The organism is Micromonospora sp. NPDC048986 (genome assembly GCF_040649335.1).
Lineage (GTDB): Bacteria > Actinomycetota > Actinomycetes > Mycobacteriales > Micromonosporaceae > Micromonospora > Micromonospora alfalfae.
On sequence record NZ_JBEZFJ010000006.1, the window covers coordinates 72405 to 187426 of the forward strand.

Consider the following 115022-nt stretch of genomic DNA (forward strand, 5'->3'; position numbering starts at 1 on the left):
CAAGCGTTCAGGCTCCTGCATCGTGACTTCCTGACCGGGCGGGAGCCGGACCGCACGCGGGAGCGAGCGGTACAGGTGATCAGTGACATCAACGAGGCTTGCGCCGAGGGTGTCGGGTCCTCGGGGGCTGTTGTCGTCTCGCAACTGCGGGTTGTCGTCAGTCAACTGCTCCAGATCTCCGGGCTTTCCCAGACGGAGGCGAATCAGCAGGCCGGTTTGAACGCCGACGTCTGAGCGTTCAGGGCAGCGGGCCGTCGGTCTCCGCCGCCAGGTTGAGACGATCCCGGATCAGGGCGAGCACGGTGTCGGTGGTCCGGTCGAGGTGGCTGCGCCCATCGGGCAGGCGGGCCTCCGGGGCGATGTAGCTGCGCGGACCGATGTGCGTGGCGGGGTCGAGCCGATGCACGGTGATCTTGCCTTCGCGCTCGGCCCGGTTCCATCCGCTCCGACGGAACAGCCGCCACCGCTGCGGAAAGATCCAGGTGCCGACCCGCTCGATCCAGTCGCCGGCACTGGTCAGCTGGTCGAGGTGCTGGGCGTGGGTGATGTCATTGGCGCCGTTGTGGAAGCCGCCGAGAGTGATCAGCCAGAGCGGGGTGCGCAGTTGGGACCACAGTTCACTCACCGCACCGCTGGCGACCTGGGCGCCACCGCTGTAGCTGAGCAACACCACGGGTATGCCGCTGTTCGGTCGGTAACCGGCGACCTGGAGTTCGGTGGCGATCTGCGCACCGACGGCACGGTTGTACAGGGGACGGTAGCGGCGGTCGGCGGCGACGAAGATCTGCATCACGTTGTGCAGGAAGAGCAGCAGCCCGATCCGGCGGCGCACCCAGGTCCAGACCGGCCGGTCAGCGAGCGGCACGGCGAGCGGGGAGTAGGGCTGCACCTGGCCGAGCACCCGGAGCTCCGGCGCTCGGTTGATCAGGGCCTTGACCAGTCGGCCACCATCGCGGGTGTCGTGAAAACGGCGCTTCCCGATGCCGTCCAGATAGACCAGGTAGGCGTCCGGAGGGCGGTCCGGATCCGCCCCGCGGGCGTAGGACATGCCCTCCGGGCGGGAGATGGTGGGTGTGCGCCATCCGGCGGCGTAGACCAGCACCTCGTAGCGAGCAAGCAGGGCCTCGGCGATCAGCACCAGTCCGAGCCCGCCGAGCAGCAGCAGGAGCGCCAGTCCGATCACGCGACTGGCTCCGGTGCTCGTCTGCTGTTGAGCCTCACGACAAGGCGACGGACGGCCTCGACGGAGACGCCGAGCCCGACGCCCGCGACCGCTACGCAACCGGCGGCCTCCCACCAGCCAACTCCGGCCACCGTGGCGAGTGCACCGGTGAGGCCGGCCCCCACTCCCACCATGAGCAACAGGTGCAGCAGCGGCCCGAGCAGCGGGAACGCGAGGACCCCGGCTAGCACCAGCGGAGCGGCCAGGCCTGGTGTCCAGACCAGGGCGTCGGACGGTGCGGTGGGCAACACCAGATCGGCAATGGCCCACGCCGACAGCGGCCAGAGCGCGAACACCGCGCCGTCGACGATCGCGCCCGCCAGCAACAAGCTGACCACCCGAACGTGCGACACGCCGGACAGCCGTGCCACCACCGGCAGGAGACGCCCAGCGGCCTCGGACAGCCCGGCGACCAGCAGCAGGATGACGACGACGGGAGACATCGGTCAGGCCTGTGGTGGCAGATCGGCGTAGCCCCGCTGAGTGACCGAGCCGGTCTGCTGCATGAAGTGCTCAAGCACGTCCGCGGCACGGGCGTAACCGCCCGCCTGACGCTGGGCGGCCTGCAGGGTGCTCGCGGCGGCCCGGAATCGGGGCTCGTCGAGCAGACGCTGGGCGAGGGCTCGCACCACCTCCACCGTGACGTCCTCGGTGCTGATCGACAGGCCAGCATCGAGCTCGACGATGCGGGAAGCCACCAACAGTTGGTCGGCACCCTGCGGGACCACCAGCGTCGGGGTGCCGGCGTACAGGGCTTCGTTGACGCTGTTCACCCCGCCGTGGGTGATGAACAGCGCAGCGCGGGCCAGCACCTCCAACTGCGGTACGGAACGCTGGGCGAGCACGTTGTCCGGTAGCGGGCCGAGCGCGGCGGGATCGGTGTGCCCGGTGGAGATGACCACGGTGCCACCCAGCGGGGCCAGCGCGTCGGCGAAGGTCCGCAGCAGCCGCGGGGCGTCGAACACCGTGCCCATCGAGGCGTACGTCACCGGGTCCCGCAATCGGTCGACCGGGAACGACGAGTCCGTTCGACGGGCACCGATGCTCGGTCCGACGAACTGGTAGGACTGGTCGAAACTGTCCGCTTCGGGGTGGAACGCCCGCGAGGTGTAGACCAGGTTGAGCGGCTGACGGATGTTGGCCAGGTCGATCAGGGGCAGCCTGCCTGTGTCGTACCGGCGGCGCAGCTCCCAACGCGACCTCAGGTACCTCATCGTGGGACGGGGAAGGACCGCCGCCGCGCGGAGCAGCTCCCAGGAGCCGCGGGTCGGGCTGGGCACGTGCCGGTTGAAGGCGAACGTAGTGAACGACGATGCTGGCGGCACGCCGAGCTCCCGAGCGGCCACCGGCCCCCACGGGCAGAGGGAGTCGTGCACGATCAGATCGGGTCGGGCACCCCGCAGGTCGGCGAGGACGGCGGGCAGCACGCGTACGGCGGTATGGGCGAGCTGCTCCATCACCGTGACGGGCGTCGGTGGGCCGGAGAGCGGTAGGTCGTCCCCGGGGTAGAGGAACATCCGCGCCCCGGTGGCCGCGATCTGCTCGGCGTAGGCGGGCGTCGTGTGATAGGTGACGGAGTGACCACGACGAACGAGCTCACCCACAACGGGCAACGTCGGGTTGATGTGCCCGTTCATGGCGATGTTCAAGAATGCTATTGCGCTCATCGGCCGACCCCGGGTGGGGAAGGAGCCAGAGCCCGGCACATTGCAGCGTCCATGATCCACCCCTCTCGGTCAGAGCCTAGATGTTGCCTGCTGGCAGCGCGCCGCGGACCAGGTACTCGACTCGCAAGCGGCCGGCTCAGGTCGCCCGGCGACTGATCAGCCTCGACATCCCGTTGGCGCCGGTTGTTCGGTTCCGGTGGCGGGCCCGACACCGCAGGGCATGATCCACTCGCGTTTCCTGAAATCGGGGCATCGCCGGCACTCGGACACCGCGACTTTCAGGAACCCGAGTCGATCACGTGGTTGTGGGCGTCGTGTCGGGTTCGCCAGGTCGACGGGCTGGGTGGGTTGTCGGGTTTGGCCTGGGGTGTCGGGTGGTCGGGGCCACCCCGGTGGCGGAATCGGCGGCCGGGCGGGGTCGTTATACCTGGCAGACCACCGCGACCGTCGAGTCGCAGGGCGCGGGCAGCGGCCCCCGGGGAACACCCGCTAGGCCGCCTCGGTTTCATCCCCGCAGGCCGGAGCATCCCAACGGCCGGGCCGCCGCCGGGAACACCCGGGCAGCCCACTGCGGTTGCATCCCCCGCACGGCCGAGCACCCCAACGGCCAACCCCCGCGGGGAGGTGGAATGACCCGCCGCCGCGAACGGTTACACCCTGTCCCGACGCCGACCCCCTCGTTGCGGGTCGCCGGGCAAGGACTTCCCCCGCACCACCACCCACCCCCCAGGTGGTGCGGGCACACCCCCGATGCAGAGGAGCACGCCATCATGCGTACCGATCTGATCCGCAAGACCGCCCTGACCGCCGCCGGCCTCGCCTTCACCGGCGGCGCCATCGCCGGCCCCGTCACCACCGCCTTCGCCGCCCCCACCACCAAGCCGGCCACCCAGACCCAGACCGACCGCAAGGGCCACGGTGAGCGGGAACTCGGCGTGCGCTACGAAGCCCAGCCGAACTTCTACTACTGCGGCCCCGCCGCCACCCGAAACGCCCTGTCCGTGCAGGGCAAGAACATCAACGTCGACGACATGGCCAAGGAAATGGGCACCACCGAGGCCGGCACCAACTCCATCAACGACATCACCCCCGTGCTGAACAAGGAAACCGGCAAGACCAACGCCTACCGGTCGGTGGAGATCAGCACCCCCGACGCCAACACCACGCAGACCGACACCCTGCGCGCCGACATCGTCCGCACCGTCGACGACGGTCGGGCCGTGGTCGCCAACATCGCCGGCACCAGCACCGACACCGACGGTGTGAGCCACTCCTACGAGGGCGGGCACTACATCAGCGTCGTCGGGTACCGCGACAACGGCAACACCGTCACCATCGCCGACTCCGCCGACCCCAACCAGGCCGCCTACCAGATCAGCGTCGAGCACCTCGCCGACTGGATCGCCACCCGCGGCTACGCCACCAGCTGACACCCACACACACGCACACATGCCGAAGGGCCGGACCCCGTGGGGTCCGGCCCTTTCGGCATGTCCAGGTCAGTGCTCGCCAGCGCGGATCGGCCCAACGCCGGGGGTCACCGCAGCGGACTGACCGTCCGGGGCCACGTCGGTCGACTGCTCGCTCGAAGCCACCGCACCAGACTGACCGCCGGAGGCCACCGCGGCAGACTGACCGCCGGACGCCACCACGGCAGACGGGGAAGCCACCTCGGCCGCGGCCGCGCTGGAGGCACCGTCGGCCGACTCGTTGCGGTGGGCGCGTCGGCGCAGCCACCAGGTGCTGCCGAGCCCGGCGAGGACCGCGAGGACCAGGCCCACCCAGGAGATGTCCTTCAGCCAGTGTTCGGCCGCCCGGCCAACGGAGTAGAGCAGGTACGTCGTGCCGAAGGCCCAGACCAAACCGCCGGCCGCGTTCGCCACCAGGAAGCGGCGGTACGGCACGTGCAGCGCCCCGGCGAGCGGCCCGGCCAGGATCCGCAGCAGTGCCACGAACCGGCCGAAGAAGACCGCCCAGACGCCGTGCCGCGCGAAGCTCTGTTCGGCGCGGGCAAGCTGCGCCGGGCCCAGGTGCTTGGGGAACCGCCTGCCCAGCCGGGCGAGCAGTGGACGGCCGCCGCGTCGGCCGACGGCGTACCCGACGGAGTCGCCGACGATGGCGCCGAACGCCGCGGCGCTGGCCACCCACTCCGGTTCCACCACTCCGGTGGCGGCGAGCAGGGCGGAGCTGACCAGGACGATCTCGCCGGGCAGCGGGACGCCCATGCTCTCCACGCCGATCACGCCGGCGACGATCAGGTAGATCACGCCCGGAGGCAGCGCCGAGAGCCAGTGCTGAACGTCGATCACTCGGCACCCCTTCCGAATCGGCCCCGACCCTACCCCGCCGACCGCGACGACGCGGCGCGGTCGTTGGCCCCCAACCCGTGACGCCAGGTTGCGCAGATAGCAAGACGGACGTACGGTTTTGTTGGAAGCGGAATCGGCGGTAAGTGTCACCTAACCTCGGCGGCACCCCGACCGGTGCGACAGACTGCTCAGGACTACTCACGGTCGCTGGTGTGAAGGAGTACGACGTGGCGAGCCTCGACACCTTCGGTGCGAAGACCCAGCTACGCGTCGGAGACGCGAGCTACGAGATTTTCAAGATCGACAAGGTGGACGGCCACGCCCGGTTGCCGTACAGCCTGAAGATCCTGCTGGAGAACCTGCTGCGGACCGAGGACGGCGCGAACATCACCGCCGACCACATCCGCCAGCTCGGCGGGTGGGACTCCACCGCCGCCCCGAGCGTGGAGATCCAGTTCACCCCGGCACGGGTCCTGATGCAGGACTTCACCGGCGTGCCCTGCGTGGTCGACCTGGCCACGATGCGCGAGGCAGTACGTGACCTGGGCGGCGACGCCAGCAAGGTCAACCCCCTCGCCCCGGCCGAGCTGGTCATCGATCACTCCGTCATCGCCGACCTGTTCGGGCGCGAGGACGCGTTCGCCCGCAACGTCGAGCTGGAGTACGAGCGCAACAAGGAGCGCTACCAGTTCCTGCGCTGGGGTCAGACCGCGTTCAACGAGTTCAAGGTCGTCCCGCCGGGCACCGGCATCGTGCACCAGGTCAACATCGAGTACCTGGCCCGCACCATCATGGAGCGGGGTGGCCAGGCGTACCCGGACACGGTGGTCGGCACCGACTCGCACACCACAATGGTCAACGGCCTGGGCGTGCTGGGCTGGGGCGTCGGCGGCATCGAGGCCGAGGCCGCGATGCTCGGCCAGCCGGTCAGCATGCTGATCCCCCGGGTGGTGGGCTTCAAGCTCTCCGGTGAGATGCCGGCCGGCACCACCGCCACCGACCTGGTGCTGACCATCACCGAGATGCTGCGCAAGCACGGTGTGGTCGGCAAGTTCGTCGAGTTCTACGGCCCCGGCGTGAGCGCCGTGCCGCTGGCCAACCGGGCCACCATCGGCAACATGTCACCGGAGTACGGCTCCACCGTGGCGATCTTCCCGATCGACGCGGAGACGATTCGCTACCTGGAGCTGACCGGCCGTGACGCCGCGCAGGTCGCGCTCGTCGAGGCGTACGCCAAGGAGCAGGGCCTCTGGCACGACCCGGATGCCGAGCCGGACTACTCCGAGCGCCTGGAGCTGGACCTCGGCTCCATCGAGCCGTCGCTCGCCGGCCCGAAGCGCCCGCAGGACCGGGTGCCGCTGGGTGCTGCGAAGACGCTGTTCCGCTCCGCGTTGACCGACTACGTGGCCGACGACTCCGTCGGCGAGCGCGACCTCAAGCCGGGTGTTCCTCGCGAGGAGCTGCCGCGTGGCGCGAACGGCCCGGCCGACGAGGCCAGCGCCGAGTCGTTCCCGGCCAGCGACCCGCCGGCCAACGAGTTCAGCGACCCGGCCGACGAGCCGCGTGACCTGGAGACCGCTGCTGTCGGCGCGGGTGGCCGGGCCAGCAACCCGGTCCGGGTCACCGGCGCGGACGGCGTCGAGTACGAGCTGGACCACGGTGCCGTGGTGATCGCCGCGATCACCTCCTGCACCAACACGTCCAACCCGCAGGTGATGATCGGTGCCGCGCTGCTGGCCCGCAACGCTGTGGAGAAGGGCCTGACCCGCAAGCCGTGGGTGAAGACCACACTGGCGCCCGGGTCGAAGGTCGTCATGGACTACTACGAGCGGGCCGGCCTCACGCCGTACCTGGACAAGCTCGGCTTCAACCTGGTCGGCTACGGCTGCACCACCTGCATCGGCAACTCGGGCCCGCTGCCCGAGGAGGTGTCCGCCGCGGTCAACGAGCACGACCTGTCGGTGGTTTCGGTGCTCTCCGGCAACCGGAACTTCGAGGGCCGGATCAACCCGGACGTCAAGATGAACTACCTGGCGTCGCCGCCGCTGGTGGTCGCCTACGCCCTGGCCGGCACCATGGACATCGACCTGGCCAACGAGCCGATCGGTGAGGACTCCGAGGGCAACCCGGTCTACCTGCGCGAGATCTGGCCGAACAGCGCCGAGATCCAGGACGTCATCGCCCAGGCGATCGGCGCCACCGGGTTCAGCGCCGCGTACGCCGATGTCTTCGCCGGCGACGAGCGGTGGCAGTCGCTGCCGACCCCGACCGGCGACACCTTCGCCTGGGAGAACGACTCCACCTACGTGCGTAAGCCCCCGTACTTCGAGGGCATGCAGCAGGAGCCGAGCCCGGTCGTCGACATCTCCGCTGCCCGGGTGCTGGCCAAGCTGGGTGACTCGGTGACCACCGACCACATCTCGCCGGCCGGCGCGATCAAGGCGGATTCCCCGGCCGGCACGTACCTGGCCGAGCATGGCGTGCCGCGCCACGAGTTCAACTCGTACGGTTCCCGCCGGGGTAACCACGAGGTGATGATCCGGGGCACCTTCGCCAACATCCGGCTGCGCAACCAGTTGGTCCCGGGGGTGGAGGGCGGCTTCACCGTCAACCACCTCACCGGCGAGCAGACCACGATCTTCGACGCCTCCGCCGCCTACCAGGAGGCCGGCATCCCGCTGGTCGTGCTGGCCGGCAAGGAGTACGGCTCGGGCTCGTCGCGGGACTGGGCGGCCAAGGGCACCATGCTGCTGGGCGTCCGGGCGGTCATCGCCGAGTCGTACGAGCGGATCCACCGTTCCAACCTGATCGGGATGGGCGTGCTGCCGCTTCAGTTCCCGGTCGACGTCACCGCCGAGTCGCTCGGCCTGACCGGCACGGAGACGTTCACCATCACCGGGGTGACCGCCCTGAACGACGGTGAGGTCCCCCGCACTGTGCAGGTCAGCACCGACACCGGCGTGGAGTTCGACGCCGTGGTGCGGATCGACACCCCCGGTGAGGCGGACTACTACCGGCACGGCGGCATCCTGCAGTACGTGCTGCGCCGCATGATCGCCAACTGACGTACCGAACGCCTGAGGAGGGCCGCTTCCCGCGCTTGCGGGGAGCGGCCCTTCCACGTCTCTGCCGGCGGACGCTCGCTCTCAAGCCAACAGACCGAGCGGGTGGAGCGCAGATCGTTCCCGTGCCCCGACTTGCTGTTTCGGGCCCGTCGCTCTGCTTCACTCGGCGCAACACCGACAGTCCTCTGCCGTTGCTTCCGTGGAAGCAGAGCAACGGGCAAACAAGTGGTACGGCCAGCTCAGGAACCCCGCGGGGCTCTCGCTCAGCGCAGCCGCAGCGCGACAGCGCGGGCCTCCTCGTCGGTGAGCGGCAGGAACCACAGGAAACGGCGGACGATGGCGACCGGATCGGGACCGCCCGGCTGACCACGCAGGTCGCGGATCGCCCGGCGGGTGATCCGGGAGAACTCGGGGATCAGGGTCGCGCGGCGGGCGGCGTCCGTCGGGGTTGCTCGCAGCGTCGGGCAGGGCCAGTCCCGACCGCAGGCGTCGCACGTCCAGAGCGGGCCGTCGGCGGTGTGCGCGGCCGGCGGGCCGCACCGGGACCGCCAGCGTGATTCGGGTACGACGTCCGGTGCGCGACCGGGGCCACGGTACGGAGGGTGTGGTGGCCCGGTCGGGCCGGTGTTGACCAGCCGGGGTGAGGCGGGCCGAGCCGGTCGATTGCCCGGCCGATGTGGGCGGTTGCAGGACCTGTCCTCGGGCATCCGGTGCTCCCTCTTCGACGCTGTCTACACAGCACCCTGCCGAGGGTTGCCAAGCGATCACACCGCGTAGAAGTATCTCCTTCTGACGTCTGGAACGTTCTGGAGGGGCCTGAGATGAATCGAGCCGTGCAGGCGGCCATGGTCGAGAAGGGCCACACGGCGGACAGTCTCGCTGCTCAGATCGGTGTCGATCCGAAGACGGCAGCCAAGTGGGCGAGCACGGGACGAATTCCGCAGACGCGTCATCGCGCTCGGGTCGCCGAGCTGCTCGGACGAAACGTCGACGAGCTGTGGCCGGAGGCGTTGAAGCGCCGGACGCCGGCCTGGTTCCGCCCCTGGGCCGAGATCGAGCGTGAGGCGCTGTCGCTGCGATCGTTCCAGCTCGCGTGGATACCGGGGCTTCTCCAGACCAAGGCATACGCGCTGGCGACGCTGGGCGGCGAGGCGCTGACACCGGCCGAGGCCGACGATCTCGCCGAGGCGCGGCTGAGCCGGCAGGCCGTCCTGCGGCGGGAACGCCCGCCGCTGCTCGTCGCGGTCCTCGACGAGGCAATCCTCCGGCGGACCATCGACAGTGACCGGGCCATGATGCGGGAGCAGTGCGAACGGCTTGCCGAGCAGGCCGCGCTGCCGAACGTGTCGCTCTTCGTCGTGCCCGCCGACGTCGGCATGTACCCGGGCCTGGGTGGGCCGTTCACAGTGGCCGAGATGCCGGACGGGGCGCGGGTCGCGCACGTCGACAGCCAGGCGCAGGCGCAGCTCATCGACAAGGCAGCCGACGTTGCTACCCTCGATCGACGGTGGGAACGCATTCGCGACGGAGCCCTGTCCCGGGCGCAGTCCCTCAACCTCATCAGAGAAGCGGCAGCATCATGGATCTGACCGGCGCTCGGTGGCGCAAGAGCAGCAGGAGTGGCAACAACGGCGGCGACTGCGTCGAGGTGGCCGACAACCTCGTGGGCGTCATCGGCGTACGCGACTCCAAGGACCCGGCCGGTCCGGCGCTCGCCTTCGACCCGGCGGCCTGGGCCCGGTTCCTGGTGTTGGCCAAGCGCGGCTGACCCCACTTCCTACCGGGCGAGTTCGTCGGCCCGGTCGAGCAGCGCCCGGCGCTCGGCGGTTGAGCCCATCGCTGCCGCTGCCTCCCGGAACAGTCCTGCCGCGCGCAGCCGGTCGCCCTGCCGGGCCACCAGATCGGCCTGCACCGCCACGGCCAGCGGATGGCCGTCCAGCCCGCCGTCGGCGCGCGCCGCGTCGAGCACCACCAACCCGGCGGCCGGCCCGTACGCGTAGCCGTGCGCGACAGCACGGTTGAGCGCGATCACCGGCGAGGGGCGGAGGTCGGCGAGCGCGTCGTAGGCCCGCGCGATCGTCGGCCAGTCGGTCTCGTCGGCCGAGGCGACGGTGGCGTGGCAGGCGGCGATCCGGGCCTGCCACGCGTACGGCCCGTCGTGGCGTACCCGGTCGAGGGCGACCAGGGCCTCGGCGATGGCGGCACGGTCCCACCTGTCGCGGTCCTGCCGCTCCAGGATGAGCAGGTTGCCGGCAGTGTCGCGGCGGGCGTCCCGCCGGGAGTGTTGGAACAGCACCAGTGCGAGCAACGCGGCGACTTCGGTCTGGTCGGGCATCAGCCGGTCGAGCAGCCGGACCAGCCGGACCGCCTCGTCGGCGAAGGCCGGCTCGCCGTCGGCGACGTAACCCCGGGTGAACAGCAGGTACAGCACGGCGAGGACGCCGGGCAGCCGCTCGGTCAGCGCCGGCCCGCTCGGCACCCGGTACGGGATGCCGGCCTGGGCGATGCGGGTGCGCGCCCTGGTCAACCGGCGGGTCATCGTCGACTCGCTGACCAGCAGCAGGCGCGCGATGTCGGCGGTCGGCACGCCGCAGACCGTTCGCAGCGTCAACGCCACCCGGGCTTCGATCGCGAGCGCCGGGTGGCAGCAGGTGAAGACGAGACGCAGCCGGTCGTCCACCACGTCCTGCCCCACCTCGGGCTCGGGATGCGCCTCGTCCGGCGTGAGCAACGCCAGGTCGTGCAGCTTTCGCCGCTCCACAGTGGCCCGGCGCAGCACGTCGATCGCCCGGTTGCGCGCCACCGTCATGAGCCAGCCGCCCGGGTTGGCCGGCACACCGTCGGTGGGCCAACGCTCCAACGCGACGGTCAACGACTCCTGCGCGCAGTCCTCGGCCAACGCCCAGTCCCCGGTCACCCGGATCAGTGTCGCGACGATCCGGGGGTACGCCTCGACGCTGGCGACCGCGACGGCCTCCGCCGCCACCGCGCCGGCCGGTGCCGGAGTGCGCACCGGCCGGCGCTGCGACGTCGACAACTCGGTCAGTTGGACACTGCCGCGAACGGACGCAGTTCCAGCCGCCCTTGGCGGGCCATCGGGTGAGTGCGGGCCACCTCGATCGCCTCGTCCAGGTCGGCGCAGTCGAGCAGGTCGAAGCCCACGATCACCTCGGCGGTCTCCGCGAACGGACCCTCGGAGACGAGCAGTTCACCGTCGCGAACACGAACGGTGGTCGCCGCGCTGGTCGGCGCCAGCACGTCGCCGGTCAGGCGGCGGCCACGCGAGTCGTTCTCCGCCACCCACTTCTCGATGTCCGGAAGCTCCGTGGGGTCGGTGTCCGGCTTGGCGTCGCTGCACACGAACATCATGTACTTCATCTGGTCGCTCCCTTGGTTTCGCGGGGTGTCGCCAGCATGACGATCGGCCGGCAGCGTTCCGGACACCCTCCCCCGAAAAACTTCGGTCAGTCTCCGCTGGCGGCGCGGCGGCGGGCCTCGCGGGTCTTCATGGCGTGCTCCATCAGCGTGACGAGCACCTCCTTGCTGGACTCACGCTGCCGGGCGTCGCAGAGCAGCACCGGCACCCCCGGGTCCAGGTTCAGCGCGGCCTGCACCTCGTCCAGCCGGTACGTCCGAGCGCCCTGGAAGCAGTTGACCGCCACCACGAAGGGCGTGCCCCGACCCTCGAAGTAGTCGATCGAGGGGAAGCAGTCCGCGAGACGACGGGTGTCGGCCAGCACCACAGCGCCGATCGCGCCCAACGCCAACTCGTCCCAGACGAACCAGAACCGGTCCTGCCCCGGCGTACCGAACAGGTACAGCACCAGGTCGTCGCTGATGGTGATCCGGCCGAAGTCCATGGCCACCGTGGTGGTGGTCTTGCCCTCCACCCCGGAGAGGTCGTCGATGCCGACGCCCGACTCCGTCAGCACCTCTTCGGTGCGCAACGGCCGGGTTTCGCTGACCGCGCCAACCATCGTCGTCTTGCCCACGCCGAAGCCGCCCGCGACGAGGATCTTGATCGCGGTGGGCAGTGGCGTCGCTCCCGCCGGCCGGTCAGAGTGCCCGTAGTCCATTGATTACCGCCTCGAAGATGCTGTTGTCGGGAAGACCGGCCGTGGTCTGCGGCTCGCGGACCTGCACCAGGCTGCGGGCCGCCAGATCACCGAGGAGCACCCGGATGGTGCCCACCGGCAGGTCGAGATGGGCGGCGATCTCGGCGACGGACTGTATGCGTTGGCACAGCCCGACGATCGCCAAATGCTCGGGACCGAGACCGACCTCGGGCGTGACCTCGGCTCGGGTGGCCGTGACCAGGGAGATCAGGTCGAATGTGCCGGTGACCGGGCGGGCCCGACCACGCGTCACCGCATACGGACGCACCACCGGACCCGCGTGGTCATCCACCCACTGATGGTCTGCGGACTCCCCCTGGACCGTCATCGCCGTTACCTCTCGCCGACCTGCTGATCAGTGCCGCGTGAGGGCGATGCGACGTACTTGCCGACACGGGTGACCAGCATCGCCATCTCGTAGGCGATCAGGCCGACGTCGGCGTCCTCGCTGGCCAGTACCGCCAGGCAGGCGTTGCGGCCGGCCGCCGTGACGAACAGGAACGACGACTGCATCTCGATGATGGTCTGCTGCACCTGCCCACCACCGAAACGCTTACCGGCGCCTCGGGCGAGGCTCTGGATGCCGGCCGCCATCGCCGCGAGGTGCTCGCCGTCGTCCCGGCTCAACCCCTGGGAGGAGGCCATCAAGAGGCCGTCGGTGGAGAGCGCGACCGCGTGCTCGGCCTGCTTCACCCGGCCCACCAGGTCATCCAGCAACCACGTCAGGTCGGCGCTCGAAGCCGTCTTCTGGGTCACTTCGTCGTCCTCTTCTCGCCCGGCTGTGCGCCGTTGTTCGTCTGGGGCTCGACCGTCACACCGCGCGGAAACCCGCGTCGTCGGTGCTCGGTCAGGTCGCTTGTGAATCCTCGTCGGTCGGCTCGGACGGCGTCGCCGCCGGGGCGCCGGAGGCGCCGCCGAGCAGCCGAGCCGCGTCGGTCCGCCCCCGCCGGGTGCCGGTCTGGTAGGAACTCATCATCCGGCGAACCTGCTCCGGTGGGCGCACCACATCCTCGTCGTCGGTCTCGGATACCGCCGGGTCGTCTCGCAACTCGGGAACGATGTTCGCCTGTCGGACCCGAACGGGCAGACCGGAGTCGGTCCGCTCCGCCTCGGCCCGTGCGGGCATCGGACCACCGTCGCCGGCCGGGGCCGGCTCTCCGCCGGGCGTCTCCGTGCGGCTGCGGTCGACGGCGGGCAGGCCGGTGGGCACGGTCGGGGCTTCCAGGGCTGGCTGCGCCGGCCCGCGCCGGGCGCGGGTGGGCAGGTCGGGGGTGCCGGTTGCCGGGGTGGTCCGCTGTCGGGTGGGGAGAACGGTGTCCGCCTCGGCCTCCTCGTCCGTCGTCGGCGCGGTGGTGTCGGCCGGCATCGGCGCCGCCGAGGTCACCGAGGCCTCCAACGCGGTGGCCGTCGGCGCGGCGAGCGCGACCGGTGCGAGGGACGCCGGACGGCCGCTGTCAGTGGCGGGCGCCGACGGCATCGGGATGGCCGAGCCGGTCCGGAACGATCCGGAGTCCTCCGGGGAGGTGTCGACCTCGGTGACCAGCTCCAACGGGATCAGCACGACAGCTGTGGTGCCGCCGTACGCGGACTCCTTGAGCCGAACCCGCACGCCGTGCCGTTCGGTCAGCCGGCTCACCACGTAGAGCCCGAGTCGGGCGGCGTTGGCGAGGTTCAGCTCGGACTGGTCGACGATGCGGTGGTTCGCCGCGGCCAGGTCCTCCTCGCTCATGCCGAGGCCCCGGTCCTCGATCTCGATGGCGAACCCGTTGGAGACCAGTTGGCCGCGGACCTCGACGGTCGTGTGTGGCGGGGAGAACGACAGGCCGTTCTCGATCAGCTCGGCGAGCAGGTGGATGACGTCGCCGACCGCGCGGCCGGCGAGCGAGACCGGCCCGAGCGGCAGCACGTTGACCCGGGTGTAGTCCTCCACCTCGGCCACGGCGCCGCGCACCACGTCAACCATCGGGACGTTGCGCCGCCAGGCCCGACCGGGCGTGGAGCCGGAGAGCACGATCAGGTTTTCCGCGTTGCGCCGCATCCGGGTGGCCAGGTGGTCGACCCGGAACAGATCCTCCAGCTCCTCGGCGTCGTGTTCGCGGCGCTCCATCGCGTCGAGCAGGGTGAGCTGGCGGTGGACGAGCGCCTGCGTGCGTCGGGCCAGGCTCAGGAAGACCTCGCGGACGTTGCGCCGCAGGTCGGCCTGCTCGACGGCGGTGCGCAGGGCGGTCTCCTGGACCGCGTTGAACGCCTTGCCGACCTGGCCGATCTCGTCGGTGCCGAACTCCAGCGGGGGCGCTTCGGTGGCCACGTCGACCTCCTCGCCTCGGCCGAGCCGCTCGACCACGCGGGGCAGCCGCTCGTCGGCGAGCTGCCAGGCAGCCTGCCGCAGCCGCTCAAGCTGACGCAGGAGGGTCCGGGCCGTGGTGATGGAGACGACGACCGAGGCGATGACGGCGAGCAGGCCGAGGCCGGTGGCGAGAACCAGCCGGACGACGACCATCACGGCGACACCGGTGGCCCGGTCCACGATGCCCTCACCGCCGGTGGTCACTGTGTTGTTCACCTCGGCCAACGCCGGCTCGACAGTGCCCCGCCACTGCTCCGCGCCGATCGGCAGCTGGGTCGACGGCCGGCCCTCGCGGATGATGCTGTCCTGCACGGCGCGCAGCCGGGTGAACGCCTCACCCTCGACGAGCTGCTGGTAACGGCGCTGGTCGACGTCTGCGAGCCGGACCCGGACCTCCTCGCCGAGGAACCGCTCCGCGCCGACCAGGCTGACGTAGCGGGCATACTCCGGCCCACTCATCCGGCCGTTGCCGAACAGGCCGCTGAGCAGCGCGTCCTCCTGGGAGATCAGCTCCTTCATCCGGTTGAGCTGGATCAGGGCCGCAGCCTCGCCGGCGATCTGCTTGTCGTCCAGGCTGCCCGTCACGTCGTAGATCTGGAAGATCGACGCGATCGTCTCGGTGTACGCCTCGCCGGCGGCGATCCGGTCGATCTTGCGGTCCAGCACCTCGGCGCGGGTCTGCTCCAACGTGTTGACCTGCGCGATCGTCATACGGAGCTGATTGTCCAGTGCGGAGTTACCGGCGACGTCGACCTGCCAGTTGCGCACCGAGTCGGCGAACTCGGCGGCCAACTGTGCGGTCTTGCGCTGTTCGGCCTCCAGCGCCGTGCGCTGCGCGGCCTCGGGGTTGCTCAGGTACGCCTGGGTCAACCGCCGCTCCACCTGAAGCTCCTGCAACAGCGGCTCGCTCGGCGTGTAGACCTTGCTGTTGATCAGCTGGACACCGAGCAGGTTGAAGCCGTCGCGCAGGGTCACCCACGCCGCGAACATCCAGAGCGCGACCAGGGAGAGCAGCAGGGCGACAACCTTGGTGCGGATACTCGTACCGCGAGAACGCATTGAACCGTCCCAGGCCGGGCGTTGACTCAGCTCATCAACGAATGATCAGAGGGGGCGACGTCCCACCACAGCGGGGCGTGCGGGGCTGAGGCTCTGCGTACGCTAGCAGTGTCCACACAACCCCTCAAGTTGCTGTTTTTGTTGACTGGTAACCGCAATCCACCACCGATCGGTCCACGGCGGAGGCACGGTCGCGGGCCAGTCGGCAGGCGGCGAGCACGGCGGCGCGAACGATGACTGTCGGACAGTACAGCTCCTTGCCGTACCACAGTGGAGGGTGCTCCCGGGCTGCGGAATCGTGCAGGTAGGCGTGTCCGCGCGCCACGGCGTCGTCGACCCGTGGCACAGTCGTCGGCACCGCCAGCAGCACCTGCAGGGCGTACGCGGTCTCCTCGGCGGTGCCGTCCCACCGCCCCCACGAACCGTCAGCGCGCTGGCTGTTCAACACCCAGCCGGCCGCCCGATCCACCGCCTCGGCGGCGGCCGCCCCCCGTCCGAACTCGGCAAGTGCCAGCACGCAGCCGGCAATGGCGTAGTACGGCGAGGCGTGCCACCGGTCCTGCCAGGTGCCGTCCGCGCGCTGGTGCCCGGTCAGCACCGCGCTCAGCCGCTCGACCGTCCGGTGGTACCGGGCGTCCGCGCCGGGGTGTGCGGCCACGTGCTGGCCGAACGCGTCCAGCACGTGCGCGTTGGTGGTGACCGAGAAGCCGTCCTCGCTCCCCGGCCAGGTGCAGAAGCCGTCCGCCGTCTCGTACGCCCACAGGCCGGCCGGATCCGCTGGACGGCCGAGCCGGGCCAGCGCGTCCAGCGTGACCGATGTGGTGTCGGCATCGGTCGGCAGTCCCTCGCCGGTGGCGACGCCCCCGGCGCCGGTGGCGGCAGCCAGGGTGCGCAGCACGGTCTCCGGCGGATTGACCAGGACACCGGCGCGGCGCAGCCCGCTGAGCACCCAGGCACGCTCGAACACGGTGATCGGGGTCGGGCAGGGCACCGGCCCGTCAGCCTCGCGGATCAACTCCCGCAGGAAGGCGTGCGCGGTCGGGCTGGCGTCCGGACCGGCGGCGGTCAGCCAGGCCGCAGTCGCTGCGGGCGACGCGCCGACGGCGGTCACTGTCGGTCCGGCGGCGACCGGTATCGCGTCCAGCACCTCGTAGAAGTGGGCAAGCTTCGTCGGCAGCGCCGCACCGGCGGCCGCCGCGGCGCGTACCGCGCGCAGCCGGTTGGACCCGAGCCCCGCGGGCAGCACCAGCGGCGGGCGAGGCAACCGCTCGGCGGTCGCCCGGTCCAACCCCGCCAACCGGCCGTTGATCGACTCGACCAGCGCGGGGACGATGAGATCCAGCGCCGGGGTGTCCGGCAACGACCGCGCGTGCGTGGCGAGCAACCGACCGGTGAGCGCGTCCAGTGCGCGTGCCATCGGAGCGAGCAGGTCCACGCCGGCCCACCCGTCGGCCAGCGCCGCGAGCAGAGCGTCGGTGGCGCTGAGCGTGGGCACCAGGGCGTACCCCTCGGGTGGCCCCCACGCGCCGTCCGGGCGCTGCTCGCGCAGCAGGAACCGGATCCGCTGGTGGTGTCCCGGCAGCCAGGTCGCACCGGCGACGAGCCGGCCGCTCTCGTACACCGAGGGGGCGACCTGCCCCCACGGCCGCAGCGCCAGGCCGGCGATCAACCCGCGCGCGGCATCGGTCACCGGGTCGGCGGTGGTCGCCGGGTCGGCGAACACCCGGGTGGCGCCGTCACTCATCGCGCTCGCCCCAGAAGTCGGACAGTTGGTAGAAGCCCCCGGTGAAGGAGATCTGCCGATTGAGGTAGTCCGCCTGGCGGGGGCACCGCTCGGCGAGGGCGGCCAGGTCCCCCCGGGACCGGGCGGTCAGCTCGGCCAGCCGGTCGTGCACCTGCGCCGGGTCGGCGACCAGCGAGAGGGCGTTCAGGTCACCCCACTCGGCGTCGCGCTTCTGCGTGGCGAGATCGTTGACCAGGCGCAGCACCCGCTGCACGCCGCGTCCGGCGTCGAGCAGGTCGGTCAACTGGACGAGGGTCTTCTCGTCGCCGGTGGCTATCCAGTGGGTGACGTTGACGAAGGAGCTGCCAGAGTTGTCAGCGTTCTCCAGGTAGCGGTCCAGGTCCGGCAGGCGTCGCCCGGTGGTCGGGTCGGTCGGCAGGTTCTTCCAGTCCCACTCCCGAGCCGCGGCGGCGAGCATCCGGGCCAGCTCGTCGCGCCAGATCGGGCGCAGCCGGGCGAACGCCGGCACCGTGGCCAGTTCGTCGCGCAGGTCGGCCAGCAGCCGGGCCAGGTGTCGCCCCGGTGGGGGCACCGCGCCGTCGGCCACCGCCAGGCAGTCGTTCACCACCTGCCGCACGTCGTCCACGGACCGGGCGAGGTAGTCGACCTGCCAGTCGGCCGCGAAGACCCAGAGCACGGTACGAGTGGTGATCCGCAGTTCGGCGGCGGTGTGCCAGGGTGCGATGAATGCGACCACCGTGGCCACCGAGCTGAGCAGCGCCGGATCGAACGGCGCGGCGTCGAACAGCTCCGGGTGAGCGGCGGTGACGTCCTGAAGGTCGCGTACGCCGCGCACGGCGAGCGCGCACACCCGGCCCTGCTCGGCGACCGCGTCCTGACCGGCCCGCGCCGGTCGCGGGGTCTCCGTCACGACGCGACCGGACGCTCGACCGGGGTGAGGATGACCTCGGCGCGCTGCTTGGGTTGCAGCGAGGCACCCATCCGAGGCGTGAGGTCGGCCGGTTCGCGCAGCCGGAAGCGGTAGCGGCTCAGCACGGTGCTGACGATGAGCTGCGCCTCCAGCAGGAACAGGTACTGCCCGAGGCACTGGTGCGGGCCCCCGCCGAACGGGAAGTAGGAGTAGCGGTAGCGCCGTCGGGGCAGCTCCGGCGCGAACCGCTCCGGGTCGAAGAGCGCCGGGTCGGTCCAGAACGTCGACATCCGCTGGGTGACGTACGGGCTGACCAGCACGGTGCCACCGGCCTTGATCCGCACTCCGCCCAGCACGTCGTCGCCGACCGCGGTACGCGGAATCATCCAGCCGGCCGGGTAGAGCCGCAGCATCTCGTCGAGCACCATCCGGCCGTAACGCAGCTGGGGCAGGTGCTCGCGGCCGACCCGTTCGGCGCCGACCACCCGCTCGATCTCGTCGGTCATCCGCTCGGCCACGTCGGGCCGGGACGCCAGGACCGGCCAGAGCCAGGAGAGCAGGGCGATGGTGGTCTCGGTGGCGGTGGAGAACATCGCGACCACGTCGCCGCGGATCGCGTACTCGTCGGGTTCGCTGCCGTCGGCGCGCGGCCGACAGAGCGTGGAGATGATGTCGTCGCCGTCGGTGGGATGGGCCCTTGCCTCGCGGATGATCGGCAGCACCACCTCGTCGATGGCGCGCACCGCGTCGCGGAAGCGCCGGTCGCCGGGCATCGGCACCGCGTACGGCACGGCCGGCATCACCAGCCGGGGGAGCATCGCGGTGGTGAGAGTGTTCAGCGCGGCGCTGATCCGCAGGGCGTCGGGGACCGAGATCCGGTCGGCGAAGAGCACCCGCATGGTGGTGCGCAGGACGATCTGGGTCAGCTCGGCGCCGCCGTCGATCGGGCGACCGGCGAGGGCCGGTTCGAGCCACTCGTCGACCGCCTCGTTGATCGCCTCGGACATCTTGTCGACGAGCGTCTCGGCCCGCTTGGCGGTGAACAACGGTTGCAGCGCGCCCCGGCTGGATTCCCAGATCTCACCCTCGGCGACCAGGATGGCGTCACCAACGATTCGACGCACGGGTCGCCAGAGCAACCCGTCGCCGTCCCGGGTGTAGTTGGCAACGTTGTCCCGCAGGACGCGTTGCAGGTGCTCCGGATGGCTGACCAGATAGGGGCGGAACGAGCCGAGGTTGAGCCGGACGACGTCGCCGTCCGCGTCCTGCGCGAAGTCGACGAGCGCGCCCAGCGGATCGCGGACCAGCGCCGGCAGCGCGCGTCGTAACGGAATCGTCCGGGGCTCGGTGCTGACGGTGGCGGGGCGTGCCTCGGACACCTGCGACATCGAACCACGTCTCCTCGTCGTCCCGACGACCGAAACGATCCACTTCGGTCGGGCAGGTTGATGAAACTTTCACCTTCTGGGCCGACGGAAGCATCTCACCAATCGAGGAGCACCTCCAGACTTGCGGACGGCGCGATTTCCATCTAAGCGAACGCACACTCATCGATGTTCTCGTCCTGCCGCGTCCTGAGTGGATGTTAAGGCGCAGCCCTACGCCGGGGTGGGCCGACCAACCAGCGCGACGGCCGGATCGGCCGCACGCCGTCGACCCGGTTGCGGCATCGGCATCCGACGGGCGGCATCGGGCCGACCGGTGCGGGTCGGTGACCCGGGACGCACCGGTACCCCCGAATCCGGGCGATGCCCGGCACCCTGTGCCAGGCTCTGTGGCATGGACGACAAGACCATCCTGAACCGGATCTCCGAGCTGGTCGACGAGGAACACAAGCTGCGTGCCGACGCCCAGGCCCACGAGTCGGGCACCGAGGGCGAGGCCAGCGAGCGACTGCGCGCCCTGGAGGAGTCCCTCGACCAGTGCTGGGATCTGCTGCGCCGCCGACGGGCCGCCCGGGAGACCCACGGCGACCCGGACGCCCAGGGCGAACGCCCCAAGCCCGAGGTGGAGCGCTACCTGCAATAGCCGACGTCGCGGGTCGGGCGGTGTGGCCGCCCGACCCGCTCCGATCAGCGCAGGCCCGCCTCGTGCAGCAGCTCTCCGGTCAACATGCCGGGGTCCACCTGTTCGGCGGGGAGACCCCGGGCCGCGAACCAGGTGCCGACCACCCGCACGTCGCGGGCCAGGAACTCCGGCCCCTGCGGGTTCGCCACCACGTCGACCACCTGCGGCAGGTCGATCACGACCAGCCGACCCTGGTGCACGAGCAGGTTGTACGGCGACAGGTCTCCGTGCGCGTAGCCGGCCCGCGCCAGCACCCGTAGCGCCTCCACCAGTTGGGACCACAGGTCACGCAGCTCGGCCGGGCCGGGCCGCAACTGGGCCAGCCGGGGTGCCGCCTCGCCCGACTCGGCGTCACCGACGAACTCCAGCATCAGCTCGGTGCCCCGGACCTGCACCGGGTACGGCACGGCGATCCGGTCGTGCCCGGCACCGATCTCCCAGAGCCGGCTCAGCGCGGCGAACTCGGCCGCCGCCCACTGCCCGGCGATCATCTGCCGGCCGAACGCCGTCCGGCCGGCCATCGCCCGGTTCTCCCGGGACCGGCGCACCCGACGGCCCTCCAGGTAGCCGGCATCCCGATGGAACAACCGGTGCTCGGGATCGCGGTAGCGTTTCACGGCGAGCAGGCAGGACCGGTCGGTGTCCGGCACGGCCCGACGGACCAGGTGGACGTCCGCCTCCTTACCGGTCTTCAGCACACCCAGCTCGGTGTCCTTAGCGGCCAACTCGGTGACCAGCCAGGCGGGGTGCGGCTGTGGCCCGTGCACAGCGTCGTCCCAGGACGACCAGCGCTCGCCGGTGTCCGGGTCGGGCTCGCTGTCCGGGTCTGCGAGCGGCTCGGTGGGCCGCCCGCGCTTCAGAAACTGCGGTTCGTCGTCGTCGAAGCGGCTCTTGCCGCGGCTTCGGCGCTCAAGCGCCGGAAGGTCATGATCGCGCACTGTGGTGAAGTTCCCTTGGTCGAGACTGAGATCGGCAGCTGAAAGCGACCTGCAAAGACGGCCATGACCGACCCCCTCTTCTCGACCGGGCACACGCCCGGGATGCACCATGCGCGGACAATGCTCGTACCACCACGTCCACCGGTCAACCGAATTACCGAGCGCCACCCGAACGGCCGCTCGGACGCACGATCGCCGGCGCGGAAACCCCTCAGCGGGCCAGGACTGTGGCGACCGCGGCGATCAACCCGTCCACGGTGCGGCTCGGCGCGAACCTGACGTCCGACCAGGTGCGCCCCCGGTGCAGCCAGACGCTGGGCAGCCCGACGGCGGCGGCGCCGCCGATGTCCGCCTCCGGGCTGTCACCGATCACCCAGGCCCCCCGCAGCGGCATCCGGACCCGCTGGGCGGCGAGCGCGAAGATCCTCGGGTTGGGTTTGCTGACCCCGGCCTCTTCGGAGATCACCCAGTCCGCGACGTACTGGTCCAGCCCGGTCTGGCGAATCTTGGCGTCCTCGACGCGCACGGTGCCGTTGCAGACCACCACCGGCACCCAGCCGGCGTCGTCGGCGATCCGCAGCGCGCAGGCGGTCAGCGGGTCGAGCCGGGTCTGCGCCACCACCCCGTCGTGCAGCTCCTCGACCAGGTCGATCGAGGGAATGCGCAGCTCGTAACGGTCCCGGATGGCGTCGGCGAGGTCCCAGCGGTCGGTCAGACCGTCGGCGTCGATCGAGATGAGCCAGTCGATGTCGGTGTGGGGCGCGCCGATGCTGTCCAGGAAGCGCTCACCCCAGCGGCGGAACGGCCCGGCCCGATCCAGCAGGGTGTTGTCCAGGTCCAGCAGGAGCAGTGGCACTCGGGCACCCTACGGGACCGACGTGTCCGCCAACAGATGCGGCGGCTATCGACCTGACGAAGGGCTCAGCCAGGCATCGACAGCCGCGGGCCGCCCTGGTCCGCCAGCCGATCGACGAGCATCGAGTGGGCCGCCCGGGTGGCCGCGAGCACTACGGGATCCAGCGTCGCCACGAGCACCGCGGTGCCGTCGTCCGCCCCGCGAGCCAGTACCCGCCCCTCGGGGTCGTAGACGGCCGCACCGCCGTTGAACCGCCACGGGTCGACACCGCCGACCGCGTTGGCGAAGACCACGAACATCGTGTTGTCCAGGGCACGCGCCGCGTAGTACAGATCCCGGCGGTGCTCGGAGCCGGCCAGGTATCCGCTGGGGCACAGGTAGGCGTGCGCGCCGTCGAGGGCGGCGGCCCGGCCGTGCTCGGGGAAACAGCCGTCGTAGCAGATGCCCAGCCCGAGCCGCCAGTCGTCGACGAGCAGCGTGGCACCCCGATCGCCGGCGGTGAACAGCTCCCGTTCGTCGCCCCACAACTGCTGCTTGTCGTACCCGACCCGCACCTCGCCGGTCCGGTCGACCACCAGCGCCGCGATGGTCCGCCGACCGTCCGGGTGCCGGACCGCCGCGCCGACCAACGCGCTGACGCCGGCCTCGCGCGCCGCGACGCGCAGCGTGTCGAGCCGGGGATCCGCGACCATCCCGGTCGGATCGGCCGCGACGTCAGTGCCGGCCGGGTCGGCGGCGAGGACCGGCGGGTGGTACGCGCAGAGGAACAGCTCCGGCAGGACGGCCAGCCGGGCACCACGCTCGCCGGCTCGACGGACCAGGTCGGCGGCGATGACCGCGTTGCCGGCGACGTCGCCAGGCGCGGGGGTGGCCTGGATGGCGGCCACTGTCAGCGGGGAACTGGGCAGGGTGCGGGGCTGGGTCACCGGGCGATGGTAAACGGCCACATCCCAAGCCGTACGTACGGTTTGCGTGCCCCGGTCTGACCTGCAACGATCGACGTGTGCCCAGAGTAAGCCAGGACCAGCTCGACGCCCGTCGGCAGGAGATCCTCGCCGCGGCCCGGGCGTGTTTCGCCCGGCTCGGCTACGAGGGGGCGACAGTGCGCCGCCTTGAGGAGGCCACCGGCCTGTCCCGTGGCGCGATCTTCCACCACTTCCGCGACAAGGACTCACTCTTCCTCGCCGTCGCCGAGGACGACGCCGCTGCGATGGTCGAGACGGTCGCCCGCAACGGTCTGGTGCAGGTGATGCGCGACCTGCTCGCCCGCGCCGTCTCGCCGGACACCACCGGCTGGCTGGGCAGCCAACTGGAGGTCTCCCGGCGGCTGCGCACCGACCCGGCGTTCGCCCGACGCTGGGCGGAGCGGTCCGCCGCGATCGCGGAGGCGACCCGGGACCGACTGGCCCGCCAGCGCGACGCCGGGGTGCTGCGCGAGGACGTACCGATCGATGTGCTGGCCCAGTTCCTGGAGCTGGCCTACGACGGCCTGGTGCTGCACCTGGCCATGGGCCGACCGGCCGGTGACCTGGGCCCGGTGCTCGACCTCGTCGAGGAGGCGGTCCGCCGCCACTGACCGCACGCACACCGGTCGGACGCCCGTGGCGAGGCTGCTCCACAATGGGGCCGCCGATCCCTCCGGTGACAGGAGCAGTCGATGAACGTCCACGCAGCGTCCGGCGACACCTGGGGCATCTCCGGCCCGACCTTCCTGCGCTACTACATCGCGGCGGCCATCCTGGTGGTGGCGATCGCCGTGTACCACCGGGTCCGTCTCACAACCGGGTCGATGGTTGCCATGACCGCCGAGCCACTCGGCCCGCAGCCTGTCGCGTACCTCAACGGTGGTCCCCAACTCGCGGTGCACGCGGCGCTGGGCGGGCTGCGCGGCAGCGGGGCGATCGGCGTACGACCGGACCGCCGGCTGACCACCAGCGGGCCCGCACCCAGCGGACTCACCCCGCTGGAGCAGGCCATCCACTGGGCCGCGCACCAGCACTCGCGGGTCGGGGACCTGCCGAAGGACGAGCGGGTACGCGTCGCGCTGCACCAGATCCGCAACGGCCTGGAGCAGCGCGGGCTGCTCACCAACGACGCGCAGCGCGCCCGTGCCCGGTTCTGGACCACGATCCTGATCGCCCTGCTGGGCCTCGGCGTGCTCCGGCTGTTCTCCGGCCTGTTCAACGACCACCCGGTCGGCTACCTGCTGCTGACAGTGGTCACGCTGCTGATCGTCACGCTGGTGCTGCGCCGGGCGCCCATGCTCACCCGCGCCGGTCGAGCCGCGCTACGCGGCGTCCGCCGCGAGCACACCCACCTCGCGCCGGCCTCCGCGCCCGCCTACGCCACCTACGGAGCGGCCGGCGCGGCGATGGGCGTGGCGCTGTACGGCACCGCCACGCTCTGGGCACTCGACCCGGGCTTCGCCGAGCAGGCCGAGATTCAGCGCCAGGCTGCCTCCGGCAGCGGCTGGACGGGCGGCTCGGACGGATCCTCCGGCGGCGGGGACAGCTCCGGTGGGGACGGTGGCAGCTCCTGCGGCGGTGGAGGCGGCGGGTGCGGGGGCGGCGGCGGGTGCGGCGGATGACCGGCCCGTCCGGCATCGGCATCGGCTGGCGTCCGGAGATCGCCGGCTTCGTGGCCGAACTGCCCGGCCTGCGCTTCGTCGAGGTGGTGGCCGAGGGGGTGCCCGCCTCCGGGCCGCTCCCGCCCGGTCTGACACGGCTACGGGACCGCGCGGTGACCGTCGTACCGCACGGGGTGCGGCTCTCCCTCGGCGGCGCCGAACCGGTCGACCCGGCCCGGGTCGCCCACCTGGCCGCCGTGGCGCAACGTCTGGACGCCCCACTGGTCAGCGAACACATCGCGTTCGTCCGGGCCGGCGGCCTGGAGGCCGGCCACCTGCTGCCGCTGCCGCGCAGCCGGGAAGCCGTGGACGCGGTCTGCGCCAACGTGGCGCGGGCACAGGCGGAGCTTCCGGTGCCTATCGCGCTGGAGCCGATCGCCGCGTTGCTCGACTGGCCCGACGACGAGTTGACCGAGGCGGACTTCCTCACCGAGATCCTCGACCGGACCGGGGCACTGCTGCTGCTGGACGTGGCCAACGTGCACGCCAACGCCCGAAACCGGGGCACCGACCCGCTGGCGTTGCTGGACCGCCTGCCGCTGGAGCGGGTCGCGTACGCCCACGTGGCCGGCGGCGCGGAGCACGGCGGTCTCTACCACGACACCCACACCGACCCGGTGCCGACGGCGGTGTTGGAGCTGGTCGGCGCGCTCTGCGCCCGGCGGCGACCGCCGGCGCTGCTGCTGGAGCGCGACGGTCACTACCCGCCGGCCGCCGAACTCCGCGCCGAACTGGACGCCCTGGCCACCGCTGCGGGCTTTCCGGCAGTGACATGACGGACGCACCCGACGGCGACTGCGCGCCGACACCCCGCGCCGGGCTGGCCGAACGGCAGGCCGAACTGGTCGCGGCGCTGGTCGCTGCGGGGCCACCCCCGCCGGGGTTCGCGCCGGGGCCGCTGGCCGCCACCCGCGCGGCCCTGCTGCGGAAACGGGCCGGTGAGGTGGCCCGGCACTGGCCACTGCTCGCCGCCGGCCTCGGTGGCAGGTGGGCGACAACCTTCGCCGACTGGGCCGCCCGGCGTCCCACCGCCGGATCGTTGCGCGACGGTTGGGATCTGGCCCGGGCGCTGCACGACCAGCAGGCGCTCCCCCCGGCCGCCGCCGAGGAGTTGGCAATCCGGGAGGCGCGCCTGCGCTACGACGGGCTTCGGCCGCCGCGTCCGCGTCGGGTGCCGGCGGTGGGCCGCGCCGGCGGCGCCGTCGCGGTGCAGATCGCCGGCCGGGTACGCCTGCTGCGCCAGGCCCCACGGGGGTCCACCCGTGCTGGCGACGGTGTAGCGGATGCGGCAGGATCGCAGTTATGGATCTCGGACTGACCGACCGCGTGTACGTCCTCACCGGCGCCTCCCGCGGTCTGGGTTACGCGACCGCGCAAAGCCTGGTCGCCGACGGTGCACGAGTGGTGCTCTCGGCCCGCGACCCGGACGCGGTGGCAGCCGCCGCGCAGCAGTTGGGTGGCCCGGAGCACGCCGTCGGGCTGACCGCGGACCTGACCGACCCCCAGACCCCGGGGCAGCTCGTCGCCGCCGCCCAGGAACACTTCGGCCGGCTCGACGGGGCGCTGATCTCGGTCGGCGGCCCACCGGCGGGCAACGCCGCGGCGATCACCGACGAACAGTGGCGGCTCTCCTTCGAAACCGTCTTCCTGGGCACCATCCGGGCGGTCCGCACGATCGCCGCCGCGCTGCCCGACGGCGGCGCGATCGGCCTGGTGCTCTCCACCTCGGCGCGCGGCCCGGTGCCCGGCCTGGGCATCTCCAACGGTCTCCGGCCCGGCCTGGTCGGCGCGGCCAAGGACATCGCCGACGACTACGGCCCGCGTGGAGTCCGGGTGGTCGGGCTGCTGCCCGGCCGGATCATGACCGACCGCAACCGGGAACTCTTCGCCGCGACCGGCGACCCGGACCGCGCCCGCGCCGACGCGGAGGCCAGCATCCCGTTGCGCCGCCTCGGCGACCCCGCCGAGTTCGGCCGGGTGGCCGCGTTCGTGCTCTCCCCCGCCGCGAGCTACCTCACCGGGATCACAGTGCCGGTCGACGGCGGCGCGCTGCGCGGGCTGTGACAGCCGAGCGGGCCCGAGGTGCCCGTTCGGCAACGCCGCCCGAGAACACTCAGTCCGACGACCCGGCCGTTGATCGACTCGGCTTCCAGGAAACCGGGGGGTCGACGCGACCAGGACGCCCCGACTTTCAGGAACCTGAGTCGATCAGCGCCCGGCCCACCCGGGCGGACCTGGCGGCCGGGACGACCCGGTCCACCCGGGCGGATCTGGCGGCCGGGACGACCCGGCCCAGCCGGGCGGACCTGGCGTCCGGAACGACCCGGCCCAGCCGGGCGGACCTGGCGGCTGCCGCCGATCGGACCATTCCCGACGTGCTCGCGCCGGGGCTGGAGGTGCTCTTCGTCGGCATCAACCCGGGCCTGTGGTCGGCCGCCACCGGGTGGCACTTCGCCCGGCCCGGAAACCGGTTCTGGCCCGCCCTGCACGCGGGCGGGTTCACCCCCCGGCTGCTGCACCCCAGCGAGCAGGGCGAGTTGCCCGCGCTCGGGCTCGGCATCACCAACATGGCCGCCCGGGCCAGCGCCCGCGCGGACGAGCTGAGCACCGAGGAACTCCTCGACGGCGCGAGGATCCTGGCCGACAAGGTGGCCCGGTACCGGCCGCGCTGGGTAGCCGTGGTGGGGGTGACCGCGTACCGGATCGGTTTTCAGCGACCAAAGGCCGCCTTCGGGCCGCAGCCGGAGTCGCTGGCCGGCGCCCGGCTGTGGGTGCTGCCCAACCCCAGCGGCCTGAACGCGCACTTCACCCCGGTCACCCTGGGCCTGGCGTTCGCCGAGTTACGGGCGGCCACCGAGCTACCGGCCGGCTGATCGACTCGGTTTCACGGAAGTCGGGTGGTCAATGCGACCAGGACACCCCGACTTCCGGGAACCGGAGTCGATCAACGCGGCGCAGAGGTCAGTTGGCGGCGGCGGGTGGCAGCACCTCGTCGGCACGGTAGGTGCCCAGCGGCATGACCACCGGCTCGGGGCCGGTCGCGTCGACGAACGGGGTGGGCGAGTCGGCGACAGCGAACTGGGTCCGGTACAGCTCGGCGTAGAGCCCGCCGACCGCCACCAACTCCTCGTGACGCCCCCGCTCGACGATCCGCCCACCGTCCAGGACCAGGATCTGGTCGGCGTCGCGCACTGTGGAGAGCCGGTGCGCGATCACCAGCGCGGTACGCCCGGCCAGCGCCACCGACAGCGCACGCTGCACCGCGGCCTCGCTCTCCGAGTCAAGGTGTGCTGTCGCCTCGTCGAGGATCACGATCGACGGGGCCTTGAGCAGCAGTCGCGCGATCGCGATGCGCTGCTTCTCGCCGCCGGAGAACCGGTAGCCGCGCTCCCCCACCGTGGTGTCCAGACCGTCGGGCAGCGCCCGAACCAGATCGGCCACCTGCGCCCCGGCCAGGGCCGCCCAGATCTCGTCGTCGGTGGCGTCCGGCTTGGCGTAGCGGAGATTCTCGGCGATCGTCTCGTGGAACAGGTGCGAATCCTGAGTGACCACACCGATCTCGTCGCGCAGGGAGGCGAGCGTGGCGTCGCGCACGTCCACCCCGCCGACGAGCACCTGACCGTCGCTGACGTCGTAGATCCTGGAGATGAGCATCGACAGTGTCGACTTGCCCGCCCCGGACGGGCCGACCAGCGCGACCATCTGCCCTGGCTCGACGCTGAACGAGACCCCCTTGAGCACCGGTTCGTTGACGGTCCGGTCGAGCGTGGCGACCTCCTCCAGGGAGGCGAGGGAGATCTCGGCGGCGCTCGGGTAGCGGAAACGCACGTCGCGGAAGTCGACCCGGCCGGCGCCCACTGGCACCGACACCGCGTCGGGCTTCTCCACGATGCCCGGCTTGAGGTCGAGCACCTCGAAGACCCGGTCGAAGGAGACCAGCGCGCTCATCACGTCCACCCGGACGTTGGAGAGCGCGGTGAGCGGCCCGTACAGGCGGGTGAGCAGCAGCGCGAGCGTCACCACTGTGCCGGCGCTGACGCCGCCGGTCACCGCGAGCCAGCCGCCGAGGCCGTAGGTCAGCGCCTGCGCCAGTGAGGCGACCAGCAGCATCGCCACGAAGAACGTGCGGGAATACATGGCCGACTGGATGCCGATGTCGCGGACCCGCTCGGCCCGGTCGCCGAACCGGCGGGCCTCGATCTCGGGCTGGCCGAAGAGCTTCACCAGCAGCGCACCGGCCACTCCGAACCGCTCGGTCATTGTCGCGTTCATCTTGGCGTCGAGGTTGTACGCCTCGCGGGTGATGTCCGCCAGCCGTCGACCGACCCGACGGGCCGGAATGATGAAGATCGGTAGCAGCACCAGTGACAGCGCGGTGATCTGCCAGGAGAGGGTGAACATCACCGCCGCGGTGAGCACCAGCTGGATGACGTTGCTGACCACACCGGACAGGGTGGAGGTGAACGCCCGTTGGGCGCCGAGCACGTCGTTGTTGAGCCTGCTGACCAGGGCACCGGTCTGGGTGCGGGTGAAGAACTGCAACGGCATCCGCTGCACGTGGTCGTAGACCCGGGTGCGCAGGTTGAAGATGATGCCCTCGCCGATGCGGGCGGAATACCACCGTTGGGCCAGCGACAGCAGCGCGTCGGCGACCGCCAGCGCGGCGATGAACAGGGCCAGCCGCACCACGAGTCGCCCGGCCTCGGCACCACCCCGGTTGATCGCGTTGATCACGTCACCGGCGAGCACCGGAGTGGCCACGCCGATGATGGCGGCCAACACGACTGTGGCCAGGAAGACGATGATGTCGCGCCGGTAGGGGTGGGCGAAGGCGACGATGCGGCGGGCCACCCCGCGCTTGAGCCGGTGGGTGGAGACCTCGTCGCTGTTGCGCATCGACCGGAGCATGCTCCACCCGGCCATGCCACCGCCGGACATCGGGTTGGACATCGCTCACCTCCGGGTTGCCGGGCAGACCGCACCGTCAGGTCAATTCTCCCGACGAGTGTGACAACCTCGGTCGTAACCCGGATCTTCCCGTGCGGTCCTTACCTATTCTCCCCTACCGGCGAGGTCACGCAGCCGACGGGTCTGCGCCTCCCGCTCGGCGCGCTGCTGGTCGGCGTGCGACCGCCCGGCGGCACCGGCGAGCAACGCCTTGATCTCCACCACCGCGTCGCGGGCCCCGGAGAGCAGGCCGGCGGTCAGGTCCCGCACCGCGCCGTCCAGCTCGGCCGGGGGTACGACAAGGGTGGCCAGCCCGATCCGGTCCGCCTCGGCGGCGTCCAACCGGCGGCCTGTCGCACAGATCTCCAACGCCCGCGAATACCCGACCAGTTCGACGAGGCGCTTCGTGCCGGCCAGATCGGGCACCAGACCGAGGGTCACCTCGGCCATCGACAGCTTCGCGTCCGCGGACAACACTCGCAGGTCACAGGCGAGCGCGAGCTGGAAGCCGGCACCGATCGCGTGGCCCTGCACGGCCGCGACGGAGACGACATCCGGCCGGTGCAGCCAGGTGAAACCGGCCTGAAACTCCGCGATGCGATCGGCGCACTCCTGCTCAGGCAGCGTGGCCAGCTCAGCGAACGACCCCGGGCCGGAGGCGCCCGCCACTGCGAGGTCGAGGCCGGCCGAGAACGCGCGACCCTCACCGCGGACCACCACCACCCGCACGTCGCCGGGCAGATCACGGGAGAAGTCGCTCATCGCTCGCCACATCGCGGGCGTCTGGGCATTGAGCACGTCGGGCCGGCACAACGTCACCGTGGCGACCGGCCCGTCGCAAGTCAGCCGAACCCCGGTCGCCTCGGCGGTCACCGGACGTCCCGGGGCGCGGCGCTGGTGGACGACGCTGAGGGGCGGGTCACGCCTTCTTGCGGCGCCGGGCGCCACCGCGCTGACGCAGCTGCACGCCGGACTCGGTGAGCACTCGGTGGATGAACCCGTAGGAACGGCCGGTCGAGGCCGCCAACGCGCGGATGCTCTCCCCCGAGGTGTACCGCTTTACCAGGTCCTTGGCGAGCGTCTGACGCTCGGCTCCGACGATCCGGCGACCCTTCTCAGTGCTGGTGGCTGTGCCAGTGGCTGCCATGCTGTGTCCTCACGTCCCAGACTGTGCGGTTCGGATACGGTCCCACCTATTAGACCGCCTCGAACGATCATGCGCCAGATATCAACTCTTCGCCAACCGACACGCTATGCAATGTCAGCTTCCCGATAGAGTGATCCTGGCGATCCGGCCCGCCGCGGCATCCGCGGGTACCACCGCCGAAAGCTGGCGGCTGCCGACGACCCGTAGCCTTCGGTCGTGATCGACCTGCTGAGCACCGCCGGCGCGGCGGCCGTGGTCTTCGCCGCCACCGACGTCGACGACATCGTCATTCTGACGCTGTTCTTCGTCGCGGCCCGCACCACCGGCCGACCCCGCACCTGGGAGATTGTCGCCGGACAATACCTCGGCATCGGTGCGCTCGCGTTGGCCAGCGCGGTGATCGCGGGTGGACTGCTGGTGGTGCCCGACCCGTGGACGGGGCTGCTCGGCCTGCTGCCGATCGCGCTCGGCGTACGCGCGCTGCGCAGTTCGGGCGACGACGAGACACCGGAGGTCGTCACCGGAGCGCTCGGCGTGGCCGGGGTGACGATCGCGAACGGCGCCGACAACGTCGCTGTCTACGTACCCGTCTTCCGGGCCCTCGGTGTCGCCGACAGTGCCGTGTTCCTGCTGGTCTTCGTGCTGCTGATCGGGCTGTGGTGCGCTCTCGGGGCCTGGCTGGGCGGGCACCGGAGGGTGGTCCGGCTGGTCGAGCGCGCCGGCGCCTGGCTGGTGCCGACCATCTTCATCGCCATCGGGCTGGTGATCCTGGTCAGCTCCGGCGTGCTCGGCCGACTGGCCGAGCTGCTCGGCTGAGAGCCGACCGCGCCTCCTCGGTCAGGCCAGCTCGACAAGTTCGAGCAGGTCGTCGCTCCAGGCATCCTCGTCGCCGTCGGGCAGCAGGATGGCCCGGTCCGGCTTGAGCGCCAGCACCGCACCCGGGTCGTGGGTGACCAGGACGATCGCGCCGGGGTAGTTGGCGATGGCGTCGAGCACCTGCTCCCGGCTGACCGGGTCGAGGTTGTTTGTCGGCTCGTCGAGCAACAGCACGTTGGCGCCGGAACAGACCAGAGTGGACAGGGCCAGCCGGGTCTTCTCGCCGCCGGAGAGCACGCCGGCCGGCTTGTTCACGTCGTCACCGGAGAACAGGAACGCACCAAGGATCTTGCGCAGGTCGGTGTCGGACTGCTCGACGGCGGCGGCACGCATGTTCTCCAGCACCGTCCGCTCCACGTCCAGCGTCTCGTGCTCCTGGGCGTAGTAGCCCAGCCGCAGGCCGTGCCCCGCGTGCACCTCGCCGGTGTCCGGACTGAGCAGCCCGCCGAGCATCCGCAGCAGGGTTGTCTTACCGGCGCCGTTGAGCCCGAGGATGGCCACTCGGGAGCCCCGGTCCACAGCCACGTTGACGTCGGTGAAGATCTCCAGCGATCCGTACGACTTGGAGAGGCCGGTTGCCGTGAGCGGGGTCTTGCCGCACGGCGCGGGACTGGGGAAACGCACCTTGGCCACCCGGTCGGCGACCCGCACCTCCTCCAGGCCGGAGATCAGCTTCTCGGCACGGCGGGCCATGTTCTGCGCGGCCACGGTCTTGGTGGCCTTGGCCCGCATCTTGTCGGCCTGCGCCATCAGCGCGCCGGCCTTCTTCTCCGCGTTGGCCCGCTCCCGGCGGCGGCGTCGCTCGTCGGTCTCGCGCGCCTCCAGGTACGCCTTCCAGCCCAGGTTGTAGACGTCGATCACGCTTCGGGTGGCGTCGAGGAACCAGACCTTGTTGACCACCGACTCCAGCAGCGCGCCATCGTGGGAGATCACGATCAGGCCACCCTTGTGGTTGGCGAGGAAGCCCCGCAACCAGGTGATCGAGTCGGCGTCGAGGTGGTTGGTGGGCTCGTCGAGCAGCAGGATGCCGCCGCCGTTCTCGCCCGCGTCACGGAACAGGATCCGGGCCAGCTCGATGCGGCGCCGCTGGCCGCCGGAGAGGGTGCCGATGGTCTGCGCGAGCGCCCGGTCCGGCAGGCCGAGGTTGGCGCAGATCCGCGCGGCCTCAGCCTCGGCCGCGTACCCGCCGAGGGCGGCGAACTGGTCCTCCAGCGCGCCGTACCGACGGACCAGCTTGTCGTTGGCGTCCTCGGCGAGTCGGGCCTCGACCTCCTGCATCTGCGCCATCAGCACGTCCAGGCCGCGCGCGGAGAGCACCCGGTCGCGGCCGGTGACCTCAAGGTCACCCGTGCGCGGGTCCTGCGGCAGGTAGCCGATGGCGCTGCGCTGGTCGATCTGGCCGCCGTACGGCTGCCCTTCGCCGGCGAGCACCTTCAGCGTGGTGGTCTTGCCGGCGCCGTTGCGACCGACCAGGCCGATCCGATCACCGGGCTGCACGCGCAGGGTGGTGTCGGAGAGCAGGATCCGGGAACCGGCACGCAGTTCCAGGCCGGTGGCAGTGATCATGTTTGCGGGCTCGCTCTCGGGGTTGGAAGGCTGACTCGGGGCACGCGAAACGGCCGGCGGGCTCAAGGGGCCCGACGGCGCGGGGCGGTTCAGCCTTCGCAGCGCAGCACCTGACAAGTGTACCGGTCGCCGCGGAACGGCCTGCCCGGATTACCGATCAAGATCATCGGGTACCGGAACGCCTTACCGGACCCCGTCCGGCACTCGATGGACGAACGACACACAAACGACACTCACCGGCATACGGCGATCGGGGTCACCATGGAACTCAACGAGCGGGCCGAGCTCGACACCTCCCAGGCCAACGACCTGGGCCGGGGTAGCGGCGGGTCGGGCGGCGGCTTCGGCATCCCCATCCCTGGCGGCGGCGGCCGGGGCGGCATCATCGGCATCGTGGTGGCCGTTCTCGTCGCCCTGCTCGGCGGCGGGTTCGGTCTCAACGCCATGACCAACGGCGATGACGGCAGCCAGGCCGGGGGCGGTGACCTGGATCAGGTGTGCGGCACCACAAACCCCGACCGTCTCGACGACGCGCGCTGCCGCAACCTGCTCTACGTCAACAGCATCCAGGACTACTGGAAGAAGGCGTACCCCGAACTGGGCAGAAGCGACTACGAGGTCACCACCACGAACTTCTTCCAGGCGGCCGTCAACACCGGCTGCGGGCAGGCCGACTCGGGTGTCGGCCCGTTCTACTGCCCGGCCGACCGGAAGGTGTACATCGACCTGAGCTTCTACGACGAGTTGGCCTCCCGGTTCGGCGCGAAGGGCGAGTTCGCCCAGCCGTACGTGCTCGCCCACGAGTACGGCCACCACGTGCAGAACCTGCTCGGCACCAACGCGAAGGCCGGCCAGGGCGACCAGAGCGGGCCTCGCTCCGCATCCGTGCGGTTGGAGCTCCAGGCCGACTGCTACGCCGGCGCGTGGGCCCGGCACGCCACCGAGAGCAAGGACAAGACCGGCCAGCAGCCGCTGTTCACGTCGATCACCGAGGCCGACATCAGCCAGGCCATCGACGCCGCCGAGGCGATCGGCGACGACAGCATCCAGGAGCGCTCCGGCGGGCAGGTCAACCCCGACCAGTTCACCCACGGCACGTCCGAGCAGCGCAAGCGTTGGTTCAACCAGGGCTACGACCGCGGCGACCCGAAGACCTGCGACACCTTCGGCACCGACCAGCTCTGACATCCGCCCCGAGATCGTGGCAGGCCCCTCGGCGGGCCTGCCACGATCGTCATTCCTGCCGAAGCTCCCGCGTCAGGTGAGCCGGGAGACCTGGTAGTGGCCGATGAGCCAGTCGTCGTCGACCCGCCGCAGGAGCACTCCGAGGTTGACCGTCAGGGCCGGCCGGTCGGTGAAGCCGAACTCCACCTCCAGGTAGCCGAGGACCACGTCGTCGGCGAGACGGCGGATCTCCCGGATGTCGTACGCGGCGGTCAGGCCGAGCGGCTGCCCGGCGTAGTACGCGGCGACGCCGGCGGTACCGACCGTGTACGGCTGCAACCCCTGAAAGATCGCGTCGTCGGTGAAGCACGCCGCGACCCGATCGGGCTCGTGGGCGTCGACAGCCGATTTCCACCGGTCGAGAACCGTACGCAGAATCTGCGCCTCGGACATCATGATCTCCCTGCTGGACGGACGTGCCCTGTTTCGTGCCTGTCGAGCTACCCCAGACCCCTCCAGGCTCAGCGAGGCGGCTGACCCGGGTCGTTCGGGTGCGGCGTCAACGGCGTCACTGTCTCGCGCCGCCAGGCGCGCAGCGGCATCGACGCGAGGACCGTCTCCAACTCGTCCGCGTCGGCGGCCTGGAACAGCCCCCACGTACGCCACTCCCCCGGTGCCAGCGGCGGCCGCCACAGCCGCAGGAGGCTGCCCTGCGCCGTCAGCTCGGCCGAACGCGCCGCCTCCCGCGCGCGCATGTCGGCGACCCCGTCGTCTGACGTTCCCTGCGGCACCGTCGTCACCATGTCAACCAGAAACTCCACGCGCCCATCCTCCGACGGCTGGCCGGGCGGCATGCCGCGAACCCCGTTCTCGGTGGCCATCGTCTCCCCACCGACGCCACCGGCGATGGCCGAGGTCAGTCGGGGTCGCGCACCAGGATCCGCACCGCGCGGGCCGCACCCACCGCCGCCACCAGCACCGCGTGCCGGGGCTCCGGCACGTCGAGCAACCGCTCCGCCCGCAACGGCACGAGCGGGGCCAACCGCCGGTCGGCCAGCACCCCGTCCACAGCCCGCCGGTCACCGCCGCAGACGAGGGCCGCCAACCTCGACGCCTGCGGCAACAGCAGCCGTACGGCCAGGTCCGCCGCGTCGCCCAGCGCAGCCTTCGCCTGGTTGTCACGTCGGCGGGCGAACCGGTGCTGCGACCATCCCCCAGCGGCGGTGCGCCCCTGCACGTACCGGGTGTCCACCTTGGAGACGACGAGGTCGCCGCCCTCGGCCACCCCGAGCGCCACCGCGCCCTTGCGGGCCAGCAACAGGCCGATCCGGCGGGGCATCACGGCGGCGGCCACGAACCCGGCCACATCCACGCCGCCCGGCGCACCCGGCGGGGCGTACAACTCGGCGGTTGCCCCGTCCGGGGCGGCGAGCAGCAGGCCGTACTCCTGGGCACTGGGGGTGGGTGGGCCGTGCCGGTCGGCGAAGCCCTCGACCCAGCGGCCGACGCGGGCCGGGTCGACCTCGACCCACCGGCCTCCGCCGGCTGCGGGTCGACTGGTCATCGCCCGACCGTACGGCACAGCGGGCCCACCCGGATGCCCGGGCGACCCGTGGGCCCCGCAGGGACACCCCGGGCGACATCGCCGACGCGACGCGGACGGGCCTCGGCCGGGATGGCCGAGCCGTCGGATCGTTGCCGCGACCGTTCAGCCTGGCAGGAGCGCGGCCACCGCCAGCGCGGCGATGAGCGCGCTGGAGACCAGGCCGGTGACCAGCCGTCCACGCGGCCCGGTCAGCGCCCGGCCCACCACAGTGCCACCGCCGGCGATGACCAGTTGCCAGCTCGCCGAGGCCAGGAACACCCCGGCCACGAAGAGCGCCACCGGGACCATGCCCGAGTCGGCAGTGTCCCCGCGGCCGAGCACCAGGGCGGCGAAGTAGAGCACCGTCATCGGGTTCAGCAGTGTCAACCCGAGCAGCGCCGCGTAGGCCCGCCCCGGAGTGCTCATGCCCCCACCGTCGCGTGCCGTCGGCGGTCGCTGCGAGCGGTGCGCGGACCAGGTCCGCCACAGGCCGTGCCCGGCGAGACCCAGCAGGACCACTGCGGCGACCACCCGCAGGGGCCCGGCGACCGGTGCGATGATCCCGGCCAGGCCGGCGCCGCCGAGCACGGCCACCACCGCGTAGAGCCCGTCGGCCGTCGCCACCGCCAGCGCTGCGGCCGCACCCACCCGAAACGAGGTACGGGCGCTCAGCCCCAGAATGAGAATCGCTATCGCACCGACGGGTATGGCGACGCCGTAGCCGGCTACGAGACCGGCGAGGAACGCCCCGGTCACCGAAGTCGGTGCCGGGTCGAGGTTCGTCCCCGGAGCGGCCGCTGTCGACGCACGGCAGCGGCCGCACGGACGGGAACCTGCTTCGGGTACGCCTCAATCACCAGCGCATCCTGCGCGCCGAACCCGTACCCCCGCCACCGATTTTCCCCGCCCCGCGCCCCGCGCCCCGCGCCCCGCGCCCCGCGCCCCGCGCCCCGCGCCCCGCGCCCCGCGCCAAGATCGTGCTCGAACCAGGATGTAGTGGTGTGCGGTGCCCGGGAGGCCCCTACATCATGGATTGAGCACGATCTTGGCGGTCCGCACCAGCGGACGGGCAGCCGCGCCCACCACAGCGCCCCCCGGCAGCCAGCGCGCCGCGCCCGCGACTCGCCCGGGACACGCCGCCCCCACCACCCGCCCCGGTGGCACGCTCGGCCTGCGGCCAGCCCGGAGGCACGGCGGGAACGGCGAGGGCCCCGCCCCCAGCGATCCGGAGATCGCGGGGACGGGGCCCGTCGTCGTTCAGCGGGTCACTTACCGCCGGCGAGCTTCTCCCGCAGTGCGGCGAGCGCCTCGTCGGTGGCCAGCGTGCCGGCCGGCTCCTCGGCCTGCCGGCTCGGGGCCGGGCTGGACGAGGAGGTGGTGCCACCGCCACCGCCGCCGCCAGCGGCCGGAACGGCCGGAGTCGGGTTGGCGGCAGCCTCGGCGTCGGCGGCCCGAGAGGTCTGCACCTGCTTGGTGTGGGCCTCCCAGCGCAGACGAGCCTCGGCGTACTGGTTCTCCCAGGTCTCGCGCTGCTTGTCGTACCCCTCGAGCCACTCGCCCGTCTCCGGGTCGAAGCCCTCGGGGTAGATGTAGTTGCCCTCGGTGTCGTACGTCGCGGCCATGCCGTAGAGGGTCGGGTCGAAGTGCTCCTCGCCCTCGACGAAGCCCTCGTTGGCCTGCTTGAGCGACAGCGAGATCCGGCGGCGCTCAAGGTCGATGTCGATGACCTTGACCATGACCTCGGAGCCAACCTGGACGACCTGCTCCGGGATCTCCACGTGGCGCTCGGCCAGCTCGGAGATGTGGACCAGGCCCTCGATGCCGTCGTCCACGCGGACGAACGCACCGAACGGAACCAGCTTGGTGACCTTGCCCGGCACGATCTGCTGGATCGCGTGGGTGCGGGCGAACTGCCGCCACGGGTCTTCCTGGGTCGCCTTCAGCGACAGCGAGACGCGCTCGCGGTCCAGGTCGACGTCCAGGACCTCGACCTCGACCTCCTGGCCCACCTCGACGACCTCGGACGGGTGGTCGATGTGCTTCCAGGACAGCTCGGAGACGTGCACCAGACCGTCGACGCCGCCCAGGTCCACGAAGGCGCCGAAGTTGACGATCGAGGACACGACGCCCTTGCGGACCTGGCCCTTCTGCAGCTTGTTGAGGAACTCGGTGCGCACCTCGGACTGCGTCTGCTCCAGCCAGGCCCGGCGGGACAGGACCACGTTGTTGCGGTTCTTGTCCAGCTCGATGATCTTGGCTTCGAGCTCCCGCCCGACGTACGGCTGCAGGTCGCGCACACGACGCATCTCGACCAGGGACGCGGGCAGGAAGCCGCGCAGCCCGATGTCGAGGATGAGGCCGCCCTTGACCACCTCGATGACCGAACCGCGGACGACGCCGTCCTCGTCCTTGATCTTCTCGATCGTGCCCCAGGCCCGCTCGTACTGTGCCCGCTTCTTGGAGAGGATCAGACGACCCTCCTTGTCCTCCTTTTGGAGGACCAGGGCCTCAATGTGGTCGCCAACCGTCACAACCTCGGCGGGGTCCACGTCGTGCTTGATCGACAACTCCCGAGAGGGGATGACACCCTCGGTCTTGTAGCCGATGTCGAGCAGGACCTCGTCCCGATCGACCTTGACGACGGTGCCTTCGACAATGTCGCCGTCGTTGAAGTACTTGATGGTCTCGTCGATCGCGGCGAGGAATGCCTCCTCGGAACCGAGATCGTCGTGGGTGACCCGGGTGGCGCTCGAGGGGGCCTCGATGCTGCTCGTCATGTGGGCGGTTGCTCCGGTCGGTGGGTTGTCACAGCAGGCTGGTGTGTCGCAGTGACCTGTTCGCGCCAGCGGATCCGTCGCCGGGCACACCGAACGATCGCCTAGTGAGATCATGATGTGGCTCCGTCGACCGCGCACCTGCTCCCTGCCGAGGCAACGCGATCCGCGAGCGCATCGTCTAGCCTACCGTGCGCATTACCACAGCGTGCAAGCCCTCCCGGCTTCTCTTCGTGCGATGACCTGCGAAAGCCGAACAATCGCCCGGAAAAGACCCCTGCTGTCTCCTGCGTCACAGCGGCCCCTCGTGCCCCGCGGCCGCGCTTGATCGACCCGGCTTCGGTGGACGTCGGTGCCGGCCCGCCGGTTCGGACAGCGCGACGTCACCGGAGACGAGCCGATCACGCCGCGCGCGAGGAGTCGCGTGGATCGTGGACGCGCCGCCGTACCCAACGGGGTGGGAGGGGCCTAGCGTGAGCGCGTGGATGACGACAGCCGGGTTACCCGGCGCCGGGTGGGTGACGCCGAGGCCCGGCGCGCCAACCGCGGCTGGTGGGACACCGACGCCGACGATTACCAGGCCGAACACGGCGCGTTCCTCGGCGACGTGGACTTCGTGTGGTGCCCCGAGGGCCTGCGCGAGGCCGACGCCCGGCTGCTCGGCGACGTGTCGGGGCGGTGGGTGCTGGAGGTGGGCGCCGGGGCCGCGGCCGCCGCCCGCTGGCTCGCCACCCAGGGTGCCCGGCCGGTCGCCTTCGACCTGTCCGCCGGCATGTTGCGGCACGCCGCCGAGGCCGCCGACCGCACCAGGGTACGCGTACCGCTGGTGCAGGCCGACGCGCTCGCCCTGCCGTTCGCCGACCGGTCGTTCGACGTGGCCTGCACCGCGTTCGGCGCGATCCCGTTCGTGGACGACTCGGCGGCGCTGCTCGCCGAGGTGCACCGGGTGCTGCGCCCGGGCGGCCGATGGGTGTTCTCGGTGACCCACCCGATGCGGTGGATCTTCCTCGACGACCCCGGCGAGGGCGGCCTGACGGCAGTGCACTCGTACTTCGACCGCTCCCCGTACGTGGAGCAGGACGAGAGCGGCGTGGCCACCTACGTCGAGCAGCACCGCACCCTCGGCGACCGGATCCGCGAGCTGGTCGGCGCGGGGTTCCGGCTGCTGGATCTGGTGGAGCCGGAGTGGCCGCAGGGACACGAGGGGATCTGGGGGCAGTGGAGCCCGCTGCGCGGAAGACTCTTCCCCGGCACCGCCATCTTCGTCACCGAGAAGCCCGCCGGGTGAGCGCGCCGCGCCCGCGCCCGTTGTCCGACGTGCGAGCCATCGATCGCCGGTAGGCTCGGCCACATGAGCGCCGAGGCCGTCCCGACATCACCTGGCCCCTGGTGTCCGGACCCGATGCGGCAGCAGCGTGCCGACTACACGCTGGAGGACCTGCTCGCCCTGCCGGACGACGCCCCCCGCGTCGAACTCGTCGACGGAGTTGTCCAGGTGACACCCTCCCCCACCCTGGGCCACCAGAACATTTCCAGCCTGCTGTGGCTCTGGCTGCACAACCACGCGCCGCAGCACCTCGGCGCTGCCCAGGCCATCGGTGTCAAGCTCAGCCACAACACGAGCCGACAGCCCGACGTGCTGTTACACCGTGCCGACGTGGCGTCCGCTCATTCCATCCCGCGGCCCCGCGGACGTCGTTCTCGCCGTGGAGATCGTTTCGCCGGGCACGCGACGGATAGCTGACCGAGCCGTTCGACATCAAGCTGCCGGTCGCCGAGATCACGCCGTAGTCGTTTCGTCCTGGCCGCCCCGGGTAGCCGAGGGGCATGGCCGAACCGAGATTTCACAAGGGCGACCATGTCTCCTGGTCGGCCCACGGCAGCCGCGCGTACGGCGTGGTGCAAGGGACGATCACCGAGCGGACGCGGATCAGCGGGCGGGCCGTGAACGCGGACCCCGACGACCCGCAGTACCGGGTCCGCAGTGACGGCACGGGCCGCGACGTGGCCCACCGGCCCGAGGCGCTGCGCCATGAGCAGAGGTGACGACGGCCGGGACACCTACCGGGAGTTCACCGAAGCGGTGAACATGAAGCCCGGTGAGCTGTCCACATGGCTGGAGACCGACGAGTCGAAGCAGGTCGGGTGGCACAAGGGTGGTCGAGCTGGTGGCGGCGAGTCCGTCGGACACGAATCCGGGCGGAAGATCATCAACCTGCTCCGCCGCAAACGCGGTGACCTGTCCGACGGCGACTACAAGCACATGCGCAAGGTCGTCGGCTACGTGCGCCGGCACATGGCGCAGCGCCCCGCTGGCAACGTTCGCGACACCAAGTGGCGTTGGTCGCTCATGAACTGGGGCCACGACCCCCTGAAGTGACCGACAGGCTGGTCCAACGGGACCAGCCTGTCGCCACCCTGATTCGACATGTCACGGCCGCGACCAGGGCAGCCCGACCAGGAGACGATCAGTGATCGGCGCTGTTCCAGTCCCGGCCCAGACCGACGGACACCTCCAGCGGCACCGACAACGGGTACGCCCCGCCCATCTCCTGGCGGACCAGGGCCTCCAACGACTCCCGCTCGCCGGGCGCGACCTCGAAGACCAGTTCGTCGTGCACCTGCAACAGCATCCGTGAGCCCAGCCCAGCCTCGCGGAGCGCGGTGTCGACGTGCAGCATCGCCACCTTGATGATGTCGGCGGCGGAGCCCTGGATGGGGGCGTTGAGCGCCATCCGCTCCGCGATGTCACGGCGCTGCCGGTTGTCGCTGACCAGGTCGGGCAGATAACGGCGTCGGCCGAGAATGGTGGAGGTGTAGCCGTCCTGGCGGGCCCGGGCGACCACCTGCTGGAGGTAGTCGCGCACGCCACCGAAGCCGGCGAAGTAGTTCTCCATCAGCCCGCGTGCCTCTTCGGTGCTGATGCTGAGCTGTTGGGACAGGCCGAAGGCGCTCAGGCCGTACGCCAGGCCGTAGTTCATGGCCTTGATCTTGCGGCGCTGGTCGGGGGTCACCTCGTCGAGCGGCACCCCGAAGACCGACGAGGCGGTGGCGGCGTGGAAGTCGGCGCCGGAGTTGAACGCGTCGATCAGCGCGTCGTCCGAGCTGAGGTGCGCCATGATGCGCATCTCGATCTGGCTGTAGTCGGCGGTGAGCAGACACTCGTAGCCGTCGCCCACCACGAAGGCCCGACGGATCCGACGGCCCTCCTCGGTGCGGATCGGGATGTTCTGCAGGTTGGGCTCGGTGGAGGAGAGCCGACCGGTGGCCGCCACCGTCTGGTTGAAGGTGGTGTGGATCCGGCCGTCGTCGGAGACCGACTTCAGCAGCCCGTCGACCGTCGACTTCAGCTTGGCCACGTCCCGGTGACGCAGCAGGTGGGCAAGGACCGCGTGCGGCTGCTGCGCGTAGAGCCACTGCAGGGCGTCGGCGTCGGTGGTGTAGCCCGTCTTGATCTTCTTGGTCTTCGGCAGACCCAGCTCGGTGAAGAGGATCTCCTGCAACTGCTTGGGCGAGCCGAGGTTGAACTCCCGACCCACCGCCTCGTACGCGCCCTGCGCGGCGGCCTTCACCTCCGCGGCGAAGTGGGCCTCCAGCTCGGAGAGATAGTGGGTGTCGGCGGCGATGCCGGTGCTCTCCATGGTGGCCAGCACCCGCATCAACGGCAGTTCCACGCCGGCCATCAGCCGGGCGGACTGCTCTCCGTCGCGGGACAGCTCGGCGTCGATAGCGTCGGCCAGGTCGAGGGTGGCACGGGCCTGGAGCATCAGGTTCTGCTCGACCACCCCCTCGTCGCCGAGGCCGTCGAGCGTGAGCTGGCCGGACTCCGGGACGTCCACCCGCAGCTCCCGGTGCAGGTAGCGCAGCGCCAGGTCGGTCAGATCGTAGGACCGCTGATCGGGGCGGGCCAGGTACGCGGCGATCTGGGTGTCCCGGACGATGCCGGCGAGCTGCCAGCCGTGCGCGGCGCAGGCCAGCACGGCCGGCTTGCTGTCGTGCAGCACCTTGGGGCGCTGCTCGTCGGCCAACCAGCCGGCCAGGGCGCCCTCGTCTGTCGGGTCGAGCTGCGCCGGGTCGACCCAGGCCGCCGCGCCGCCGGCGGTGGCCAGCGCGAGACCGGTGATCGAGGCGGTGTGCCGGCGGTTGGGGCCGGTGTCGAGTTTGACCGCCAGCCCGACCGGGGTGCCCGTCGGCGCGTGCGTGCCCAGCCAGCCGGCCAGCGCGCCCGACTCGGTGAGCACCTCGCCGGCCAGGTCGAACCCGGACTCGGCCTCCGGCTCGACCGCCTCCAGGTATTGGTAGAGGCGGTCGCGCAGGATGCGGAACTCGAGGGTGTCGAAGACCTGGTGCACGGCCTCCCGGTCCCACCCGGTCCAGCGGGTGTCCTCCGGACGCAACGGCAGCTCCAGGTCGGAGACGAGACAGTTGATCTCGTAGTTGCGGATCACGTCGGCGAGCCGCTCCCGCAGACTGTCGCCGGCCTTGCCCTTGATCTCGTCGGCGCGGGCGATCACGCCCTCCACCCCGCCGTACGTGGTGATCCACTTGGCCGCGGTCTTCGGGCCGACGCCCGGGATGCCGGGCAGGTTGTCACTGGTCTCGCCGACCAGCGCGGCGAGGTCCCGGTACTGCTGTGGCGGAACGCCGTACTTCGCCTCGATCGCCGCCGGGTCCATCCGGGCCAGGTCGGAGACGCCCTTACGCGGATAGAGGACGGTGATCTGATCGTCGACCAACTGGAAGGCGTCGCGGTCACCGCTGCTGATCAGCACCGACATGCCCTGGTCGCGGGCCTGGGAGGCGAGCGTGGCGATGACGTCGTCGGCCTCGAAGCCCTCTTTCTCGACCACCGGGATCTGCAGCGCGGCCAGGACCTCCTTGACCAGGCTGACCTGGCCCTTGAAGTCGGTCGGGGTCTCGCTGCGGCCGGCCTTGTACTCCGCGTACTTGTCGGTGCGGAAGGAGTGGCGGGATACGTCGAAGGCCACCACGATGTGGGTGGGCTGCTCGTCGCGCAGCACGTTGATCAGCATCGAGGTGAAGCCGTACACCGCGTTGGTCGGCTGCCCCGTCGTCGTGGAGAAGTTTTCCACAGGCAGGGCGAAGAAAGCCCGATATGCCATGGAATGTCCGTCAACGAGGAGCAGGCGCGGTGTCGTAGCTGTCACGGCAGCGACTCTAGCCCGCCGCTACGACAGGACGGGACACCGGCACGACGCCCGGCGCGGCCGAACGGATCGGCCGCGCCGGGTACCGGCTCAGAGCACCTTGGCCAGGAACGCCTTCGTCCGGTCGTGCCGGGGGTTGGCGATCACCTCGCGCGGCGCGCCGGACTCCACCACGACGCCGTCGTCCATGAAGACCAGCGAGTCGCCGACCTCCCGGGCGAAGCCGATCTCGTGGGTCACCACGATCATCGTCATGCCGTCGCGGGCCAGGTCCTTCATCACGTCGAGCACCTCGCCGACCAGCTCCGGGTCGAGCGCGCTGGTGGGCTCGTCGAAGAGCATCAGCTTCGGCTGCATCGCCAGGGCCCGCGCGATGGCCACCCGCTGCTGCTGCCCGCCGGAGAGCTGACCGGGGTAGTTGCCCAGCTTGTCGCCGAGCCCGACCCGCTCGAGCAGCGCGGCGGCCCTCTCCCGGGCGGCGGCCTTGCGCTCCCGGCCCAACAGCACCGGCGCCTCGGCGACGTTCTGCAGGGCGGTCATGTGCGGAAAGAGGTTGAACCGCTGGAACACCATGCCGATCGCGCGGCGCTGGGTGGCGATCTCCTTCTCCCGCATCTCGTGCAGCTTGCCGCCGCGCTCCCGGTAGCCGATCAGGTCGCCGTCCACCCGGATCCGGCCGGCGTTGATCTTCTCCAGGTGGTTGATGCAGCGCAGGAACGTCGACTTGCCCGAGCCGGAGGGCCCGAGCAGACAACAGACCTCGCCGCTGCGGACCTCCAGGTCGATGCCCTTGAGCACCTCCACCGACCCGAACGACTTGTGCACCTGCTCAGCGCGGACCATCACGCCGTCGCCCGCAGTTCCCTCGGCCTCCGCCGGTGTCGTCACCTGCGTCATCACCGACCCGCCTCGCTCGCGCTACCGCCGGCCTCCGCGGTGATCCCGCGCAGTCTGATCTTCGCCTGGGCGCTCCTGCCGAACCCCTTGGAGAAGTGCCGCTCCAGGTAGTACTGCCCGACGAGCAGGACGCTGGTCAGCAGCAAGTACCACAGGCAGGCCGCCACGTACATCGGGAAGACCTGGAAGGTCCGGTTACCCACGGCCTTGAGCTGGAAGAACAGCTCGGTGGAGACCGGCACGAAGGCCACCAGCGAGGTGTCCTTGAGCATCGCGATGGTCTCGTTGCCGGTCGGCGGGATGATCACCCGCATCGCCTGCGGCAGCACGATGCGACGCAGGATCTGGGTACGGCTCAGGCCCAGCGCCTGCGCCGCCTCGGTCTGCCCCTCATCCACCGACTGGATCCCGGCCCGAACGATCTCGGCCATGTACGCCGCCTCGGAGAGCCCGAGGGCCAACATGCCGGCGACGAATCCGGTGAGGATCTCCAGCGCGGAGAAGCCGAACAGACGTGCTTCGAAGTCGTCGACTCCGAAGAGCGCGCCGATCTGCCGATCGAATGGGAGCCCGAACTCGATCCGGGCCCAGAGGATGCCGAGGTTGCCGAAGAGGATCGCCAGCACCAGCCGGGGCACCGCCCGGAAGAACCAGGTGTACGCCCAGGAGACGCCGCGCAGGATCGGGTTCTCCGACAGCCGCATGATGGCGACGACAACGCCGAGGCTGACCCCGATCACCATCGCGAGCACTGTCAGCGCGAGGGTACCGCGCAGACCCTCCATGATCGGCGGCCGGAACATCTCGTCGACCATGAACGCCCAGTTGAACGCCTTGTTCGTCACCAGCAGGTGGACGAACATGGCCACCAGCACCCCGATCACGGCGACCGCGACCCAACGTCCGGGATGCCGGACGGGCACGGCCTGGATGGGTTCCGGCCGTGCCCGTTCGGTTGTGTCCGTTTCCGACGACATGCGTCAGCTGGCGGGGTTCAGCGCCGAGGAGGTGATGGCGCCGCCCTCGACGCCCCACTTCTTCAACGCGGTCTGGTACGAGCCGTCAGCGATGACCGCTTGGACGGCCTCCTTGAGCACCTCGGCGAAGGCGGTCTGGTCCTTCTTGACGGCGTAGCCGTACGGGGCGGACTCGTAGATGTCGCCGACCAGCTCCAGCGCGCCGTTGCTCTGCTTCACCGCGTACGCCCCGACCGGCGAGTCGGCCAGCATGGCGTCGTTCTTGCCGCTGAAGACCGCGGCCGTGGCGTCGCTCTGCGCCTGGTACTGGTCGATGGTGATCGCCGGCTTGCCGCCGGTGGTGCACTTCTTCGACCGGGCGGTGATGTCGTCGAACTGCACGGTGCCGGTCTGCACGGCGATCTTCTTGCCGCAGGCGTTCTCAATGTCGATCTTGGCCGCGTTGCCGGCCTTGGTCGCCCACTGGGTACCGGCGGAGAAGTAGCTCACCATGTTGACGCTCTTGAGCCGCTCGGCGTTGATCGTGAACGACGAGACACCGATCTCGTACTTGCCGGAGTCGACACCGGGCAGGATCGCGTCGAAGGGCGACGACTCGTACTCGGCCTTGAGGCCGAGCTTCTGCGCCACCGCGTTGAACAGCTCGACGTCGAAGCCGACCACCGTCTTGCCGTCGGCGTCGAGGAACTCCGCCGGGGCGTACGTCGAGTCGGTGCCGACCTTGATCACACCGTCGGCCTTGATCGCGTCGGGCACCTTCCCGGCCAGCGCCGAGTCGGCCGCCGCCGTGACGGTCGGACCGGCGCCGGGCGAGCCGCTGTTCTCCTTCTCCCCACACGCCGTCAGCGAGAGGGCGATCAGCGCCGCACTGGCGGCACCGAGCGCCGCCCGGCGGGCACCGTTGGTATTGAACATGTCTCTGCACTCCTTGCGTGAGGGGTGTGACGGCCGCTCAGGCCACGCCGAGGTATGCCTCTTTGACCGCCGGGTCGTGCAGCAGCTCGGCGCCGGTTCCGGTCTTGACGATCTTGCCGGTCTCTAGCACGTACGCCCGGTGCGCTCGGGCCAGCGCCTGCTGCGCGTTCTGCTCCACCAGCAGGACGGTGGTGCCCTGCTCGTTGATCTCCTTGATGATGTCGAAGATCTGTTGGATCAGCATCGGCGCCAACCCCATCGAGGGCTCGTCGAGCAGCAGCAGCTTGGGTCGGCTCATCAACGCCCTACCGACCGCCAGCATCTGCTGCTCGCCGCCGGAAAGGGTACCTCCGGCCTGCTTACGTCGCTCCGCCAGCCTGGGGAAGAGATCGAGCACCCGGGCCAGGTCCTCGGCGATCCCGGCGCGGTCGCGCCGGGTGTACGCCCCCATGTCCAGATTCTCGAGCACCGACATGCCGGGGAAGATCCCCCGGCCCTCGGGCGCCTGGCAGAGCCCCCGCCGGACCCGCAGGTCGGCCCGGAGCTTGGAGATGTCCTCACCGTCGAAGCGGATGCTGCCGGTGGCGATCGGCCGAATCCCGGAGATCGCCCGCATGGTGGTCGACTTCCCGGCGCCGTTGGCGCCGATCAGCGCGACGATCTCACCCTCGGCAACGGTCAGGCTGATGCCGTGCAACGCCTGGATCCGCCCGTAGAGCAGGCTCACATCGTCGATCTCAAGCAACATCGTCCGGCACCCCCAGGTACGCCGCGACCACCTTCGGGTTGTCCCGCACCTCGGCGGGCAGCCCCTCGGCGATCTTCTTTCCGAACTCCAGCACGACGATCCGGTCAGTGACGCCCATGACCAGGCGCATGTCGTGCTCGATCAGCAGCACTGTCACGCCGGTGTCCCGGACCTGCCGGATGAGCTGGAGCAGTTCCTCCTTCTCCGCCGGGTTGAAGCCAGCGGCCGGCTCGTCCAGGCAGAGCAGCACCGGATCGGTGGCCAGCGCCCGGGCGATCTCCAACCGCCGCTGCTCCCCGTAGGAGAGGTTGCGGGCGAACTCGTGCAGCCGGTGCCGGATGCCGACGAACTCCAGCAGCCGCTCGGCCTTCTCCCGACCCTCGCGCTCCTCGCGCCGGTGCCGGGGCAACCGGAACAGAGCGGACAGCACACTGGTCTTGTGGTGCGCGTCCGCGCCGACCTGGACGTTCTCCAGGGCGGTCATCTCCGGGAACAGGCGGATGTTCTGGAACGTCCGGGCCATACCCAGTTGGGTGATCTGGTGGCGCTTCTTCCCGCTGATCTTGCCGCCACGGAACCGGATCTCACCCTTGGTGGGCTGGTAGATGCCGGTCATCGCGTTGAAGCAGGTGGTCTTGCCAGCGCCGTTCGGGCCGATCAGCCCGAGGATCTCCCCCTTGTAGAGGGTGAAGTTGACGTTGTCGAGCGCGACCACGCCGCCGAAGCGCAGCGTGACGCCGTCGACCTCCAGCAGCGGCTCCCGGCTGGGGACCGCCTCCATCGCGGGCGCGCCGGCCTGCGCCGGAACAGCCGGCGTCTGATCGGTGTCACTCACCGACGATCACCTCCTTGCGACGGTCTTTGAACTCCGCCGCCCGTCGTCGGTTCGGAATCAGGCCTTCCGGCCGGAAGATCATCATCACCACGAGGACCAGACCGAAGATCAGGAACCGGTACTCGTACAGCTCCACGCCGAACAGCTCGATGCCGCGGAACCGCTCGATCATGTACGCCACCAGGCCACCACCGACGATCGCGCCGACGATGTTCCCCGAACCACCGAAGATCACCGCCGCCAGGATGATGATCGAGTTGAGCAGCTCGAAGTTCTGCGAGTTGACGAAGTTCTGCTTACCGGCGAAGAGCGCGCCGGCCAGACCGGCGATCGCGGCACCCGAGGCGAACGCCCAGAGCTTGAACTTGAACGTCGGCACACCCATCAGCTGCGCGGCGTCCTCGTCCTCCCGGATCGAGATCCAGGCCCGACCGACCCGGCTGTGCGTCAGGTTCCGCACACCGATCACCACCAGGATGATCAGCGTGAGCACCAGCCAGTAGTACGGCCGGGCGTCCAGCACGCCGAAGAACGGCTTGCCGTCGGCGTACTTGCCGGGCGGGTGCGGGATCTGGTTGAAACCCCGCTGGCCCTTGAGGAACTCCGAGCTGACCGCGGCGATCCGGATCATCTCGGCGAAGCCGAGCGTCACGATCGCCAGGTAGTCACCGCGCAGACGCAGCGTCGGCGTACCGAGCATCACACCCGAGAGCATTGTCAGCCCGATCGCCAGCGGCACCACGAGCAGCCACGGCCAGAGCGTCTTGAGGTTGCTGCTCGGCGAGGTCAGCACCGCGACGGTGTACGCGCCGACGGCGAAGAAGCCGAAGTAGCCCAGGTCGAGCAGGCCGGCGAAACCGACCACGATGTTCAACCCGACGGCCAGCAGCACGTAGATCGAGACGGTGAACAGCACCTGTGTGAAGTTCGCACCAGGGGTCGGGATCGGCCCGAGATACTGGTAGAACTCCCGGTTCGGCAGCGCGTAGAAGAACGCGATCACCGCGACCAGCAACGCCCAACGCACCCAGCGCGGCGCCCCGCGCCACCGTTCTCCGGCCGCCTCGCGGCCGGAGCGCACCCTCTCCAGGACGGTCGTCATGCCCGTGCCCTCCCCAGCGATTCGCCCAGCAGACCGGTAGGCCGGAACATCAGCAGCACCACCAACACCGCGAAGGCAGCGAAGTCCTTCCACTGACTGCCGAACAGACCGGCGGCGTAGTTCTCCACCACGCCCAGCAGCAGGCCACCGATCAGCGCGCCGCGCAGGTTGCCGATACCACCCAGCACCGCGGCGGTGAAGGCCTTGAGCCCCAGCAGGAAGCCGACGCTGTAGGTCAGGGTCTGGATCCGCACGTCGTAGAGCAGACCGGCCACGCCGGCCATGGAACCACCGGTGATGAAGACCATCAGGATGATCCGGTCCTTGTTCACGCCCATCAGCGCGGCGGTGTTGGCGTCCTGGGCCACGGCCCGGATGCCCCGGCCGGTACGGCTGCGGTTGATGAAGAGGTCCAGCAGGACCATCATCACTAGCGCCGCGCCAATCGTCAGCAGCTGCACCGAGTCGATCGGCACACCGAAGAGGTGGAACAGCGGCTTGCTGCTCACCAGACTGGGCGCGCCCTCGGGCAGTCGGCGGGTCCAGATGCCGAAGGCCTCGGAGATCGCGATAGAGGCGCCGATCGCGGTGATCAGGAAGGCCAGGGGCGGGGCGTTGCGCTTACGCAACGGCCGGTACGCCACCCGCTCGATCACCGTCGCCGTGCCCGCCGAAGCGATGGCGGCGACGATCATCGCCACCAGCAGGTAGAACAGGATCGATCCAACCCCGCTGACCTGTGAGTTCTGGTCGAGTCCAAAGCCGTTCCAGGTCCAGATCGCCGCGAACGCGCCGGCGATGAAGACCTCGGAGTGAGCGAAGTTGATGAGTCTCAGCACGCCGTAGACCAGCGTGTAGCCGAGCGCGACCAGGGCGTAGATCGCGCCCTGCGTCAGGCCGGTCGTGGTGAGTTCCCCGAAGTTGGAGAACAGTCCATTGAAGTCCAAGGGAGGGACGCTCCATCACGTCTGGAGAGAAAATTGGGGTGCGGCCGGGAGCGAGCAGCTCCCGGCCGCACCCGCGATCACAACTCAATCGCCGAAGCAGCGACCAACATCAGGACTTCGGGATCTCCTGGTCCGGGACAACCTTGCCGCCGGTGACCTTGAAGGCCCAGACCTTGACCTGAGCCGGGTCCAGCTCGCCGGTCTCGGTGAACTTGTAGCTCGCCGCGACACCCTCGCCGCTGTAGCCCTTCACGAACTCCAGCAGGCCCTCACGGGTGGTCTTGCCAGCCTTGATACCGGCCAGCAGGATGTTCGCCGCGTCGTAGGCGGTGTCGCTGTAGGTGCCGGGGTCGGTGCCGTTGAGCGCCTTGAACTCCTGCACGAAGGTGCCCCGGGCCTCAGCGGCCGGCTGGCACGGGCAGGTGAGGATGGTGCCCTCGGCCGCCGCCTGACCAGCGGAGGTGATGTACGCGCCGTCGTTGACGCCGTCGCCAGCGACCAGCGGCGCGGTGACCCCGGCAGCGGTGAGCTGCTTACGGATCAGGCCGGCCTCCTGGTAGTAACCGCCGTAGAAGATCGCCTTCACGTTGGCGGCCTTGACCTTGGTGACCACGCCGGAGAACTCGGTCTGCTTGCCCTCGCCCTGGACCTTGTCCGAGCCGACAACCGCCGAGCCGAGCAGCTTCTTGACCTCGTCGGCCAGGCCGGCACCGTACGCGGACTGGTCGTCGATGACGTAGACCTTGTCGGCCTTCATCACGTTCTTCATGTAGTTGCCGGCCGCCGGGCCCTGGCTGAAGTCGTTGCCGACCGCGCGGAAGAAGGTCTTCCACTTCTGCTCGGCCAGGCTCGGCCGGGTGGCGGACGGGGTGATGGTCACCAGGCCGGCCTCGTTGAACAGCGGGCCGGCAGCCTCGGACTCACCCGAGTAGGCCGGGCCGACGACGCCGAGGATCTTGGTGTCGTCGATCGCCTTCTGCGCCAGACCAGGTGCCTGGTCCGGGCTGCCCTGCGAGTCCAGGGAGGCCAGCTCGACCTTGCAGTCGGCGTTTTCCTTGTTGTACTTGTCGACGGCGAGCTTGACACCGTTGTTCTCGTTGATGCCGAGCGCGGCCGAGCTGCCGGTCAGCGCGCCGAAGAATGCGATCTTGCTGCCGCAGGCGTCACCGCCCCCGCCTGCCGCATCGTCGCCACTGGAGCATGCGGTTCCGCCGGCGACGAGCGCCACCATGGCGACCCCACCGATAACGCGCGCGAGCTTTTGCCTCAAGGCCCGAACCCTCCTCGTCCCATGGTCCGAACCACCCGCTGGCTATTGGCCCTTGCGGGGGGCGGACGAACCAGACCGTCGTCGCCGGTCTGGGGCCGGACGTTATCCCACCGTGGAGCTGTGACGTAAGCCCCAAGCGAGCGGGTTGACCGAACCGTTACACGCCGTGGCCGATTGGAAACGATCCCTGTAAGAACTTTCGGTCGTGAAGCATTTTCACCTTCGTTTCGTCAGCACCGCCATCAGGCTGCCGCCAGCTACCGATCAAGGTCTGACACTCCCGCCCACCAGGCACGCGACGTTTTCCCATCGTCCGTGACCAACAGCAGTCGATCTCCCGTCGAGGCCACCGCGACCGCGGTGTCTCCGCTGTCCGGTACTGGCCGCGGCATGATCATCGGCCGCCATGACTCGCCCACATCGACCGAGAGCCACAGTGTGTGACGGTCCCCGTCCCTCGCCACCGCCACCAATCCCTGCCCGACGGCCACCAGCCCGGCCGCCGACGCCACACCTGGTCCGGCCGCCCCGAATCTCCCCGCCGGCCGCCAGCCCTGCGTGGTCAGCCGCCAACTGCCGAAGCCAGCCCGCACCGGCCCGACCGCCACCGGCACGTCGCCAAGCACCGCCACCCGCTGCGCCTGCCCCCACCCGTCCCCCATCGGCAGGGCGGCCCGCTGCCAGCTCCGGCCGTCCGTCGAGGACCAGGCCAGCGGCGCCAGCGCGGTACCCCCGGGCGGCAGCAGCGCACCCACCATCAGCCAGCCCGACGGCACGGCGACCGCGTCGTACGCCGCCGTCCGCCCCCGCTCGTCAGCGGCCAACTCCGGTGCGCCGTCCACCAGCGCGAACCCGGCCGCGTCCGGGGAGATCCAAACCGCCGCACCGTCGATCCGACTACCGGCGATCAACCAGCCCTGCGGCCCCGCCGCCAGCCGGGCCACGGTGACCGCGCGCGGCCCGGCGTACCGCTCGAAGGGCGCGTCCACCTCGTGCAGCGTGCCGTCCGACGTCTGCCTCCAGGTGCCGGTGCGAGGATTGCCGTGCGCGCCCCCGCTCTTCGCCCCGACCGCCGCCAGCCGTCCGTCCCGGCAGGCCGCCGCGGAGAGCACGTGCTGCTGGCCGTAGAACGTCACTGGCGCCGTCGGCAGCGGCACCCAGGAATTGGCGTCGGAGCTGCTCCAGGCGGCCGGGCGGGTCTCCCCGGCCAGATCGACCACGCCGCCGACCACGTACCACCGGCCGGCACAGGCGGTGGCGTCGCGCGGCACCGCTCGACCCGGCACGCCCGGCGGGTCCGGCAGGACCACCGACTGCCAGGCCGGCCGGACCGGTAGCGGCTCCGCACAGTCGGGACAGGCCGAGGCCTCACAGGCGGCCACCAGCACGGCGAGAACGCCGAGCACCGCCCCCACCCGCCGCAGCATGGATCGATGCCGGTCAGGGCGCCGGGAGGGTCACCTCGCCGCCAGCGGTCTCCGCGAGGATCCGCTCGGCAACCTCTTTCATGGTCATCCGGTGGTCCATCGCCGTGCGCTGGATCCACTTGAACGCCTGCGGCTCGGTCATCCCGTACGTGGTCATCAGCGCGCCCTTGGCGCGCTCCACCGACTTACGGATCTCCAGGCGGTCGGTCAGGCTCGCGACCTCCGCCTCCAGGGCCGCGACCTCCGAGTAACGCGAGAGCGCGATCTCCACCGCCGGGACCAGGTCGCTCTTCTGGAAGGGCTTCACCAGGTACGCCATCGCGCCGGCCGCCCGCGCCCGCTCCACCAGATCACGCTGGCTGAACGCGGTCAGAATGATCACCGGGGCGATCCGGGCACCGGCGATGCGCTCGGCGGCGGCCAGCCCGTCCATGATCGGCATCTTGATGTCGAGGATGACGAGGTCGGGCTTCAGCTCCTCGGCGAGGCGTACGGCTGTCTCGCCGTCACCGGCCTCCCCCACCACCTCGTAACCCTCTTCGACGAGCATCTCGGCGAGGTCCAGCCGGATCAGCGCCTCGTCCTCGGCGATCAGTACGCGCCTACGCTCGGCATCCGTCGGCGTCTCAGCCACCAGCCCTACCCCCACCAGTCATAAGCCGACACCAACCCGACCGGGTGTCGCCGCCCTCAGCGTAGTAGGTAACCTATGGGAGGCCACCAGAGCATTCGGCCAAGCGTCCCCGTATTCCAACCGGCAGAGAAGCGGAGCTCAAACCTCCGACAGTGTGGGTTCGAATCCCACCGGGGGCACCAAAAGTGTCGTACGGCTGTTCCAAAATCGTCGTGTGCATCCACCTGAGCTACGCATTCGTGCGCGGCAGCAGCACCTCGCCGGCAGCACGGTCGCCGAGGTTGCCAGACGTCTGAGACTTCCCTACCCAACCGTCCGAGGCTGGTGCAGGGGGCAGGCTGAGCCACAACAGCAGGGCACCGAGTCCCGCTGCTTCCGCTGCCGGCCCAACGTCAACATTCAGACAGAGCCGTCTTCATACCTATACCTGCTTGGCCTCTACCTGGGCGACGGTCATCTCGTCACGTCCACCCGGGTCCCGGTGCTTCGCATCGCTTGCAGCGACAGCTGGCCAGGCCTGATCGAGGCCTGTGACGCTGCTATGCGAGCGGTGCTCGCCGCGAGGGTGCAGCGCGTCCAGCAGGTCGGCTGCGTCAGCGTGCAAAGTTCCGGCAAGCACTGGCCCTGCCTGTTGCCTCAGCACGGCCCAGGCAAGAAGCACGAGCGACCGATCATCCTGGCCGACTGGCAGCGCGAACTCGTTGCCGCGCACCCGGACGACTTCCTGCGCGGGCTGTTCCACTCCGACGGCTGTCGGTTCGCCAACCGGGTGACGGTGCGCGGCAAGGCTTACGTCTACCCGCGCTACATGTTCGTCAACGAGTCGGCCGACATCATGGGGCTCTGCCAGTGGAGCCTCGACCTGCTCGGCGTCACCTGGCGGATGAATCGACGCAACTCGCTGTCGGTGGCGCGACGCGACGCCGTCGCCACGCTGGACCGGCACGTCGGCCCCAAGTCCTGACCGTCACCCCCGGATCACGCCGACCGTGGGAGCCTGGCTGACGATCAGGGCGAAACGCTGGCGGCGACAGGGGTGGGATCTGATGCGGGTGGTTGTCTTCGGTGCGACCGGGATGGTCGGTCAGGGTGTGTTGCGCGAGTGCCTGCTCGCCGAGGATGTGCGGGAGGTGCTCACCGTCGGTCGGCGGCCGACCGGTGCGCGGGATCCGAAGCTGCGGGAGCTGACCGTCGCGGACGTGGGCGAGTTGGAAGCGGTGCGGGCCGAGTTGACGGGTGTCGACGCGTGTTTCTACTGCCTGGGGGTGTCCTCGCTGGGTCTGGACGAGGCCGCGTACACCCGGGTCAGCTACGACTACCCCCTCGCCGCGGCGCGGTTGTTCGCGCAGGTGAGCCCGCAGGTCACCTTCGTCTACGTCTCGGGGCAGGGGACCGACTCGTCGGGTCGGGGTCGGGTGATGTGGGCGCGGGTCAAGGGTCGCGCCGAGAACGCGATCATGGATCTGCTGCCCAACGGTTACGCGGCGCGGCCGGGCTTCATCCAGCCGACGTACGGGGCGGTGTCGAAGACGCGGTGGTACCGGTTCGGCTACGCGGTCACCAGGCCGCTGTTTCCGGTGCTGCGTCGGTTGCTGCCGAATCAGGTCACCACCACCGACGGGATCGGTCGGGCCATGCTGCGGGTGGCCCGGCAGGGTTCGCCGGTGCGGGTGCTGGGCAACCGCGAGCTGCGCTGAGGGTCAGGCGATCGCGTCGAGGGCGTGGGCCAGGTCGGCGCGCAGGTCTTCGGGGTCTTCGAGGCCGACCGAGAGGCGCAGCAGTGCGGCTGCGGGTTTGGCGTCGCCCTCGACCGGCCGGTGGGTGAGTGAGGCGGGGTGCTGGATGAGGGTGTCCACGCCGCCGAGGGACACCGCGTGGGTGATGAGGCGGCAGGCGCCGGTGACGGCGGCCGCGGCCGGCGCGCCGCCGCGTACCTCGAAGGCGAGCAGGCTGCCGGGTCCGGACATCTGCCGCCCGACCAGTGCCGCCGGGTCGTGCACCGAGGGGTGGTGCACCCGCTGTACGCAAGGATGGTCGGCGAGCCAACCGGCGAGCTTCTCGGCGCTGGCCTGTTGGGCGCGGACCCGCAGCGGCAGGGTTTGCAGGCCGCGGTGCAGCAGGTAGCCGCCGAGGGGGTGCAGGATCGCGCCGGTGACCGCGCGGACCTGGCGTAGGCGTACGGCCCAGGTGTCGTCGCAGGCGACGACGCCGGCGAGGACGTCGCCGTGTCCGCCGATGCTCTTGGTGGCGCTGTGCAGGACGAGGGTGGCGCCGTGCCGGGCTGGTTGTTGCAGTACGGGGGTGGCGACGGTGTTGTCGACAAGCAGTGGGATGTCGCCGGCAGCGGCGGCGAGGGCGGCGATGTCGACCAGGTCGACTGTGGGGTTGGCAGGTGTCTCGACGATGACCAGCGCGGTGTCGGGGCGGATGGCGGCGGCGACCTCGTCGGGGCGCGCCCAGGTGACTGTGGTGCCGAGCAGGCCGGTGGCGAGGACGTGGTCGGTGCCGCCGTAGAGGGGTCGGACAGCGACGACGTGTCGGCGGTCGGCGCGGGCGGCGGCGAGCAGTGTGGCGGTGAGGGCGGCCATTCCGCTGGCGAAGGCGACGGCCTGGGCGGTGCCCTCCAACTCGGCGAGGGCGGTTTCGAAGCGGGCGACGGTGGGGTTCCAGAGCCGTTGGTAGACGGCGCTGCCGTCGGCGGGCAGGGTTCCGCCGGTGGCGAGCTGCTCGTACGCGGCACCGCCGTCGTCGACTGAGGGCAGCGGGTTGGTGGTCGACAGGTCGATGGGTGGTACGTGCACGCCGAGGGTGCGGAGGTCGTCGCGACCCGCGTGTACGGCCCGGGTGTCCATCGTTGTCATCGCCGTAGGGTCGAACATCCGGCGGCCAGAGGGCAACGGTTCGGCAGATGATTCTGCAAAACCGGTTGGTTTCCGTGTTGAGTTCGGGCGAGGATGGCGCAATGCCCCCTGAGCCGAATGATCTGCGGCCGTACCCGGCCCTGGATGAGGTGGACCGCGCGATCCTGACCGAACTGGCGGCGGACGGCAGGTTGCCGAACAATGCGCTCGCCGAGCGGGTGGGTGTGGCGCCGTCGACGTGCCTGACGCGTACCCGGGCGCTGCGCGAGCGCGGCGCGATCCGTGGTTTTCACGCCGAGGTGGATCCGGCGGCGCTCGGCCTGCCGTTGCAGGCGTTGGTGTCGGTGCGGTTGACAGCGCACGAGCGGGCGGCGGTGGACGCGTTCCGGGCCCGGTCGGTGCGGCTGCCGGGGGTGGTGTCGGTGTTCCACGTGGCGGGCGCCGAGGACTACGTGCTGCATGTGCGGGCGGCGTCCGGCGACTCGTTGCGGGACTTCGTGCTGGACCACCTGGCGGTGGACCCGGTGGTGCAGCACACGCAGACCAGTCTGATTTTCGAGCAGGCGCGTGGGATGGGCTGAGCGCCGGGTGAGGTGGCCGACGAAAACCCGCATGTTGGAACAAAGCCGGTCGGTGACGGGTTGGCTGACCGTGTGATCACCGTACCGTTGTCTGTTCTTGATCTTGCCCCGGTCGCCAAGGGCACCACCGCTGGCGCGGCGTTGCAGGCCACCACCGAGTTGGCACGCCGCACCGAGGAGTTGGGCTACCACCGGTTCTGGGTGGCCGAGCACCACAACATGCCAGCGATCGCCAGCTCCGCCCCCGCGGTGCTGCTGGCGCACCTGGCGGCGAACACCTCGACGATCCGGCTGGGGTCGGGCGGGGTGATGCTGCCCAATCACGCGCCACTGGTGGTGGCCGAGCAGTTCGGCACCCTGGAGGCGCTGCACCCCGGTCGGATCGACCTGGGTATCGGGCGGGCGCCGGGCACCGACCAGGTGACCGCGCTGGCGTTGCGGCGCACCATGGAGGGCCTGTCGGCGGAGGGTTTCCCGCGCGAGCTGACGGACCTGATGAACTACTTCAGCGGGGAGAAGCCGGGGCAGATCATCGCCACGCCGGGCCGCGGTGAGCAGCCGGCCGTGTGGCTGTTGGGCTCCAGCGGTTTCAGCGCCCAGCTCGCCGGCCTGCTCGGTCTGCCGTTCTCCTTCGCGCACCACTTCAGCTCGCAGAACACCCTGCCGGCGTTGGCCCTGTACCGGCAGAACTTCCGCCCGTCGCAGTGGCTGGACAAGCCGTACGCGATGGTGGCGGTCAACGCGGTGTGCGCGGAGACCGACGAGCGGGCCGAGTGGCTGGCCGGGCCGAGCGCGTTGTCGTTCCTGAAGTTGCGTTCCGGGCGACCGGAGCCGCTGTCCACGCCCGACGAGGCGGCGGCCTACCCGTACTCGGAGATCGAGCGGGAGTTCGTCGTGTCGCGCCGTGACGGCCAGGCGATGGGCTCGCCGGAGACGGTACGTCGGCAGCTGACCGACCTGGTGGAGCGCACCGGCGCGGACGAGCTGATGCTGACCACGCTGGTCTACGACGTGCAGGACCGGGTGCGGTCGTACGAATTGATCGCCGAGCAGGTGGCGGGCGGTCTGCGCCGGAGCGCGTGAAACACGATCTTCACGTCAGCGTCACCCCGCCGACCCGGACGGTGCCTAATGTTGGTGCCGGTGGTGGTACGGCATTCCCGGTCGGGACGGGTTGGGAATGCCGCGGTGTGGCGCACCGGGCCGGAGCTGAGCGGATTCCGCGGCTGCGGCCCGGTGCCTGCCACCCTAGGCGACCCCGCTCGGGACCGCCAGGGGTTGCATCAACGTAGGTGGATGTCCGGCGTCGGTGGGGTGCCCATTGCGTTGCCGATGAAGAACCCCGGGTGCGGCGGCTGGTTGTAGGCGGTGTTCTGCCAGGCGATCGCCACCCGATACTGCGGGTCGTGCATCAGGGTGTAGATCCGGGTGCTGGTCGGCGTGGGTGTGCTGTAGATGCGCAGCGCCCGGCTGTCGGTGGTCCGCCAGATCACCTCCTCGCGCCAGTCGCCCAGGATGTCGCCGGAGAGCGCCGGCGTCGACTTGGTGCCGTTGTTGGACGCCACCCCGCTGCCGTCGAGCAGCCGGGTCTCACCGCCGGTGCCGTACTTGTCGATCTTCGTGCCGTCGAGCAGTTCGCGCACCGGGTCGCCGTCCCACCAGGCGAGGAAGTTGGCCGAGGACGGCTTGCGCCCGACATTCTGCCCCCTGGTGTTCGCCAGTCCGGCGACCGCTGACGACCACGACTCCGCGCCAGGGCTGCCCGCCCAGATGTCCGCGGAGACGCCCCGGCCGTTGTCGCCCGACGCCGGGGTGGACCAGAGGACCTGACCGGTCCGGGCGTCAGCGAAATAGGAGCTGGGCTTGCTGCCGTCCTCGTCGACCTTGAACACCTCCAGGCCGGCACGGCCCGGGTCCAGGTCGCCGACGTGCATGGCGTCGCCGTGGCCGTTGCCAGTCGAGTGCAGCAGCCGGCCGTTGTCGTCGATGGTGGCGGCCCCGTACACGATCTCCTGGCGACCGTCGGCGTCGACGTCGGCGACGGAGAGCTGGTGGTTGCCCTGACCAGCGGCGGCGCCGTTGCCGGAGGAGTTCGAGTCGAACGTCCAGCGCTTGGTCAGCGCGCCGTTGCGGAAGTCCCAGGCCGCGATCACCGCGCGGGTGTAGTAACCCCGGGCCATGATCAGCGAGGGGCGTTGTCCGTCCAGATACGCGGTGCCGGCGAGGAACCGGTCCACCCGGTTGCCGTACGAGTCACCCCAGGACGACACGGTGCCGCGCGGCGGGTCGTAGTTGACTGTGGAGGCGATCGCGCCGGTCTGCCCGTTGAACATGGTCAGGTACTCCGGACCGGACAGCACGTAGCCGCTGGAGTTGCGGTAGTCCGCCGACGACGAGCCGATCAGCTGACCGGTGCCGGAGCGGGTGCCGTCGGCGGTCTTCATGGCCACCTCGGCGCGGCCGTCGCCGTCGTAGTCGTACACCTGGAACTGGGTGTAGTGGGCGCCGGCCCGGATGTTGCGGCCCAGGTCGATCCGCCACAACCGGGTGCCGGTGAGGGTGTAGGCGTCGACGTAGACGTTGCCGGTGTAGCCGGACTGGGAGTTGTCCTTGGCGTTCGACGGCTCCCACTTGAGCACGATCTCGTAGCTGCCGTCGCCGTTGAGGTCACCGACCGAGGCGTCGCTCGCGCTGTACGAGTAGCTCTCCCCGCTCGGGGTGCTGCCCCCGGCCGGGACCTGCAACGGCACGTCCAGGTAACCCGCGCCGAACTGCAACGCCGGTGGTGACGCCGCCTGCTCGGCGTCGCCCACCACGGCCCGCACGGTGTACGCGGAGCCGGCCGCCGCGCCGCTGTCGAGGTAGTTGGTGGCACCGGTGATCGGGCTGGCGTTGACCTTGGTGGAACCCCGGTACAGGTTGAACGACACCCCTGAGGTCTCAGTGCCGAGCAGCCGCCAGGAGACCAGGTTGCCGCTGCCGGAGCGGACGCTGACCAGCCCCCTGTCCAGCTTCTCCATCTGCACCACCCCGGCCGACGGCGGAGGCGTGGTCGGGGGTGGGGTCGTCGGCGGTGGGGTCGTCGGCGGTGGGGTGGTCGGCTCGTCGGTGGGTGGGGCGCCGGTGCAGGTGGTGCCGTTGAGCGCGAAGCTGGCCGGCACCGGGTTGCTGCCGGTCCACGAACCGTTGAAGCCGAACGAGGCGCTGCCGTTCGTGGCGATGGCGGTGTTGTGGTCGACGTTGCGCGCTGTCACCTGGGCGCCGGACTGGGTGACGGCGGCGTTCCACGCCTGGGTGACCTGCTGGCCCGCGGCGTACGACCAGGTGACGGCCCACCCGTTGACCGGGTCGCCGAGGTTGGTGACTGTGACGTTGGCGCCGAAGCCGCCCTGCCACTGGTTGGTGATCTGATAGTCGATCCGGCAGCCGACGGCGGCGGCCGAGGCGACGACCGTGCCGAGGGTGCCGGCCACCACCGTGGCCGCCGTCGTGGCGGCGAGCAGGATCAGCCGATGTCTGGACGGGTGCATGCACTGCCTCCGGGATCCGGTGATGATCGCTACGACCCACCGGCCCTGCCCGGGAAGCACAGTGGACCAACCCACCGCGACGGCGGTGCGACGGCGGTGGACGGCGATCTGATCGGGGTGAAACGCCCTGGAACTCACGGATCCGACTCACCGCGCATCGTAAGGCAAGCGCTTTCCGGTCTGCAACATCGACCACCATCGCTCAACAGTGGATACCGCCCTTGCCTCGGTGATCGATGCCTGATCAACTCGTTCAGGTGAGCGCTCACCACATGGACCCCGCCGAATTCCGTCGCGCCGGCCACGCCGTCGTCGACTGGATCGCCGACTACTGGGCGACAGTGGAGCAACGCCCGGTCGCCCCGGCCGACCCGCCGGGCACGGTGTCCGCCGCCCTGCCCAGCGAACCCCCCACCACCGGCGGCGAACCGGTCGAGGCGATCCTCGCCGACCTGGACTCGATCGTCGTACCGGGGCTGACCCACTGGCAGCACCCGGGCTTCTTCGGCTACTTCCCCGGCAACACCTCCGGCCCGAGCGTGCTCGGGGACCTGGTCAGCTCCGGGCTCGGCGTCCAGGGGATGCTCTGGGCCTCCAGCCCCGCCTGCACCGAACTGGAGACGGTGATGATGGACTGGCTGGCCCACCTGCTGGACCTGCCACCGCGGTTCCGCTCGACCAGCACCGGCGGTGGGGTCATCCAGGACTCGGCCTCCTCGGCGACGCTCGTGGCCACCCTGACCGCACTGCAACGGGCCAGCGGCGGCCGCTGGCGGCACACCGGCATCGACCGGCGCTACCGCGCCTACACCTCCGTGCACGGGCACTCGTCCATCGAGAAGGCGGCACGGATCGCCGGACTGGGCAGCGACGGGATCCGGTCGATCGAGGTCGACCCGGACACCCAGGCGATGCTGCCGGACGCCCTGCGAGCCGCCATCGAGGCCGACCTGGCCGCCGGTGACGTGCCGGCCATCGTGGTGGCAACCATCGGCACCACCTCCACCACCGCCGTCGACCCACTGCCGGAGATCGGGGCCATCTGCGCCGAGTACGGGATCTGGCTGCACGTGGACGCCGCGTACGCGGGATCCGCCGCCGTCTGCCCCGAACTCCGGTGGACGCACGCCGGCCTGGAGTACGCCGACTCCTACTGCTTCGACCCGCACAAGTGGCTGCTCACCGGCTTCGACTGCGACGCGTTCTGGGTGGCCGACCGGGCCGAACTGATCGAGGCGCTGACCGTACTGCCGGAGTTCCTGCGCAACGCGGCCTCCGAATCCGGTGCGGTGATCGACTACCGGGACTGGCAGGTCCCGCTGGGCCGGCGATTCCGGTCCCTGAAGCTGTGGTTCGTGCTGCGCTGGTACGGCGCCGAAGGGCTACGGGCGCACATCCGCTCCGGGGTGGCGCTGGCCTCGCGGTTCGCCGAGCGGGTCCGCGCCGACGACCGGTTCGAGTTGGCCGCGGCGCACCCGTTCTCACTGGTCTGCTTCCGACTGCGCGCCGACGACGACACCAACGCGACGTTGCTGGCCTCGGCGAACGCCACCGGGCGGGTCCACCTGACGCACACCCGGGTCACCGGCCGCTACACGCTGCGGCTGGCGGTCGGCTCACCCCAGACCACCGAAGCGCACATCGACGAAGCCTGGGCCCTGCTCTCCGAGGCGGCCACCACACTGCTCACCCCCTAACCCGCCGCCCCGCCGTTCCCCTGCGGCTCCGCGCCCCCGCGCCCCCGCGCCCCCGCGCCCCCGCGCCCCCGCGCCCCCGCGCCGAGATCGGCACACCTTTCCGGACGTTGCCACCTCCGACGCGCGGGCGACAGCAACATCCCCGATATCGCGCGAATCTTGACGACGAACACCGTGTCCGACCGACCGGGGGCAGGGCTCAGTGCGCCCACCGTCGCCAAGGTCACGCTCGATCCTGGATGTAGTGGCTTCGACGAACCGGGATACCACTACATCCAGGATGTAGCGCGATCTTGGTGACGCAGCCCGGGCGATGGAGACCGGGGCGCGGCAGGCGCGTGGGTGGGTGAGCTCAACCCGGGGGGGGTCAGCGGGGGGTGGGCGTCACCCGGGGGTCAGCGGTGGGTGGGCGTAGCCGTTGCGGCCAGATCGGCCGGGGCCTCGCCGGCGGACGCCCCGTCGGATGCCTCGGCGGGCACACCGGCGGCGGGAGCGGTGGCGACGGCCCCGGCGCGGCGGGTACGGCGTAGGGCACGGACGGCGAACACCAGGGCGGCCAGCCAGCCGGCGGCGAGCAGGGCGTACAGGGCGGGTCGGGCCGGACCGTCCAGTTCGGCGGAGCGGATCAGGGTGCGGGCGTTGGTCAGCACGATCACGCCGCCGACTGCCGCGCCGAGCAGTTGGGCGGGCACGATTCGCACCAGCCAGGCGGCCAGTGGGGCGGCGATGAGGCCGCCGATGAGCAGCGCGGCGACGGTGGGGAGCAGGAATCCCTCCGAGCCCAACCCGATCAGGAAACCGATGCTGGCCGCGCCGGCCACGACGAACTCGGCGGTGTCCACGGAGCCGATCACCTTGCGGGGTTCCATGCGGCCGGAGACCAGCAGCGCGGGGGTGGCCACCGGACCCCATCCGCCGCCGCCGGTGGCGTCGACGAAGCCGGCGACCAAGCCCAGGGGGCCGAGGAAACGACCGCGGAGCCGTCCGCCGACCCGGTCGGTGCGCAGTGGGCGGGCGAAGCGGATCAGGAGGTACGCGCCGAGCGTGAAGAGGATACCGGCCATCCACGGTGCGGCGGCCTCGGTGGAGATCGAGCTGAGCAGAGTGGCGCCGGCGAAGGCGCCGACAGCGCCGGGTAGGGCGATGCGGGTCACCACCCGCCAGTCGACGTTGCCGAACCGCCAGTGCGCGACCCCGGCGGCGAGCGTGGTGCCGATCTCGGCCAGGTGCACCGAGGCCGAGGCTGCGGCCGGGGCGACCCCGGCGACCAGCAGCAGTGTGGACGAGGTCAAGCCGTATGCCATGCCGAGCGAACCATCGATCAGTTGCGCGACGAGCCCGACCAGAGCGAGGACCAACAGCTTGCGCACGAGCGCCCCCAGACTTTTCGGCATCTCCTATCGACTTGGTCGACAATGCGGGATGGGGCAGCCGGGGTCAAGCCCCCGATCGGTGGATGGGACGCGAACGGGCGGTGCGCCGGGTCAGCGACCAGGCGGCGCGGGCCGGGAACCGAGCGCGGCAATCCAGGCGCGCAGGGCCAGGGGCCAGGCGACGCCAGGCCGGAAACCTGGTCGGCGTGCGGACCCAGGCGAAGAAGGCCGCGACCAGGTGGCGGGGGGAGCCGACCGGCGCTCAGATCCAGGCGCGCGGGTCGGCGGCCAGCTCGGTGACCCGCGCGGGCAGAGTGCCGGCGGCGACGTCGGCGACGCTGACCAGTTCCAGGATCTCCCGCTCGCTGGCCCGTAGCGCGATCCAGACTTCCTGGAGGGCGTGTGCCGGACCGTGGTAGCCGAGCTGCTCGGGGCGTTGCCCGCGTACGTGGGCGAGGGGCCCATCGATCACCCGGATGACCTCGGCGAGGGAGATCTCCTCGGCGGGGCGGGCCAGCCAGTAACCGCCCTCCGGGCCGCGCTGGGCGTGCACGATGCCGCCCCGGCGCAGTTGGAGAAGGATGCTCTCCAGAAACTTCGGCGGGATCTCCTGGGCGCGGGCGATCTGGTCTGCCGTCACCGGCCGACCGCGCCCGGGGCCGCTGGCCGTCGCGGCAAGCTCGGCGGCCGCACGGAGGGCGTAGTCGACCCGAGCGGAGAGGCGCATGTCGGCAAGGTTAGTCGCTGGTCAACCGGGCGGGCGGGCGGCCCTCGGCCGATCGGCCACGCATCGATGGAAAGTAGCGCCGCCGGCACCCGACCGGGACCGGTGAACGGTCGCCGGAAGGGACCGGTGAAGTACGTCATGATCCACCGCACGGTGGCGGCCGAAATGCCGGTCCGGAGCGTCCCTATGCTGGGCGTGAGTACGAATGTCTGGCCGTTTACCCGGCCGCCAGCACCATATTGATAAACACCCGGGTGCGCTCGGGGGGAAGGCAACACGATGACCGATATCGCCACACGCACCTGGGACGGCATGACCATCCCGGTGGCCGGCTCCTATCTTCTCGATCAGGCGCACAAGCGGATCGGTTTCCTGTCCCGGCACATGATGGTGAGCCCGGTGCGCGGTGAGTTCGCCGAGGCCACGGCGGAGATCTTCGTGGCGGAGGACCCGCTGCTCTCCTCGGTGACGGCCACCATCATGTCGGCCAGCATCACCACCGGAAGCGTCGACCGGGACACGCATCTGAAGAGTGCCGACTTCCTCGACGTGGAGCGTTTTCCCACCCTCGAATATCGAAGCACCGGCATTAGGTGGCAGGGCAACGAGGACCCCATATTCCAGTGGGCGCGTCTGCGCAACCACCGGCTGGGCGGACGAGGCCGAAGTCACATTGTTCCGCCGCAGTCCGACGGTATTCCCGGACGATTCGTCCTGACCGGTGAGTTGACAGTGAAGGGGATCACCCGGGCCGTCGACCTGGAGGTGAATTTTGGTGGTGCTCGTCAGGATCCGTACGGGCAGAACATCTTCGGGTTCAGCGCGACGGCCGAGATGAACCGTGAGGACTACGGCCTGCTCTGGAATGTCGTCCTGGAGAGCGGCGGGGTGCTGGTCGGCAAGACCGTGCAGATCGAGATCGCCGGCGAGGCCATCTACCAGGCCTGAAGCACGTCATCCCCGCCAGCCGCCTGGCGGGGACGAGCGACGGTCAAGCGGCGGAGATGAGCCAGAGCGTCAGGCGCCGACGCGGCGCAGCAGACCCTCCTGGACGGCGCTGGCGATCTGCTGGCCGTCAGTGGTGAACATCCGGCCGGTGGCCAGCCCGCGCGCGCCGGACGCCGATGGGCTCAGGCAGTCGTAGAGGAACCACTCGTCGGCCCGGAACGGCCGGTGGAACCACAGCGCGTGGTCCAGGCTCGCGCCGACCAACCCGCCCGGACCCCACACCTCGCCGTGCGCGGAGAGGACCGAGTCCAGCAGGGTGAGGTCCGAGGCGTAGGTGAGCGCGCAGGCGTGCAGCAGGGGGTCGTCGGGCAGTTTGCCGTCGATGCGCATCCAGACGCGCTGGTGCGGGTCGGCCGGCCGGTCGCCGGGGCGGACCCAGCCGGGCTCGCCCACGTAGCGCACGTCGATCGGTCGTGGGATCTGACCCCAGATGCCCAGCCGCTCCGGGTAGCGGGAGAGCCGGTCGGTCATCGTCGGCACGTCCTGCGGCGGTGGTACGTCCAGCGGGGCCGGGGCCTGGTGGTCCAGGCCCTCCTCGGCCCGCTGGAACGACGCCGACATGAAGAAGATCGGCTTGCCGTGTTGGAGGGCCACCGCGCGCCGGACCGAGAAGGACCGGCCGTCGCGGATGTTCTCCACCTCGTACGCGATCGGTTCGACAGGGTCGCCGGGGCGGACGAAGTAGCCGTGCAGCGAGTGCACGAACCGCTCCGGGTCGACGGTGCGGCCGGCGGCGACCAGGGCCTGACCGGCGACCTGACCGCCGTACACCCGTTGTGGGCCGACCGGGGGGCTCATCCCCCGGAAGGTCATGTCGCCGGTCGGGTCGAGGTCCAGCACTTCCAGCAGCTGGTCCACCGCCGCCTGGCCGACCGCGACCCGACCGTCGCTCACTGCAGGGCCCGCGCCGACGCGGCGTCGACCAGTGAGCCGAGCTGGTGTACGCGCAGCGTGTTGGTCGAGCCGGGGGTGCCGGGCGGGCTACCCGCCACGATCACCACGTAGTCACCGGGGTTGGCCCGGTCGAGGCCGAGCAGCGCCTGGTCGACCTGGCGGAACATGTCGTCGGTGTGCTGCACGAACGGCATCAGGAAGGTCTCCACGCCCCAGGTGAGGGCGAGCTGGTCGCGCACCTCGGGCACCGGCGTGAAGGCCAGCAGCGGCAGGTCGCAGTGCAGGCGGGACAGCCGTCGCACGGTGTCGCCCGTCTGCGAGAACGCGACGAGCGCCTTGGCGTTGATGGCCCGGGCGATCGACGAGGCGGCCACGGTGAGGGCGCCACCGTGGGTACGCGGGTCGTGCTGCAGGCGCGGCACCCCGATGGAACCGGCCTCGGTGGTCGTCACGATCTTGGCCATGGTGCTGACAGTGAGCACCGGATACTTGCCGACGCTGGTCTCGCCGGAGAGCATCACCGCGTCCGCGCCGTCGAGCACCGCGTTGGCGACGTCGGAGGCCTCCGCCCGGGTCGGGCGGGAGTTCTCGATCATGGAGTCGAGCATCTGGGTGGCCACGATGACGGGCTTGGCGTTCTCCCGGCACAGCTGCACGGCGCGCTTCTGCACCAGCGGGACCTCGTCCAGCGGCATCTCGACACCGAGGTCACCGCGGGCGACCATGACGCCGTCGAAGGCCAGCACGATGGCCTCCAGGTGCTCCACCGCCTCCGGCTTCTCGACCTTGGCGAGCACCGGCCGGAACACGCCCTCCTCGGCCATGATCCCGTGCACGAGCTTGATGTCCTCGGCCGAGCGGACGAAGGAGAGCGCCACCAGGTCGACACCGAGCCCCAGGGAGAAGCGCAGGTCCTCGGCGTCCTTGTCCGACATGGCGGGCACACTGACCGCCACGTTGGGCAGCGACACGCCCTTGTTGTTGGAGACCGGACCGCCCTCGGTGACGAGGCAGCGGATGTCGTTGCCGGTGACGTCGGTGACCTCGACGGCGACCCGACCGTCGTCGATCAGCAGCCGGTCACCGGGCTTCACCTCCTGCGGCAGCTTGCGGTAGGTGCAGGAGACCCGCTCCTTGGTGCCGATGACGTCGTCGCCGGTGATGACGACGGAGTCACCGGTGCGCCACTCGTGCGGGCCGTCGGCGAACCGACCGAGCCGGATCTTGGGGCCTTGCAGGTCGGCGAGGACGGCGACCGGCTTACCTGTTGCCTCCGACGCCTCCCGGACCAGTCGGTAGACCGCCTCGTGGTCGGCGTGGCTGCCGTGGCTGAAGTTGAGCCTCGCCACGTTCATGCCGGCCTCGACGAGACCCCGGATGCGCTCCGGGGACGAGGTGGCGGGACCAAGAGTGCAGACGATCTTCGCGCGGCGTGTCACGCCCATCAGGCTAGTCTCTCCTTCAGGTCGGACTCGGGGCCGACCCCTTGCAGGCAGCGGAACAGGTGTCCAACGACGCGCGGTGCGCGTCGGGCCGGCGGGCGGAACCGCACCGGGAACGTTGTGGCGACGGGCATCAGCGACCGCGCGCCGGGAATCGTACGCCTCCGTCGGCGTGCGCTGTCGGGGTGCTCCCGGCGGCGGCCCACTCCGAGTGCCCCGACGGCGGTCGGCGGCGGCTCATTCCGGATGTCCCGAGGGTGGCAGGGTGGGCACCGCGTGCAGCAGGTCGCGGGGGTCGTAGTGGCGCTTGGCCCGGCGTAGCCGCTCCCAGTTCGCGCCGTAGGCGAGCCGGACCCGGTCGGTCTCCTCGGGGGCGAGCAGGTTGGGGTAACCACCGGGCAGGGCGCGCGGGGCGAGCGCCGCCGAGGTCCGCTCGGCCCACTCGCGGTGCGGACCGGCCTGGTCGCCGGGCGCCCACACCGCGATGATCTCGGCCATCAGGTGATCGGTGCGCAGCCCGAACGCCGTGTCGGCCCGTCGGACCCGGCTGGCCGCGCCGTGGAAGTGGTGCACTGCCAGCGCGGAGAACGGCGAGGTGACCTGCCGGGCCGCGTCGACGAGCGTGTCCACCGTGCCGTCGGTGAGCGCTGGCAACCACCGGGTCCGCAGCAGGTAGTGGTTGCCGTCGACCATCCCACCGTCGAACATCCGCAGCGCGTCCGCGTACGGCAGCGGGCCGATCTGGTCGACCAGCGGGCTGCCCAGCGCGCGCAGCCGGTCCATCCACGGCCTCCCGGCGTCCAGGTCGGGGCCGCTGTAGAACGGGCAGACGAAGATCACCGGCTCGCCGGCCGGGCCGGGCAGGAAGCCGGTCATCACCGTCAGCTCGTCCGGGGCCTCGGCGACCAGCGCGCCGTAGCCGCGCAGCACAGCCGGTGCCTCGGAGAGCGCGAACATGATCATGCCGGCCAGCACGCCGGGCAGCCGGTGCGCGCGGAAGCGCAGCTCGGTGACGATGCCGAGGTTGCCACCGCCGCCGCGCAGCGCCCAGTACAGCTCGGCGTCGTGCCGGAGGTCGGCGGTGACCCGGCGGCCGTCGGCGAGAACCACCTCCGCGCCGAGCAGGCTGTCCACCGCCAGACCGAACCGACCGCACAGTGGGCCGTACCCGCCGGCCAGGGTGAGCCCGGCCATCCCCACGCCGCCAACCGTGCCGGTGGGCACCACCAGCTCGTAGGGGCGGGCCGCGGCGAGCAGCTCGGCCGCCGTGACGCCGCCACCGATGGTCACAGTGGCCGCGTCGGGGTCGACCTCGACGGCGCGCAGCCCGGTCAGGTCGAGCGCCAGAGCACCGTTGCGCAGCGCCCGGCCGGCCCAGTCGTGCCCGCCGGAGCGGACCGAGATCGGCAGGTGGCACCGGGCGGCGACGCGGACCGCCTCGGCCACCTCGGCGGAGTCCCGGCACTGGGCGACCAGCGCGGGCGTGCGCGCCACCGCGCCGTTCCAGAGTCGGGTGGTGGCGGCGTAACCGGGATCGCCCGGCTCGTGCAGCCGGTCGCCGAGCAGGGCCCGCAGTCGGGCGGCGGCTGACGCGGCATCGGGGGTGGCGGCGGAGATCATGGCGACTCCTCGACCGGGGCCGACCCACGACACCGGGTACGCCCCGGCGGCGGCCCGCGCTGGGCGCGACCGTAGCACCGGCGGGCGGGTGAGCGCCGTCGCCATCACGACAGCCACCGATGGACCGGCGGCTCAGCTACCCGCTTTGACCAGCGGAAACTCCAGGGAACCGGCCGGGCAGAGGAAGGTCAGCACCTCCACCCGGTAGAGCCCGGCCTGCACCGCCGGGTCGGCCTCCAGCACGCTGCGGACATCGTCGACGCTGCCGGTGCGGGCCAGCCCGAAACCGATCGGCGGGTCCGGCTCGCGCGCCGGCCCGTCCACCGAGCCGGCGACCAGGACGATGCCGCGGCGCTGCAACGCCTGCATGTGTTCGGCGTGCTCGGCCTGCAACCGCTGCACGGTCTCCGCGGGCAGGGCCCGCCCGGCCGCGCCGGGATAGATCACGATGCACTCGTACGTGTCGAGCGCGAAGTTGACCTGCGGCACTCCCATCGGTGCTCCCCTCGCCGTCGCGCCGGAACGCACCGGCTCCGGCCAGCGTCGCACGGCCACCCCGGTCGTACCGGGCGCTCCCGCCAACTCGGGTCGGCGCGCTGACGGCGTGTCCGCGCCCACAGTCGGCAGACCGGCGGCATGGCTGCCGGGTTCCGGGGGATGATCCATCGGTGGCGGGTGGGCATTTCACGCCCGCGCTGTCCACGCCCGCCACGACGAGACGATTGGGGATCGGGCAATGGCGACAAACATCAGTGAGCAGCCCGCGAAGGCGTCCGGCACGTACCGGATCGGTGGCGATGTCACAGTCAACCGGCTCGGCTACGGGGCCATGCAGATCACCGGCCCGGGTGTCTGGGGTGACCCGAAGGACCCGGCCGAGGCGGTTCGCGTGCTGCGCCGTGCGGTCGAGCTGGGCGTGACGTTCATCGACACCGCAGACTCGTACGGGCCGTTCGTGTCGGAGTTGCTGATCCGGGAGGCGCTGCACCCGTACGCCGATGACCTGGTGATCGCGACGAAGGGCGGGTTCACCCGATCCGGGCCGGGCGACTGGCGGGTGGTGGGCCGCCCGGAGTACCTGCGTCAGCAGTGCGAGCTGAGCCTGCGCCACCTCCGTCTGGACAGCATTCCGCTGTACCAGCTGCACCGGATCGACCCGAAGGTGCCGCTCGCCGATCAGCTCGGTGAGCTGGCCCTGCTGCGGGAGGAAGGCAAGATCCAGCACATCGGGCTGTCCGAGGTCAGCGTCGCGCAGATCGAGCAGTCCCAGGCGATCACCACTATCGCGTCCGTGCAGAACCTGTACAACCTGGCCAACCGCAGCGCCGAGGACGTGCTGGAGTTCTGCGAGCGCAACGATCTCGCGTTCATCCCGTGGTTCCCGATCGCGACCGGCGAGTTGGCCCGACCGGGCGGTCCACTGGACGCCATCTCCACCGCGCACGGCGCGTCACCCGCGCAGCTCGCGTTGGCCTGGCTGCTGCGCCGCTCGCCGGTGATGCTGCCGATTCCCGGCACGTCCTCGGTGGCGCACCTGGAGGAGAACGTGGGCGCCGCCGATGTGCGACTCACCGACGACGAGTTCGAGGCGCTCGCCAAGGCGAGCTGACCCAGCGTTCCGGGCGCCGTCGGGTCACCCGGCGGCGTCCGGGCCCGGCTCTCGGGCGGCGCGCAGCGCCTCGGTCGCCTGGGCCAGCAGGCGAGCGGAGTCGGTCCGCCCGCTCACCTGCAACTCCACTTCGGTGTCTCCGGCCTGGATCCGGATGCTGGCCTCGGTGCGCTGCTGGTCCACCCAGGACTGGAGCAGGTTGAACAGCCCGGGAAGCAGCCCCTGGGCGAGCACCGCGATGATCACCGCGTCACTGAATCCCGGCCGGCCCCCGCCGCCGCCGGCCGGGCGGACTCCCGCCCGGTACTCGGGGCGGCGGTGGATCCAGGTCAGCAGATCGACCGACGGAGGCTGGCGCTGCCGGGGGCTGATGGTCAGCCGGACGGGCAGCCGGGCTGCGGTGTCGCTGTCGGTCACGGTCTGTCTCCCGGTCAGTCGGCGGCGGGTCGGAAGGTCACGTTGTCCCCGTCGGCGGTGGCGACGCCCGTGACCGTGAACGCAGTGTCGTCAGTGAACGGTGAGCTGCCGCCGAAGTAGGTGGTGGTGCCACTGGCCTGCACCCTGCCCTGGGTCTCGGTCGGGGTGGAGACCTGGGCGCTGGCGGGGCCGGTGAGTTCCACGGCGAGCTTCGGATACTCCAGGATCTTCCAGGTGATCTTCTGGGCGGAGCCGCCGTAGTACCGGAACGGGCAGCCCGGCGGGGCGGCGACCTTCTGCTTGGCGCACTCGTCCAACCAGGCGCGTACCTGCGCCTCGACGGCCTCGGTCGCGGCCGGCTTGAGCACCGGCGCCAGTTGCAGGACGGCGGCGGTCTCCCCCGGGCCGACCAGCATCGTCGTGCTCGGCGTCTCGCTGAGCGCACTGGACGGGCCGGTCGCGGTGTAGCCGCCGGGCAACAGCACCAACGGGGCACCCTCGGTGGCGACAGGCAGCTCCACCCCGTTGAGCCGTACCCCGGGGTCGGCGATCGCGGCGTTGAGCGGGGTCGGCCCGCCGCTCAACCGCCAGCCGTGGAACAGCCCGGCGGTGGTCTCGTCCTCGCGGCGCAGGGTGAGGGCGGCGGTCTCCCGTGCGTCACCCAGCCGGTACGCCACTGTGGCTGTGGCGCTGTCGCCGTCGCGCTCCAACGAGCTGATCTCGACGTCGGTCGGTGGTTGGTAGCCCTTGCCGCGCAGCAGTTGAGCGAGCAGCTTGGTGTCGGTGTCGCTGCCCTGGTCGGTCAGGTAGCCGAGCGCGGCGTCGCTGTCCCGATCGGCGAGCGCGGAGAAGTAGCCGTCGATCGCCGCCTGGGGCCGGAAGAACGCCCACTGCACCACGCCGAGTCCGCTGGTGCCGAGGCAGGCGGCCAGTGTGAGGGCGCCGACCAGCAGCCAGGTGCGGCGGGTGCCGACCGGACCGGCGCTGTTGAACAGCCCGTCGACGGTGACGGGCTGTCCCGCCCCGGCGGGCGCACCCGCCAGCGGCGCCCGCTCCAACGCGTCGAGTCGCAGCTCGTGCGGCGGGTGGGTGGCACAGACCGCCTCGTCCCAGCCGCTGCGGCCGGTCTCGAAGGACAACCGTCGTTCCAGGATGCGCCGCAGGCCGTCGACGTGCCCGGTGAGCACCGCGCCGAGGTCGGCCCGGTACTCGGCGGCCCGCACGTCACGGGCGTGCAGTGGCAGCACCACGTACCGCATGGTGAGCAGCACCGGCCAGAAGAACACGAAGACCACGAAGTTGGTGCCCGGGTGTGGGAACGTCCGCATCAGCCAGGTCGGCAGGGCGTGCGCGAGGGTCAGTGGCAGGCCGACACCGCGGACGAAGGCGCTGGTGATCTCGTCCCCGGTGCGCCAGTGCACCAGCTCGTGGCTGAGCAGCGCGGCCACCTCGTCGTCCGGTTCGCTCAGCACGGCGGTGGTGACCACCACGTGCCGGGCGTACGTGCGGGCGTTGCTCAGGACCGGGTCGTCCTCGATGAGCAGCCTGGGCACGCTGGGCAGGCCGAGCCGTCGGGCGCAGTCGTCGAGCACGGGGCGCAGCCGCGCGTACTCGCGGCGGCTGGGCTGGCGGGCACCCGAGACGACAAGCAGGCGGGGTTCGAGCAGCACCCGGTAGAGCGTGTAGAGGACCCCGATCAGCGCCGCCGCGACGACAGTGCCGATCAGGCCGGTGAGCAGCGCGAAGGGCTCGTCGGCGACGCCCATCCAGGGCAGGGCCAGCACGGCGAGGAAGCCGACCAGGAAGCCGATGGCGAAGCCGGCGATGCCGCCGAGCAACCCGCCGGAGCGGGTCAGGAACGCCTCGGTCAACGAGCCGATGAGCGGGGCGTCGCGCAGCACCTGGGGCAGCTGGTCGTCGGCGCCGGTTCCGACGGCGAAGAGCCCGACGATGCCGAACGTGAGGCCGCCCCAGAACGCCAGGAGCAGCGCGACCGGCAGGTAGAACCAGGTCGCGAGGAACGCGCCGAGCACGCCGCGCCAGTCCCGCAGGATCCCGGCGCGCAGCCAGACCAGCGCGCTGGGATAGCCCGGTGGGCGGTCGGCGAACCCGCCGGTGGGTGGCGGGGTGTCGGCCGACGGTGGTTGGGCGGCCCGGACGTCGAGCTGCGGCACTGTCGGCGGGGTGTTCTCCGGCGGCACTGTGGGCGGCTCGGTCATGAGCGCTGCTCCCTCTCGGAGGATGGCTTCCACTGTCGGGAATGGACAGCCGGAGCAGGCTATCGAGGGCATCTGATGTCTGCCACACCGTTTGGGGCGATCGTCGCGCACCCGACACTCACCGTCGCGGGCCCGGTGCGGCGGTCCCCGGCGGGACCGCCGCAGCGCAGCGGGTCAGAGCGCGAGGCAGTTGGGTCGCACCGGGCCGTCGACCAGGGCGCCGCGCACGATGGTGTACGCCGTGCCGTCGAGCACCAGACCGAGGTGCCCCACCACCCGCAGCGGGCAGTACGCCTGGATCAGCACGTTCGTCGCACCGTCGTTGACGGCGGCGTTCCCGGTTGGCCGGACCAACTCGTCCTGCACTGTGCGGATGGTGGTGTAGCGCACCGCGCCCGGGGTGTCGTCGCCGTCGTTGAGGTCGGCGAGGAACGCCGAGCCGATGCTCATCTGTTGGCAGGCCAGCACGCCGGCGCAGCTACCCAGGCCCAGGAACGCCACGATGTTGGCGACGTACGTGCCGTACTGCGGTGTGCCCAGGCTGACGTAGCGGCCGACGGTGGCGGTGCCGCCGAGCCGCTTGAGGTAGTACCGGCTCACCAGGCCCCCTTCGGAGTGGGCGACGACGTCCACGTTCGCCGCGCCGGTGCTGGCGCGGACCTGGTTGACGTAGCTGGCGAACGCGCGGGCCGAGGTGGGGATGTCGCCGAGGCCCAGCCCGGGCAGTTGGTAGATGAAGGCGCGGTAGCCGTCGGCGCGCAGGCGGGCGGCGATCGGCTCGTACGCGACGGCGACCCCGCTGAGCCCGCCGACCACGATGACGGGGTTGGCCGCCGCGGCGACGAAGGGTGTCGCGGGCGCGGCGGCGGCCGGGGCGGGATCGGCGGGGGCGGCGGCCGCCGGGGCGGTGGACGCGAGCAGCGCGGCGGTGGCGAGGGCCAGGACGAGGGCGGTCTTTCGGAGCAGCATCGCTGCACCTCCGGGGGGAGGCGCCCGGCGAACCGGGCAGGTGGGTGGGGGTGTCCGGTCGACCGTGCGACGATCATCCCCGCAACAATTCAGAGACGTCAATGACTTGTTACGCGCCGGTAACCCGTTGTTCCGACGGAGGCGTAAACGGTCATACCGCTACGCTCCATATCGGACACCGATGCTGCCTGGCATGCTGTGGCCGTGGCTGTCGACGAACCCACCGAGCGCGAGCTGCGGGTGATGCCGTGGTGGCTGGTCCTGATCGGCCTGCTGGTCGCCGTCGCCCTGGGCTGGCTGGTACTGGATCTGCTGCTCACCGAGGCCGACCGGGCCAGCCAACCGGACACCCGCGCCACGCTGCGCATCGACGCGATCCGCACCGGCCTGACCGTCGTCGCCGGCACCGGCGGAGGGCTCGCGCTGCTGCTGGCCGCCCGCCGCCAGTGGATCGCCGAACGCGCGCAGCGGCACCAGGAGAACGTCGCCACACGGGACCAGGTGCACCGGGACCGGGTGCAGGCACACGCCGAGGCGGTGGCCGAGGCCGCGCAGCGCCACCAGGAGCGGCAGTCCGGGGCCGCCGAGCACGACGCGGCGGAGCGTCGACTGACCGAGCTGTACACCCGGGCGGTCGAGTTGCTCGGCAACGACAGCGCGGCGGTACGCCTCGGCGGTCTGCACGCGCTGGAGCGCCTCGGTCAGGACAACCCGGGGCAGCGCCCGACGATCGCTGCGGTGCTCTGCGCGTACCTGCGGATGCCGGCGCCCGACGGCGAGCGGCGCGAGACGGAGGTCCGGCGCAGCGCGCAGCGCGTGCTCACCCGGCACCTGCGCGCTGACGACGCGGCGCACTGGCCGGAGCTGACGCTCGACCTGGCCGGCGCCACGCTCATCGACTTCGACGCCGCCGGCTGCACGCTCGTCGACGCGAACTTCACCGACGCGGTGTTCACCGGCACGACCACCTTCTCGGGCGCGACGACGCGGGGGCGGCTCCTGCTCGCGGCGGCGACCTTCGACGACGTGGTCTTCGACGGGCTCACGGCCGACGGCGAGGTCCTGCTGGACGGCATTCGCGTGGGCGGCCTGGCCAGCTTCGACGGGGTCGCGTTCGCCGACGGCCTGTCCTGCCGGCGAGCCCGCTTCGCTGGCCTGGCCTCATTCCACCTGGCCACCTTCGGTCAGCCGACCAGCTTCGACGCGACCCGCTTCGAGGACGCCGCCACGTTCCGGGGGGCCGTCTTCGACGGCGCGCTGTCGATGGAGCACACCGAGTTCGCCAGGTCGGCGAACTTCCACTCCGCCCGTTTCGCCAACATGGCGCTGTTCCGCTGGACGGTGTTCGGCGCGGAGGCGCTGTTCGACAGGGCCCACTTCATCGACGCCGCGAACTTCGGCCGGGCCCGGTTCCACAGCATGGCCAGCTTCCGCGACACGCAGTTCAGCCGGCCGCCGCAGGTCGAGCAGGCCCGGGCGGTGGCCGATCCCGGCCACCGCTGGCCGGCGGACACGACAGTGCAACGCCTCGACGACGAGTGGCTGCTGCTGGTCGACCGCTGACCGGTCGGACGCTCGTCAGCGCGACGTGGGCGGCTGGGCCGTCAGCGCGGCGCGGCTGGCGGGCGCAGGCCGTCCAGTGCCACGCCGAGCACCCGGTCACGCTGCTCGGGTGACGGGAACTGGGCCATGGTGAGACCACTGATCAGCCGCACCACGTCGTCGAAGCCGATGTCGCCACGGACCACACCGGCGTCCTGTGCGCGACGCATCAGCGGCTCACCGGCGGAGAAGATCTCCGCCCGGCAGCTGGTGAAGATCTCGGAGTCGTGCAGCAACTGCTCGGCGAGCGCCCGCTTGGTGGCGACGTACGCGACGAAGCGGTGCAGCCAGGCGACGAGCGCGTCCCACGGCGGCAGCTCGGCCAGGCCCTCGGCGGAGTGGCACAGCGCCCGGACCTCCTCGACGTAGACGGCCTCGAACAGGTGCCGGCGGGTCGGGAAGTTGCGGTAGAGCGTGCCGATGCCCACGCCGGCGCGGCGGGCCACGTCCTCCAGGGAGGCGGCGGCGCCGTTCTCGGCGAACGCCTCGCGTGCCGCCGCGATCAGGGCGTCGTAGTTACGCCGCGCGTCGGCCCGCTTGGGCCGCTGGGCGAAGACCTCGGGCGCCTGCCCCGCGCTGGTCATGACGTGCGTCACCTCACTCTATTTGCATCCGGAGGACGCCCTCCGCTAGCTTAGCGGAGGCACCCCTCCGGAATCCCGGAGGCCTGCCTCCGGTTACTCTACCTCGGGACCCGCCCGATCGCCGCCTGGCCACCCCGATCGCCCGGACCCCGACAGACCACCCCGTCCGACGACGGACGACAAGCCTTCATTCCCGTACGTAATCAGGGAGTTTCCTCTCGTGGCAGCGACCTCCCGACGCAGCTCGCGTCGGCTCACCTTCACCGTGCTCGCGGCCGGCGCCGGGTTCTTCGCGATGCTCCAGTCGCTGATCACCCCCGTGCTGCCGACCATCCAGCAGGACCTGCACACCTCCCAGAACACAGTGACCTGGGTCCTGACCGCCTACCTGCTCAGCGCGTCGATCTTCACGCCGATCCTCGGACGCGTGGGCGACATGATCGGCAAGGAGCGGATGCTCGTCGTCTCGCTCGCCGCCCTCGCCCTCGGCTGCCTGCTCGCCGCCATCGCGCCGAACATCGGCATCCTCATCCTCGCCCGGGTCGTACAGGGCATCGGCGGAGCGGTCTTCCCGCTGTCGTTCGGCATCATCCGCGACGAGTTCCCGGCCGCGCGGGTCTCCACCGCGGTGGCCGCCATCTCGGCCATCGTCGCGGTCGGCGGCGGCCTGGGCATCGTGCTGGCCGGCCCGATCGTCAGCACGCTGGACTACCGCTGGCTGTTCTGGATCCCGATGATCGTGGTCGGGCTGACCGCGGTGGCCGCGCACCTGTTCGTGCCCGAGTCGCCGGTCCGCACCCCCGGTCGCATCGACTGGCGCGCCACGGTGCTGCTCTCCGGCTGGCTGGTCGCGTTGCTGCTGCCGATCAGCCAGGGCGCCACCTGGGGCTGGACCTCCACCCGGGTGCTCGGCCTGCTGGCGCTGGCCGCGGTGCTGCTGGCCGGCTGGCTGGTCACCGAGCTGCGCTCCAGCAACCCGCTGATCGACATGCGGATGATGCGCCTGCCCGGCGTCTGGACCACCAACCTGGTCGCCCTTCTCTACGGCGCGTCGATGTTCTCCATGTACGCGTTCCTCCCGCAGTTCCTGCAGACCCCGACCGCCGCCGGTTACGGCTTCGGGGCGAGCATCAGCCAGGCCGGTCTGCTCATGCTCCCGATGGTCAGTGCGATGTTCGTCGCCGGCGTCATCGCCGGGCGACTCCAGGCCGTCTTCAGCGCCAAGGCACAACTCGCCACCGGTGCCACCTTCAACGTGGCCGCCTCCGCGATGCTCGCCACCGCACACGACACCCGCTGGGAGGTCGCCATCGCCGGTGGCCTGGTCGGCCTCGGCATCGGCCTGGCTTTCGCCTCGATGGCCAACCTGATCGTGGCCAGCGTGCCCGCCAGCCAGACCGGCGTGGCGACCGGCATGAACGCCAACATCCGCACCATCGGCGGCGCGATCGGCGCCGCAGTGGTCAGCGGCGTGATCACCGCCAACCCGCAGGCCAACGGCCTGCCCAGGGAGGCCGGCTTCACGATGGGGTTTCTCGTCCTCACGGCGATCGCCCTGGCAGCCGCGCTCGCGGCCCTCGCCGTCCCGTCCGCCCGGCGGCCGTCGGCCGGTCGCCGGCCGTCCGCCGCGACGATCGTCGAGTCGGAGCTAGCCGGCGAGTTCGCCACCATGCCGGCGACCCGCTGAGGGAGCGTGTCGTAGCCCGGGCGGTTCGCCGCCCGGGCTGCTCCACGTCCCGGAGTACGCTGGCCGCTCCCCCACCCACCGACAGTCGTCTTTCAGGATGCGCCCATGTCCGAGTTGCTCACCGCCGACCGCATCGAAGAGATCGGCGCCCTCGGCTTCGAGAGCCCCGACCCGGCCGCGCTCGTCGCCGAACTGGTAGGTGCCGTCGACGAGGGTCGGGTAGCGGACCCCGACGACACCGGGTACGCCCTGCTGGTCGCCGCGGACATCCTGGAACAGGCCGGTGACCTGGCCGACGCGCTCGCCCTGGCCACCCGCGCCATCGCCGAACAGCCGGACGACAACGCGTACGCCCGAGCGGTGCGCGGCGGCCTACTGCTGCGCCTCGACCGCTCGGACGACGGCATGGCCGAGCTGACCGCCCTGCGTCCGCTGCTGGAGACCGACCCCGCGGCCACGTACCTGATCGACGAGCTGGCCGAGTCCGGCCACGGCGACACGGCGTTGGAATGGCTCACCGGGGCACTGGACGCCATCCTGGAACGGACCCGCAACCAGCAGCACGAATCCGAGGACGCCCAGGACGAGGCCGCCGCCATGATCTACGGCCTGGCCCAGCGACGCCACGACCTGCGCGAAGAGCAGGGCCTACCCCACGACGAGTACGACAACCTCGCCGACCGGCTGCGCGCCGCGAGCAGCCACGCGCTCGACGCCCTCGACGACGGCCCGGCGACGCTGCTGTTCTGGCCGCAGGCGGAGTTCACCGCGCTGCTGCTGCGGTGGCCCACCCTCGTCGACAGCTACCCCGGCACCTGGGACGAGCACCGCGCCCAGATCGAGCGCGCTCTCGTCGACGCCTCCGGGATGGGCGGCGCGGACCTGGGCGTGGTCGTCGGCACGGTCGCCGACCTGGCGGCCTTCGCCGAACGCACCGACAGCGACCCCACCAGCGAGGAAACCCTCGACGAGTACGCCGACAGCCTCGACGAGTCGGGCGTGACAGCCTGGCCGCCCGGCCGCAACGACACCTGTTGGTGCGGGTCCGGCGCCAAGTACAAGAAGTGCTGCCTGCCCCGCTCGCGCGGCTGACCCTCCCCCGCCGGCTCGGTCCCTGCGGATCCGGGAGCCTGCGGCACCGGAGGGCCCTGTCCCTGGAGAGCCTGATGTCTGTGAGTCATCACGATGACTCACAGACATCACGTTCGACCGCAACCACCGGCACCCTCTTGAGCGCCGGCCACCGCATAAGCCCCGCGTATGATCGACACCCCGTTCGACCGTCCGGGCTCGACGATGGAGGCGATGGCGTGACCACACCCGAGCAGCACGAGACAGTCGCGGACAGCCCGGTCGGCTGGGTCGCCAGCCACATCCGGCGCTACGTGAAGACCGACGGCGCGGACGGGGGCACCTTCCACGGCGTACCCTCGCTGCTGCTCACCACCCGAGGACGCCGATCGGGCACGCTGCGCCGCACGGCCCTGATGTACGGGCGCGACGGCGACAACTATGTGCTGGTGGCGTCCAACGGCGGCGCGGCCAGGCACCCCGCCTGGTACCTGAACCTGAGCGCCGACCCGACTGTCGAGATCCAGGTCGGCGCGGAGCGGATCACGGGTCGGGCCCGGACCGCGACCGGCGAGGAGCGCGTCCGGCTGTGGCCGGTGATGACGAAGGTCTTCCCGACGTACGCCCGCTACGCGAAGCAGACCGACCGCGAGATCCCTGTCGTCGTCATCGAACGCGAACCCGCCATCGATTGACGCCTTTCACTGCCGGGGAGGGCTAGGGTGACCGTAGGTATGCACCCACTCCGGCAAGGAGGACCGTCGTGCGCCGCATCATCACCGCCATCGCACTACTCGGGCTGTCACTTTCCGTCATGCTGGCGCCGACGCCGGCGAGCGCGGCGAGCAGCGTCGAAGTCACGTCCGCGACCCTTGTCGCACGAGGCGTGGCCGTGGACCTCACCCTCACCGTGACCTGCCAGGCCGGCATGTCGGGCACGTCGGAGCTGGTCCTTCGGCAGCGGTCGGGCGATCACGTGGCATACGGGACGGGCTGGGCGCCTCTCCGCTGCTCGGGCGAGCCCCAGGTCGTGACGGGGCGGGTGTTCGCGGAGGCGGGCGGCTACGCCTTCAACCGGGGCGTGGCCCTGGCGAGCGGCCACTTCGAACTGTGCGAGCAGGAGTACTGCGACTACCTGGACTTCAACAACACGGTCCGCGTCACCCGCTGAACCGGTCGAGGGGCTCTAGCCAGGAAAGCGGATGACCGGAAGGTCGCCACCATCGCCGTACGCCTTACCCTCGCTGGTCAGCACCGAGGCGTCGTGCTCCAGGAGAGCCATCACGGCGGCGGCGAGGTCAACCCGACCGGTAACAACGCGCCAGTACGCCAACTCCTGCCAGTCCTCACCCCAGGTGGGCAGCACCGCGCACGCAGGACGTTCGAGCAGTCGGTGCAGCACCTCTCGATCGCCCGGATCGTCCACCACCGCCAGCACCTCGGCCGCGACCACAGCTGGCACACCGAACCGGACCCCGTCGTGGGCCACCTCGTGGATGGGTTCGGCGACATCCATGGAGCCGGCCACGTAGGCAAGCAGCGCGGACCGATCCAGTATCAGCCGGACCGCCGGCGCATCGGGACTCGTCATGCCGCCGGGGCCTGGCTGCCGGCGCCGTCGAGCATCTCCGCTGCCGCGCGGCGGGAACGGTCCCGCAGTGCGGCGCGTCGACCAGGCGACCACTCCTGCTCGACCTGAGCGCGTTGCGCCCTGGCGCGAGCCTGCCCCTCCGCCGTCACGGTCATGCCCCGGCGGGCCAGCTCAGCGTCGAGATCCTCAGCACGCATTCGTGCGCGGATCGTGTCGACTACATACGCGCTGGCGTTGGGCTCACGCTCCAAGCGCTCCGCCACGTCCTGCGGAAGCGAGAACGACTTCTTGCTCACCGATCCGGTCATACCAGGGAGCCTATCGGATCGCACCACCGATCCACGGGGACACGCGGGGTCACCTCGTTATCGACGCCCACAGACGCCCTGCTCAGGTGTCCTTGGGCTGGGCAGCACGCGATGACAAGGCGTCCGCGATGGCGGCAAATTCGCGCAGCGCCGCCTCCAGGTCTTCGACGATTTCCTGGGCGATGACCTCCGGCGGCAGCAGCGCGTCGGCGTCCTCCAGGGAGGCGTCCTTGAGCCAGGTGATGTCGAGGTTCACCTTGTCTCGGGCAATCAACTCCTCGTAAGAGAAAGCCCGGAACCGCTCGGTCTCGACCCGCTCGTTGCGGTCCTTGCCCGGCAGGTAGCAGTCGACGAAATCCTGGAGATGTTCGCGACGCAGCGGGTTCTGCTTGAGCGTGAAGTGCTGGTTGGTACGGAAGTCGTACACCCAGAGTTTTTGGGTCCACGGCTCCTCGCGGGCGCGCTTGCGCTCGAAGAAGAGCACGTTGGCCTTCACCCCGCCAGCGTAGAAGATGCCAGCGGGCAGGCGCAGCATGGTGTGCAGGTCGTACTGCTTGAGCAACCTGCGGCGGATGGTCTCTCCCGCGCCACCCTCGAAGAGCACGTTGTCGGGCAGGACGACAGCGGCCCGACCGTCGATCTCCAGCAGCGAGGCGATGTGCTGCACGAAGTTGAGCTGCTTGTTGGCGGTGGTGGCCCAGAAGTCGTTCCGATCGATCTCCCGCTCCTCGCGGGTGGAGCGACCGTCCTCACCGACCATTCGAATCGACGAGCTGCGGCCAAACGGCGGGTTCGCGAGCACCAAGCTATAGCGGCGGTCCGGCTCCTTGCCGAGCGCATCCCTGATCGCGATCAGTGAGTCGCCGCTGGGCGTGCCGATGCCGTGCAGCAGCATGTTCATCGCGGCCAACCGGGCGGTGCCGTCGACCAACTCGGTGCCCGTGATCGCTCCGTTGGCGATGCGGCGTCGCTGATCCGGGGTGAGTTCACTGCCGTGGTGTCGCTGAATGTGGTCGAACGCAGCAAGCAGGAAGCCGCCGGTCCCGCAGGCTGGGTCGGTGATCGTGTCGTCGGGGGTGGGATGCATGCAGTCGACCATGGCGGCGGTCAGCGCACGCGGGGTGAAGTACTGGCCGGCACCGGACTTGGCGTCCTCAGCACCCTTGGCTAGCAGTTCCTCGTAGGCATCCCCCTTGACGTCGACGCCGGCCTGCGACCACTGCTCCTTGTCGATCAGGTCTACAATCAGCCGCTTGAGCTTCGCCGGGTCCTGGATCTTGTTCTGCGCCTTGCGGAAAATCGTGCCGAGCGTGCCGTCCTCCCGGGCCAGGCCGGTGAGGATGTGCCGGTACTGCACCTCCAGGGCGTCTCCCTCGGCGTCGAGCAAGGTCTGCCAACTCAGCTCATTAGGCACGATCTGCTCGGGCCGGATCGACCGATTGGCACGCTCGTCAGCCATCTTGAGGAACAGCAGGAACGTCAACTGCTCGACGTAGTCGATGGTCGAGACGCCGTCGTCGCGCAGCACGTCGCAGTAGTTCCACAGCTTCTGCACCAAGCGGCGCGAATCCACAGTGCTCACAGCGGCAGTGCCTCCTGCTGGTAGTTGTCGCCGGTCACCCTGGTCGGCGGAGCCGCCAAATCCTCGCGGCTACGCCGAGAGCGGGTCTTCTGCTTCGGCAAGGCGGCTGCCCGCTCGGCGTGGATGCGTGAAATCAAATCCGACGCCGGCTCGTCATTGGGAACCCGGGGAACCAGTCTTCCCGCAAACGCATCCGCCAACAACGAGGCGCGCAATGCTCCAGCTTTCCTCTCGGCCGCGGTCGACGCTCTGGCCACTCGATCGACAAATGTTCCGGTCTCAGACATTCCAGACAGCAATGCACGCTGCTCATTAAGAGGAGGTAGCGGAATCGGCAGATGACCAAGCAGCTTAGAATTCAAATTATATTGACCCGCCGATGACGCAGCCGCCTCCTCCAGCTGGTGACGCCAAATTGGACTGGCAACGACCAAGGCAACCCAATCCGGGTCAACAGTGTCAATCTTGAGCCGAAATCGAATCAGATAAGAAGCGAATGCAACTTGCATTTCTTGACGCACAACTGCAACCCGGCCAATCAGCCTGGGGCTACCGTTCGTTCTAACGAAGAGAACGTCACCAGCGCTGACGAAGTAGTTACTCAGATCCTGCGACTCATCAACGGCATTCTTCATGTCGCCGAGGTCAAGTTCCCCGCTCTGCACGTTGGGGATTCGGAGGACCGGGACGCCAGCGGCGCCGTAGGCGCACTTCGTTGAGGTGCCGTAACCCCAGTCGCGGCTCAAAACACCCAGAGTGCTCCATGACCAATGGTCCGGGATATCGAAGCCAGGCATCCAGTAAGGCTCAACGACACCCTCCGCCTTCACTCCTTCACGTTCCGGCACAATGACTGTCGTGCCGCCGTCCGCCGCCGCCGCGCCTGACCGCCACTGGCCACTAACGTTTAGGTGACGAAGACTCTGAGTCAGAGCTTTAGCCTTGTTGTGGACAGCAGCCAGCGATTCCACCCCTCGGCCGAGCCGCGAGAGATGATCGTCGAGGGCGGCAACGATTCGGCGCTGCTCGGCGAGCGGTGGCAACGGGATTGGCACTGACTTCAAACTTGAGCCAGAGATGCCAGCCTGGCCGGCCGTAGTGCGCGCAAGTGAACGCACGATTGACCGGACTTGCGGACTCGCAAACGCATATCCAATATAAAGTGGATCGGCAAACTCGGCATCGACTCGAACCCGGATTAATTTGTCCGGATATGCAAGGTCTTCTGCAATGCCTGGCACCACAGCGCAAGCGCCAACGTAATCAATATTCCCGTTATAGCGAGTGAAGAGCAGATCACCAGGAGTCAGCAGGGCATCAGATTGGGCGAGAGATCCGCGATCCATGCCGGTGTACCGAATGTCGCCCAGTTGCAGCGACCCGGGTCGAACGGCGCTGATCCGAAGGATTGGGACTCCATCTGGTTCAGTCCCAGGCCTGGATACGAAGATGCCATTCTTCACCGACAGCGCGACATCGCCCAGCGTCACCTGAGTCCAGCCGTCGGGCAAATCGGTCACGCGGACAGCTCCTGGTTCAACTCGTGGAGCAGCGGCTCAGCGCGCTTTCCGAAGGCACCCGCGTACCCGTCGATACCGCCCCGCTCACTGAACGGCGCACCCTCCAGGTCGTCCGGGGTGATCTCCACGCTGACCGCTATCACGTCTTTGATCCTCTCCAGCCACCACGCCTGATCGGCAGTGAACGTAGCGCCCGCCTGCTCCTGCTGGAGCAGCCACCCACGGAAGCGCTCCTCGACGAGGCTGCGGTACGGGCGCAGCTCCTGATCCAGCCCCAACTCATACCGGATGAGGCTGACAAGATCCGTCACTCCCCTGCTGCCCGCCGAATCCGCAGTGCGGCCGAGCAGCACGTACGACTTCCACAGCGACTCCGGAGTCCACGCCTGCGGCGGCCGGGCGATGCGCGCCGCCAACTCCTTGAGCTGGTCGTACCCGACCCGTCCCCGCCCCTCGAAAAACACCTGCAACGCGGTGATCTCGTCGCGGTGCGCTTCCAGATAGTCGTGCCATGTCTTCACGGTGACCTGGGCGCGCTCCTCGGGGGGCACACCGGCGGCCGAGATCAGCTTGTCGGCGTTCACCTCGTCGATGGTGATGTCGTGCGCCCGCCGGATTTCCAGGATGCGCTCGCGCAGCGCCGGGTTCGCCGCGAGCGAACGCAGCGCGCCGGCCAGCAGGTCGCGTACGGTGTCCGGGCCAGCTTCCTTGGCCGGGTTGAGCTGCTCGGGGGCGACCGCGTCGACCAGGCTCCGCACGATGCCGGTCAGCGGCTGGTCGGCGAGATCGGCCAGTTCCGCACGCTCGTCGTCGGTCAACTGCTGCTCCAGCCTGGCCAGCCGGGCGGCGAGCGTAGCCACCTCGTCGGAGTCGGCGGTCAGTGTTCCGGCCTTCTTCAGCAGGTCGCGCAGTGAGATCTGCCGTTCGGTATGGCGTTGCAGCGGCACCGCCTCGTCCAGGTCCGCTTCGGTGACACCAACGGCATCCACGATGACGAACCGGTCCTTCACCTCGGCATCCGGCGTGACGGCCTGGAACTCTGCCGCGTCGATGGTGCGGGCGCCACGACCCTTCATCTGCTCGAAGTAGGTGGCGCTGCGCACCGGCCGGAGGAAGAACACACATTCCAGGGGCCGGACGTCGGTACCGGTGGCGATCATGTCGACGGTCACCGCGACGCGCAGCTCCGGGCTGTTGCGGAACGCCTGGATAAGGGTGTCCGGGTTGTCGCCGCCCTTGCGCGAGGCGTAGGTGATCTTCGCGGCGAAGTCGTTGCCCCGTCCGAAAACCAGTCGGACCATCTGCACGATCTCCTCGGCGTGGTTGTCGTCTCGCGCGAAGATCAGCGTCTTTGGCACGGTCGACCGACCGGGGAAGATCTCGGTGAATAGCCGCTCCCGGAACGTCTCCAGCACCAGCTTGAGCTGCCCCTTCGAGATCACCGACCTGCCGACCTGGCTGCCGCCGTACGTGAAGTCGTCCTCCAGCTCCTGGTAACGCTCGGCCCGGGTGCGACGGTCGCGCAGCGGCACGACGGTCCCGGCCTCGATGTCGGCGCCCTTCTCGGTGATTTCCGTCTTGATCCGGTACACGTCGAAGCTGACGTTGACGCCGTCGGCGACCGCCTGCTCGTAGGTGTACTCGGAGACCAGGTTCTGCTGGAAGAAGCCCAGCGTTTGCTTGACCGGCGTGGCGGTCAGCCCAACCACGAACGCGTCGAAGTACTCGATGACGCCTCGCCACTTGCCGTAGATCGAGCGGTGGCATTCGTCGACCACGATCAGGTCGAACGTTTCGGGCGGAAGGTGCCGGTTGTAGGCGACCTCGGCCGGCTCGTCCAACTCGTAGTCGTCGTACGCGCGGTCGTCGAGATCCACGTCCGGCAAGTCGTCGCCGCGCAGCGCGCCGTAGAGCCGCTGAATCGTGGAGATCACCACGGCGGAGGAGTCGAGCATGCCGGTGCCCGAGAGCCGGTCGACGTTATACAGCTCGGTGAACTTCCGCCCGTCGTCCGGGGTCTGGTAGCCCGCGTACTCCCGCAGGGTCTGCTTACCGAGGTTGTTGCGGTCGACCAGGAACAGGATCCGCGCGGCGCGGGCGTGCTTCAGCATCCGGTAGCTACTGGTGACCGCCGTGAACGTCTTGCCAGCGCCAGTGGCCATCTGGATCAGCGACCGCGGATGATCCTCGGCGAGGGAGCGTTCCAGGCCATCGATGGCGTCCACCTGGGCGGGCCGCAGGCCGAGCCGGTCCAGCGCTGGCATCCTCCGCAGCCGGGCCCGCAACGTCGGCGCCGACCGGTCGTCGTCGGCCTCCCGCATCCACCGCGCGAACGTCTCGGGCCGATGGAAGGCAAAGACCTCACGGGTACGCGGGAACGGGTCCAGCCGGTTAACGAAGGCAGTCTCGGTGCCCGTGGCGACGTAGCCGAAGGGCAGGGGATCGTCCCGGCGCCATGCGGCGAGCTTCTGCTCGGCGGTGAGTCCGTTGAGGTAACGGTCAAGCTGCGCCTCGACACCGCGCGGCGCGGTCCCCTCCCGCTTGGCTTCGATCACGCCGACCAGCCGCTGGTTGACGTAGAGCAGGTAATCGGCCCGGCCAGTCGCCAGAGTCACCTCGCGGACGACGACACCAGTGCCCGCGTACAGGTTGATCTGGCTCTCGTCCTGGACGACCCAGCCGGCCGCGCGCAACTGCCTGTCGATCTCGGCGCGGGTCTGGATCTCGTTGAGCGGTTCGTGGGAGGCACGACGGGCGCGGGCGATGAACTCCTCGCGCCGAGCGGCCGAGACTTTGGCAGTCGCCTTGCTGTCCAGCGCCGCCTGCTCTGCCTCGGCCGCTGACCTAAGGCTCGCTACCAGGGCAGCGGCCTGATCGCGGCGGGCGTCGGCATCGCGAACGGCACGATCCGCAGCGACCATCGCATCCGCCTGGGCCTGCGCCAGCGACGCCTTGCCTTCCAGCAATAGCTTGGTCTGCGCCAGTTCGTCCTTGTAGCGCTGGATCTCGGCCTGGAGCCCGTCGGCGATGCTCTGCGACACCTGCTGAGGTGGCGGGGACGGTGGCACGAAGCCGAGCGGGGTGCGGTCGCCGGTCAGCGCCCGGTGAAACCAGACCCCCAGCTCGAAGCAGGTCCGCAGCATGTCCAGTGCCGCACGCACCTCACCCAGGTGATCGTGTACGGCCTTGTTGCCCTGATCCCGGAGACGGTCGAACGCGTGGTACGTCTCCGCCACGAGCGTGCCATCGCCATACAGCGCCTGAACACGGTGGTAGAAGTCGTTCTTCTGCGGCTTCGCGCCAGTGCGCCTGACGAGATCCTTGGCCATCTCGTCGCCGAAGGCACGGATCTTGAACATCGCGGCCTGCGCGTCCACATAGACGAGCAGCTCAGCGCCCGCGCCATACCAGACCAGTAGCGGGTGTTCCGTGAGGAACCCGAAGTTGGCGGACTGCTCTGCCAGACGTCGTACCTGTCGAGGATCCACGACACTCCACGTGGCTAGCCTGCGGTGAACACGTCAGGATAGGGACGATCACCGCTCTGCACAGCCCGCACCACGCGCGGTGACAGCTTTCCGACAGCAGAACGCCGATCAACTGCCGCTGGCGTACTGCCCAGGACACCCGTATCGAGCTTCCGCGCCAGGCTTGGGGCCCGCGTGAGCGGGCCCTTCGTTCTTTCGCGGTCGTCGCTGTTGAGCACTTGCGCACCTCAGCGCACGAGCGGATCGCCTAAGTCCAGGGGGCTGGCGGACCTGCCGCAGTCGCTCTAAATCGCCAGCAAGTCGTCCGCGCTGAACCGCTCCGGATCGACCAGCACGTTGACGGCCAGACCAGGCGCGGCCAGCCAGAACGCCTCGGCTGACGCCGAGGAGCCCGGGGCCCTCGCCGTGCTGAAAGTCCGTGAGTGCCCAGTCAGCGTTATCGCGCTCGTGGTACTCGGCCAGGAAGTCGCGTAGCTCGGCGAGGGTGCCCAGCCGGTCGCCTCGGAGCACTTGTACCCGCAGGTCGACTCGGTGGCCGTCCTCGACATGGCGCTCCCAGACCCGGGTGGTGAAGATAACGTCCTCCCACTCCGAGGCGAAGTCCGAAACCAGGTCACCGACGTTCGTCGGTAGATAGCCGATGCGGAAGCCCTCTAGCTCGCCACCGTTCCGGACAACCGGCTCGGGCACGCCGGTCACCCCGCCGCCTCGATGGCTGCCTCCACCTTGTCCAGGTAGTTGAACCACCATTGCCCCTCAGGCATTGGTCGTGCCGCAAGCAGGCTGCCCGCAATGACGAAAGCCAGGACGACAACGTCTTCAGGCGTGGAGTGCTCGGTCAATGACCGACCCGCGACGACAGCGTTGATGAAGGAAGCGGTCTCCTCCGCGCTGACGGAAGCCCACGTCTCCATCCGGCCGATCTCCTCGGCCAGCACATCGACCTGCTGGGGCGTGGGCCGCGCACCGTGCAGATCGATAAGAACGAAGCCGGAGACTGCGACCACCAACGCAAGAGCCGCCTTCTGCGCCGCCTCGTCGGGGAACGACTTCAGCGCCGCATCGAACTTGTTCAGGTCCCGTTTGACCACCCAGTGAAGGGTGTCTCGGACGCGCTGTTCGGTGCGGTCATCGATCTTCATCGCGACTCCCCTGTTGTCGATGCTTAGCCTGCCACGCCTCGTAGGCGCCCGCCGTAGCCACACCTGCTATCAGAACGCCGCCGATGGCTTTGGGTACGAGCGGCAGAAACTCGACGAACGTAGCCCAGGCGGTTGAAGCAAGAGAACCGCCAAGAGCGATGGCCTCGGGGCTCACCCGCTCTCTGCGAGTTGGACTCGGCGCCTCGGCAGCATCTGATCTCGGAACGCAGGAGACAGACCACTAGCGCTGGGCGTAGCGGCTGCTGCTTGGCTTGGCACTGCGGGTCGCAAGGTGACGCCGGCTGCTGCGGGTGGTTGCTGGATTGCGCTGCCACCACCCGTGGTCAGTTTCCCAGCGCTCGGACCTTGGCGATCGTCTCCTGCACATGCTGCTTGGCCGGGTCGCCACCCTGGGATGCCTGCGCGAGCGCCTGACGGTACGAATCGATCATGCCGACCAGTGGACCAGCAGCTACGCCTTCCAGCGCACCGGCGACGAGTGCCCGTGCCTCGGCTGCGTCCTGTGCTGCCGCTGCGGTCTTGGCCTTCGCCTCGTCCAGCTTTTGCGACGCTGCCGCCAACCTCGCGATGATCTGTGCTGCGCTCACGCGCACCTCCCCGTGGTCGACCATCGCCTCCACCACCGCACCGGCGGAGACCACATGGGAGCGTACGAGATCCGCGCACCCAGCGCGACCGTCCGCTCGCTCCCGCGTCACCTCAGGGGGCAGAAATCTCCCGAGCGCGCGACTATGACGGAGTTGCCTACGGAGCCCCGATCAAGCCGGGTATCAATCCAGATCTTGGACAGTTTCCGTTACGAGTTAACGGAAACTGTCAAGATCGGCGCAACGCGGGGCCGGGAGGCGCCGGGGCGGTCGGGTTTTAGCGTTCGGCGACGAACACTCCGACGCCACCCACGCCTTCGACCAAGCCCTCAATCTTTAGCGCGTTGATGGCCTGACGGACCACGATGGCCGAGACGTCGTGCTGACGGCACAGCTCGGAGGTCGAGGGCAGCTTGTCACCCGGCGCAAGTTCGCCGGACTTGATCTGAGCGCGGATGCCGTCGGCGATCAGCGCCCACTTCGCTTTGGCGGGCATTGGTGTCTCCCAGGTCTGCCCTGCCATTCGATCACGAGGAACTTTGTATAGCAAGCAATGTGCGGTGGATGCTTGCGCTTACATGACCTGTTATATATGCTCTGCCTTGGCCGGCTCCCAGGTCTGCAACCCGGAGCTGGTTCGTTCCCACCGCGCAGGAAGCGCCCGGTCGGTCGGTCCCCCCGTTCGGCCGGGCGTGCCGGGGCGTGCCCGCACGCCCGGCCCGACGCTAGAGCCGTGTGCAGCTAGGAGACGACCCGACGGGAGCCCCCGATGCCCGATCGACCCGACGAATCCTCCACCGATCCACCAGCCCCGCCCGAGCAAAACGATCGCCTCATGTCCGATCAGGACGTCGAGGACGCCGACGACGTCCTCTTCGCCCACCCGCCCCGGGTGGTGCGACGCTGGCTCTGCGAGTGCGGCGCCGACTACCCCTGTGCCGATGTGCGCTTCGCCCTGTTGGTCAAGTCCAGTGCCGAGGCGGGCGAGTGAGCACCGATGCCGTAGACGATCTCCGTGCGGCGTGGCTGGCCACGATCTCCGCCGCCGACCGTGCTGGCGCAGAGTTACACGGGGCGGGGCCGCCCGGCCGGCGGCTGCCCTGGCAGGAGGCGGTCACGGAGTGCTGGCGGGCGCTGGCCTGGTCTACGCGGGCCTGGCCGCCTATCGGGAGTCACCGGGAGGCTCGGTCGGAGACCTGCTCGCCGGTCTGCACGCTGCTCGGTTCGACGCGGACCGGGCCGCCGCGCTGGCTGCCCGGGTCCGCTGGCGGTTGAGCGCGGCCGAAGACCGGCTGCGGCGTACCCGGAAAGCGGCAGACGTGGTCGCGGCCCGGCACATCGCGGCGGCGATCACCCGGTTGGACCTGGTCGTTGCCCGGCTCGGGGTCGGCAGTTGCCGGATCGAGCGTTCGGTGGCGGCACTGACCGAAGAGCCGGCGGCACCGCCCGCGCCGTCCCGGCCCGCCAGCCACGACAACGACGGCGAGCACGACAACCACGCCGGCAGCGCCGACGTGATCGCTCGCGGGTGCCATGCAGCGAGCGCGCTGGTGGCCAGGCGGCATCGACTGACCCGGCCACGAGCACACAGGCGAGCACTCACGATGATCAGGAGGCGACGATGGTGACCGACCCGCACGCGGCGCCACGCGGCCTGCTGACCGAGCGACTGCGCGGCCACGAACGCCGGCTGGGCTGGTTTGCCGAGTCGGACTGGCGGCGGTACGCGGACCTGCTCGCCGGTGCGCTGTTGGTGGCGGTACGGTGGCGGTTCGTCGCGGGGCAGGATCGCGCGCCGGTGATCCGGTTCGTGGCGTCCGCTCGGGAACGCTACGACGCGACCGGGCGCGACGTCGACCCGGTGCTGGCCGAGGCGCTGGTGTGGGCGGCGCTCGGGGAGCGTCCGCCAGTGCCCCACGACGCGGCGGCAATCGTCGCGCGGACGGTGCTGCTGCTCGGTCTGTTCGAAGACGAAGGTCTCACCGACCGCGAACTCGACGAAGTCCTGGTGGCCGCCGCACACGCCGCCGACGACACGGCGCACGATGCAGATCCCAGCAGGTAGGCGAACCGGCGCGAGAGTGAGCGCAACAGAGCCGAAGATCGACACGGAATAGCTGAAGTCGGGGTATCCCGCTGGCGCGGATACCCCGACTTCAATGAAACCAAGTGGACCATGCCCAACGGTGAACCAGGCAGGCATGACGAAACAGGACCAGGCAGGGCGCTACGCCGACGGCGGGCCGTTCTGCGCCCGGGTGATCAGATCGTGCAACGGCTTGGTGCCGCTGCCGACCATCACACCGGTCACGACGGCGTCGACCCAGACCGCCACGCCGTTCCAATCGCCGCCGGCGACCGCGTGCAGGACGTAGAACCCGCCGGCGCTGGACGCCACGGTGGCCAGCCCGCTGGCGAGACCCCACGCGACGATGGTGCGGTTCGCCTTGGCCCGCGCGACCTTGGCGGTGGCGGCGGCGACGGCCCCACGGTCGGCGTCGGTGGGGCCGTCGGCCCGGCTGGTCACGTCGGCCACCGTCCGGGACAGCGCGGCCTCGGCGGCGCGCCCCGGCAGCCACCGTGAGAACGGTTCGAGGATCCGCTCGACTGCTGCGGCGAAGACCAACAGGGTGAGGAAGACACCGGTGGTGTCCTCGGGCTGGATCTTCGCCGCGGAGGCGCCGCTGCGCCAGATCAGCCAACCCCCTACCGCGCCGACGGCGATCAGCCCGAAACCGGCGACCACCGCGCCCGGGCCGGCCTGCTGTGATGCCGTGACGACCGACAGGCCTGACTCCTGTTCGGAGCGAGGCGTCGCCGCTTCGGCGTTGACCGGCGGCGAAACGGCGATCCCGCCCCCTGCCGGCATCGGCTCAACCTGGGTGGACGTGTGTCCCTGCAATTCCCTGACCAACCTTTCGACCTACCGCTCAGGAGACGCCGAGGTGTGACCATCCGGAGCCCCGGCAAGCGGATTGCGCACCGATAGCGCTCGGGGCGCGAGACTACGGCACCGAGGCGGACACAATGGATGGCGGCATCCTGTGCCCAGGTGGCCTGCCCGGCGCGAACACGCTGACGACCGGCTGCGCGGCGAAGCGCAGACCGGCTGACAGCTCAGTCATCAGCGCAGGCCACGGACCATCAGCAGGTACGCGCAGTAGGCCATCGGCACCACCAGGAAACAGATCAGGAAACCGAGCGGCAGATATCGCGGCGGGGTGCCGGCGACCATCGCGGGCCGCCCCCACCGGCCCAGCACCAGGTAGCCGCCGAAGAACGCCACCGCCGGCAACCCCGCGCAGATCCACGCGCCGAGGGTGAACCCGTCCACCAGACCGACCCCGGAGGCGAGCACCAGGATCAGCACGAGCACCCCGGCCGCCGCGCCGCATCCGGCGTAGACGGCGACCGCCCGCGCCAGCGGCGACCACGTCGGCAGCAGCGCCGGCCGCTGGGCCAGCAACTCCGCCTGCTGCCCGTGCCGGTCGGCCTCGTCGGCCATCCGCCGGGCCAGCTCCAACTCCACCGCCGGGTCGGCCGTCGCCGCGCGCTGCACAGGCACCCCGCCGCCCGCCGGGCTCACCGCCGTCGGCAGCGCCAGCCGCGCCTCCCCCGCCGGCAGTTGGGGGTACGCCCCGACCCCCGCCCGCCCCGGCGCGCCGGCTGCGCCGGCGACTTCCCCGTCCCCGGACCTGGGTGCGGTGGGAGGAGCCGTCGGGGCAGGGGGTGGTTGGTCGATGCCGATGGCGCGGCCGAGCTGGTCGAGGCGCTGGCCCTGGGCGGTCAGTCGCTGCTGGAGGTAGTCGACGGCGGCGTGCAGGTCGCGGCGGCGCGCGGATTCGGCGGCGGCGTGCTGTTCCCCGGCGCGGTGCTGGGCGGAGAGTTGCCGGGCCAGCGCCGCGTACTCCTCGAAGGACACTGTCACCGCTCCCCGTCCGGGTCGTGCCCGTCGCCGACGAACGGGACGATCAGCCGGGTGCGCTGGTCGTGCCGGTCGATCAGCAGCGCCCGGTCGGGGCGGGGCGTGTAGGCCAGGTCGTGCGCTCCGAGGTGCAGGGCCAGCTCGGCGCCGGGCACGTTGAGCGCGACCAGGCAGGCGACGTCGTCGCGGTTCTGGGTGCCGCCGAGGTCGTCGGCGAGCCGGCGCAGCCCCCGCCACCAGCCGAGCAGGTGCACCCCCTGGCCGGGGCCCTGACGCAGGACGGTACGCAGGTCGTCAAGGCCGGAGCGGAACGTGGCGGGGTCGGTGGCCCCGAGTACGGGCGCGGCGGCGTCCACGCCGAACACCACAAGGTATTCGCGGCCGGCGGGCTCGGCGGCCAGCGCGGCGATCCGGTCGCGCAGCCCGGCCGCGTCCAGGCGCCGCACCGGGTGGCCGGCGGCCCGCAGCAGCGTTTCGGTGTCGTCGGCGACCGGGTCGGCGGCGGTGACCAGGCAGGCCAACTGGAAGCGGGCGTCGCCGGGGTTGTGCTGGCGGGCCAGGCTGAGCGTCGCGGCACGCAGCACGTCCGCGCCGGTCGGTGCGGTGCCCACCACGGCGAGGTGCCGGCCGGGGGTGGTGTCCATCAGGAACAGTGCTGTGGTGCCGTGCACGTCGACGGTTCGGCCGACCAGGGCCATCGGGCGTCGACCACCGGGGCGCAGCCCGGCGAACGTGCTGTCGTCCTCGATCCGCGCGGCTTCGTACCCCTTGAAGACCGCAGGGGGCCGCGAGCCCGGCGGGCGGGCCTGCCACAGGTCGTGGCGTAACGCGGCGAGGTCCGCCGTGGCGGCGTGCGCGTCGGGGAAGCGCAGCACCGTGTCGGCGCCGACCGCGCCGGCGGCGGTGTTGACCACCGCGGAGCCGACCGGTAGGGCGGCGGCGGCGTCGTTGAGCTGGTCGAGCACTCCACCACCGCCGGGCAGCGCCACCCGCAACGCGAACTGCCCGAAGATCGCCTCGGCCCGCCCGTAGAGGGCTTCGATGCCGGTCATGCTCTGGCTGGCGAGCACCAGGTGGATGCCGTACGAGCGGCCCTTGCGGGCCAACTCCTCCAGCAGGTCGACCGACTCGCGGGCCAGCGGGTCGTTGCCGGCGAGCAGCACGTGGAACTCGTCGATGACCGTCACGATGCGTGGCAGCGAATTGTCAGGGGGCAGGTCGGCGAGTTTGGTGACGCCGTGCCGTTTGAGTGCTGTGGCCCGGCGCTGCGCCTCCCGGCGCAGCTCGCGCAGCACGGCGAGACCGTACTCGCGGTCGGATTCGATGCCGACGGCACGGGCGTGCGGCAGCCAGGACGGGTCCCGACCGGTGGGCACGAACTCGGTGAAGCTCACGCCCTCCTTGAAGTCGAGCAGGTAGAGCTGCAACTCGGCCGGCGAGTAGCGGGCGGCCAACCCGTAGAGGACGTCGAGCAGGAAGACCGTCTTGCCGGCGCCGGTGCGCCCACCGACCAGCCAGTGTGGGGTGGCGTCGTCGAAGGCGAGTGTCAGCGCGGTGCCGCCGGCCCGGCCGATCACCGTGCGCAGGCCGTTGCCGGCGGACTCGGCCCAACGCCCTTCGGGCAGCAGGTCGGTGAAGGGCAACGCGTCGGCGCGACGGGTGGCGGTGCCGAGGTGCTCGGCGAGCGCGCGTACCGAGGCGGGCGGCGGGTCGCCGTCGAGCAGAACGGGGACGGCCAGCCCGCTGCCGTCCGCGCTGAACGGGGTGCCGGGCGGGTCGCCGACGTGCGCGTACCCCTGGTTGAGCCGCACCGCTGTGGTGCCGCCCAGCGGCGGCGCGGTCTCGCCGGGCAGCCGGGACGGATGGCCGGCGAGCAGCACGCACACGGCGGCGGCCGGGCCGGCGTGGGTGAGCGCGGCGAGCCGGGCCAGCTCGCGCGGCGGCGGCGCGGCGGTGGCGACCACCACCAGCAGGCGACGGGCGGCGGGCTGACAGTGCTGCGCGGCGCGGGCGTGCTGTTCGGCGGCGTCCAGCAGCGCGGCAACCTCGGCCTCGCCGGTGGCCGGCGGGTCGAGCACCCCGGCGTCGAGCAGTGGTCGCAGTGGGCCGAAGGTGGCGCCGAGCGCTGCGGTGTCGATGCCGGCGACGCGGACCTGACCGGCCGGTGCGGTGGCGACCAGCCGCAGCACCAGCGCCCGCAGCAATCCGGAGACCTGCGGGTCCCGGGCGTCGGTGTCCACTGCGAGGTGGTGGCCGCCGCCGAGCGGGACCAGCACCGGAAAGGTTCCCTCCGCTGTGGACGCCTCACCGATCCGCACGGCGGCCGGCTCGTCGGTCAGCGAGGTGACGCCCGGGGCGGGGGTTGCCAGGGCACCGCCGAGGCGGGCGAGGCGGGTCACCAGGTCGTCGGCGCCGATCGGCGCGACGGCGGTCGGCGCCGCACCCAGGACGCTGCGGGCAGTGTCCAGATGCGCCCGAGCCGCCCGGTGGGAGTTGACCGCCTGCCCGTACGCCGACGCGAGCCTGCCCACCCTCTGCCCCCAACGCCACGGCCGCCTGGTCCCAGGAACCCTAACGGACACCGGCGGCACCCGGACAGTCCTGCGAGGACGTGTCACGCCGGACCGGTCAGGCGGGGCCGCACGCCGCCGGGCCGGACGCGTCGGCGGCCCCGCAGCGGAACACCTCCACCGGTGCCGTCGCCACGTCGGGCACCTGCTCCACCCGCATCAGGGCCAGCCGCTTGTCGACCGGCTCCCCCGAGTCGGGAGTGAACCGGATCAGCCCGGCCACCCCCGGGTAGCCCTGGGCGGCGTTCTGCCGGAGCACCTCCGCGTGCACGCCCACCGGGTTCACCGACTCCGGCTCCCAGCGTTGCCGGGGGTCGGCGTGGTGCAGCCGGGCGGCGAGGCTCTCCACCGCCCGGACCAGCATCATCGACGCGTCGTAGGCCAGGCTGACGCGCTCGCCGACCTGTTCCTCGGAGCCCGGCCGGCAGCGCGGCGGGTCGAGCAGGTCGTCGGCCTGGATCCAGGACAGGAAGCTGGCCCGCGCGTCGTCGTCGCGCCGGTCCTGGGCGGCCCGCAGCGCCGCGCAGGTGGCCAGGGCCGCCTTGGAGACGTACGTGACGGGCAGGTTGCCGGGCGCGGCGGCGCGCAGCCCCGGGTTGGCCATGTACCTGTTGGCCGAGTCGTCGGCGACGAGGTGTCGGGGCGGGTTGCCGCCGCACTCGCGCAGCGCCCGCAGGAAACCGTCGAACTCCGTCCAACGACCGGCGTAGAAGAGCATCCCGGGGTAGCCGCACTCGTCGGTCAGCCGCTGCCCGGTGCGCCACTCGTCAAGGCGGGTGATCCGGGTGCCGAACTGTTGTCGGAGCCCGTCGACGAGGGTGCCCACGTAGAGGTCCTCGGTGAGCGAACTGCCCTCCAGGGTGGTGTAGAAGACGTGCGCGTCGTTGACCTTCAGCACCTGCTTGGCGTACGCGTCGACAAGCTTCACCTGGTCCTTGTTCGGCGCGGAGATCTGGAGGTAGAGGCGGGAGTTGGCATCCATCCCGTCGGCGGAGAGGGTGGGCGCCAGCACCGGCAGCCCGACCTGGTTCAGCTCGCGCAGCGCGCGGGCGGTGCTGGTGCGGCTCTCCACCAGCCCGACCACCCCGAGCACGGTGGGGTCGTCCCGGGCCAGCTCGGCCAGCATCGCCACGGCGCGATCGGCGTAGATCATCTGGCGGCCACCGTTTGCCACCACGATCCGCAGCAGCGCGGCGCCGTCGGCGCCGGCCGACTCCTTCAGCAACGCGTACTGGGCGGTGGCCATCCCTTCCAGCTCCTCGCGCTCGGAAACGTACGACTCCTCGTCCGCGCGGGTCCGGTTGCCGGTGAGGGTGCCGAGGTAGACCAGGGTGAGGAAGGGCCGTCGTCGGTCGCTGCGCTGCCAGACCTCCTCGGCGGCGCGGTTCTGCGCGAAGATGCGCTCTTGAACGGTGCGCAGCCGGTCCTGGCCGGGGTCGTTGTTGAACACCTGGGCCGCGCTGTCGCTGTAGCCGACACACTCGCCGCTTCCGACCACCTCGACCGAGACCTGACCGGTCAGCGAGGGGTGACAGCCCGGCCCCCACCGGCTGGCCACCCAGAGGCCGAGCACCGCCACCAGCACCAGGCACAGCGCCGTCGGCAGGAAGCGCCGCGACCACCACGGCGGGTCGGGCGCGGAGAAGGGCCGCAGCCCGCCACGTGACGGTGGGCCGGCGTCGGTATCGTCGGGGCGCAGCGCCACCAGCCAGGTGGCCGGGCGGCGCAGCCGTCGCATCTCCGGCAGCGCCCCGGCCCACTCGTCGTACGCCTCGTCGGCCTCGGTCAACGGGTGCGGTTCCGGCAGGTCCGGTGGGGGTTGCCCACCGGACGCGACGATCAGCAGCGGGTCGTTGCGGCCGGTCTCGGTGCGGACGTCGCCGAGCAGGCGGACCAGCTCCCCGCCGACGTTGCCGGGGGCGACGTGATCGATCAGCAGAGCCGGGTACGCGGTGCGCCGCCAGTCCGACGGACGCCACGGCCGACGCCGGTACGCCTGCCGCAGGTCCTCCAGGAACGCGTGCAGCAGCTTGTTGACCTGGTCGGGTTGTTCCCCGTCGCGCCAGCCCGCGGTGAGGCGTTCGGCGAAGCCGAGGAAGGTGACCGACTGCCGGGGCGCCAGATACTGCTGGCGCATGAACCAGTTGTAGTGCCGCCCGAGCACCGGCACCCGACCGGAGACAGCAGCCCGGAAGACCACTCCCGGCACGGCGCGACGGACCAGCCAGAGCAGCACCTGGGAGGCGATGCTGACCGCGTCGCCGCCGGAGGGCAACGCCTCCGGCGTGCGCGGGCCCCTGCGGTCGCGCAGCCGGCGGACCAGGGCCGCGCGGCTGTCGTCGGCGTCGATGCCCAGGTTGAGGCTCTGCTGCATCAGCCAGTCGGCGAGCGGATAGTGCCGAAAGCGCAGCCGGGCGGCGCCGAAGGCCTCCAGGGAGAGCTGCCGGTGCAGCTCGCGCAGCAGCGCCGGCACGTCCCCCGCGCCGGGCGGCGCGTCGGCGTCCAGCACGGCGTGCGGGACCCGCCGCCGGGGGCCCTGGCCGAGGAACCGGCGCAGCGGCACCATCAGATCCGCGGTGTCGGAGCGGACCAGCCACACCAGCGGCAGCCGGCGGTCGCCGCGACGGGGTCGCCGCAACAGCCGGGCGAGCAGCGCGAACAACTCCAGGCCGCCGGCGGGCAGCCGTTCCCGACCCGCTGCCGCCTGCCGTTGGCCGATCACCTCTCGCCTGGGCAACTCCGAGCGCCGCACGTGTCACCTCCGATCAACACAGTGTGACCTTGCGGTGCAACGCACGCCAGGGGGCGACGACCGACGATGGGTGTGGCGACCGGCGACGTTCACAGTTGTCGATTAGGTTGGCCTGGCGAACACCCGATGGAGGGAGTCCACCCCGTGCGACGAGTCCTCACGGCGGCCACCACCGCCCTGACCCTCACCACCGCCGGCACCATGCTCGCCGGCACCCCCGGCCAGGCCGCCCCGACGGGCTGGGGCCGACCGGTCGTCTCCGCAGCGCCGCAACCCGGCGCGCCCGGACTGGGCGACAGCTACTTCCCCGACTACGGCAACGGCGGCTACGACGTCGGGCACTACGACGTCCGGCTGCGCTACGAACCGGCCACCGACCTGCTCACCGGCACCACCACCATCCTCGCCACCGCCACCGAGGACCTCTCGACGTTCAATCTGGACTTCCTGCTCGACGTCGAGTCGGTCCGGGTGAACGGTTGGGCGGCGAGCACCAGCACCGCCGGGGCGCACGAGTTGGTGGTCACCCCGGCCCGCACCGTGACCCGGGGCCAGCAGCTCACCATCGTCGTGCGTTACTCCGGTGTCCCGTCGGAGGCCCTGGTCAACGGCTACACCGCCTGGACGCGTACCGACGACGGCGCCCTCGCCGTCGGCGAGCCCGAGTCGGCGTGGTGGTGGTTCCCGAGCAACGACCACCCGCTGGACAAGGCCACCTACGACATCTCGGTGTCGGTGCCCACCGGCGTCGAGGTGATCAGCAACGGCGTGCAGCCGAGGCCGCCGTTGGCCGAGGCCGGCAACCGCACCCGGTGGATCTGGCGGACCACCTCCCCCACCACCACCTACCTGGCCTTCATGGCCATCGGCCAGTACGACATCGTCACCGACACCGCCCCGAGCGGCCAGCCGGTGATCAACGCGTACAGCACCTCGCTGGGGGCGCTCGGGCCGGCCGCGCGGGCCAGCATCGAACGGACCGCCGAGATCGTCGACTGGGAGAGCGGGCTCTTCGGCCCGTACCCGTTCGAGGCGCAGGGCGGCGTGGCCGGGCCGATCGACGGGATCAGCTTCGCGCTGGAGACGCAGACCCGCCCGGTGTACGGGCCGGGCTTCTGGCGACGCGGCGCCAACACCTACGTGGTGACGCACGAGCTGGCCCACCAGTGGTTCGGCGACTCGGTATCGGTGGCCGACTGGCGCAACGTCTGGCTCAACGAGGGCTTCGCCTCGTACGCCGAGTGGCTCTGGTCGGAGGAGCAGGGCGAGGGCACCGCCCAGGAGGTCTTCGACTTCGCCTACGCCAGTTACCCGGCCGACGACGGGTTCTGGCAGGTGCTGCCCGGCGACCCGGGCGCCGCTCGGATCTTCGACAGCGCCGTCTACGACCGGGGCGCGATGACCCTGCACCAGCTGCGGCTGGCAGTCGGCGATGACGCGTTCTTCGAGATCCTGCCGACGTGGACGGCCGAGCGCCAGTACGGCAACGGCACCATCGAGCAGTTCCAGGCACTGGCCGAGCGGATCTCCGGATTGGACCTTGACGACCTGTTCACCACCTGGCTGTTCACCGCCGGCCGGCCCGAGGTGGCCAGCGCCGCCCGCAAGGCCGCTCCGCCGACCGAGCCCAGGTCCTGGGACAAGATCCGCGAGTCGCGCCACCTGATGTCGCACTAGCCCCACCCACCCGCGTCGATCATGGAGTTGTGGTGCCTCGCCGATGAGGCAAGGGCGTACCTTCTGCCCACCACAACTCCATGATCGACCGGCGGGGTCGGAGCAGGCTGGCCGGCGGCAGGGTTTACGGGGTTGAGGCTCCTGCCTCTTCGACGGCGCGGATGTGCCGGTACGCGAACCAGAGCGGCGGGAACGCCCCGACCGCGAAGGACAGGTCGACGACAGTCCAGAACCAGGGGATGTCCCGGATCGGGCCGCAGATCAGCGCCAGCGGAATGATGCCCGCACAGGCGATCATGCCGACCTGCACCACCCAGACGTTGCGCACCGGGTCGCGCAGCGGCCCCCAGAAGGCCACCGCCAGCACCAGGTGGGCGAAGGCCAACCAGTCGGTGCCGTAGAGCAGGAACGGGTAGTCCTCGCCGGCCGTCACGAGCCCGGTGTGCACCCGCTCGATCCAGGCGACAAGCGCGGGCAGTTGGCCGGCGAGCGGGTCCAGTGCGCGCAGCAGCCAGCGCACCTCGATCTCCAGCGGAAACGCTGTGACACCACTCAGGACGAGCCCGATCAGCACGACCCACAGCCACCGGCGGGTACGCCGTAGCCGCTCCTCAATGTCCATGACCGCAGCGTAACGATGATCTTCGTATCGCCCTGTCCCGGAAGCCGGCCGCCGGGGGGTGACCGCCGTCTCAGCGGTTCGCCACCGGCCCGGCGGTGACCAACTCCCGGAGCCGCACCCCGCCCGATCGCACCGCACCGGCTTCGGCGGGCGCGATGACGCAGACCGCACCGGTGGGCCGGACCATGCGGGCGGCCCGGAACGCCGCTCGTCGTACCGGATGACGAGGTCGCGGAACGACAAGCGCGAGGGTCGCCGCGCGGCCGCGCTGCCGGTCCAGGGCGACGCCCGCCGCCGTCGTGGCGATCGCCGCTGCGGCGCCGGCGAGGACGAGCGTCTGCCGGGGCCCGGCGTGTTCGGCGAGCCAACCGAGCAGCGGGGCGCCGACCGCGGCGGAGACCGAGCCGGTGACAGCCAGGGCGGCGAGCACCCGGCCCCGCATCGCACCGTCGGTGTCGAGCTGCGCGCGGGTGCCGACCGTGGTGTCGATGACCACAGCGGCGGCGGCGATCGGCAGGATCACCGCGGCGAAACTCCAGGTGCCCGGTGCCAGGCCGGCGACGATCTGCAACCCGCTGGCGACCAGGCCCGCGACGACAAGCGTCCGGTAGCCCAGCGAACGCCGCCGGGCCGCGACGAGCGCACCCACCACGGTGCCGACAGCGAACACCGTCGACAGCAGGCCGTACCCGGAGGCCCCGGCGTCCAGCGGACCGTCGCTCATCGCGGCCATGGTCACCTGGTAGTTGCGGCCCAGGCTGCCGAGCACGAACGACAGGGCGAGCGCGAGGAGCAGCACCGGCTGCCCGCGCAGGTAGGCGAACCCGGCGCGGACACCGCCCCGGCTCCGGCCGGCGTCCGGGGCCGGGAGGCCGGGCACCGCTTTCGGGCGTACGGCGAACAGCGCCACCACCACGGCGGCGAAGCTGGCCGCGTTGACGCCGAACAGAAGGGCGGGTCCGACGGCGGCCACCACCACGGCGCCGAGGCTCATGCCGAGGATGCGGCCGGCGGAGTTGGTGAGCGAACCGAGCGCCAGCGCGTTGCCCAGCGTCTCCCGGTCGACGAGGCTGGCGGCCCAGCGCCCCATCACCGGGCCTTCGATCGCCGAGACGGCACCGGTGGCCAGCGAGATCGCGAAGATCAGCGGCAGGCCGCCGACCCCGGTCAGGGCGACCGCCGCCAGTCCGGCGGCGAGCGCCGCGTGGGCGCCCTGGGCGGCGATCAGCAACGGGCGGGCGGGCAACCGGTCGGCCAGCACGCCACCCCAGACGCTGAGCAGCAGCGTGGGCGCCGCCTGGAGCAGCACGGCGAAACCCATCGACGTCGCCGAGCCGGTTTCCTTCAGGACGTACCAGTTGACCCCGAGGACCTGCATCCACGTGCCGATGACGGAGACGAAGCCGGCGAGCGCCCAGATCCGGTAGTTGCGGTGGCGCAACGCGGCGAAGGTGGCACCTCTGGCCACGACGAACCTCCAGCGATCGGCAGCATGCTCACTCAGACCGATCGCGGCGCGGTTCGGCAGCCGACAAGTCTTGCCGGCTTAAACCTCTCTGCCCACATTTGTGAGCGGCTTCACCAGCGGGAACGCCCGGCCGGTGCGGTGGCGGACCTGCCGCACCGACCGGACACCCGCACCTCAGCGAGCGGCGAGGGCCTGCGCGGCCGGGCCCACCGGGGCCGGCAACGCACCGACACCGCCCAGATAGCCGTGGATGGCGGCGGCGACCGCCCGCCCCTCGGCGATGGCCCAGACGATCAACGATGCGCCCCGGTGCATGTCACCAGCCACGAACACCCCGTCGGCGTCGGTCTGCCAGTCGTCGCGGGCGTCGATTGCGCCCCGAGGGTTGCGGGCCACACCGAACTGGGCCAACAGCGGCTGCTGCTCGGTGCCCTCGAAGCCGATCGCCAACAGCACCAGATCGGCCGGCAACTCCCGCTCGGAGCCCGGCACCACCGTGACGACCCGCCGGCCGTCGCGCTTCTCCACTGTCACCTCGGCGATCCGCACCGCCCGCACCTGGCCGGCACCGTCGTCGACGAACTCCTGCACCGCCACGGCGAAGACCCGCTCGCCGCCCTCCTCGTGCGCCGGGTAACTGCGCAACACCCACGGCCAGGTCGGCCACGGATCCCGTGCCTCGTCGCGCTCCTGCGGCGGCTGCGGGTACAGGTCGAGCTGGTGCACGCCCGCGGCGCCCTGACGGTGCGCGACGCCGAGACAGTCGGCCGCCGTGTCACCTCCGCCGATGATCACCACGTGCTTGCCGGCCGCGTCGATCGGCGTGCCGTCCGGCAACACCGCCGGCGCCAGCCGACGCTCGGCGGTGGCCACCACGCCGGCCTGGTCGGTGGCCGCCGTGGCGACCGCGCGATTCGCCGCGACCAGATGCGCCATCGCCTGGTGTACGCCCCGAAGCGCCCGCCCCGGGGTCTCCGGGGTGTCCCGGCCCTGCAACGCACCACAGGCCAGCAGCACCGCGTCGTGCTCGGCGCGCAACTGTTCGGCGGTGACGTCCACCCCGACGTTCACACCGGTGCGCAAGCGCACCCCCTCGGCGGTGAGCTGGGCCAGCCGGGCATCGATGTGCCGCTTCTCCAACTTGAAGTCCGGGATGCCGTACCGCAGCAGGCCACCGATCGCGTCGTCGCGTTCGTACACGGTCACCGCGTGACCGGCGCGGGCCAGCTGCTGGGCGGCGGCGAGGCCGGCGGGCCCGGAGCCGACGACGGCGACCGACCGGCCCGACGGCGCCGGCACCGGGTGGGGGGTGAACCCGCGCGCCGCGGCGGCGTCGGCGATCTCCACCTCCACCTGCTTGATGGTCACCGGTTGACCGCCGGAGATGCCGAGCACGCAGGCCGCCTCGCAGGGCGCGGGGCAGAGCCGGCCGGTGAACTCCGGGAAGTTGTTGGTGGCGTGCAGCGACTCCACTGCGGCGTCCCAGTTGCCGGTACGCACCAGGTCGTTCCAGTCCGGGATGCGATTGCCCAGCGGGCAGCCGTCGTGGCAGAACGGGATGCCGCAGTCCATGCACCGGGTGGCCTGCTCACGGACCAACTCCTCGCCGGCCGGCGGGTACACCTCCCGCCAGTCGCTGATCCGCACCGGCACCGGCCGGCGGGCCGGCAGCCGCCGGTCGTAGCGCAGGAAACCGTTCGGGTCAGGCACGTGCCACCTCCTGGGCAGCCACCCGCGGGGCGGGCGGCACCGGCGCGGCGGGCGCGCTCAGCGCGCCCATCACCGCGTCGTCGACGTCGCGGCCGGCTGCTTCGGCGGCCCGCATGATCTCCAGCACCCGGCGGTAGTCGCGGGGTACCACGGCGGTGAACTCGGCCACCGCCTCCGGCCACCGCTTGAGCAGCTCCTCGGCGACAGCCGACCCGGTCTCGGCCACGTGCCGTTGGACCAGCTCGTGCAGGAGCGACTGCTCCTGCTCGCCCAGCGGCAGCAGGTCGACCAGCTCCGCGTTGACCCGGGACCGGTCCAGGTGGTGCACGAACGCCGTGCCGCCGGACATGCCCGCGGCGAAGTTCCGGCCGGTCGCGCCCAGCACCACCACAGTGCCGCCGGTCATGTACTCGCAACCATGGTCACCGACACCCTCGACCACGGCGATCGCGCCGGAGTTGCGCACCGCGAACCGCTCCCCCACCCGGCCGCGCAGGAAGACCTCGCCCGCGGTGGCCCCGTACAGGATGGTGTTGCCGGCGATGATCTGATCCTCGGCCCGCTGCCCCGGCTCGGCGTCCGGGTCGAGGAACGGCGCGGCGGCGTCCGGACGGACGATGAGCCGACCCCCGGAGAGGCCCTTGCCCACGTAGTCGTTGGCGTCGCCGTGCAGGCGCAGTGTCACCCCGCGCGGCAGGAACGCGCCGAACGACTGCCCAGCCGTGCCGTGCAGCACGAACTCGATGGTGTCCTCCGGAAGGCCGGCGCCACCGAAGCGACGGGTCACCTCACCGCCGAGCATCGCGCCGACGCTGCGGTGCTCGTTGCGCACCGCCACCTCGACCCGCACCGGCGCTCCGTCCGCCAGCGCCGGACGGGCCAACGCGATCAGCTCGTTGTCGAGCGCCTGCTCCAGGCCGTGATCCTGCGCGCGGACCCCGCGTCGGGCCACGCCGGCGGGCAGCTCCGGCAGGTGCAGGACGGGCGCCAGGTCCAACCCGTGCGCCTTCCAGTGCGTCACCGCGGGGGCCACGTCGAGCAGCTCCGACTGCCCGATCGCCTCCTCGATCGACCGGAGACCCAACTCGGCCAGGTACCCCCGGACCTCCTCGGCGAGGAAGAGGAAGAAGTTCTCCACGAACTCCGGCTTGCCGGTGAAGCGCTCGCGCAGCACGGGATTCTGCGTGGCGATGCCGACCGGGCAGGTGTCCAGGTGGCAGACGCGCATCATCACGCAACCCTCGACGATCAGCGGCGCTGTCGCGAAGCCGAACTCCTCCGCGCCGAGCAGCGCCGCGACCAGCACGTCCCGGCCGGTCTTGAGCTGGCCGTCGACCTGCACAGTGACCCGGTCGCGCAGCTTGTTGAGCAACAGCGTCTGCTGCGCCTCGGCCAACCCCAGCTCCCACGGGGTGCCGGCGTGCTTGAGCGAGTTCATCGGGGAGGCGCCGGTGCCGCCGTCGTGGCCGGAGATCAGGATGACGTCCGCCTTGAGCTTTGCCACACCGGCGGCGACGGTGCCGACGCCGACCTCGCTGACCAGCTTGACGTGCACCCGGGCCGCCGGGTTGACGCACTTCAGGTCGTGCACCAACTGGGCGAGGTCCTCGATGGAGTAGATGTCGTGGTGCGGCGGCGGGGAGATCAGCCCCACGCCCGGGGTGGCGTGGCGGGTCCGGGCGATCCACGGCCAGACCTTGTTACCGGGCAGCTGACCGCCCTCGCCCGGCTTGGCGCCCTGGGCCATCTTGATCTGAAGGTCGTCGGCGTTGACCAGGTATTCGCTTGTCACACCGAAGCGGCCGCTGGCGATCTGCTTGACCGCCGACCGGCGGGCCGGGTCGTGCAGCCGCTCGACGTCCTCGCCGCCCTCACCGGTGTTGGACTTGCCGCCGAGCCGGTTCATCGCGATGGCGAGCGTCTCGTGCGCCTCCGCCGAGATCGACCCGTACGACATGGCGCCGGTGGCGAAGCGCTTGACGATCTCGGTGGCCGGCTCGACCTCCTCGATCGGCACCGCCGGACGGACCCCGGTGCGCAGTGTGAACAGCCCGCGCAGCGAGCCGGCCTGCGCGGCGAGCGCGTCGACCTTGGCGGTGTACTGCCGGAAGACGTCGTACTGCCGACTGCGGGTGGCGTGCTGCAGCAGGAAGACCGTCTCCGGGTTGAACAGGTGCAGCTCACCCTCGCGACGCCACTGGTACTCGCCACCGACCTCCAACCGGTCGGAGGTGGCGGTGCCGGCCGGCGGCCAGGCCAACGCGTGCCGGGCGGCCACCTCGGTGTGCACGCCGGCGAGACCCACCCCGCCGATGCGGCTGGGAGTGCCCCGGAAGTAGCGCTCGACAAGCCGGCTGTCCAGGCCGACCGCCTCGAAGACCTGCGCACCGCAGTACGAGGAGACCGTCGAGATGCCCATCTTGGACATGATCTTCAGGACGCCCTTGCCGAGCGCCTTCGCGTAGTTGCGCACCGCTGCGGCGGGCTCCACCCCGGCCAACATGCCAGTGGCGATCATGTCCTCGACCGACTCGAACGCCAGGTACGGGTTGACCGCCGCCGCGCCGTAGCCGATCAGCACCGCCGCGTGGTGCACCTCCCGGCAGTCCCCGGACTCGACGATCAACGCCGCCCGCGTACGGGTCTGCTCGCGCACCAGGTGCTGGTGCACGGCCGCGGTGAGCAGCAGCGACGGGATCGGCGCCAGGTCGGCGTTGGAGTCCCGGTCGGAGAGCACCAGGATGCGCACGCCGTCCTCGATCGCCTCGGAGACGTGCCGGCAGATCTCGGTCAGCCGCGCCTTGATCCCGGCGGCGCCCTCCCGGATCCGGTACAGCCCGGAGACCCGGACCGCCTTGAAGCCGGGCAGGTCGCCGTCCTCGTCGATGGAGAGGATCTTCGCCAGCTCGTCGTTGTCGATGATCGGGTGCGGGAGCACGATCTGCCGGCAGCTCGCGGCACCCGGGTCGAGCAGGTTGCCCTCCGGCCCGATCGTCGACGCCAGGCTGGTCACCAGCTCTTCGCGGATGGCGTCCAGCGGCGGGTTGGTGACCTGGGCGAAGAGCTGGTGGAAGTAGTCGTAGAGCAGCCGCGGCCTTGTGGACAGCGGCGCGATCGGGGTGTCCGTACCCATCGAACCGAGCGGCTCGGCGCCGGTGCGGGCCATCGGCCCGAGCAGGATCTTCAGCTCTTCCACGGTGTAGCCGAAGGTCTGCTGCCGACGGCGCACCGAGTCGTGCGTGTAGACGGTGTGCTCGCGGGCCGGCAGGTCGTTCAGCTCGATCAGCCCGGCGTGCAGCCACTCGCCGTACGGCTGGGCCGCGGCCAACTCGGACTTGATCTCCTCGTCGTGCACGATCCGCCCGGCCACTGTGTCGACCAGGAACATCCGGCCCGGCTGGAGCCGACCCTTGGCGACCACGTGGGCCGGGTCGAGGTCGAGGACGCCCGCCTCGGAGCCGAGCACCACGAGCCCGTCGTCGGTCTGCCACCAGCGCCCCGGGCGCAGCCCGTTGCGGTCCAGCACCGCGCCGACGATCTCGCCGTCGGTGAAGGCCACCGACGCCGGACCGTCCCACGGCTCCATCAGGCTGGCGTGGAAGCGGTAGAAGGCGCGCTTGGCCGGGTCCATCCCCGGGTCGTTCTCCCAGGCCTCGGGGATCATCATCAGCACCGCGTGCGGCAGGCTCCGCCCGGCCAGGTGCAGCAGCTCCAGGACCTCGTCGAAGTTCGCCGAGTCGGAGGCTGCGGGGGTGCAGACCGGAAAGACCCGCCGGATGTTTCCCGGCACGTTCGGCGAGCGCAGAAGCGCCTCGCGGGCCTGCATCCAGTTGCGGTTGCCCCGGATCGTGTTGATCTCGCCGTTGTGGGCGATGAACCGGTACGGGTGCGCGAGCGGCCAGGACGGGAAGGTGTTCGTGGAGAAGCGGGAGTGCACCAAGGCGATCGCGCTGTCCACCCGCTCGTCGCGCAGGTCCGGGTAGAACGCCGGCAACTGGTCGGGCGTGAGCATGCCCTTGTAGACCATGGTGCGGCTGGACAGCGACGGGAAGTACGCCGGAACACCACGCTCGGCGGTCTCCCGTTCGGCCTGCTTGCGCAGGCAGAACGCCACCCGGTCCAGGTCGAGGCCGCGCAGCGGGGAGCCGGCCGGCCCGTCGGGCGCGTCGGTGAGGCGGTGCGCGGCCAGAAAGAGCTGCCGGACGCGGGGCATCGCCGCCAGGGCGGTCTCGCCCAGGTCACTCGGGTCGATCGGCACGTCCCGCCAACCGAGCAGGTCGGCACCCTCGACCAGTGCGTACTTCTCGACCACCCGGCGGGCACGCTCCTCGGCGGCATCGTCGTCGGGAAGGAAGACCAGCCCCGTGGCGTACTCGCCGGCCGGAGGAAGCGCGACGTCGGCCACCGCGCGCAGGAACGCGTCGGGCACCTGGATCATGATGCCGGCGCCGTCGCCGGTGTTCGGCTCCGCGCCACGGGCGCCCCGGTGGTCCAGCCGACAGAGCGCGCCGAGCCCATTGGCGACGACCGAGTGTGAACGCCGGCCGTGCAGGTCCGCCACGAAGGCCACGCCGCAGGCATCGTGCTCCTGCGCTGGGTCGTAGAGGCCCTGGGCGGACGGGTGGGGGTGGGGCGTCGGGGACGCCTGTGGGCTGTGCGGGTGCGGCTGTTCTGTGTCCGCGTACGGCTGAGCCACCGGGCCTCCTGTCGTCACTCAGGTTGGATCATGGTGGGGACGACGTCGGCCCGTGGGTCTATTGAGTCTACGTTAGGGCCGGGGTCGCACGGCCACCCGAGATTGATCACACCGTCCACTGGCTGGGACGTGTAGTCTCGCGCGGTGGATCCGCTACACAAGCACGTCTTCGACCGGTTGGAACGCTTCTACGACGCGGTGCCCCGCGACGTCGCCGGTGCGGAGGAGCATGGCGCGCTGGTGCTGTTCGTCCGCGAAGGCGCCGGGTGGCCGTTCTACGCCCGTCCCCGGATCGACGCCAGTGAGCCGCCGTCGCTGGCCGACGTGGTCTCGGTCCGCGAACGCCAGCGGAAGCTGGGCCTGCCAGAAGCGTTCGAGTGGGTGCACGAGACGACCCCGGAGCTGCTGGCGGTGGCCCGCTCGGCGGGGCTCAGCGTGCTGGAGGCGCCGCTGATGGTGCTCGACCCGGGCGCGCTGCCCGACCCGGCGACGCTCTCCGACGCGGCGGTACGGGTGCTGGCAGCCGACTCCCCCGGCTTCGCCGCCGATGTCGCCGCACGGCGTGCGGTGGCAGCGGTGGCATTCGCCGCCGCCGGCACCGCGCCCGGCGAGGCGGGCCCGGCCGAACGCGACGCCGCCGTCACCGAACTCGAACTGGCCGCGCTCGACGAGGAGCGTGCCCGGATCGCCGACGGGCGACGGATCTCCGCGCTGGCCGGCACAGCGACCGAGGGCGCGCTGGCCAGCGGCATGGCGATGCGGGTGGACGACGTCGCGGAGATCGCCGGGGTGGCCACCCTGCCGTCCGCCCGACGACGCGGGCTGGGCGCCGCGCTCACCGCCACCCTGGCCCGGGAACTGCTGGCCGCCGGCACCGAGCTGGTCTTCCTCTCCGCCGGCAGCGAGGAGATCGCGCGGGTCTACCTGCGGGTCGGCTTCCGCCGAATCGGCACCGCCTGCATCGCCGAACCCGCCGCCCTCATCCCCTGACCTGCCCCACTGCGCTGACCTGCCTCACGGTCGAGGTCAGGTCGGTGGGCGCCACTGGGCGGCGGAGGCGGCGGCGCTGGAGAGCAGCCGGGAGTTGATCGTGCCCAGCGCGGCGTCCCGGGCGCGCAGCGCCAACCGGCCCCGGGTCTGCAGCACCGCCGACATCCGCCGGGTCTGGCGGACCACCGTCGCGGCCCGGGGGCGGCGCACCCGGTCGTACGTCTGCACGGCGTCGGGCAGCCGGGCCTCCCGCAGCAGCGACGCGAGCGTCGCGGCGTCCTCGAACGCGAGGCAGGCGCCCTGCCCGAGGTGCGGCGGCATGGCGTGCGCCGCGTCGCCGAGCAGCACCACCCCACCGGGCCCGACCGGAAAGCCGTACGCCCGGGGCAGCGGGCGCAGCTCACGAACCTCCTGTTGGACCAGGTCGGCCGGGTCGGTGGCGTCGAGCAGCGCGCCGACCGGCGCGGGCCAGCCCGCGTACCAGCGGCGTAGCAGGGCGAGCTGGGTCTCCGGTGGTTCCGGGCGGGGCGCGCCGGCGGCGGTGGCCACCCAGTAGATGCCGCCCCTGGTGGACCCGCCCGAGGAGCCGCGCTCGCCCAGCGACGCGGCCACGAACCGGTAACCCGCGCCGAGAATCTCACCGGCCAGCGGCTGATCGTCGGGGAGCCGAGGTGCCTGGTACCAGGGGATCACGGCCCGCCAGGCGGCGCACCCGGAGCTGACCACCCGGGACTCGGGCGCGAGTTGGCGGCGGATGCCGCTGTCAGTGCCGTCGGCGGCGACCACCAGGTCGGCCTCGATGGTGTGCCGCCCGTCGCTGACTCCCGGCCGCTCGCCCGGCTCGACGCGGACGTGGCGCACTGTCACCCCGGTCCGCAACTCGACCCGTTCGCCGAGGCCGGCGATCAGCGCGTCGTGCAGATCCTCCCGGTGCACCACCACCGGCATCCGGTCGGCCGGGATGGGCCGGGGCTGCACGAGCCAGTGCCCGTCCGGGCGACGGACCCCGCCGTCGGGCAACGGGGTGGCGATGGCGGCCAGGCCGGCACCGAGGCCGAGGGCCTGCAGCGCGCGCACGCCGTTGGGCCAGAGCACCACAGCGGTCGGCTCGGGGCGGACCCGTTCGGCGCGTTCCAACACTGTGACCTGCCAGCCGGAACGGGCCAGCGCGCCGGCCACCGCGAGGCCACCCACCCCTGCGCCGACCACCACCGCGCTTCGCATCGGTGCCGCTCAGCTGTCCCGGTCGGCGGGACGCGCGCCGGTAGCGTCAGCCCGGTCGGTGCGGGCGCCGGACGGCTCGTCCACCGGCTCGTCATCGCTCGACGTGAGGTCGGCGGATGCCGTGTCGTCGGACGGCTGGTCATCCTCGGGCCGGGAGTCGTCGTCGGTCGCCGGCGGTACGACGCCGGTGTCCTGCCAGACCGCGTACTGCTCCTCGCTCACCACCCGGTAGCCCTCCGGCGCGGCGGCCCGCGTGGGGGTCTCCCGCTCGGAGAGGTCGACCTGGGACAGGTCGGACGTGGGGGGCGCTGTCGTGGTCGCTGCCGGGCCGAGCGGGATCAGGTAGTCCCGAGGGCCACGCACCCGTACGAAGTAGATCAGCGCGCCGAGGAAGACCACCGCGGCCGTCCAGACGTTGAGCCGGACGCCGAGGATCTGGTTGGCCTCATCGGTGCGCATCAGCTCGATCCAGAACCGGCCGACCGTGTAACCCATCACGTAGAGCGCGAACGCCCGGCCCCGGCCAAGCTTGAGCCGGCGGTCGAGGACCAGGACCAGAGCTACGACGCCGAGGTTCCACAGCGCCTCGTAGAGGAAGGTCGGCTGGTACAGACCCGGTTCGAGGATCGGCTGCCCGGCGTCGTCGCGGAGAGCGTGCCCGGGGTTGTCCGGGTCCATCCGGTGGATCTCCAGACCCCACGGCAGTGTCGTCCGGCCACCGAAGAGCTCGTTGTTGAACCAGTTGCCGATCCGGCCGACGGCCTGGGCCAGCGGCAGCCCGGGGGCGAGCGCGTCGGCCAGCACCCCGAACGGAATGCCGAGCTGTCGGGCCGCGATCCAGGCACCGACCGCGCCACCGGCGACCGCGCCCCAGATGCCGAGACCGCCCTCCCAGATGGCGAACGCCTTCATCGGGTCCCCACCGGCGCCGAAGTACTTCTCCGGTGAGGTGATCACGTGGTAGATCCGGGCGCCGATGATGCCTGCGGGAACCGCCCAGACGGCGATGTCGAGCACTGCGCCGGGCGCGACGCCGCGCTGCCGCAGCCGGCGCTCCGTCACCCAGCAGGCCAGCACGATGCCGGCGATGATGCAGAGCGCGTAGGCCCGGATCGGCACCGGCCCGAGCTGCCAGACCGCGGTGCTGGGGCTGGGCAGGGCCGCCTGGGGAGAGAGCGAGGCGAGGGTCACGGTTGCACACGCTACCGCTGCACACCCCCACAGCGGCACCCCGGTCCGCTGGAGGGCGCATCCCGGTGACTTGTGGTTTGCACCGCCGTAGGCTCTTTGTCCATGAGCGCGCTCACCTGGGCGGTCGCCGCTGTCGTCACCGACGACACCGGTCGGGTGCTGCTCTGCCAGCAAGGTCGGGGTGCCCGCCGCTACGCGTTGCCCGGCGGACGACTGCGCCCGGCCGAGGGCCCGGTGCGGGCGGCGTTACGGGACATTCGCGCCGAGACGGGCTGGGAGATCGAGCTGACCGACCTCGTCGGCATCTACCAGGTGAGCGGCCCTTCAGGGGAGGCCGCCGCCGGACGCGCCGGCCCGCTGCCGGACGTCCTCGTGCACGTGTTCCGGGCCCGCGCTGCCGGTGTCCGACCCGCCACCGACCCACCGCCGGGCTGCCGATTGTCCTGGCACTCCCCCGACGCGCTGCCCGAGGTGGTCACACCGCTCACCCGGGCCGCCGTCACCGACGCGACAGCCGGTCGCTCCGGCGTGCTCCGCGACGTCGCCTGCGTGCCCGACACCATCGCCGCCGCGCCGCTGCCGGCGGCTCGCCCGGCCGAGCACGGCCGGCCGACGACCGACAAGGACACGCAGCGCCCGGGCACCGGCCAGGACAGCCAACCGGGAGCGGGGCAGCCACCGGAGCAACGCGGTGAGGCGGTGGACCCGTCGCTGCACCCCTGACGAGCGGCGCGGCCGGGCCCAGCAAGCGCCGGGCTCAGCGGGTGGGGTTACGGACGCCTTCGGCGAGTTCGGCGCTGAGCGTGCGCAGGGCGGCCAGCCCGTCGGCCTCGGTGGGCGCGTCGAGCACACACCGGACCAGCGCGCTGCCGACGATCACCCCATCGGCGTAACCGGCGACGGTGCCGGCCTGCGCGCCGGTACCGACACCCAGGCCAACGCCGATCGGCAGGTCGGTGACCGCGCGGGCCCGGGAGACCAGTGTCGGGGCGGCGTCGGAGGTACGCGCCCGGGCGCCGGTCACCCCCATCACCGCGGTCGCGTAGACGAAACCGCGGCAGTGCTGGACCGTCATCGCCAGCCGGGCGTCGGTGGACGACGGCGAGACCAGGAACGTGCGGTCCAGCCCGTGCGCCTCCGAGGCGGCCAGCCACTCGTCGGCCTCGTCAGGGATCAGGTCCGGGGTGATCAGACCGGTGCCGCCGGCGGAGGCCAGGTCACGGGCGAAGACGTCCACGCCGTACCGCTCGACCGGGTTCCAGTAGGTCATGGTGACCACCGGAGCGCCGGTGGCCGCCACCGCCTCAATGATGCGCATCGTGTCCGCAGTGCGTACGCCCCCGGCCAGGGCGATGTCGCTGGCCCGCTGGATCACCGGCCCGTCCATCACCGGGTCGGAGTAGGGGATCTCCACCTCGATCACGTCGACGCCGGCCTCGACCATGGCGGTCATCGCGGCGATGCTGCCCTCGACGGTGGGGAAACCGGCCGGCATGCAGCCGACCAGCAGTGCCCGTCCGTCGGCGCGGGCTTTGTCGAAGGCCACCCCGATCCGGCTCATCTCACCGCTCCTTGTCGAGGATGCCGAAGTAGTCACCGGCGGTGTGCACGTCCTTGTCGCCCCGCCCGGAGAGGTTGACCACGATCGTGGGCTCCCGGCCCAGCTCCGCGGCGAGCTTGGGAGCCAACGCGACGGTGCCGGCGAGCGCGTGTGCGCTCTCGATCGCCGGGATGATGCCCTCGGTGCGGCAGAGCAGCTCGAACGCGGCCATCGCCTCGTCGTCGGTGACCGGCAGGTAGTTCGCCCGGCCGGTGTCGTGCAGCCACGCGTGCTCGGGCCCGACGCCCGGGTAGTCCAGGCCGGCGGAGATCGAGTGCGACTCCAGGGTCTGCCCGTCAGCGTCCTGGAGCACGAAGGTGCGGGTGCCGTGCAGCACCCCGGCCGACCCGCCGGTGATGCTCGCCGCGTGCCGGCCGGTGGCCACCCCGTCGCCACCGGCTTCGAAGCCGTACAGCCGCACGGCCTCGTCGCCCACGAACGCGTGGAAGATGCCCAGCGCGTTGGAGCCGCCGCCGACGCACGCGGTGACGGCGTCCGGCAGCCCACCGGTGAGGTCCAGGCACTGCTGACGGGCCTCGTCACCGATGCCCCGAACGAAGTCG

The 115022-nt window shown here is 71.0% G+C and carries 105 protein-coding genes and 1 tRNA gene (2 of these 106 cut by a window edge); 37 read left to right on the forward strand and 69 right to left on the reverse strand.

Annotated features, from left to right (window positions below; genetic code table 11):
• Positions 1–234 carry the 3' end of an FUSC family protein gene (locus AB0B94_RS14330; protein WP_357277400.1) on the forward strand. It extends 786 nt beyond the left edge of the window, so the window shows 234 of its 1020 coding nt (coding positions 787–1020); its start codon lies beyond the left edge, outside the window; its stop codon occupies positions 232–234.
• Between the two features lie 4 nt (positions 235–238).
• Here AB0B94_RS14330 and AB0B94_RS14335 read toward each other — a convergent pair whose 3' ends face one another.
• Genes AB0B94_RS14335 through AB0B94_RS14345 form a run of 3 tightly spaced genes read right to left on the reverse strand, consistent with a single transcriptional unit; the run spans position 239 to position 2889 of the window.
• Positions 239–1183 (reverse strand): hypothetical protein, encoded by a 945-nt coding sequence (locus AB0B94_RS14335; RefSeq protein ID WP_357277404.1) that lies wholly within the window; start codon positions 1181–1183, stop codon positions 239–241.
• A complete protein-coding gene (locus AB0B94_RS14340; RefSeq protein WP_357277408.1) occupies positions 1180–1665 on the reverse strand; it encodes a hypothetical protein in 486 nt (161 codons plus the stop codon). The genes AB0B94_RS14335 and AB0B94_RS14340 overlap by 4 nt, the downstream gene beginning before the upstream one ends.
• 3 nt (positions 1666–1668) lie before the next feature.
• Positions 1669–2889, reverse strand: a complete 1221-nt coding sequence (locus tag AB0B94_RS14345; protein WP_357277413.1) for a macrolide family glycosyltransferase — start codon at positions 2887–2889, stop codon at positions 1669–1671.
• 770 nt (positions 2890–3659) lie between these two features.
• Between AB0B94_RS14345 and AB0B94_RS14350 the strand changes: the two genes are divergently transcribed.
• On the forward strand, positions 3660–4319 hold the full coding sequence (locus AB0B94_RS14350) for a C39 family peptidase (RefSeq protein ID WP_357277416.1): 660 nt from the start codon (positions 3660–3662) through the stop codon (positions 4317–4319).
• A gap of 69 nt (positions 4320–4388) precedes the next feature.
• Here AB0B94_RS14350 and AB0B94_RS14355 read toward each other — a convergent pair whose 3' ends face one another.
• Entirely contained in the window at positions 4389–5198 is an 810-nt protein-coding gene (locus AB0B94_RS14355) for a DedA family protein (RefSeq protein WP_357277421.1), read from the reverse strand.
• Between the two features lie 212 nt (positions 5199–5410).
• Here AB0B94_RS14355 and AB0B94_RS14360 point away from each other — a divergent pair, with 212 nt between their 5' ends.
• Positions 5411–8263 (forward strand): aconitate hydratase, encoded by a 2853-nt coding sequence (locus tag AB0B94_RS14360; RefSeq protein ID WP_357277426.1) that lies wholly within the window; start codon positions 5411–5413, stop codon positions 8261–8263.
• 263 nt (positions 8264–8526) lie between these two features.
• On the opposite strand, the gene AB0B94_RS14365 is transcribed toward AB0B94_RS14360, so the two are convergent.
• Positions 8527–8970, reverse strand: a complete 444-nt coding sequence (locus AB0B94_RS14365; protein WP_357277431.1) for a hypothetical protein — start codon at positions 8968–8970, stop codon at positions 8527–8529.
• Between the two features lie 114 nt (positions 8971–9084).
• Here AB0B94_RS14365 and AB0B94_RS14370 point away from each other — a divergent pair, with 114 nt between their 5' ends.
• Both AB0B94_RS14370 and AB0B94_RS14375 read left to right on the forward strand, forming a co-directional pair.
• Positions 9085–9852 (forward strand): DUF5753 domain-containing protein, encoded by a 768-nt coding sequence (locus tag AB0B94_RS14370; RefSeq protein ID WP_357277435.1) that lies wholly within the window; start codon positions 9085–9087, stop codon positions 9850–9852.
• Positions 9843–10031, forward strand: coding sequence for a DUF397 domain-containing protein (locus tag AB0B94_RS14375; protein ID WP_357277440.1), 189 nt, complete (start codon positions 9843–9845; stop codon positions 10029–10031). Before AB0B94_RS14370 ends, AB0B94_RS14375 begins: the two co-directional genes overlap by 10 nt.
• Before the next feature lie 9 nt (positions 10032–10040).
• On the opposite strand, the gene AB0B94_RS14380 is transcribed toward AB0B94_RS14375, so the two are convergent.
• The 9 genes from AB0B94_RS14380 to AB0B94_RS14420 all read right to left on the reverse strand — a co-directional run bounded on the left by AB0B94_RS14380 (position 10041) and on the right by AB0B94_RS14420 (position 19772).
• Complete coding sequence (locus AB0B94_RS14380; protein ID WP_357277446.1) at positions 10041–11276, reverse strand: sigma-70 family RNA polymerase sigma factor; 1236 nt, start codon at positions 11274–11276, stop codon at positions 10041–10043.
• Between the two features lie 29 nt (positions 11277–11305).
• Positions 11306–11632, reverse strand: a complete 327-nt coding sequence (locus AB0B94_RS14385; RefSeq protein WP_357278431.1) for a YciI family protein — start codon at positions 11630–11632, stop codon at positions 11306–11308.
• Positions 11633–11727: 95 nt separating this feature from the next.
• Positions 11728–12339, reverse strand: a complete 612-nt coding sequence (locus AB0B94_RS14390) for an ATP/GTP-binding protein (protein WP_030337265.1) — start codon at positions 12337–12339, stop codon at positions 11728–11730.
• Positions 12320–12706 (reverse strand): DUF742 domain-containing protein, encoded by a 387-nt coding sequence (locus tag AB0B94_RS14395; protein ID WP_030337267.1) that lies wholly within the window; start codon positions 12704–12706, stop codon positions 12320–12322. Before AB0B94_RS14395 ends, AB0B94_RS14390 begins: the two co-directional genes overlap by 20 nt.
• A gap of 5 nt (positions 12707–12711) precedes the next feature.
• On the reverse strand, positions 12712–13134 hold the full coding sequence (locus AB0B94_RS14400; RefSeq protein WP_091403761.1) for a roadblock/LC7 domain-containing protein: 423 nt from the start codon (positions 13132–13134) through the stop codon (positions 12712–12714).
• Positions 13135–13225: 91 nt separating this feature from the next.
• The gene (locus AB0B94_RS14405) at positions 13226–15784 is read right to left on the reverse strand and encodes a nitrate- and nitrite sensing domain-containing protein (RefSeq protein ID WP_357277457.1); all 2559 of its coding nucleotides are present in this window, start codon (positions 15782–15784) and stop codon (positions 13226–13228) included.
• Positions 15785–15908: 124 nt separating this feature from the next.
• Positions 15909–17528: a prenyltransferase/squalene oxidase repeat-containing protein gene (locus AB0B94_RS14410; RefSeq protein WP_357277468.1), complete on the reverse strand. Its 1620-nt coding sequence runs from the start codon at positions 17526–17528 to the stop codon at positions 15909–15911.
• Positions 17521–18438: a terpene synthase family protein gene (locus AB0B94_RS14415; RefSeq protein ID WP_357277476.1), complete on the reverse strand. Its 918-nt coding sequence runs from the start codon at positions 18436–18438 to the stop codon at positions 17521–17523. The genes AB0B94_RS14410 and AB0B94_RS14415 overlap by 8 nt, the downstream gene beginning before the upstream one ends.
• A complete protein-coding gene (locus tag AB0B94_RS14420; RefSeq protein WP_357278436.1) occupies positions 18435–19772 on the reverse strand; it encodes a cytochrome P450 in 1338 nt (445 codons plus the stop codon). The genes AB0B94_RS14415 and AB0B94_RS14420 overlap by 4 nt, the downstream gene beginning before the upstream one ends.
• Before the next feature lie 445 nt (positions 19773–20217).
• Here AB0B94_RS14420 and AB0B94_RS14425 point away from each other — a divergent pair, with 445 nt between their 5' ends.
• The gene (locus AB0B94_RS14425) at positions 20218–20466 is read left to right on the forward strand and encodes a DUF2630 family protein (protein ID WP_091403743.1); all 249 of its coding nucleotides are present in this window, start codon (positions 20218–20220) and stop codon (positions 20464–20466) included.
• Between the two features lie 44 nt (positions 20467–20510).
• On the opposite strand, the gene AB0B94_RS14430 is transcribed toward AB0B94_RS14425, so the two are convergent.
• From AB0B94_RS14430 to AB0B94_RS14440, 3 genes are all read right to left on the reverse strand, one after another.
• Positions 20511–21443, reverse strand: coding sequence for an RIO1 family regulatory kinase/ATPase (locus AB0B94_RS14430; RefSeq protein ID WP_238671545.1), 933 nt, complete (start codon positions 21441–21443; stop codon positions 20511–20513).
• 211 nt (positions 21444–21654) lie between these two features.
• Entirely contained in the window at positions 21655–22299 is a 645-nt protein-coding gene (locus AB0B94_RS14435) for an HAD family hydrolase (protein WP_091403736.1), read from the reverse strand.
• A gap of 65 nt (positions 22300–22364) precedes the next feature.
• Positions 22365–23225: a carbon-nitrogen hydrolase family protein gene (locus AB0B94_RS14440; protein WP_357277487.1), complete on the reverse strand. Its 861-nt coding sequence runs from the start codon at positions 23223–23225 to the stop codon at positions 22365–22367.
• A 77-nt stretch (positions 23226–23302) separates the two neighbouring features.
• Between AB0B94_RS14440 and AB0B94_RS14445 the strand changes: the two genes are divergently transcribed.
• The 6 genes from AB0B94_RS14445 (at position 23303) to mug (ending at position 27798) form a co-directional block, all read left to right on the forward strand.
• Positions 23303–23875, forward strand: coding sequence for a TetR/AcrR family transcriptional regulator (locus tag AB0B94_RS14445; protein ID WP_091403732.1), 573 nt, complete (start codon positions 23303–23305; stop codon positions 23873–23875).
• A gap of 81 nt (positions 23876–23956) precedes the next feature.
• Positions 23957–24886, forward strand: coding sequence for a TIGR04222 domain-containing membrane protein (locus tag AB0B94_RS14450; protein ID WP_357277497.1), 930 nt, complete (start codon positions 23957–23959; stop codon positions 24884–24886).
• Complete coding sequence (locus AB0B94_RS14455) at positions 24883–25701, forward strand: DUF692 domain-containing protein (RefSeq protein ID WP_238671549.1); 819 nt, start codon at positions 24883–24885, stop codon at positions 25699–25701. Before AB0B94_RS14450 ends, AB0B94_RS14455 begins: the two co-directional genes overlap by 4 nt.
• A complete protein-coding gene (locus AB0B94_RS14460; protein ID WP_357277504.1) occupies positions 25698–26243 on the forward strand; it encodes a hypothetical protein in 546 nt (181 codons plus the stop codon). Before AB0B94_RS14455 ends, AB0B94_RS14460 begins: the two co-directional genes overlap by 4 nt.
• Positions 26228–26989, forward strand: coding sequence for an SDR family oxidoreductase (locus tag AB0B94_RS14465; RefSeq protein ID WP_238671551.1), 762 nt, complete (start codon positions 26228–26230; stop codon positions 26987–26989). The genes AB0B94_RS14460 and AB0B94_RS14465 overlap by 16 nt, the downstream gene beginning before the upstream one ends.
• Positions 26990–27195: 206 nt before the next feature.
• Positions 27196–27798 carry a G/U mismatch-specific DNA glycosylase gene (mug, locus tag AB0B94_RS14470; protein ID WP_357278442.1) on the forward strand — a complete coding sequence of 201 codons (603 nt, stop codon included), beginning with the start codon at positions 27196–27198 and terminating at the stop codon, positions 27796–27798.
• 88 nt (positions 27799–27886) lie between these two features.
• Here mug and AB0B94_RS14475 read toward each other — a convergent pair whose 3' ends face one another.
• From AB0B94_RS14475 to AB0B94_RS14485, 3 genes are all read right to left on the reverse strand, one after another.
• Positions 27887–29863 carry an ABC transporter ATP-binding protein gene (locus tag AB0B94_RS14475; protein WP_238671562.1) on the reverse strand — a complete coding sequence of 659 codons (1977 nt, stop codon included), beginning with the start codon at positions 29861–29863 and terminating at the stop codon, positions 27887–27889.
• 114 nt (positions 29864–29977) lie between these two features.
• Positions 29978–30745 carry an enoyl-CoA hydratase/isomerase family protein gene (locus AB0B94_RS14480; protein WP_357277511.1) on the reverse strand — a complete coding sequence of 256 codons (768 nt, stop codon included), beginning with the start codon at positions 30743–30745 and terminating at the stop codon, positions 29978–29980.
• A gap of 46 nt (positions 30746–30791) precedes the next feature.
• Complete coding sequence (locus AB0B94_RS14485) at positions 30792–31019, reverse strand: helix-turn-helix domain-containing protein (RefSeq protein ID WP_007462679.1); 228 nt, start codon at positions 31017–31019, stop codon at positions 30792–30794.
• Positions 31020–31235: 216 nt separating this feature from the next.
• Between AB0B94_RS14485 and AB0B94_RS14490 the strand changes: the two genes are divergently transcribed.
• Positions 31236–31835: a cadmium resistance transporter gene (locus AB0B94_RS14490; RefSeq protein ID WP_357277516.1), complete on the forward strand. Its 600-nt coding sequence runs from the start codon at positions 31236–31238 to the stop codon at positions 31833–31835.
• Between the two features lie 21 nt (positions 31836–31856).
• On the opposite strand, the gene AB0B94_RS14495 is transcribed toward AB0B94_RS14490, so the two are convergent.
• Entirely contained in the window at positions 31857–33461 is a 1605-nt protein-coding gene (locus AB0B94_RS14495; protein WP_091403713.1) for an ABC-F family ATP-binding cassette domain-containing protein, read from the reverse strand.
• A gap of 261 nt (positions 33462–33722) precedes the next feature.
• On the opposite strand from AB0B94_RS14495, the gene AB0B94_RS14500 reads away from it, so the two are divergent.
• A complete protein-coding gene (locus tag AB0B94_RS14500; protein ID WP_357277521.1) occupies positions 33723–34646 on the forward strand; it encodes a neutral zinc metallopeptidase in 924 nt (307 codons plus the stop codon).
• Between the two features lie 72 nt (positions 34647–34718).
• Here AB0B94_RS14500 and AB0B94_RS14505 read toward each other — a convergent pair whose 3' ends face one another.
• The 5 genes from AB0B94_RS14505 to rpsA all read right to left on the reverse strand — a co-directional run bounded on the left by AB0B94_RS14505 (position 34719) and on the right by rpsA (position 38987).
• Positions 34719–35078: a nuclear transport factor 2 family protein gene (locus AB0B94_RS14505; RefSeq protein WP_357277526.1), complete on the reverse strand. Its 360-nt coding sequence runs from the start codon at positions 35076–35078 to the stop codon at positions 34719–34721.
• A gap of 68 nt (positions 35079–35146) precedes the next feature.
• Positions 35147–35446: a muconolactone Delta-isomerase family protein gene (locus AB0B94_RS14510; RefSeq protein ID WP_357277531.1), complete on the reverse strand. Its 300-nt coding sequence runs from the start codon at positions 35444–35446 to the stop codon at positions 35147–35149.
• 95 nt (positions 35447–35541) lie between these two features.
• Positions 35542–36189 carry an acVLRF1 family peptidyl-tRNA hydrolase gene (locus tag AB0B94_RS14515; protein WP_357277534.1) on the reverse strand — a complete coding sequence of 216 codons (648 nt, stop codon included), beginning with the start codon at positions 36187–36189 and terminating at the stop codon, positions 35542–35544.
• Between the two features lie 144 nt (positions 36190–36333).
• On the reverse strand, positions 36334–36966 hold the full coding sequence (locus AB0B94_RS14520) for a LysE family transporter (protein ID WP_357277540.1): 633 nt from the start codon (positions 36964–36966) through the stop codon (positions 36334–36336).
• 509 nt (positions 36967–37475) lie between these two features.
• Positions 37476–38987: a 30S ribosomal protein S1 gene (rpsA, locus tag AB0B94_RS14525; RefSeq protein WP_112582670.1), complete on the reverse strand. Its 1512-nt coding sequence runs from the start codon at positions 38985–38987 to the stop codon at positions 37476–37478.
• Positions 38988–39465: 478 nt separating this feature from the next.
• On the opposite strand from rpsA, the gene AB0B94_RS14530 reads away from it, so the two are divergent.
• From AB0B94_RS14530 to AB0B94_RS14545, 4 genes are all read left to right on the forward strand, one after another.
• Positions 39466–40272: a class I SAM-dependent methyltransferase gene (locus AB0B94_RS14530; RefSeq protein ID WP_357277547.1), complete on the forward strand. Its 807-nt coding sequence runs from the start codon at positions 39466–39468 to the stop codon at positions 40270–40272.
• A gap of 63 nt (positions 40273–40335) precedes the next feature.
• Positions 40336–40728, forward strand: coding sequence for a Uma2 family endonuclease (locus tag AB0B94_RS14535; protein ID WP_357277551.1), 393 nt, complete (start codon positions 40336–40338; stop codon positions 40726–40728).
• A gap of 83 nt (positions 40729–40811) precedes the next feature.
• A complete protein-coding gene (locus tag AB0B94_RS14540; protein WP_357277556.1) occupies positions 40812–41030 on the forward strand; it encodes a DUF2945 domain-containing protein in 219 nt (72 codons plus the stop codon).
• Positions 41017–41364, forward strand: a complete 348-nt coding sequence (locus tag AB0B94_RS14545) for a DUF3140 domain-containing protein (protein ID WP_308193575.1) — start codon at positions 41017–41019, stop codon at positions 41362–41364. Before AB0B94_RS14540 ends, AB0B94_RS14545 begins: the two co-directional genes overlap by 14 nt.
• Positions 41365–41452: 88 nt before the next feature.
• On the opposite strand, the gene polA is transcribed toward AB0B94_RS14545, so the two are convergent.
• The 11 genes from polA to AB0B94_RS14600 form a co-directional block, all read right to left on the reverse strand.
• Positions 41453–44152 (reverse strand): DNA polymerase I, encoded by a 2700-nt coding sequence (gene polA / locus AB0B94_RS14550; RefSeq protein ID WP_357277560.1) that lies wholly within the window; start codon positions 44150–44152, stop codon positions 41453–41455.
• Positions 44153–44242: 90 nt separating this feature from the next.
• Positions 44243–45049, reverse strand: a complete 807-nt coding sequence (locus AB0B94_RS14555) for an amino acid ABC transporter ATP-binding protein (RefSeq protein WP_357277565.1) — start codon at positions 45047–45049, stop codon at positions 44243–44245.
• Entirely contained in the window at positions 45049–46026 is a 978-nt protein-coding gene (locus tag AB0B94_RS14560; protein ID WP_357277571.1) for an amino acid ABC transporter permease, read from the reverse strand. Before AB0B94_RS14560 ends, AB0B94_RS14555 begins: the two co-directional genes overlap by 1 nt.
• 3 nt (positions 46027–46029) lie before the next feature.
• Positions 46030–46941, reverse strand: coding sequence for an ABC transporter substrate-binding protein (locus AB0B94_RS14565; RefSeq protein ID WP_238671657.1), 912 nt, complete (start codon positions 46939–46941; stop codon positions 46030–46032).
• A gap of 37 nt (positions 46942–46978) precedes the next feature.
• Positions 46979–47689, reverse strand: a complete 711-nt coding sequence (locus AB0B94_RS14570) for an ABC transporter ATP-binding protein (RefSeq protein ID WP_238671658.1) — start codon at positions 47687–47689, stop codon at positions 46979–46981.
• The gene (locus AB0B94_RS14575) at positions 47679–48470 is read right to left on the reverse strand and encodes an ABC transporter ATP-binding protein (RefSeq protein WP_238671670.1); all 792 of its coding nucleotides are present in this window, start codon (positions 48468–48470) and stop codon (positions 47679–47681) included. Before AB0B94_RS14575 ends, AB0B94_RS14570 begins: the two co-directional genes overlap by 11 nt.
• A gap of 46 nt (positions 48471–48516) precedes the next feature.
• The gene (locus AB0B94_RS14580; RefSeq protein WP_091407909.1) at positions 48517–49626 is read right to left on the reverse strand and encodes a branched-chain amino acid ABC transporter permease; all 1110 of its coding nucleotides are present in this window, start codon (positions 49624–49626) and stop codon (positions 48517–48519) included.
• Positions 49623–50573: a branched-chain amino acid ABC transporter permease gene (locus AB0B94_RS14585; RefSeq protein WP_357277583.1), complete on the reverse strand. Its 951-nt coding sequence runs from the start codon at positions 50571–50573 to the stop codon at positions 49623–49625. The genes AB0B94_RS14580 and AB0B94_RS14585 overlap by 4 nt, the downstream gene beginning before the upstream one ends.
• A 109-nt stretch (positions 50574–50682) precedes the next feature.
• Positions 50683–51843 (reverse strand): branched-chain amino acid ABC transporter substrate-binding protein, encoded by a 1161-nt coding sequence (locus AB0B94_RS14590; RefSeq protein ID WP_238671659.1) that lies wholly within the window; start codon positions 51841–51843, stop codon positions 50683–50685.
• A gap of 257 nt (positions 51844–52100) precedes the next feature.
• Entirely contained in the window at positions 52101–53270 is a 1170-nt protein-coding gene (locus tag AB0B94_RS14595) for a hypothetical protein (RefSeq protein WP_357277592.1), read from the reverse strand.
• A gap of 13 nt (positions 53271–53283) precedes the next feature.
• Complete coding sequence (locus tag AB0B94_RS14600) at positions 53284–53904, reverse strand: response regulator (protein ID WP_091408093.1); 621 nt, start codon at positions 53902–53904, stop codon at positions 53284–53286.
• Positions 53905–54009: 105 nt separating this feature from the next.
• Here AB0B94_RS14600 and AB0B94_RS14605 point away from each other — a divergent pair.
• From AB0B94_RS14605 to AB0B94_RS14615, 3 genes are all read left to right on the forward strand, one after another.
• Positions 54010–54086: transfer RNA gene (locus AB0B94_RS14605), tRNA-Leu, on the forward strand.
• Between the two features lie 359 nt (positions 54087–54445).
• Positions 54446–54868, forward strand: a complete 423-nt coding sequence (locus AB0B94_RS14610) for a hypothetical protein (RefSeq protein ID WP_357277597.1) — start codon at positions 54446–54448, stop codon at positions 54866–54868.
• A gap of 82 nt (positions 54869–54950) precedes the next feature.
• Complete coding sequence (locus tag AB0B94_RS14615; RefSeq protein WP_357277603.1) at positions 54951–55601, forward strand: NAD-dependent epimerase/dehydratase family protein; 651 nt, start codon at positions 54951–54953, stop codon at positions 55599–55601.
• A 3-nt stretch (positions 55602–55604) separates the two neighbouring features.
• Here AB0B94_RS14615 and AB0B94_RS14620 read toward each other — a convergent pair whose 3' ends face one another.
• Positions 55605–56783, reverse strand: coding sequence for an aminotransferase class I/II-fold pyridoxal phosphate-dependent enzyme (locus AB0B94_RS14620; protein ID WP_357277608.1), 1179 nt, complete (start codon positions 56781–56783; stop codon positions 55605–55607).
• A gap of 83 nt (positions 56784–56866) precedes the next feature.
• Between AB0B94_RS14620 and AB0B94_RS14625 the strand changes: the two genes are divergently transcribed.
• Entirely contained in the window at positions 56867–57346 is a 480-nt protein-coding gene (locus AB0B94_RS14625) for an Lrp/AsnC family transcriptional regulator (RefSeq protein ID WP_357277612.1), read from the forward strand.
• Between the two features lie 72 nt (positions 57347–57418).
• Complete coding sequence (locus AB0B94_RS14630; protein WP_357277621.1) at positions 57419–58429, forward strand: LLM class flavin-dependent oxidoreductase; 1011 nt, start codon at positions 57419–57421, stop codon at positions 58427–58429.
• A 200-nt stretch (positions 58430–58629) separates the two neighbouring features.
• Here AB0B94_RS14630 and AB0B94_RS14635 read toward each other — a convergent pair whose 3' ends face one another.
• Entirely contained in the window at positions 58630–60876 is a 2247-nt protein-coding gene (locus tag AB0B94_RS14635) for a cellulose binding domain-containing protein (protein WP_357277626.1), read from the reverse strand.
• A gap of 257 nt (positions 60877–61133) precedes the next feature.
• On the opposite strand from AB0B94_RS14635, the gene AB0B94_RS14640 reads away from it, so the two are divergent.
• Entirely contained in the window at positions 61134–62573 is a 1440-nt protein-coding gene (locus tag AB0B94_RS14640; RefSeq protein ID WP_357277633.1) for a pyridoxal-dependent decarboxylase, read from the forward strand.
• Positions 62574–62968: 395 nt separating this feature from the next.
• Here the strand turns inward: AB0B94_RS14640 and AB0B94_RS14645 are convergent, their stop codons facing one another.
• Positions 62969–63943 (reverse strand): sulfite exporter TauE/SafE family protein, encoded by a 975-nt coding sequence (locus AB0B94_RS14645; protein WP_357278457.1) that lies wholly within the window; start codon positions 63941–63943, stop codon positions 62969–62971.
• A gap of 265 nt (positions 63944–64208) precedes the next feature.
• Positions 64209–64673, reverse strand: coding sequence for an Rrf2 family transcriptional regulator (locus AB0B94_RS14650; RefSeq protein WP_091407884.1), 465 nt, complete (start codon positions 64671–64673; stop codon positions 64209–64211).
• 279 nt (positions 64674–64952) lie between these two features.
• On the opposite strand from AB0B94_RS14650, the gene AB0B94_RS14655 reads away from it, so the two are divergent.
• Complete coding sequence (locus tag AB0B94_RS14655) at positions 64953–65621, forward strand: YceI family protein (RefSeq protein ID WP_357277640.1); 669 nt, start codon at positions 64953–64955, stop codon at positions 65619–65621.
• A 69-nt stretch (positions 65622–65690) separates the two neighbouring features.
• Here the strand turns inward: AB0B94_RS14655 and AB0B94_RS14660 are convergent, their stop codons facing one another.
• From AB0B94_RS14660 to AB0B94_RS14675, 4 genes are all read right to left on the reverse strand, one after another.
• Entirely contained in the window at positions 65691–66575 is an 885-nt protein-coding gene (locus tag AB0B94_RS14660) for an acyl-CoA thioesterase II (RefSeq protein WP_357277645.1), read from the reverse strand.
• The gene (gene pyk, locus AB0B94_RS14665; RefSeq protein WP_112582693.1) at positions 66572–68020 is read right to left on the reverse strand and encodes a pyruvate kinase; all 1449 of its coding nucleotides are present in this window, start codon (positions 68018–68020) and stop codon (positions 66572–66574) included. Before pyk ends, AB0B94_RS14660 begins: the two co-directional genes overlap by 4 nt.
• Before the next feature lie 234 nt (positions 68021–68254).
• Positions 68255–69637, reverse strand: a complete 1383-nt coding sequence (locus tag AB0B94_RS14670; protein WP_357277655.1) for an FAD-binding oxidoreductase — start codon at positions 69635–69637, stop codon at positions 68255–68257.
• Positions 69638–69769: 132 nt separating this feature from the next.
• On the reverse strand, positions 69770–70132 hold the full coding sequence (locus AB0B94_RS14675; RefSeq protein WP_091407872.1) for a YciI family protein: 363 nt from the start codon (positions 70130–70132) through the stop codon (positions 69770–69772).
• 241 nt (positions 70133–70373) lie between these two features.
• Between AB0B94_RS14675 and AB0B94_RS14680 the strand changes: the two genes are divergently transcribed.
• On the forward strand, positions 70374–71246 hold the full coding sequence (locus AB0B94_RS14680; protein WP_357277668.1) for an aldo/keto reductase: 873 nt from the start codon (positions 70374–70376) through the stop codon (positions 71244–71246).
• 24 nt (positions 71247–71270) lie between these two features.
• Here AB0B94_RS14680 and AB0B94_RS14685 read toward each other — a convergent pair whose 3' ends face one another.
• The 3 genes from AB0B94_RS14685 to AB0B94_RS14695 all read right to left on the reverse strand — a co-directional run bounded on the left by AB0B94_RS14685 (position 71271) and on the right by AB0B94_RS14695 (position 74851).
• Positions 71271–71663, reverse strand: coding sequence for a hypothetical protein (locus AB0B94_RS14685; RefSeq protein ID WP_357277674.1), 393 nt, complete (start codon positions 71661–71663; stop codon positions 71271–71273).
• Positions 71664–71677: 14 nt separating this feature from the next.
• On the reverse strand, positions 71678–73882 hold the full coding sequence (locus AB0B94_RS14690) for a M48 family metalloprotease (RefSeq protein ID WP_357277683.1): 2205 nt from the start codon (positions 73880–73882) through the stop codon (positions 71678–71680).
• A 174-nt stretch (positions 73883–74056) separates the two neighbouring features.
• Positions 74057–74851 (reverse strand): alpha/beta fold hydrolase, encoded by a 795-nt coding sequence (locus AB0B94_RS14695; protein ID WP_357277688.1) that lies wholly within the window; start codon positions 74849–74851, stop codon positions 74057–74059.
• 204 nt (positions 74852–75055) lie between these two features.
• Here AB0B94_RS14695 and AB0B94_RS14700 point away from each other — a divergent pair, with 204 nt between their 5' ends.
• On the forward strand, positions 75056–76414 hold the full coding sequence (locus AB0B94_RS14700; protein ID WP_357277691.1) for a pentapeptide repeat-containing protein: 1359 nt from the start codon (positions 75056–75058) through the stop codon (positions 76412–76414).
• Positions 76415–76455: 41 nt separating this feature from the next.
• Here the strand turns inward: AB0B94_RS14700 and AB0B94_RS14705 are convergent, their stop codons facing one another.
• Complete coding sequence (locus AB0B94_RS14705; RefSeq protein ID WP_357277697.1) at positions 76456–77037, reverse strand: helix-turn-helix domain-containing protein; 582 nt, start codon at positions 77035–77037, stop codon at positions 76456–76458.
• Between the two features lie 220 nt (positions 77038–77257).
• Here AB0B94_RS14705 and AB0B94_RS14710 point away from each other — a divergent pair, with 220 nt between their 5' ends.
• The 4 genes from AB0B94_RS14710 (at position 77258) to AB0B94_RS14725 (ending at position 80966) form a co-directional block, all read left to right on the forward strand.
• On the forward strand, positions 77258–78724 hold the full coding sequence (locus tag AB0B94_RS14710) for an MFS transporter (RefSeq protein ID WP_357277702.1): 1467 nt from the start codon (positions 77258–77260) through the stop codon (positions 78722–78724).
• A 105-nt stretch (positions 78725–78829) separates the two neighbouring features.
• Positions 78830–79816, forward strand: coding sequence for an SEC-C metal-binding domain-containing protein (locus AB0B94_RS14715; RefSeq protein WP_357277709.1), 987 nt, complete (start codon positions 78830–78832; stop codon positions 79814–79816).
• A gap of 218 nt (positions 79817–80034) precedes the next feature.
• Positions 80035–80490 carry a nitroreductase family deazaflavin-dependent oxidoreductase gene (locus AB0B94_RS14720; protein WP_357277715.1) on the forward strand — a complete coding sequence of 152 codons (456 nt, stop codon included), beginning with the start codon at positions 80035–80037 and terminating at the stop codon, positions 80488–80490.
• Between the two features lie 68 nt (positions 80491–80558).
• Positions 80559–80966, forward strand: a complete 408-nt coding sequence (locus AB0B94_RS14725) for a hypothetical protein (RefSeq protein ID WP_357277720.1) — start codon at positions 80559–80561, stop codon at positions 80964–80966.
• Between the two features lie 15 nt (positions 80967–80981).
• Here AB0B94_RS14725 and AB0B94_RS14730 read toward each other — a convergent pair whose 3' ends face one another.
• The 8 genes from AB0B94_RS14730 to AB0B94_RS14765 all read right to left on the reverse strand — a co-directional run bounded on the left by AB0B94_RS14730 (position 80982) and on the right by AB0B94_RS14765 (position 90557).
• Entirely contained in the window at positions 80982–81386 is a 405-nt protein-coding gene (locus tag AB0B94_RS14730) for a hypothetical protein (RefSeq protein ID WP_357277724.1), read from the reverse strand.
• A complete protein-coding gene (locus AB0B94_RS14735; protein WP_357277729.1) occupies positions 81383–81694 on the reverse strand; it encodes a hypothetical protein in 312 nt (103 codons plus the stop codon). Before AB0B94_RS14735 ends, AB0B94_RS14730 begins: the two co-directional genes overlap by 4 nt.
• An 82-nt stretch (positions 81695–81776) precedes the next feature.
• Positions 81777–83276 carry a class I SAM-dependent DNA methyltransferase gene (locus AB0B94_RS14740; RefSeq protein WP_357277734.1) on the reverse strand — a complete coding sequence of 500 codons (1500 nt, stop codon included), beginning with the start codon at positions 83274–83276 and terminating at the stop codon, positions 81777–81779.
• Entirely contained in the window at positions 83273–84796 is a 1524-nt protein-coding gene (locus AB0B94_RS14745; RefSeq protein WP_357277741.1) for a restriction endonuclease subunit S, read from the reverse strand. Before AB0B94_RS14745 ends, AB0B94_RS14740 begins: the two co-directional genes overlap by 4 nt.
• Complete coding sequence (locus tag AB0B94_RS14750; RefSeq protein WP_357277748.1) at positions 84793–88284, reverse strand: DEAD/DEAH box helicase family protein; 3492 nt, start codon at positions 88282–88284, stop codon at positions 84793–84795. Before AB0B94_RS14750 ends, AB0B94_RS14745 begins: the two co-directional genes overlap by 4 nt.
• 695 nt (positions 88285–88979) lie before the next feature.
• Complete coding sequence (locus tag AB0B94_RS14755) at positions 88980–89426, reverse strand: hypothetical protein (protein WP_357277752.1); 447 nt, start codon at positions 89424–89426, stop codon at positions 88980–88982.
• Positions 89427–89770: 344 nt separating this feature from the next.
• Positions 89771–90034 (reverse strand): DUF6244 family protein, encoded by a 264-nt coding sequence (locus AB0B94_RS14760; RefSeq protein ID WP_030489032.1) that lies wholly within the window; start codon positions 90032–90034, stop codon positions 89771–89773.
• 277 nt (positions 90035–90311) lie between these two features.
• Complete coding sequence (locus AB0B94_RS14765; RefSeq protein ID WP_088949319.1) at positions 90312–90557, reverse strand: winged helix-turn-helix domain-containing protein; 246 nt, start codon at positions 90555–90557, stop codon at positions 90312–90314.
• A 312-nt stretch (positions 90558–90869) separates the two neighbouring features.
• On the opposite strand from AB0B94_RS14765, the gene AB0B94_RS14770 reads away from it, so the two are divergent.
• The 3 genes from AB0B94_RS14770 to AB0B94_RS14780 all read left to right on the forward strand — a co-directional run bounded on the left by AB0B94_RS14770 (position 90870) and on the right by AB0B94_RS14780 (position 92099).
• Positions 90870–91025: a hypothetical protein gene (locus tag AB0B94_RS14770; RefSeq protein ID WP_357277759.1), complete on the forward strand. Its 156-nt coding sequence runs from the start codon at positions 90870–90872 to the stop codon at positions 91023–91025.
• Positions 91026–91155: 130 nt separating this feature from the next.
• Positions 91156–91662: a hypothetical protein gene (locus AB0B94_RS14775; RefSeq protein ID WP_357277762.1), complete on the forward strand. Its 507-nt coding sequence runs from the start codon at positions 91156–91158 to the stop codon at positions 91660–91662.
• Complete coding sequence (locus AB0B94_RS14780) at positions 91656–92099, forward strand: hypothetical protein (protein ID WP_357277767.1); 444 nt, start codon at positions 91656–91658, stop codon at positions 92097–92099. The genes AB0B94_RS14775 and AB0B94_RS14780 overlap by 7 nt, the downstream gene beginning before the upstream one ends.
• Positions 92100–92261: 162 nt before the next feature.
• On the opposite strand, the gene AB0B94_RS14785 is transcribed toward AB0B94_RS14780, so the two are convergent.
• The 4 genes from AB0B94_RS14785 to AB0B94_RS14800 all read right to left on the reverse strand — a co-directional run bounded on the left by AB0B94_RS14785 (position 92262) and on the right by AB0B94_RS14800 (position 99281).
• Entirely contained in the window at positions 92262–92903 is a 642-nt protein-coding gene (locus tag AB0B94_RS14785; protein WP_357277770.1) for a hypothetical protein, read from the reverse strand.
• Between the two features lie 255 nt (positions 92904–93158).
• On the reverse strand, positions 93159–93962 hold the full coding sequence (locus AB0B94_RS14790; RefSeq protein WP_357277775.1) for a hypothetical protein: 804 nt from the start codon (positions 93960–93962) through the stop codon (positions 93159–93161).
• Positions 93959–96490: an FtsK/SpoIIIE domain-containing protein gene (locus tag AB0B94_RS14795; protein WP_357277782.1), complete on the reverse strand. Its 2532-nt coding sequence runs from the start codon at positions 96488–96490 to the stop codon at positions 93959–93961. The genes AB0B94_RS14790 and AB0B94_RS14795 overlap by 4 nt, the downstream gene beginning before the upstream one ends.
• A gap of 97 nt (positions 96491–96587) precedes the next feature.
• A complete protein-coding gene (locus AB0B94_RS14800; protein ID WP_357277789.1) occupies positions 96588–99281 on the reverse strand; it encodes a hypothetical protein in 2694 nt (897 codons plus the stop codon).
• A 144-nt stretch (positions 99282–99425) separates the two neighbouring features.
• On the opposite strand from AB0B94_RS14800, the gene AB0B94_RS14805 reads away from it, so the two are divergent.
• A complete protein-coding gene (locus tag AB0B94_RS14805) occupies positions 99426–100958 on the forward strand; it encodes a M1 family metallopeptidase (protein WP_357277796.1) in 1533 nt (510 codons plus the stop codon).
• Positions 100959–101082: 124 nt separating this feature from the next.
• Here the strand turns inward: AB0B94_RS14805 and AB0B94_RS14810 are convergent, their stop codons facing one another.
• The 4 genes from AB0B94_RS14810 to gltB form a co-directional block, all read right to left on the reverse strand.
• Positions 101083–101580: a hypothetical protein gene (locus tag AB0B94_RS14810; RefSeq protein ID WP_357277802.1), complete on the reverse strand. Its 498-nt coding sequence runs from the start codon at positions 101578–101580 to the stop codon at positions 101083–101085.
• A gap of 70 nt (positions 101581–101650) precedes the next feature.
• Positions 101651–103048 carry an MFS transporter gene (locus AB0B94_RS14815; RefSeq protein ID WP_357277809.1) on the reverse strand — a complete coding sequence of 466 codons (1398 nt, stop codon included), beginning with the start codon at positions 103046–103048 and terminating at the stop codon, positions 101651–101653.
• A gap of 174 nt (positions 103049–103222) precedes the next feature.
• On the reverse strand, positions 103223–104758 hold the full coding sequence (locus AB0B94_RS14820) for a glutamate synthase subunit beta (RefSeq protein WP_357277812.1): 1536 nt from the start codon (positions 104756–104758) through the stop codon (positions 103223–103225).
• On the reverse strand, positions 104751–109454 hold the full coding sequence (gene gltB, locus AB0B94_RS14825; protein ID WP_357277816.1) for a glutamate synthase large subunit: 4704 nt from the start codon (positions 109452–109454) through the stop codon (positions 104751–104753). Before gltB ends, AB0B94_RS14820 begins: the two co-directional genes overlap by 8 nt.
• 144 nt (positions 109455–109598) lie before the next feature.
• On the opposite strand from gltB, the gene AB0B94_RS14830 reads away from it, so the two are divergent.
• Positions 109599–110444, forward strand: coding sequence for a GNAT family N-acetyltransferase (locus tag AB0B94_RS14830; RefSeq protein WP_357277826.1), 846 nt, complete (start codon positions 109599–109601; stop codon positions 110442–110444).
• Positions 110445–110480: 36 nt separating this feature from the next.
• Here AB0B94_RS14830 and AB0B94_RS14835 read toward each other — a convergent pair whose 3' ends face one another.
• Together AB0B94_RS14835 and lgt are read right to left on the reverse strand one after the other, a co-directional pair.
• Positions 110481–111668 carry an NAD(P)/FAD-dependent oxidoreductase gene (locus tag AB0B94_RS14835; RefSeq protein WP_357277829.1) on the reverse strand — a complete coding sequence of 396 codons (1188 nt, stop codon included), beginning with the start codon at positions 111666–111668 and terminating at the stop codon, positions 110481–110483.
• 9 nt (positions 111669–111677) lie between these two features.
• Positions 111678–112859 (reverse strand): prolipoprotein diacylglyceryl transferase, encoded by a 1182-nt coding sequence (gene lgt / locus AB0B94_RS14840; protein ID WP_357277836.1) that lies wholly within the window; start codon positions 112857–112859, stop codon positions 111678–111680.
• A gap of 102 nt (positions 112860–112961) precedes the next feature.
• Between lgt and AB0B94_RS14845 the strand changes: the two genes are divergently transcribed.
• Positions 112962–113582, forward strand: a complete 621-nt coding sequence (locus AB0B94_RS14845; RefSeq protein WP_357277841.1) for an NUDIX hydrolase — start codon at positions 112962–112964, stop codon at positions 113580–113582.
• A gap of 34 nt (positions 113583–113616) precedes the next feature.
• On the opposite strand, the gene trpA is transcribed toward AB0B94_RS14845, so the two are convergent.
• Complete coding sequence (gene trpA, locus AB0B94_RS14850) at positions 113617–114420, reverse strand: tryptophan synthase subunit alpha (RefSeq protein WP_357277846.1); 804 nt, start codon at positions 114418–114420, stop codon at positions 113617–113619.
• Position 114421: 1 nt separating this feature from the next.
• Positions 114422–115022, reverse strand: the 3' portion of a protein-coding gene (trpB, locus tag AB0B94_RS14855) for a tryptophan synthase subunit beta (RefSeq protein WP_238667348.1). The gene runs 638 nt beyond the window's last position; the window shows 601 of its 1239 coding nt (coding positions 639–1239); its start codon lies off the right edge, out of view; its stop codon occupies positions 114422–114424.

What these genes read in the sequence shown, in the direction of transcription:
- AB0B94_RS14340 (WP_357277408.1), bottom strand. Translation starts at nt 1,665, where the DNA reads ATGTCTCCCGTCGTCGTCATCCTGCTGCTGGTCGCCGGGCTGTCCGAG.
- AB0B94_RS14345 (WP_357277413.1), bottom strand. Translation starts at nt 2,889, where the DNA reads ATGAGCGCAATAGCATTCTTGAACATCGCCATGAACGGGCACATCAAC.
- AB0B94_RS14350 (WP_357277416.1), top strand. Translation starts at nt 3,660, where the DNA reads ATGCGTACCGATCTGATCCGCAAGACCGCCCTGACCGCCGCCGGCCTC.
- AB0B94_RS14365 (WP_357277431.1), bottom strand. Translation starts at nt 8,970, where the DNA reads ATGCCCGAGGACAGGTCCTGCAACCGCCCACATCGGCCGGGCAATCGA.
- AB0B94_RS14370 (WP_357277435.1), top strand. Translation starts at nt 9,085, where the DNA reads ATGAATCGAGCCGTGCAGGCGGCCATGGTCGAGAAGGGCCACACGGCG.
- AB0B94_RS14375 (WP_357277440.1), top strand. Translation starts at nt 9,843, where the DNA reads ATGGATCTGACCGGCGCTCGGTGGCGCAAGAGCAGCAGGAGTGGCAAC.
- AB0B94_RS14385 (WP_357278431.1), bottom strand. Translation starts at nt 11,632, where the DNA reads ATGATGTTCGTGTGCAGCGACGCCAAGCCGGACACCGACCCCACGGAG.
- AB0B94_RS14390 (WP_030337265.1), bottom strand. Translation starts at nt 12,339, where the DNA reads ATGGACTACGGGCACTCTGACCGGCCGGCGGGAGCGACGCCACTGCCC.
- AB0B94_RS14395 (WP_030337267.1), bottom strand. Translation starts at nt 12,706, where the DNA reads ATGACGGTCCAGGGGGAGTCCGCAGACCATCAGTGGGTGGATGACCAC.
- AB0B94_RS14405 (WP_357277457.1), bottom strand. Translation starts at nt 15,784, where the DNA reads ATGCGTTCTCGCGGTACGAGTATCCGCACCAAGGTTGTCGCCCTGCTG.
- AB0B94_RS14410 (WP_357277468.1), bottom strand. Translation starts at nt 17,528, where the DNA reads ATGAGTGACGGCGCCACCCGGGTGTTCGCCGACCCGGCGACCACCGCC.
- AB0B94_RS14425 (WP_091403743.1), top strand. Translation starts at nt 20,218, where the DNA reads ATGGACGACAAGACCATCCTGAACCGGATCTCCGAGCTGGTCGACGAG.
- AB0B94_RS14450 (WP_357277497.1), top strand. Translation starts at nt 23,957, where the DNA reads ATGAACGTCCACGCAGCGTCCGGCGACACCTGGGGCATCTCCGGCCCG.
- AB0B94_RS14455 (WP_238671549.1), top strand. Translation starts at nt 24,883, where the DNA reads ATGACCGGCCCGTCCGGCATCGGCATCGGCTGGCGTCCGGAGATCGCC.
- AB0B94_RS14460 (WP_357277504.1), top strand. Translation starts at nt 25,698, where the DNA reads ATGACGGACGCACCCGACGGCGACTGCGCGCCGACACCCCGCGCCGGG.
- AB0B94_RS14465 (WP_238671551.1), top strand. Translation starts at nt 26,228, where the DNA reads ATGGATCTCGGACTGACCGACCGCGTGTACGTCCTCACCGGCGCCTCC.
- AB0B94_RS14475 (WP_238671562.1), bottom strand. Translation starts at nt 29,863, where the DNA reads ATGTCCGGCGGTGGCATGGCCGGGTGGAGCATGCTCCGGTCGATGCGC.
- AB0B94_RS14485 (WP_007462679.1), bottom strand. Translation starts at nt 31,019, where the DNA reads ATGGCAGCCACTGGCACAGCCACCAGCACTGAGAAGGGTCGCCGGATC.
- AB0B94_RS14495 (WP_091403713.1), bottom strand. Translation starts at nt 33,461, where the DNA reads ATGATCACTGCCACCGGCCTGGAACTGCGTGCCGGTTCCCGGATCCTG.
- AB0B94_RS14500 (WP_357277521.1), top strand. Translation starts at nt 33,723, where the DNA reads ATGGAACTCAACGAGCGGGCCGAGCTCGACACCTCCCAGGCCAACGAC.
- AB0B94_RS14505 (WP_357277526.1), bottom strand. Translation starts at nt 35,078, where the DNA reads ATGTCCGAGGCGCAGATTCTGCGTACGGTTCTCGACCGGTGGAAATCG.
- AB0B94_RS14515 (WP_357277534.1), bottom strand. Translation starts at nt 36,189, where the DNA reads ATGACCAGTCGACCCGCAGCCGGCGGAGGCCGGTGGGTCGAGGTCGAC.
- rpsA (WP_112582670.1), bottom strand. Translation starts at nt 38,987, where the DNA reads ATGACGAGCAGCATCGAGGCCCCCTCGAGCGCCACCCGGGTCACCCAC.
- AB0B94_RS14535 (WP_357277551.1), top strand. Translation starts at nt 40,336, where the DNA reads ATGAGCGCCGAGGCCGTCCCGACATCACCTGGCCCCTGGTGTCCGGAC.
- AB0B94_RS14540 (WP_357277556.1), top strand. Translation starts at nt 40,812, where the DNA reads ATGGCCGAACCGAGATTTCACAAGGGCGACCATGTCTCCTGGTCGGCC.
- AB0B94_RS14545 (WP_308193575.1), top strand. Translation starts at nt 41,017, where the DNA reads ATGAGCAGAGGTGACGACGGCCGGGACACCTACCGGGAGTTCACCGAA.
- AB0B94_RS14555 (WP_357277565.1), bottom strand. Translation starts at nt 45,049, where the DNA reads ATGACGCAGGTGACGACACCGGCGGAGGCCGAGGGAACTGCGGGCGAC.
- AB0B94_RS14560 (WP_357277571.1), bottom strand. Translation starts at nt 46,026, where the DNA reads ATGTCGTCGGAAACGGACACAACCGAACGGGCACGGCCGGAACCCATC.
- AB0B94_RS14565 (WP_238671657.1), bottom strand. Translation starts at nt 46,941, where the DNA reads ATGTTCAATACCAACGGTGCCCGCCGGGCGGCGCTCGGTGCCGCCAGT.
- AB0B94_RS14570 (WP_238671658.1), bottom strand. Translation starts at nt 47,689, where the DNA reads ATGTTGCTTGAGATCGACGATGTGAGCCTGCTCTACGGGCGGATCCAG.
- AB0B94_RS14575 (WP_238671670.1), bottom strand. Translation starts at nt 48,470, where the DNA reads ATGGAGGCGGTCCCCAGCCGGGAGCCGCTGCTGGAGGTCGACGGCGTC.
- AB0B94_RS14580 (WP_091407909.1), bottom strand. Translation starts at nt 49,626, where the DNA reads ATGACGACCGTCCTGGAGAGGGTGCGCTCCGGCCGCGAGGCGGCCGGA.
- AB0B94_RS14595 (WP_357277592.1), bottom strand. Translation starts at nt 53,270, where the DNA reads ATGCTGCGGCGGGTGGGGGCGGTGCTCGGCGTTCTCGCCGTGCTGGTG.
- AB0B94_RS14610 (WP_357277597.1), top strand. Translation starts at nt 54,446, where the DNA reads ATGCGAGCGGTGCTCGCCGCGAGGGTGCAGCGCGTCCAGCAGGTCGGC.
- AB0B94_RS14615 (WP_357277603.1), top strand. Translation starts at nt 54,951, where the DNA reads ATGCGGGTGGTTGTCTTCGGTGCGACCGGGATGGTCGGTCAGGGTGTG.
- AB0B94_RS14620 (WP_357277608.1), bottom strand. Translation starts at nt 56,783, where the DNA reads ATGTTCGACCCTACGGCGATGACAACGATGGACACCCGGGCCGTACAC.
- AB0B94_RS14625 (WP_357277612.1), top strand. Translation starts at nt 56,867, where the DNA reads ATGCCCCCTGAGCCGAATGATCTGCGGCCGTACCCGGCCCTGGATGAG.
- AB0B94_RS14635 (WP_357277626.1), bottom strand. Translation starts at nt 60,876, where the DNA reads ATGCACCCGTCCAGACATCGGCTGATCCTGCTCGCCGCCACGACGGCG.
- AB0B94_RS14650 (WP_091407884.1), bottom strand. Translation starts at nt 64,673, where the DNA reads ATGCGCCTCTCCGCTCGGGTCGACTACGCCCTCCGTGCGGCCGCCGAG.
- AB0B94_RS14655 (WP_357277640.1), top strand. Translation starts at nt 64,953, where the DNA reads ATGACCGATATCGCCACACGCACCTGGGACGGCATGACCATCCCGGTG.
- pyk (WP_112582693.1), bottom strand. Translation starts at nt 68,020, where the DNA reads ATGGGCGTGACACGCCGCGCGAAGATCGTCTGCACTCTTGGTCCCGCC.
- AB0B94_RS14670 (WP_357277655.1), bottom strand. Translation starts at nt 69,637, where the DNA reads ATGATCTCCGCCGCCACCCCCGATGCCGCGTCAGCCGCCGCCCGACTG.
- AB0B94_RS14675 (WP_091407872.1), bottom strand. Translation starts at nt 70,132, where the DNA reads ATGGGAGTGCCGCAGGTCAACTTCGCGCTCGACACGTACGAGTGCATC.
- AB0B94_RS14680 (WP_357277668.1), top strand. Translation starts at nt 70,374, where the DNA reads ATGGCGACAAACATCAGTGAGCAGCCCGCGAAGGCGTCCGGCACGTAC.
- AB0B94_RS14690 (WP_357277683.1), bottom strand. Translation starts at nt 73,882, where the DNA reads ATGACCGAGCCGCCCACAGTGCCGCCGGAGAACACCCCGCCGACAGTG.
- AB0B94_RS14695 (WP_357277688.1), bottom strand. Translation starts at nt 74,851, where the DNA reads ATGCTGCTCCGAAAGACCGCCCTCGTCCTGGCCCTCGCCACCGCCGCG.
- AB0B94_RS14705 (WP_357277697.1), bottom strand. Translation starts at nt 77,037, where the DNA reads ATGACCAGCGCGGGGCAGGCGCCCGAGGTCTTCGCCCAGCGGCCCAAG.
- AB0B94_RS14715 (WP_357277709.1), top strand. Translation starts at nt 78,830, where the DNA reads ATGTCCGAGTTGCTCACCGCCGACCGCATCGAAGAGATCGGCGCCCTC.
- AB0B94_RS14730 (WP_357277724.1), bottom strand. Translation starts at nt 81,386, where the DNA reads ATGACGAGTCCCGATGCGCCGGCGGTCCGGCTGATACTGGATCGGTCC.
- AB0B94_RS14735 (WP_357277729.1), bottom strand. Translation starts at nt 81,694, where the DNA reads ATGACCGGATCGGTGAGCAAGAAGTCGTTCTCGCTTCCGCAGGACGTG.
- AB0B94_RS14755 (WP_357277752.1), bottom strand. Translation starts at nt 89,426, where the DNA reads ATGAAGATCGATGACCGCACCGAACAGCGCGTCCGAGACACCCTTCAC.
- AB0B94_RS14765 (WP_088949319.1), bottom strand. Translation starts at nt 90,557, where the DNA reads ATGGCAGGGCAGACCTGGGAGACACCAATGCCCGCCAAAGCGAAGTGG.
- AB0B94_RS14770 (WP_357277759.1), top strand. Translation starts at nt 90,870, where the DNA reads ATGTCCGATCAGGACGTCGAGGACGCCGACGACGTCCTCTTCGCCCAC.
- AB0B94_RS14780 (WP_357277767.1), top strand. Translation starts at nt 91,656, where the DNA reads ATGGTGACCGACCCGCACGCGGCGCCACGCGGCCTGCTGACCGAGCGA.
- AB0B94_RS14785 (WP_357277770.1), bottom strand. Translation starts at nt 92,903, where the DNA reads ATGCCGGCAGGGGGCGGGATCGCCGTTTCGCCGCCGGTCAACGCCGAA.
- AB0B94_RS14810 (WP_357277802.1), bottom strand. Translation starts at nt 101,580, where the DNA reads ATGGACATTGAGGAGCGGCTACGGCGTACCCGCCGGTGGCTGTGGGTC.
- AB0B94_RS14835 (WP_357277829.1), bottom strand. Translation starts at nt 111,668, where the DNA reads ATGCGAAGCGCGGTGGTGGTCGGCGCAGGGGTGGGTGGCCTCGCGGTG.
- AB0B94_RS14845 (WP_357277841.1), top strand. Translation starts at nt 112,962, where the DNA reads ATGAGCGCGCTCACCTGGGCGGTCGCCGCTGTCGTCACCGACGACACC.
- trpA (WP_357277846.1), bottom strand. Translation starts at nt 114,420, where the DNA reads ATGAGCCGGATCGGGGTGGCCTTCGACAAAGCCCGCGCCGACGGACGG.